The 115,343-nt window shown below is 27.9% G+C and carries 97 protein-coding genes, 1 tRNA gene, 2 rRNA genes and 1 riboswitch (2 of these 101 only partly in view); of the genes, 79 read left to right on the top strand and 21 right to left on the bottom strand.

Going from position 1 to position 115,343, the window contains the following annotated elements; all coding sequences use genetic code 11:
* From AC2A4K_RS00570 to AC2A4K_RS00610, 9 genes are all read left to right on the top strand, one after another.
* Positions 1-1,212 (top strand): 23S ribosomal RNA (locus AC2A4K_RS00570); it begins 1,692 nt to the left of the window's first position.
* Positions 1,213-1,266: 54 nt separating this feature from the next.
* Positions 1,267-1,384 (top strand): 5S ribosomal RNA (gene rrf, locus AC2A4K_RS00575).
* A gap of 9 nt (positions 1,385-1,393) precedes the next feature.
* A tRNA-Asn gene (locus AC2A4K_RS00580) sits at positions 1,394-1,468 on the top strand.
* A gap of 712 nt (positions 1,469-2,180) precedes the next feature.
* Positions 2,181-4,271, top strand: a complete 2,091-nt coding sequence (fusA, locus tag AC2A4K_RS00585; protein ID WP_322505132.1) for an elongation factor G — start codon at positions 2,181-2,183, stop codon at positions 4,269-4,271.
* A 441-nt stretch (positions 4,272-4,712) separates the two neighbouring features.
* Positions 4,713-4,949 (top strand): hypothetical protein, encoded by a 237-nt coding sequence (locus AC2A4K_RS00590; protein WP_322505133.1) that lies wholly within the window; start codon positions 4,713-4,715, stop codon positions 4,947-4,949.
* Positions 4,950-5,202: 253 nt separating this feature from the next.
* Positions 5,203-6,150, top strand: a complete 948-nt coding sequence (locus AC2A4K_RS00595; RefSeq protein WP_322505134.1) for an ROK family protein — start codon at positions 5,203-5,205, stop codon at positions 6,148-6,150.
* 626 nt (positions 6,151-6,776) lie between these two features.
* A complete protein-coding gene (locus tag AC2A4K_RS00600) occupies positions 6,777-7,322 on the top strand; it encodes an NADH peroxidase (RefSeq protein WP_322505135.1) in 546 nt (181 codons plus the stop codon).
* 365 nt (positions 7,323-7,687) lie between these two features.
* The gene (locus AC2A4K_RS00605; RefSeq protein WP_322505136.1) at positions 7,688-9,682 is read left to right on the top strand and encodes a sensor domain-containing protein; all 1,995 of its coding nucleotides are present in this window, start codon (positions 7,688-7,690) and stop codon (positions 9,680-9,682) included.
* A 28-nt stretch (positions 9,683-9,710) separates the two neighbouring features.
* Positions 9,711-10,334, top strand: coding sequence for a histidine phosphatase family protein (locus AC2A4K_RS00610; protein WP_322505137.1), 624 nt, complete (start codon positions 9,711-9,713; stop codon positions 10,332-10,334).
* 384 nt (positions 10,335-10,718) lie between these two features.
* On the opposite strand, the gene AC2A4K_RS00615 is transcribed toward AC2A4K_RS00610, so the two are convergent.
* Positions 10,719-11,489: a DeoR/GlpR family DNA-binding transcription regulator gene (locus tag AC2A4K_RS00615; RefSeq protein WP_322505138.1), complete on the bottom strand. Its 771-nt coding sequence runs from the start codon at positions 11,487-11,489 to the stop codon at positions 10,719-10,721.
* 475 nt (positions 11,490-11,964) lie between these two features.
* Here AC2A4K_RS00615 and AC2A4K_RS00620 point away from each other — a divergent pair, with 475 nt between their 5' ends.
* The 13 genes from AC2A4K_RS00620 (at position 11,965) to AC2A4K_RS00680 (ending at position 27,603) form a co-directional block, all read left to right on the top strand.
* Positions 11,965-13,119: an iron-containing alcohol dehydrogenase gene (locus tag AC2A4K_RS00620; protein WP_322505139.1), complete on the top strand. Its 1,155-nt coding sequence runs from the start codon at positions 11,965-11,967 to the stop codon at positions 13,117-13,119.
* Between the two features lie 6 nt (positions 13,120-13,125).
* A complete protein-coding gene (locus tag AC2A4K_RS00625) occupies positions 13,126-13,971 on the top strand; it encodes a class II fructose-bisphosphate aldolase (protein ID WP_322505140.1) in 846 nt (281 codons plus the stop codon).
* A 13-nt stretch (positions 13,972-13,984) separates the two neighbouring features.
* Complete coding sequence (gene iolC / locus AC2A4K_RS00630) at positions 13,985-15,001, top strand: 5-dehydro-2-deoxygluconokinase (RefSeq protein ID WP_322505141.1); 1,017 nt, start codon at positions 13,985-13,987, stop codon at positions 14,999-15,001.
* Between the two features lie 13 nt (positions 15,002-15,014).
* Positions 15,015-15,782 carry a 5-deoxy-glucuronate isomerase gene (locus AC2A4K_RS00635; RefSeq protein ID WP_322505142.1) on the top strand — a complete coding sequence of 256 codons (768 nt, stop codon included), beginning with the start codon at positions 15,015-15,017 and terminating at the stop codon, positions 15,780-15,782.
* A 16-nt stretch (positions 15,783-15,798) separates the two neighbouring features.
* Positions 15,799-17,718 carry a 3D-(3,5/4)-trihydroxycyclohexane-1,2-dione acylhydrolase (decyclizing) gene (gene iolD, locus AC2A4K_RS00640; protein WP_322505143.1) on the top strand — a complete coding sequence of 640 codons (1,920 nt, stop codon included), beginning with the start codon at positions 15,799-15,801 and terminating at the stop codon, positions 17,716-17,718.
* 75 nt (positions 17,719-17,793) lie between these two features.
* Positions 17,794-18,795 carry an inositol 2-dehydrogenase gene (iolG, locus tag AC2A4K_RS00645; protein WP_322505144.1) on the top strand — a complete coding sequence of 334 codons (1,002 nt, stop codon included), beginning with the start codon at positions 17,794-17,796 and terminating at the stop codon, positions 18,793-18,795.
* Positions 18,796-18,908: 113 nt separating this feature from the next.
* Positions 18,909-19,802 carry a myo-inosose-2 dehydratase gene (gene iolE, locus AC2A4K_RS00650; RefSeq protein WP_322505145.1) on the top strand — a complete coding sequence of 298 codons (894 nt, stop codon included), beginning with the start codon at positions 18,909-18,911 and terminating at the stop codon, positions 19,800-19,802.
* A gap of 83 nt (positions 19,803-19,885) precedes the next feature.
* On the top strand, positions 19,886-21,478 hold the full coding sequence (locus AC2A4K_RS00655) for a solute:sodium symporter family transporter (RefSeq protein ID WP_322505146.1): 1,593 nt from the start codon (positions 19,886-19,888) through the stop codon (positions 21,476-21,478).
* 63 nt (positions 21,479-21,541) lie between these two features.
* Complete coding sequence (locus AC2A4K_RS00660; RefSeq protein ID WP_322505147.1) at positions 21,542-22,591, top strand: Gfo/Idh/MocA family protein; 1,050 nt, start codon at positions 21,542-21,544, stop codon at positions 22,589-22,591.
* A 284-nt stretch (positions 22,592-22,875) separates the two neighbouring features.
* Positions 22,876-23,640, top strand: coding sequence for a formate/nitrite transporter family protein (locus tag AC2A4K_RS00665; protein WP_322505148.1), 765 nt, complete (start codon positions 22,876-22,878; stop codon positions 23,638-23,640).
* Between the two features lie 226 nt (positions 23,641-23,866).
* Positions 23,867-24,643, top strand: coding sequence for an enoyl-CoA hydratase-related protein (locus AC2A4K_RS00670; protein ID WP_322505149.1), 777 nt, complete (start codon positions 23,867-23,869; stop codon positions 24,641-24,643).
* Positions 24,644-24,745: 102 nt separating this feature from the next.
* Positions 24,746-26,296 (top strand): acyl CoA:acetate/3-ketoacid CoA transferase, encoded by a 1,551-nt coding sequence (locus AC2A4K_RS00675; protein WP_322505150.1) that lies wholly within the window; start codon positions 24,746-24,748, stop codon positions 26,294-26,296.
* A gap of 170 nt (positions 26,297-26,466) precedes the next feature.
* A complete protein-coding gene (locus AC2A4K_RS00680) occupies positions 26,467-27,603 on the top strand; it encodes an acyl-CoA dehydrogenase family protein (protein ID WP_322505151.1) in 1,137 nt (378 codons plus the stop codon).
* A 311-nt stretch (positions 27,604-27,914) separates the two neighbouring features.
* On the opposite strand, the gene AC2A4K_RS00685 is transcribed toward AC2A4K_RS00680, so the two are convergent.
* Both AC2A4K_RS00685 and AC2A4K_RS00690 read right to left on the bottom strand, forming a co-directional pair.
* Complete coding sequence (locus AC2A4K_RS00685) at positions 27,915-29,522, bottom strand: DUF4097 family beta strand repeat-containing protein (RefSeq protein ID WP_322505152.1); 1,608 nt, start codon at positions 29,520-29,522, stop codon at positions 27,915-27,917.
* Positions 29,515-29,838: a PadR family transcriptional regulator gene (locus AC2A4K_RS00690; protein ID WP_322505153.1), complete on the bottom strand. Its 324-nt coding sequence runs from the start codon at positions 29,836-29,838 to the stop codon at positions 29,515-29,517. Before AC2A4K_RS00690 ends, AC2A4K_RS00685 begins: the two co-directional genes overlap by 8 nt.
* Positions 29,839-30,099: 261 nt before the next feature.
* Between AC2A4K_RS00690 and AC2A4K_RS00695 the strand changes: the two genes are divergently transcribed.
* Positions 30,100-30,756 (top strand): toxin regulator, encoded by a 657-nt coding sequence (locus AC2A4K_RS00695; protein ID WP_322505154.1) that lies wholly within the window; start codon positions 30,100-30,102, stop codon positions 30,754-30,756.
* A gap of 82 nt (positions 30,757-30,838) precedes the next feature.
* Here the strand turns inward: AC2A4K_RS00695 and AC2A4K_RS00700 are convergent, their stop codons facing one another.
* Positions 30,839-31,189 carry a DsrE family protein gene (locus AC2A4K_RS00700; protein WP_322505155.1) on the bottom strand — a complete coding sequence of 117 codons (351 nt, stop codon included), beginning with the start codon at positions 31,187-31,189 and terminating at the stop codon, positions 30,839-30,841.
* Positions 31,190-31,777: 588 nt separating this feature from the next.
* Between AC2A4K_RS00700 and AC2A4K_RS00705 the strand changes: the two genes are divergently transcribed.
* The 5 genes from AC2A4K_RS00705 to AC2A4K_RS00725 all read left to right on the top strand — a co-directional run bounded on the left by AC2A4K_RS00705 (position 31,778) and on the right by AC2A4K_RS00725 (position 39,335).
* The gene (locus tag AC2A4K_RS00705; protein WP_322505156.1) at positions 31,778-32,908 is read left to right on the top strand and encodes a glycerol dehydrogenase; all 1,131 of its coding nucleotides are present in this window, start codon (positions 31,778-31,780) and stop codon (positions 32,906-32,908) included.
* Between the two features lie 25 nt (positions 32,909-32,933).
* Entirely contained in the window at positions 32,934-34,682 is a 1,749-nt protein-coding gene (dhaK, locus tag AC2A4K_RS00710) for a dihydroxyacetone kinase subunit DhaK (RefSeq protein WP_322505157.1), read from the top strand.
* A 338-nt stretch (positions 34,683-35,020) separates the two neighbouring features.
* Positions 35,021-36,454 (top strand): MFS transporter, encoded by a 1,434-nt coding sequence (locus AC2A4K_RS00715; protein WP_322505158.1) that lies wholly within the window; start codon positions 35,021-35,023, stop codon positions 36,452-36,454.
* A 693-nt stretch (positions 36,455-37,147) separates the two neighbouring features.
* Positions 37,148-38,773 (top strand): glutamate/gamma-aminobutyrate family transporter YjeM, encoded by a 1,626-nt coding sequence (gene yjeM, locus AC2A4K_RS00720; protein WP_322505159.1) that lies wholly within the window; start codon positions 37,148-37,150, stop codon positions 38,771-38,773.
* A gap of 289 nt (positions 38,774-39,062) precedes the next feature.
* The gene (locus tag AC2A4K_RS00725) at positions 39,063-39,335 is read left to right on the top strand and encodes a hypothetical protein (protein WP_322505160.1); all 273 of its coding nucleotides are present in this window, start codon (positions 39,063-39,065) and stop codon (positions 39,333-39,335) included.
* 188 nt (positions 39,336-39,523) lie between these two features.
* Here AC2A4K_RS00725 and AC2A4K_RS00730 read toward each other — a convergent pair whose 3' ends face one another.
* A complete protein-coding gene (locus AC2A4K_RS00730) occupies positions 39,524-40,135 on the bottom strand; it encodes a DedA family protein (protein WP_322505161.1) in 612 nt (203 codons plus the stop codon).
* A 476-nt stretch (positions 40,136-40,611) separates the two neighbouring features.
* Positions 40,612-41,565, bottom strand: a complete 954-nt coding sequence (locus AC2A4K_RS00735) for an L-lactate dehydrogenase (protein WP_322505162.1) — start codon at positions 41,563-41,565, stop codon at positions 40,612-40,614.
* A gap of 661 nt (positions 41,566-42,226) precedes the next feature.
* Here AC2A4K_RS00735 and AC2A4K_RS00740 point away from each other — a divergent pair.
* The 5 genes from AC2A4K_RS00740 to AC2A4K_RS00760 all read left to right on the top strand — a co-directional run bounded on the left by AC2A4K_RS00740 (position 42,227) and on the right by AC2A4K_RS00760 (position 47,037).
* A complete protein-coding gene (locus AC2A4K_RS00740) occupies positions 42,227-43,393 on the top strand; it encodes a hypothetical protein (RefSeq protein WP_322505163.1) in 1,167 nt (388 codons plus the stop codon).
* 153 nt (positions 43,394-43,546) lie between these two features.
* Positions 43,547-43,960 carry a hypothetical protein gene (locus AC2A4K_RS00745; RefSeq protein WP_322505164.1) on the top strand — a complete coding sequence of 138 codons (414 nt, stop codon included), beginning with the start codon at positions 43,547-43,549 and terminating at the stop codon, positions 43,958-43,960.
* 208 nt (positions 43,961-44,168) lie between these two features.
* Complete coding sequence (locus tag AC2A4K_RS00750; RefSeq protein WP_322505165.1) at positions 44,169-44,909, top strand: DUF975 family protein; 741 nt, start codon at positions 44,169-44,171, stop codon at positions 44,907-44,909.
* A gap of 198 nt (positions 44,910-45,107) precedes the next feature.
* On the top strand, positions 45,108-45,899 hold the full coding sequence (locus tag AC2A4K_RS00755; RefSeq protein ID WP_322505166.1) for a DUF975 family protein: 792 nt from the start codon (positions 45,108-45,110) through the stop codon (positions 45,897-45,899).
* 181 nt (positions 45,900-46,080) lie between these two features.
* Positions 46,081-47,037 carry a DUF975 family protein gene (locus tag AC2A4K_RS00760; RefSeq protein ID WP_322505167.1) on the top strand — a complete coding sequence of 319 codons (957 nt, stop codon included), beginning with the start codon at positions 46,081-46,083 and terminating at the stop codon, positions 47,035-47,037.
* A 148-nt stretch (positions 47,038-47,185) separates the two neighbouring features.
* Here AC2A4K_RS00760 and AC2A4K_RS00765 read toward each other — a convergent pair whose 3' ends face one another.
* From AC2A4K_RS00765 to AC2A4K_RS00775, 3 genes are all read right to left on the bottom strand, one after another.
* Entirely contained in the window at positions 47,186-48,508 is a 1,323-nt protein-coding gene (locus tag AC2A4K_RS00765) for a GTP-binding protein (RefSeq protein WP_322505168.1), read from the bottom strand.
* Between the two features lie 871 nt (positions 48,509-49,379).
* Positions 49,380-49,667: a hypothetical protein gene (locus AC2A4K_RS00770; protein WP_322505169.1), complete on the bottom strand. Its 288-nt coding sequence runs from the start codon at positions 49,665-49,667 to the stop codon at positions 49,380-49,382.
* A 209-nt stretch (positions 49,668-49,876) separates the two neighbouring features.
* Positions 49,877-50,809: an AEC family transporter gene (locus tag AC2A4K_RS00775; protein WP_322505170.1), complete on the bottom strand. Its 933-nt coding sequence runs from the start codon at positions 50,807-50,809 to the stop codon at positions 49,877-49,879.
* Between the two features lie 245 nt (positions 50,810-51,054).
* Between AC2A4K_RS00775 and AC2A4K_RS00780 the strand changes: the two genes are divergently transcribed.
* On the top strand, positions 51,055-51,249 hold the full coding sequence (locus AC2A4K_RS00780) for a hypothetical protein (RefSeq protein WP_322505171.1): 195 nt from the start codon (positions 51,055-51,057) through the stop codon (positions 51,247-51,249).
* 285 nt (positions 51,250-51,534) lie between these two features.
* Here AC2A4K_RS00780 and hydG read toward each other — a convergent pair whose 3' ends face one another.
* Together hydG and AC2A4K_RS00790 are read right to left on the bottom strand one after the other, a co-directional pair.
* On the bottom strand, positions 51,535-52,956 hold the full coding sequence (hydG, locus tag AC2A4K_RS00785) for a [FeFe] hydrogenase H-cluster radical SAM maturase HydG (RefSeq protein ID WP_322505172.1): 1,422 nt from the start codon (positions 52,954-52,956) through the stop codon (positions 51,535-51,537).
* Between the two features lie 105 nt (positions 52,957-53,061).
* Positions 53,062-53,313, bottom strand: coding sequence for a TM1266 family iron-only hydrogenase system putative regulator (locus AC2A4K_RS00790; RefSeq protein ID WP_322505173.1), 252 nt, complete (start codon positions 53,311-53,313; stop codon positions 53,062-53,064).
* Between the two features lie 377 nt (positions 53,314-53,690).
* Here AC2A4K_RS00790 and AC2A4K_RS00795 point away from each other — a divergent pair, with 377 nt between their 5' ends.
* The 18 genes from AC2A4K_RS00795 to AC2A4K_RS00880 all read left to right on the top strand — a co-directional run bounded on the left by AC2A4K_RS00795 (position 53,691) and on the right by AC2A4K_RS00880 (position 72,902).
* Positions 53,691-55,217 (top strand): DUF1002 domain-containing protein, encoded by a 1,527-nt coding sequence (locus tag AC2A4K_RS00795; protein ID WP_322505174.1) that lies wholly within the window; start codon positions 53,691-53,693, stop codon positions 55,215-55,217.
* 191 nt (positions 55,218-55,408) lie between these two features.
* On the top strand, positions 55,409-55,642 hold the full coding sequence (locus AC2A4K_RS00800) for a DUF1659 domain-containing protein (protein ID WP_322505175.1): 234 nt from the start codon (positions 55,409-55,411) through the stop codon (positions 55,640-55,642).
* A 310-nt stretch (positions 55,643-55,952) separates the two neighbouring features.
* Positions 55,953-56,177 carry a DUF2922 domain-containing protein gene (locus AC2A4K_RS00805; RefSeq protein ID WP_322505176.1) on the top strand — a complete coding sequence of 75 codons (225 nt, stop codon included), beginning with the start codon at positions 55,953-55,955 and terminating at the stop codon, positions 56,175-56,177.
* A 221-nt stretch (positions 56,178-56,398) separates the two neighbouring features.
* Positions 56,399-57,079, top strand: coding sequence for a response regulator transcription factor (locus AC2A4K_RS00810; protein ID WP_322505177.1), 681 nt, complete (start codon positions 56,399-56,401; stop codon positions 57,077-57,079).
* Positions 57,076-58,089: a sensor histidine kinase gene (locus AC2A4K_RS00815; RefSeq protein ID WP_322505178.1), complete on the top strand. Its 1,014-nt coding sequence runs from the start codon at positions 57,076-57,078 to the stop codon at positions 58,087-58,089. Before AC2A4K_RS00810 ends, AC2A4K_RS00815 begins: the two co-directional genes overlap by 4 nt.
* 176 nt (positions 58,090-58,265) lie before the next feature.
* Positions 58,266-59,036 (top strand): ABC transporter ATP-binding protein, encoded by a 771-nt coding sequence (locus AC2A4K_RS00820; protein WP_322505179.1) that lies wholly within the window; start codon positions 58,266-58,268, stop codon positions 59,034-59,036.
* Positions 59,026-61,005 (top strand): ABC transporter permease, encoded by a 1,980-nt coding sequence (locus AC2A4K_RS00825; protein ID WP_322505180.1) that lies wholly within the window; start codon positions 59,026-59,028, stop codon positions 61,003-61,005. Before AC2A4K_RS00820 ends, AC2A4K_RS00825 begins: the two co-directional genes overlap by 11 nt.
* Positions 61,006-61,727: 722 nt before the next feature.
* A complete protein-coding gene (locus tag AC2A4K_RS00830; RefSeq protein WP_322505181.1) occupies positions 61,728-62,285 on the top strand; it encodes a sigma-70 family RNA polymerase sigma factor in 558 nt (185 codons plus the stop codon).
* Positions 62,286-62,548: 263 nt separating this feature from the next.
* Complete coding sequence (locus AC2A4K_RS00835; protein ID WP_322505182.1) at positions 62,549-62,746, top strand: BhlA/UviB family holin-like peptide; 198 nt, start codon at positions 62,549-62,551, stop codon at positions 62,744-62,746.
* A gap of 259 nt (positions 62,747-63,005) precedes the next feature.
* Complete coding sequence (locus AC2A4K_RS00840) at positions 63,006-63,212, top strand: helix-turn-helix domain-containing protein (protein ID WP_322505183.1); 207 nt, start codon at positions 63,006-63,008, stop codon at positions 63,210-63,212.
* A complete protein-coding gene (locus AC2A4K_RS00845; RefSeq protein WP_322505184.1) occupies positions 63,209-63,562 on the top strand; it encodes a sigma-70 family RNA polymerase sigma factor in 354 nt (117 codons plus the stop codon). Before AC2A4K_RS00840 ends, AC2A4K_RS00845 begins: the two co-directional genes overlap by 4 nt.
* 429 nt (positions 63,563-63,991) lie before the next feature.
* The gene (locus AC2A4K_RS00850) at positions 63,992-66,685 is read left to right on the top strand and encodes an SH3 domain-containing protein (RefSeq protein ID WP_322505185.1); all 2,694 of its coding nucleotides are present in this window, start codon (positions 63,992-63,994) and stop codon (positions 66,683-66,685) included.
* Positions 66,666-67,058 carry a hypothetical protein gene (locus AC2A4K_RS00855; RefSeq protein ID WP_322505186.1) on the top strand — a complete coding sequence of 131 codons (393 nt, stop codon included), beginning with the start codon at positions 66,666-66,668 and terminating at the stop codon, positions 67,056-67,058. The genes AC2A4K_RS00850 and AC2A4K_RS00855 overlap by 20 nt, the downstream gene beginning before the upstream one ends.
* A gap of 10 nt (positions 67,059-67,068) precedes the next feature.
* Positions 67,069-67,617: an RNA 2'-phosphotransferase gene (locus AC2A4K_RS00860; protein WP_322505187.1), complete on the top strand. Its 549-nt coding sequence runs from the start codon at positions 67,069-67,071 to the stop codon at positions 67,615-67,617.
* Between the two features lie 1,594 nt (positions 67,618-69,211).
* Positions 69,212-69,598: a hypothetical protein gene (locus tag AC2A4K_RS00865; RefSeq protein WP_322505188.1), complete on the top strand. Its 387-nt coding sequence runs from the start codon at positions 69,212-69,214 to the stop codon at positions 69,596-69,598.
* Positions 69,599-70,281: 683 nt separating this feature from the next.
* A complete protein-coding gene (locus AC2A4K_RS00870) occupies positions 70,282-70,809 on the top strand; it encodes a YcxB family protein (RefSeq protein WP_322505189.1) in 528 nt (175 codons plus the stop codon).
* A 79-nt stretch (positions 70,810-70,888) separates the two neighbouring features.
* Entirely contained in the window at positions 70,889-71,314 is a 426-nt protein-coding gene (locus AC2A4K_RS00875) for a MarR family winged helix-turn-helix transcriptional regulator (RefSeq protein ID WP_322505190.1), read from the top strand.
* 232 nt (positions 71,315-71,546) lie between these two features.
* Entirely contained in the window at positions 71,547-72,902 is a 1,356-nt protein-coding gene (locus tag AC2A4K_RS00880; RefSeq protein ID WP_322505191.1) for an MATE family efflux transporter, read from the top strand.
* Positions 72,903-73,070: 168 nt separating this feature from the next.
* Here the strand turns inward: AC2A4K_RS00880 and AC2A4K_RS00885 are convergent, their stop codons facing one another.
* From AC2A4K_RS00885 to AC2A4K_RS00905, 5 genes are all read right to left on the bottom strand, one after another.
* Positions 73,071-73,871, bottom strand: a complete 801-nt coding sequence (locus AC2A4K_RS00885) for an LssY C-terminal domain-containing protein (RefSeq protein ID WP_322505192.1) — start codon at positions 73,869-73,871, stop codon at positions 73,071-73,073.
* A 132-nt stretch (positions 73,872-74,003) separates the two neighbouring features.
* Positions 74,004-74,840, bottom strand: coding sequence for a CPBP family intramembrane glutamic endopeptidase (locus AC2A4K_RS00890; protein ID WP_322505193.1), 837 nt, complete (start codon positions 74,838-74,840; stop codon positions 74,004-74,006).
* Positions 74,841-74,973: 133 nt separating this feature from the next.
* Positions 74,974-75,801, bottom strand: coding sequence for a CPBP family intramembrane glutamic endopeptidase (locus AC2A4K_RS00895; protein WP_322505194.1), 828 nt, complete (start codon positions 75,799-75,801; stop codon positions 74,974-74,976).
* Positions 75,802-76,495: 694 nt separating this feature from the next.
* Positions 76,496-77,923: an MDR family MFS transporter gene (locus AC2A4K_RS00900; protein ID WP_322505195.1), complete on the bottom strand. Its 1,428-nt coding sequence runs from the start codon at positions 77,921-77,923 to the stop codon at positions 76,496-76,498.
* A gap of 93 nt (positions 77,924-78,016) precedes the next feature.
* Positions 78,017-78,595 carry a TetR/AcrR family transcriptional regulator gene (locus tag AC2A4K_RS00905; protein WP_322505196.1) on the bottom strand — a complete coding sequence of 193 codons (579 nt, stop codon included), beginning with the start codon at positions 78,593-78,595 and terminating at the stop codon, positions 78,017-78,019.
* Between the two features lie 390 nt (positions 78,596-78,985).
* On the opposite strand from AC2A4K_RS00905, the gene AC2A4K_RS00910 reads away from it, so the two are divergent.
* The 3 genes from AC2A4K_RS00910 to AC2A4K_RS00920 all read left to right on the top strand — a co-directional run bounded on the left by AC2A4K_RS00910 (position 78,986) and on the right by AC2A4K_RS00920 (position 81,802).
* Complete coding sequence (locus AC2A4K_RS00910; RefSeq protein ID WP_322505197.1) at positions 78,986-80,002, top strand: TDT family transporter; 1,017 nt, start codon at positions 78,986-78,988, stop codon at positions 80,000-80,002.
* Between the two features lie 507 nt (positions 80,003-80,509).
* On the top strand, positions 80,510-81,529 hold the full coding sequence (locus AC2A4K_RS00915; protein ID WP_322505198.1) for a YeiH family protein: 1,020 nt from the start codon (positions 80,510-80,512) through the stop codon (positions 81,527-81,529).
* A 117-nt stretch (positions 81,530-81,646) separates the two neighbouring features.
* Positions 81,647-81,802: a hypothetical protein gene (locus AC2A4K_RS00920; RefSeq protein ID WP_322505199.1), complete on the top strand. Its 156-nt coding sequence runs from the start codon at positions 81,647-81,649 to the stop codon at positions 81,800-81,802.
* Between the two features lie 35 nt (positions 81,803-81,837).
* Here AC2A4K_RS00920 and AC2A4K_RS00925 read toward each other — a convergent pair whose 3' ends face one another.
* The 3 genes from AC2A4K_RS00925 to AC2A4K_RS00935 form a co-directional block, all read right to left on the bottom strand.
* A complete protein-coding gene (locus AC2A4K_RS00925) occupies positions 81,838-82,668 on the bottom strand; it encodes an SdrD B-like domain-containing protein (protein WP_322505200.1) in 831 nt (276 codons plus the stop codon).
* Between the two features lie 101 nt (positions 82,669-82,769).
* Positions 82,770-83,843: a hypothetical protein gene (locus AC2A4K_RS00930; protein ID WP_322505201.1), complete on the bottom strand. Its 1,074-nt coding sequence runs from the start codon at positions 83,841-83,843 to the stop codon at positions 82,770-82,772.
* A 283-nt stretch (positions 83,844-84,126) separates the two neighbouring features.
* Positions 84,127-85,020 carry a DMT family transporter gene (locus tag AC2A4K_RS00935; protein ID WP_322505202.1) on the bottom strand — a complete coding sequence of 298 codons (894 nt, stop codon included), beginning with the start codon at positions 85,018-85,020 and terminating at the stop codon, positions 84,127-84,129.
* Between the two features lie 584 nt (positions 85,021-85,604).
* On the opposite strand from AC2A4K_RS00935, the gene AC2A4K_RS00940 reads away from it, so the two are divergent.
* Both AC2A4K_RS00940 and AC2A4K_RS00945 read left to right on the top strand, forming a co-directional pair.
* The gene (locus AC2A4K_RS00940) at positions 85,605-86,843 is read left to right on the top strand and encodes a competence/damage-inducible protein A (RefSeq protein ID WP_322505203.1); all 1,239 of its coding nucleotides are present in this window, start codon (positions 85,605-85,607) and stop codon (positions 86,841-86,843) included.
* A gap of 768 nt (positions 86,844-87,611) precedes the next feature.
* Positions 87,612-88,535 (top strand): CPBP family intramembrane glutamic endopeptidase, encoded by a 924-nt coding sequence (locus tag AC2A4K_RS00945; protein WP_322505204.1) that lies wholly within the window; start codon positions 87,612-87,614, stop codon positions 88,533-88,535.
* A 127-nt stretch (positions 88,536-88,662) separates the two neighbouring features.
* Here the strand turns inward: AC2A4K_RS00945 and AC2A4K_RS00950 are convergent, their stop codons facing one another.
* Positions 88,663-88,932, bottom strand: a complete 270-nt coding sequence (locus AC2A4K_RS00950) for a HesB/IscA family protein (RefSeq protein WP_488458835.1) — start codon at positions 88,930-88,932, stop codon at positions 88,663-88,665.
* Positions 88,933-89,315: 383 nt separating this feature from the next.
* Here AC2A4K_RS00950 and rbr point away from each other — a divergent pair, with 383 nt between their 5' ends.
* A complete protein-coding gene (rbr, locus tag AC2A4K_RS00955; protein ID WP_322505205.1) occupies positions 89,316-89,903 on the top strand; it encodes a rubrerythrin in 588 nt (195 codons plus the stop codon).
* A 395-nt stretch (positions 89,904-90,298) separates the two neighbouring features.
* On the opposite strand, the gene AC2A4K_RS00960 is transcribed toward rbr, so the two are convergent.
* Entirely contained in the window at positions 90,299-90,844 is a 546-nt protein-coding gene (locus tag AC2A4K_RS00960; RefSeq protein ID WP_322505206.1) for a 2'-5' RNA ligase family protein, read from the bottom strand.
* A gap of 533 nt (positions 90,845-91,377) precedes the next feature.
* Here AC2A4K_RS00960 and AC2A4K_RS00965 point away from each other — a divergent pair.
* From AC2A4K_RS00965 to AC2A4K_RS01065, 21 genes are all read left to right on the top strand, one after another.
* Entirely contained in the window at positions 91,378-91,503 is a 126-nt protein-coding gene (locus AC2A4K_RS00965) for a hypothetical protein (protein ID WP_322505207.1), read from the top strand.
* A 234-nt stretch (positions 91,504-91,737) separates the two neighbouring features.
* Positions 91,738-93,294: an ABC-F family ATP-binding cassette domain-containing protein gene (locus tag AC2A4K_RS00970; RefSeq protein ID WP_322505208.1), complete on the top strand. Its 1,557-nt coding sequence runs from the start codon at positions 91,738-91,740 to the stop codon at positions 93,292-93,294.
* A 388-nt stretch (positions 93,295-93,682) separates the two neighbouring features.
* The gene (locus AC2A4K_RS00975) at positions 93,683-94,363 is read left to right on the top strand and encodes a response regulator transcription factor (protein ID WP_322505209.1); all 681 of its coding nucleotides are present in this window, start codon (positions 93,683-93,685) and stop codon (positions 94,361-94,363) included.
* A gap of 3 nt (positions 94,364-94,366) precedes the next feature.
* Positions 94,367-95,284: a sensor histidine kinase gene (locus AC2A4K_RS00980; protein ID WP_322505210.1), complete on the top strand. Its 918-nt coding sequence runs from the start codon at positions 94,367-94,369 to the stop codon at positions 95,282-95,284.
* Positions 95,285-95,364: 80 nt separating this feature from the next.
* The gene (locus AC2A4K_RS00985; RefSeq protein ID WP_322505211.1) at positions 95,365-96,294 is read left to right on the top strand and encodes an ABC transporter ATP-binding protein; all 930 of its coding nucleotides are present in this window, start codon (positions 95,365-95,367) and stop codon (positions 96,292-96,294) included.
* Positions 96,278-96,982, top strand: a complete 705-nt coding sequence (locus AC2A4K_RS00990; protein ID WP_322505212.1) for an ABC transporter permease — start codon at positions 96,278-96,280, stop codon at positions 96,980-96,982. The genes AC2A4K_RS00985 and AC2A4K_RS00990 overlap by 17 nt, the downstream gene beginning before the upstream one ends.
* A 429-nt stretch (positions 96,983-97,411) precedes the next feature.
* On the top strand, positions 97,412-98,779 hold the full coding sequence (papB, locus tag AC2A4K_RS00995) for a PapB family radical SAM/SPASM ranthipeptide maturase (protein WP_322505213.1): 1,368 nt from the start codon (positions 97,412-97,414) through the stop codon (positions 98,777-98,779).
* Between the two features lie 208 nt (positions 98,780-98,987).
* Positions 98,988-99,683 carry an ABC transporter permease gene (locus AC2A4K_RS01000; protein ID WP_322505214.1) on the top strand — a complete coding sequence of 232 codons (696 nt, stop codon included), beginning with the start codon at positions 98,988-98,990 and terminating at the stop codon, positions 99,681-99,683.
* 44 nt (positions 99,684-99,727) lie between these two features.
* Positions 99,728-100,417, top strand: coding sequence for an ABC transporter permease (locus tag AC2A4K_RS01005; protein ID WP_322505215.1), 690 nt, complete (start codon positions 99,728-99,730; stop codon positions 100,415-100,417).
* A 285-nt stretch (positions 100,418-100,702) separates the two neighbouring features.
* Positions 100,703-100,786, top strand: a riboswitch (cyclic di-GMP riboswitch).
* Positions 100,787-100,848: 62 nt separating this feature from the next.
* A complete protein-coding gene (locus tag AC2A4K_RS01010) occupies positions 100,849-103,017 on the top strand; it encodes a SpaA isopeptide-forming pilin-related protein (protein WP_322505216.1) in 2,169 nt (722 codons plus the stop codon).
* 3 nt (positions 103,018-103,020) lie between these two features.
* The gene (locus AC2A4K_RS01015) at positions 103,021-104,595 is read left to right on the top strand and encodes a SpaH/EbpB family LPXTG-anchored major pilin (RefSeq protein ID WP_322505217.1); all 1,575 of its coding nucleotides are present in this window, start codon (positions 103,021-103,023) and stop codon (positions 104,593-104,595) included.
* Between the two features lie 221 nt (positions 104,596-104,816).
* Positions 104,817-105,635, top strand: a complete 819-nt coding sequence (locus AC2A4K_RS01020; protein WP_322505218.1) for a class C sortase — start codon at positions 104,817-104,819, stop codon at positions 105,633-105,635.
* A gap of 84 nt (positions 105,636-105,719) precedes the next feature.
* Entirely contained in the window at positions 105,720-106,271 is a 552-nt protein-coding gene (locus tag AC2A4K_RS01025) for an RNA 2'-phosphotransferase (protein ID WP_322505219.1), read from the top strand.
* A 236-nt stretch (positions 106,272-106,507) separates the two neighbouring features.
* Positions 106,508-107,185: a TVP38/TMEM64 family protein gene (locus AC2A4K_RS01030; protein ID WP_322505220.1), complete on the top strand. Its 678-nt coding sequence runs from the start codon at positions 106,508-106,510 to the stop codon at positions 107,183-107,185.
* Positions 107,186-107,449: 264 nt separating this feature from the next.
* Positions 107,450-108,361: a DUF2935 domain-containing protein gene (locus AC2A4K_RS01035; protein ID WP_322505221.1), complete on the top strand. Its 912-nt coding sequence runs from the start codon at positions 107,450-107,452 to the stop codon at positions 108,359-108,361.
* A gap of 408 nt (positions 108,362-108,769) precedes the next feature.
* Positions 108,770-109,741 carry an HD domain-containing protein gene (locus tag AC2A4K_RS01040; protein WP_322505222.1) on the top strand — a complete coding sequence of 324 codons (972 nt, stop codon included), beginning with the start codon at positions 108,770-108,772 and terminating at the stop codon, positions 109,739-109,741.
* A 226-nt stretch (positions 109,742-109,967) separates the two neighbouring features.
* On the top strand, positions 109,968-110,825 hold the full coding sequence (locus AC2A4K_RS01045; protein ID WP_322505223.1) for a hypothetical protein: 858 nt from the start codon (positions 109,968-109,970) through the stop codon (positions 110,823-110,825).
* Between the two features lie 24 nt (positions 110,826-110,849).
* A complete protein-coding gene (locus AC2A4K_RS01050) occupies positions 110,850-111,011 on the top strand; it encodes a hypothetical protein (protein ID WP_322505224.1) in 162 nt (53 codons plus the stop codon).
* A gap of 439 nt (positions 111,012-111,450) precedes the next feature.
* The gene (locus AC2A4K_RS01055) at positions 111,451-112,482 is read left to right on the top strand and encodes a PTS sugar transporter subunit IIC (RefSeq protein WP_322505225.1); all 1,032 of its coding nucleotides are present in this window, start codon (positions 111,451-111,453) and stop codon (positions 112,480-112,482) included.
* Positions 112,483-113,096: 614 nt separating this feature from the next.
* On the top strand, positions 113,097-114,602 hold the full coding sequence (locus tag AC2A4K_RS01060) for a thiol-activated cytolysin family protein (protein WP_322505226.1): 1,506 nt from the start codon (positions 113,097-113,099) through the stop codon (positions 114,600-114,602).
* A 447-nt stretch (positions 114,603-115,049) separates the two neighbouring features.
* On the top strand, positions 115,050-115,343 hold the 5' portion of the coding sequence (locus AC2A4K_RS01065) for a YbhB/YbcL family Raf kinase inhibitor-like protein (RefSeq protein ID WP_322505227.1). Its footprint extends 207 nt past the window's final position; 294 of the gene's 501 nt are visible here — the first part of the coding sequence; it begins with the start codon at positions 115,050-115,052; its stop codon lies off the right edge, out of view.

Consider the following 115,343-nt stretch of genomic DNA (forward strand, 5'->3'; position numbering starts at 1 on the left):
AGTTAAGGAACTCGGCAAATTGACCCCGTAAGTTCGCGAGAAGGGGTGCCTACGAGAGTAGGCCGCAGAGAATAGGCCCAAGCAACTGTTTAGCAAAAACACAGGTCTCTGCTAAAGCGTAAGCTGATGTATAGGGGCTGACGCCTGCCCGGTGCTGGAAGGTTAAGGGGAACACTTAGCGCAAGCGAAGGTGTGAACTTAAGCCCCAGTAAACGGCGGCCGTAACTATAACGGTCCTAAGGTAGCGAAATTCCTTGTCAGGTAAGTTCTGACCCGCACGAATGGCGTAATGACTTGGGCACTGTCTCAACTGTAAATCCGGCGAAGTTGTAGTGCGAGTGAAGATGCTCGCTACCCGCGATTGGACGGAAAGACCCCGTAGAGCTTTACTGTAGCTTAGCATTGAGTTTTGGTATTGTCTGTACAGGATAGGTGGGAGACTAGGAAACCAGGGCGTCAGCCTTGGTGGAGTCATCCTTGGGATACCACCCTGACAGTACTGAAATTCTAACTGGCGGCCATGAATCTGGTCACAGGACATTGTTAGGTGGGCAGTTTGACTGGGGCGGTCGCCTCCTAAAAAGTAACGGAGGCGCCCAAAGGTTCCCTCAGAACGGTCGGAAATCGTTCGTAGAGTGCAAAGGCAGAAGGGAGCCTGACTGCGACACCCACAAGTGGAGCAGGGACGAAAGTCGGGCTTAGTGATCCGGTGGTACCTCGTGGGAGGGCCATCGCTCAACGGATAAAAGCTACCTCGGGGATAACAGGCTGATCTCCCCCAAGAGTCCACATCGACGGGGAGGTTTGGCACCTCGATGTCGGCTCGTCGCATCCTGGGGCTGAAGTAGGTCCCAAGGGTTGGGCTGTTCGCCCATTAAAGCGGCACGCGAGCTGGGTTCAGAACGTCGTGAGACAGTTCGGTCCCTATCCGTCGCGGGCGTAGGAAATTTGAGAGGAGCTGTCCTTAGTACGAGAGGACCGGGATGGACTGACCTCTGGTGTACCAGTTGTTCTGCCAAGAGCACAGCTGGGTAGCTAAGTCGGGAATGGATAAACGCTGAAAGCATCTAAGCGTGAAGCCAACCTCAAGATGAGATTTCCCATAGCGTAAGCTAGTAAGATCCCTTGAAGAACACAAGGTTGATAGGTCGGGGGTGTAAGCATGGTAACATGTTCAGCTGACCGATACTAATAGATCGAGGGCTTGACCAAATATAGTAAATTAAATATGTGCAATTTTGAAAGAACAAAAATCTTTCTAAAACATCTGGTGATGATGTTCTTTAGGGTAACACCCGTTCCCATTCCGAACACGACGGTTAAGCCTTTAGAAGCCGATGGTACTGCACGGGAGACTGTGTGGGAGAGTAGGTGGTCGCCAGGTCCAAAATGTTCCTCGGTAGCTCAATGGTGGAGCACTCGGCTGTTAACCGATAGGTTGGAGGTTCGAGTCCTCTCCGAGGAGCCATTTTTTTTGTCTAAAAAGAGTTATTAAAGAAGATAGCATTGTCTTTTTTAATAACTCTTTTTATTGTTTTAAAAGGGATTTTTAAATTTTTGTTGAATTAAAAAAATATAAAATAAAATATTTCAATTTATTTTAGCTTAAATAAAATAAAAAATTTTTAACTTATATTTTTAAGCTAATTATTAATTTTAATCAGATAAAAATTATAAGAAGATAAGAATTATATTATATAAAAAGTATAGGTGAATTTAGAAAAGTTAAAATGCTTAATCTTATTATACAAAAGTACTAAATAATAAATATAATAATTTTTAGTTCAGCAGAATATATTTAGTTATATAAGCTGCTTATTCAAATTTAAATTGTTATAAAAATAAATTTTTAGACTAGATTTAAAGACACTGGTAGAAAGCAAATGAGTATAAAGTGATTTTAAATTTATCTTAAATATAGAGCTATAGGAATAAAGCCTCAAATAGGTTCTATTGTTTTTGATAACTTGACTGGGGTTAAATAGAATCAAGAAGTCTATTTAATATAAGGTCTTATTTATTTAAGTTAATGCATAAGGGAATTTAATATAAATTAAGTTATTAAATATGAATTTAATGCATACTTTAAACAGATTACTAATACTAATTTTTTCTAGAAAGGTGGTGGGTGCTACTTATATATTGTTATGTAAACAATATCAATGGTGTAGCAGAGTTTTATGAAAGAGTATAAGATTGAGAATTTAAGAAATGTAGGGATTATAGGACATAGTGATTCAGGTAAAACTGCATTAACAGAAGCATTACTTTACTATACAAAAACTACTGATAGATTAGGAACTTGTGAAGATTGCAATACAGTAAGTGATTATGATCAAGAAGAAAAGAAAAGAAAAATATCATTATCATTATCTGTTGTTCCTTTTGAGTGGAATGGAATTAAGATTAACTTATTAGATACTCCAGGTTATTTTGATTTTGTTGGAGAGCAAATAGAGGGAATTAAGGCTGCTGATTCAGCTATTATAACTGTTTGTGGAGTTACTGGAGTACAGGTTGGAACAGAAAAAGCATGGGAATGTTGTAAAAAAGAAAATTTACCAAGAGCATTTTTTATAAATAAATTAGATAGAGAAAATTCAAATTTTGATAAAACTTTAGAAAACATAAGAAATACATTTGGAAGTGGAGCAATACCTACTCATTATCCAATAGGAACAGAGAAGAATTTTAAAGGTATTGTTAACCTAATAACTGAAGAAGCTTTTCAATATGAAGCTAATACAGGAACAATAAATAAAATAGAAATTCCAGAAAGTATTAAAGATAAAGTTGAAGAATATAGAACTTATTTAATAGAAGCTGTAGCAGAGACTGATGAGGAATTACTTGATAAATATTTATCTGATGGAGAACTTACAGTTGATGAAATATATAAAGGTTTCTCTATTGGTTTTGAAAGTGGAGATATAGCACCAGTTATGTGTGGAAGTTCAGCATCAATTGTTGGTATGCAAAGTCTTTTATCTTCAATTAAAGAATATTTTCCATCACCAAATAAAAGTAAGGCTAAAATTGCTACAGATAGTAATGATGAGGAAATAGCTATTAAGGCAAGTAATGAAATGCCATTCTCTGCATTTGTGTTTAAAACAATCGCAGATCCATTTGTAGGTAAACTCTCTATGTTTAAGGTTCAAACAGGTGAGCTTACTAATGATAAAATTATTATAAATTCTAAAAATGATAAATCAGAAAAAATTGGTGCTTTATGCTTCTTAAGAGGTAAAAACCAAATGCAAACAAAGAAAATTAGCGCAGGAGATATAGGGGCTGTTACAAAGCTTCAATATACTGTTACAGGGGATACCCTTTGTGAAAGTAATTTTAAGGTTTCATATGAAAGATTTGACTTTCCAGAGCCGGTTATGACTATGGCAGTATTGCCAAAGAGTAAAGGTGATGAGGAAAAAATATCTCAAGGTCTTGCTAAGCTTTTAGATGAAGATCCAACATTTAAGATTTCTAGAGACAAAGAAAATGCAGAGACTTTAGTATCTGGTATTGGTGAAACTCATATTGAGGTTTTAGCGAGCAAATTAAAGAGTAAATTTGGTATTGATGTAATACTTCAAGAACCTAAAATTCCTTATAGAGAAACTATTAAGGGCAATTCTGATGTACAAGGAAAGCACAAAAAGCAATCTGGTGGTCATGGACAATATGGTGATGTAAAGATCAAATTTGAGCCAAGAAGAGATGGAGAAAGTGATTTAGAGTTTGTAGATAAGGTTGTTGGTGGAGTTGTACCTAGAAACTATATACCAGCAGTTGAAAAAGGATTAAGAGATTGTTTAAAGAAAGGTGTTTTAGCAGGATACCCTGTGATTGGAATTAAGGCTACTTTATATGATGGTTCATATCATCCTGTAGATTCCTCAGAAATGGCATTTAAGGTCGCTGCATCTTTAGCATATAAGAAAGGTATAGAGGGTGCAAAACCTGTAATATTAGAGCCTATTATGAGAGCAGAAATAGTTATTCCTGATGAATATATGGGAGATATAATTGGTGATATAAATAAAAAGAGAGGTAGAGTAATTGGAATGGAACCAGATGGAAAGAATCAAAGGGTTATAGCTGAGATTCCTTTATCAGAGATGTTTAAATATGCTACTGATTTACGTTCAATGACTCAAGCTAGAGGAAGTTTTAGTATGACTTTTGAAAAATATGAAGAGGTTCCAAGTAATGAAACAGAGAAAATAATAGAAGTTGCTAGAAAGATTAAAGAAGCTAAGGAAGCTTAAATAATAAAAATATAGAAATTTTTAAAAGTATCATCTTAAATTTTAAAAAGATGGTACTTTTTATGTATACTAGGAAAATAATGTGGTTAAATTAATAATGTTCAAGGTATTATTTTAGAAATTTTGGATAAAGTTCAAAAATTAAAGAAAATAGTATTTATAAAAAAGAAGGAATAAAACTTTAGATAGTGGAATATAAATCTTTTAGAAATATTTTATTTATGGCCATAATTAAAAAAATTAAAAATTATTATTTAGTAATATGAATTTACTTTAACTTAAATTATTTATTTCTAAAAATTACCTTAATTTAAAGCAAATTAATTTAAATTATTAAAAACAATTATAAAATTTTTAGATTTTTAATAGAAATAAAAGGATTTTTATATTTACATATCTAATTATATATTTAGAGATAATATCTTAAATGAGGTGCAATTCATGTGTAATTATAGAATGGATATAAAGGGTAAAATAGGTTTAAGTGATTACAGTAATATCTTTGATTATATAAACATTGTTGGTGTATGTGATAGATTTATGATTTATATGGAATCATTAGATGATGATAATATAGGTATTATTTGTTCTATGCTTGAAGATAACAATTTTAACATAAAAAACCAAGGGTATGATAATCAAGGAATTTACTATATAAATGCTAAAAAAATAGGCTAAAATGACTAACTTTTAATAGTATTTTTTATATAAATAATTGTAAAAGTATATAATTTAAAAAGGGTATAACTTTAACTGTGTAAAGGTACGTACATTTGTGTTATAATGTACTTTGTGTTAAATAATTAATTATTAATAAGCTATAATTTAAGTTGTCATATAATAATTTAACAAAGTGAATTCTAAAGGGCAACTTGTAAGAAGCACTTATAGTTGAATTAATCCATAAGAAACATGGGGGAGGATTTTTTAAATGAAGAATTACGTTGTTGGAATAGATCTAGGAGGAACAAAAATAAGCTGTGCTCTTGCTGATCTAGAAGGAAATGTTATAGCTCAACATACAACTCCAACTAATGCTCATGAAGGAGAGCAAGCAGTTTTAGATAGAATAATAGGTTGTGTTGAAACTGTAATATGTGAAGGAAAGGTAACTATTGATGAAGTAGAAGCTATAGGGATTGGATCACCAGGACCACTAGATGCTAGAACTGGTATAATAATAACAACTCCAAACTTACCTTTCAAGAACTTCAACTTAGTTGCACCATTAAAAGCTAAGTTTAACATACCTGTTTACTTAGATAACGATGCTAACGTAGCTGCTATTGGTGAATTTATGTTAGGTGCTGGTAAAGGTACTGAAAACATGATTTATATCACTGTAAGTACTGGTGTAGGTGGAGGAGCAATCCTTAACGGTAAAATATACAGAGGAAGTACTTCAAATGCTTTAGAAATTGGCCATGCAACTGTTGCACCAGGAACAGTAAGATGTAACTGTGGTAACATGGGATGTTTAGAGGCTGTATCATCAGGAACAGCTATTGGTAAAAGAGGAAGAGAAGCTGTTGCTACAAACGTAGAAACAAGCTTAAAAGACTATGACAACGTAACTTCATATGAAGTATTCGTTGAAGCTGCTAAAGGCGATAAAGTTGCAAAGTCAATCATAGATGAAGCTTTAAATTATTTAGGAATTGGTGTTGCAAATGCAATAGCAACTTTCGACCCAGATATGGTTGTTATAGGTGGAGGAGTTTCAAAAGCTGGAGAGATAGTTTTTGAAATAGTTCAAGAAGTTGTTAATGAAAGATGCTTTAAATCTATGTCTGAACATTGTAAAATAGTTCCTGCTGGTTTAGGAACTGATGCAGGTGTCGTTGGAGCAGTAGCATTAGCATTATTAGAGTGTAAATAATATTTTTATATAATAAGTTAGAAGCTTTTTAAGCTTCTAACTTTATTTTTTTATGAAAGATTATACTAGACAAATATAGGTTTAAGATAGTAAAATATTATAAATTTATGAACTAGAAAGAATTAAAGGGATAAAGACTAGAAAAAAAGATAATTTTGTGATAAAACTATATTAAAAATGGGAAAATTTAGTTTGAATGTTAGGTCATAACCACATATTGTGATTACTTATAAGAAGGTTCTATATAATTAAAATTATATAGAACCTTTTTTATTTTAAAAATAAAATGTAGTGACAATATATGTATAAAACAATATAATAAAAATTATAATATAATTTTAAGTTATGATAAATATAATATCTCTAATAAGAGTATATAATTGATGTGATTAAGTAAGAATATTTTATGTATTAAACTTTAGAAATTTAAGTCTTAAAAGTTTCTTTAAAAATTTTTTTTAAAAACTGAAAATAACTATTGCTAAATAATAATTATTATTATATAATAATGTCATAGGGTTGATGAAGAAAAAACATCAACAAGAAATGACTTAATAATAAAGACTTTTAAATTATGATTATAAATTGAAATTAAATAAATGTTTGTTTGTAGGAGGACTAATATTATGAAAAAATTTGTTTGTACAGTATGTGGATATGTTTATGAAGGAGAAAAAGCACCAGAAAAATGCCCAGTATGTGGAGTTGGAGCTGACAAGTTCATAGAGCAAGGAGAAGATTTAGCATTCGCTGACGAGCACAGAATCGGAGTTGCTAAAGGTGTAGATGAAAGAATAATCGAAGGATTACAAGCTAACTTCATGGGAGAATGTACAGAAGTAGGAATGTACCTAGCAATGTCAAGACAAGCTGATAGAGAAGGATTCCCAGAAGTTGCAGAAGCTTATAAGAGAATAGCTTTCGAAGAAGCAGAGCACGCTGCTAAATTCGCGGAAATGTTAGGAGAAGTTGTAGAAGCTGATACAAAAGCTAACTTACAAGCAAGAGTAAATGCAGAGCACGGAGCTTGCCAAGGTAAAAAAGACTTAGCTACTTTAGCTAAACAATTAAACTTAGATGCAATCCACGACACAGTTCACGAAATGTGTAAAGATGAAGCTAGACATGGAAAAGCTTTCGCTGGATTATTAAACAGATATTTCCAAAAATAATATATAAAAATTACACGCTTTATAAATTAAAGGATTTAATTACTTCCTTATTTAAAAGAGATACCTTTTTAGGTATCTCTTTTCTTATATAAATTATTATTTACTTTAGATATAGGGTTATTTTTAAGTATTTACACAGATTAAATTTGAAATTCTTAATATTCTACTTCAAAATAATCATTAAGTTAATATAACAATATAAATAAAAAAATTTATATGTGAATACTCTTAAGCAAAAAAAAGGTATATAATTTATTTCGTAAGAAAAAAATGGGAGGAAATACTATTTTATACTTTAGCATTTAATAATAGTAATTTAAAACTAATCAGACAATGCTTTAATAGTTTAATGGTAGATAGAAAAGATGAGCAATTTATATAAATTGAAGATAAAAGCGTATTTAGATGATAATATATATAATGAATTATTAGATTTAGTAGATAAAGTTAACTATAAACATTTGCAAATAGAAAGAGTAAAAGAATTAGTAGATTTAGATTTTGATGTACTTATATTGCAATGTAATGATTATGATATACTAAAAAATCTAAGAAAAAAAGATAAAATTTTTCTTATTACTACTTTGAATAAGAGTGTTATTGAAGAGTTGGGAATAGAATATTATGCTTTTGAGTATAGTGATAGCTTTAGTCGAGATTTATTAATTATTGATTTTATTGAATATAAGGCAAAAGAAAAAGTATTGAAATATGTATATAAGAAGGATATAGATTTTAATTCAATAATGAATGAATTCCCATTTCAATTTTTTTTAAAGGATTTAGATGGAACTGTTTTAAAATCAAATAATAAGGCTCTTAATGACGAACATATAGAATTTAAGATTATTATGAATGTTGATAATAATGATTTGCTTAATGAAAAAGAGTTAAAGAGAGTTACAGAGGAAGATAAATTAGTTATACAGAGAAGGACAATATTAACATTTAATAATGTATACTATTATAATGGGCAAAGATATATTTTTGAAGTATATAAAATTCCTTTAAAAAATAAAAATGGGATAGTTGAATTATTATTATGTATATATATGAATATAACTGAAAAGATAAAAAAATTAGAAGAAATAAAAAGGCTAACAGAAATAGATCCTTTAACTAAATTAAAAAATAGAAGATTCTTAACAAGTTATTTAAATCAATTAAGAGAGGATGGAATAGAGGAAATTGGAATTTTCTTAATGGATATAGATAATTTTAAATTAATAAATGATAGTGTTGGGCATACTCGCGGAAATCAATTGCTCATTGAATTCTCAAATAATTTAAAAAAATGTTTTAAAAATCAATTCATAGCAAGGATAGCTGGAGATGAATTTATAATTGTTTTTAATGATTTAATTGATAAGGAAAAATTAGCAGAAAAAATAGATGATTTTAAGATAGAACTTAAGAAATATGAGCGTGATTCAGAAGAAATAATATCAGTTAGTACTGGAATATTAATTGATAATCTTCAAGAAAATAGTTTGGACATGTTATTAAAAAAAGTAGATTTAACCTTGGTAGAAGCTAAACGTAAAAACAGAAGTTCATATATTTTTTATTCAGAAGAATTAAACAAAAAGTTTAATCTTATATTAAATGTTAAAAGAGATATATTAAAGGCAATAGAAGAAAAAGAAATAGTCCTTTTTTATCAACCACAGTATACTATAGATAAGAAATTAACTGGATTTGAAGCTCTAACTAGATGGAATACACCTAAATATGATAAAATTCCAACTGATAAGATAATAGAAATTATAGAACATAGTGAATATTTAAATAAATTCAATAATTATATAATGAAAGAAGCCTTTTTATTTGCAAAAAAGATAAATAGAAATAGAAAGAATAAATTAGTTGTATCTATAAATATATCTGCACTTCAAATCATAGAGAATGATTTTATAGATGATTTAGAAAGATTATTAGAGGAAACTAAAGTTTGTAATAAATATATATGTATAGAAATAACGGAAACTGCATTTTTCAAAAATACTAAACAGAATTTAGAAAAAATAAATTATATAAACAATGTATTAGGAATAGCGATAAATCTAGATGATTTTGGTACTGGATTTTCATCATTATCTTATTTAATACATATGCCTATAAATGCTATTAAAATAGATAAAGCCTTTATAACAGATATACATAAAAATAATAAGAAGCAAGTTGTTGTAAAGATAATAAAAGATATAGGAACTAAATTAGGTATGCAAACTATGGCGGAGGGCGTTGAGTGTAAAGAGGAATTAGATATACTTAAAGATATACAAATTGATAAAATACAGGGATATTATTTTTCAAAGCCTTTAAGTGAAGAGGAAACACTAAAGCTTATAGATAGATAAATAGATGGAAGGGAGCATAATTTGTAGTATGAAGATATATTTTACTAGACATGGAGAGACTTTATGGAATCTTGAACATAGATTTCAAGGATGGAAAGATTCTGAACTTACAGAAGCAGGAGTTAAGAGGGCAGAGTTATTAGGAAAAAGATTAGAGGATGTTAAAATAGATAAGATATTTACAAGTCCTATAAAAAGAGCTAAGAGAACAGCTCACTTAATAAAAGGAAATAAGGATATTGAAGTTGAAGAGGTTGAAGGATTAAAAGAAATTAGCTTTGGTAAGTGGGAAGGAATGACTACTGAAGAAATAAAAAGCTATGAGGAATATGTTAAAGAATTAGACAACCTATTTAATAAACCTTTCTCTTATAAGAGTTTCGAAGGAGAAAATATAAAGGAATTTACAGAAAGATTGTTTAAAACTGTAGATGATATAATTAAAAGTAATGAGGATAAGGATATCTTAATAGTAACTCATGGAATGTGTGTTAGATACTTAATAGGATATTTTAAAAATGAATTTGAAGAAAGTAAGATAGTAGATTATCCTATATTTCACCAAGTTAGTTATAATGAGGTTAACTGGAATGGAGAAAAATTTGATGTAGTTACTTTGAACAATATTGACCATTATGAATATGATAAGTAATATAGAAGTTTTTAAATTTTTAAATAGCAAATTATTTAATGAATAAAAATTTAGAAACTACACAATTTAATAATAGATTTGTGCTACAAATCTTAAGTCTAAAATTTAGCGATTTACAAAAATCTATCTTCTTCGATAATGGGGAGAAGGTAATAAATTTTAGAAATAAGATTTTTAAATATTGAGGTGCTTTAATTAGCACCTCCTAAATCTAAAAGTTAGTATTAAATGAAAAATAGTAGATTTTATTATCTAATATTAATCGATTAAACTTAGTAGACTATAGCTAAATAGTAGCAAAAAAGTTATGGAAAATTATACTTTTAGATAATCTATAAGCACATAAAAAAAATAGGGGTACATTATTGTACCTCTATTTTTCTTTTAATAAATTAATTTTTCGCAGATTTTTAGGTTTACATTATTATCATTAAAATATTTCACATAGGTATCATTAGGTTCTGAATCAGTTATTATGCAATCTAAATCATTAATCTCACAGAATGTCATTAAAGAAACGTGATCAAATTTTGATTGATCTGCTAGAAGAAAACATTCAGCACTTCTAGCTATAGCAATTTTCTTTATTTTAAATTCTTCTTTTGTAGAATTTGTAACTCCTCTTTTTAAAGAGATACCGGTACAAGCCATAAAGCACTTATTTATATTATAAGTTTTTAATATATCTGTGCTATGTAGGCCTGTAAATGATTGAGTTTTTCTATTAAGGATACCTGATAAACAAATTATGTTTAAGTTATTATAATGCACAGCTTTACATATAGCAGTAACGTTATTTGTGAAAATTGTTATATCTTTTTTATCTTTCAAGAAGTCAATTATATTAACTGTAGTTGTACCAGAATCTAAGAAGATACTATCTCCATCTTCAATAAATTCAGCAGCCGCTTTACCTATAGCTAACTTTGCATTACTATTTTTAATATTTCTTTCTTCAAAAGATACTAATTCTTGGTTTTCATTAACAGTTACTCCACCATAGACTTTTTTTATGGTTCCTTTTTCAACTAGAACACTTAAGTCCCTTCTTATAGTATTTTTTGATACATCGAATACTTCACATAGTTTGTCAAGCGATACGGTTTTGTGGTTAATAATGTAATTCTCTACTAGATCTATTCTTTTTGAACGCATATCTTTCCTTGTTGCTCGCAATCTACTATCAACAATATAAATATAGATAATTAATTGTTATGTTTGTAACCTTTTATAATATAGAGAGTTTATACTAAAGGTATCACTTTAATTTTATGATTAACCAATAAAAACCCCAAGAAAGTAATCTATATAAACTAAATTTAACTCAAAATATTATGTGTATAATCTGGATTTAATACAGCAAGTTATTGTCATGAGACCTACTACAACAAGTGTTCATCTCCTTTCATAGGCTTTTTGTTTTTATTATAAACGAATTTTAAAATAAAAGGAAGGGTATTTTCGAAAATAAATGAGTAACTTTTGGTTATATTTTTTATAAAAATTGATTATATTTATGGTAAAGTTGTGAAAAGGTTATTGACATGTAGTGGTTAAGTTGATATTATTGAGACATAAGGAAAACAAATAGTAAACATAAAGAAAACGTTAACTCATGAGAGGTGATTATATGGCAAACCAATTTATTATGCCAAAGCGTATTCTATCAGGTGAGGATGCTTTAAAAGAAAGTAAATCTTACTTAAAGAGTTTTGGTAAAAGGGTATTAATTGTTACTGATAAAGTAATGACTGATCTAGGTAATGTAAAGGTTTTAACCGATATCCTAGATAGTGAGAATATTGAGCATGTTTTGTATAATGAAATAAACAGCGAACCGACAGATGTTATGATAGAAAAAGGGGTAAAGCTTTATAAGGAAAATAATTGTGATTTCCTAATTGGGTTAGGTGGAGGAAGTCCAATAGATTCTACTAAGGCTATAGGTGCTATGATAACTAATGAAGGAAACATAGCAGATTACATGGGTAGAGAGATAGAAAAAGAACTTCCACCATTTGCAGTAATACCAACTACAGCTGGTACTGGTTCAGAGGCAACACAGTTTACAATAATAACTGATACAAAAAATGATGTTAAGATGCTTTTAAAAGGTGCTAACTTATTACCAACATTGGCTATAGTAGATCCTAGATTTACAATGACAGCACCAGCTAAAATAACAGCGGCTACAGGATTAGATGCCTTAACACATGCAATAGAAGCTTATACTTCTAGAAAAGCTCAACCACTTTCAGATGGTTTTGCAGTTTCAGCGGTTAAAAGAATATTTAAATATTTGCCTATAGCTTTTGATACTCCGAAAGATTTAAGAGCAAGAGAAGAAATGTCAATAGCAGCTTTAGAAGCTGGTATAGCATTCAATAACTCTTCAGTTACAATAGTTCATGGAATGAGTAGACCAATAGGTGCTTTATTTCATGTACCACATGGATTATCAAATGCAATGCTTTTAGAAGCTTGTTTCACATATGTAGTTGATGGAGCTTATGATAAATTCGCTCAGTTAGCTAGAGAAATAAATGTGGCAACTGATAATACTAGTGATGAAGAAGCTTCAAGATTATTTATAGAAGAAATAGTTAAATTAATGGTTAAATTAGAAATACCAACTTTAGAAGAGTTTGGAGTAGATAAAACTAAGTTCTTTGATAATATAGAAAAAATGGCGGCTGATGCTATGGAAAGTGGAAGCCCAAGCAATACTCGTAAGATTATTGAAATTGAAGATGTAATAAAAATCTACAATAATCTTTGGAGGTAATAAAAAATGGCATTAGTAAAAATGACTGAGCTTTTAAAGGCAGCAAAAGAAAAGAACTATGCAGTTGGAAGCTTCAGTATATCAAATATGGAAATGGTTATGGGTGCTTTAAAGGCAGCTGAAGAAATGCATTCCCCGATGATTCTTCAGATTGCAGAGGTTAGATTAACTAACTCCCCGTTAGAATTAATCGGACCTTTAATGGTAAGTGCTGCAAAGAATGCTAAGGTTCCTGTGGCGGTTCATTTCGATCATGGCTTAACCTTAGAAAATATAGAAAAGGCTTTAGAGATTGGATTTACATCAGTGATGATAGATGGGTCTCATTTAAGCTTTGATGAAAACGTTAAAATAACTAAGAGGGTAAAAGAATTAGCTGATAAATATAGTGCTGCTGTAGAGGCTGAAATTGGACAAGTTGGCGGAAGTGAGGATGGAAGTGAAAATATAGAGATGAAAGTAACCAACTTAAAAGACGCTAAGAGATTTGTTCAAGAAACTAGGGTTGATGCTTTAGCAGTAGCAATAGGAAATGCTCATGGAGTGTATAAAGGTACTCCAAAACTTAGATTTGATGTATTAGAAGAATTGAGAGAAAACATAGAAACACCACTAGTTCTACATGGTGGATCAGGAATAACACCAGAGGGCTTTAAAGAGTGTAAAAATAAAGGTATAAGAAAAATAAACATTGCGACTGCAACCTTCAATTCTGTTGAAGAGGCTGTAAGGGGATTATATGCAGATAATGAGAAGAAAGATTACTTCACACTTCAAGCTACAGAGGTTCAGGGAGCTTATGAGAATGTAAAGAAGCATATGGATATTTTTGAGAGTGTAAATAAGGCTTAGGAGATGGGTTAGTATGAGATATATAGAATTTGATGAGAATAGAAAGTTTGATATTGTTCCAATAGGAAGGGTAGCAATAGATTTCAATCCTACAGATATTCATAAACCATTATCAGAAAGTAGGAATTTTAATAAATACCTAGGTGGTTCCCCTGCAAATATAGCAGTTGGACTTGCTAGGTTAGGAAAAAAAGTTGGGTTTATAGGAAAAGTTTCAGATGATAGATTTGGAGAGTTCGTAGTAAATTACTTCAAAAAGGAAGGAATAGATGTATCTGAAATAAGTAAAGCAAAAAATGGTGAATCTTTAGGATTAACATTTACAGAAATATTAAGTCCTACAGAAAGTAGTATCTTAATGTATAGAAATGGCATAGCTGATTTACAGTTAGATGTAGATGAGATAGACGAGGACTATATAAAGAATACAAAGGCAATAGTTATTTCAGGAACAGCCTTAGCAATGAGTCCTTCAAGAGAAGCTTCATTAAAGGCATTAAGACTTGCTAAAAAGAATGGAACAGTGGTTATATTCGATGTAGATTATAGAGAATATAACTGGAAAAATAAAGATGAGATTGCAATTTATTATTCAATAGTAGGAAAAGAAAGTGATATCATAATGGGATCAAGAGAAGAGTTTGATCTAATGGAAGGTTTAATAACTAAAGATAGCACTGATGAAGAGACAGCAAAAAGATGGTTAAACTATGGTAATAAAATTGTAGTAATTAAACATGGTAAAGAAGGCTCTACAGCTTATACTGGAGACGGAAAATCATATAAAATAAAACCTTTCCCAGTAAAACTTTTAAAATCCTTTGGTGGTGGAGATGCTTACGCATCAGCATTCATATATGGAGTACTAGAAGGATGGGATATGATGGATGCCCTAGAGTTTGGAAGTGCATCAGCAGCAATGTTAGTTGCAAGTCATAGTTGCTCAGAGGACATGCCAACAGTAGAAGCTATTAAAGAGTTCATAAAGAAAGAAAAAGAAGAGTATGGAGAAATGGTAGCTAGATGCTAGGGAGGTCATAACTATGGTAGAAAATATAGGTTTTTCAGAAGATGGGAAAAAGATTGTAACAGAAATTGATGGTAAACATAGCGATATGCTAATGGATATAGAAGTTATAAAAATTAAAAAAGGTGATGAAATAACAATTTTAGAGCCTAAAAAAGAGGTTGCAGTACTTCTTATGGAAGGTAAAATAAAATACCTTTGGGAAAACAAAGAGGTTGAAGCTAGTAGAAAGAATGTGTTTGAAGAAGAAGGTTTTTGCCTACATGTTTGCAAAAATGTAGAGGTTAAGATTGAAGCTTTAGAAGATACTGAAATATTAATTCAAAAAACTGAGAATGATAAAGAGTTCTTAGCTAAACTTTATAGACCAGAAGATGTAATAATTCAAGAATCATCTTTAGATAGATGGGATGGAACAGCAGCTCGTAAGATTAAAACATTCTTTGATTATAGTAATGCGCCATATTCTAATATGGTTAACGGAGAAATAGTTTCTTACCCAGGAAGATGGTCAAGCTATATTCCACATGAACATCCACAACCAGAGGTTTATTATTATAAATTTGATAAGCCACAAGGCTTTGGAGCTTGCTTTATAGGTGATGAGGCTTATAAAGTTAAAGATGGTGGATATGCGATTATAGAAGGTGGATATACACATCCACAAGCTACTGCACCAGGTTATAGAATGTATTATTGTTGGATGATAAGACATTTAGATGGAAACCCTTGGACAGATAGAATTGATGATCCAGCTCATATTTGGTTATTAGATGAAAAATAGGAAGGATGAGAAGTTTATGAGAATGACTACAGGCCAAGCGCTAGTAAAATTTTTAGATAATCAATACGTTTCCTTTGATGGCAAAGAAGAAAAATTTGTTGATGGTATATTCACTATATTTGGACATGGTATTGTAGTTGGTTTGGGAGAAGCTTTGTATGAAGAACCAGGTAATCTAAGAGTTTATCATGGAAGAAATGAGCAAGGTATGGCTCATGTTGCAACAGCTTTCGCAAAACAAAACAATCGTAGAAAAATAATAGCTTGTTCAAGTTCGGTAGGGCCAGGAGCTGCCAATATGGTTACAGCGGCTGCAACGGCTACAGTTAATAATATTCCATTATTATTATTGCCTGGGGATTCCTTTGCTACAAGACAACCAGATCCTGTACTTCAACAGGTAGAACAATCCTATAACTTAGGAATAACAACAAATGATGCCTTTAAACCAGTATGTAAATATTGGGATAGAATAAATAGACCAGAACAACTTATGTCAGCAATGATAAATGCTATGAGAGTATTAACTGATTCAGCAGAAACAGGGGCTGTTTGCATAGCATTACCACAGGATGTTCAAGGAGAGGCTTATGACTTCCCAGAATATTTCTTTAAAAAGAGAGTTCATAGAATAACAAGACCTTTAGCTGTACAAGAAGAATTTGAAGAGGCATTAGATGTAATAATGACTAAAAAGAAACCTATAATAATCTGTGGTGGTGGAGTTAGATACTCAGAAGCTGGTGAAGCCTTAGCTGATTTCGCAGAAGAATTTAATATTCCAATATGTGAAACACAAGCTGGAAAGAGTGCTATAAAATCAAGTCATCCATTAAATTTAGGTGGTATAGGGGTTACTGGTAACCTTGCTGCAAATATGATTGCTAAAGATGCTGATTTAGTAATTGGTGTTGGAACAAGATTCTCAGACTTCACGACTTCATCAAAATCATTGTTTAAAAATCCAAATGTTGATTTTGTAACAATAAACGTATCAAAATTCCATGGTGGAAAAATGGATGCTCACAAAATAATAGGTGATGCAAAAGTTTGTATAGAAGAGTTACAAGCTATGTTAGAAGCTAATAACTATGAATCATCATATGAAGATGAGATAGTAGAGGCTAAAAAAGCTTGGAAAAAAGAAATGAAGAGATTAACAGGCATTAAATATGATGAAAATTTTGAAGCTTTAATAAAACCTAAGAGAAAAGGTTGCATAGAAGAGTTTAGCGTATTAACAGGTGGCTTAATAACTCAAACAGCTGCTTTAGGGGTTATTAGAGAAACAATAGATGATGATGCCATAGTAGTTGGAGCTGCTGGAAGTTTACCAGGGGATCTTCAAAGAATGTGGGAAACAGATGCTAGGGATTCATATCACATGGAATATGGATATTCATGTATGGGATATGAAATAGCAGCTACATTAGGAGTTAAGTTAGCTGAACCAGAGAGAGAAGTTTACTCAATGGTTGGTGATGGAAGCTACTTAATGCTTCATTCAGAGATAGCAACAGCTATGCAAGAGCATAAAAAGATAAATATACTTTTATTTGATAACTGTGGATTTGGATGTATAAACAACTTACAGATGTCAAATGGTATAGGAAGCCTTGCAACAGAGTTTAGATATAGAGATGAAGAGGGCAAATTAGAAGGTGGATTAATTCCAATAGATTTTGCTAAATCTGCAAGTGGGTATGGTTTGAAAACATATACAGTTAAGACCTTATCAGAATTAAAAGAGGCATTAGAAGATTCTAAAAAGCAAAAAGTATCAACTTTAATAGATATAAAAGTATTACCAAAAACTATGACAGATGGTTATGATGCATGGTGGCATGTTGGAATAGCTGGAGAGTCAGAGATTGAGGATGTAAATAAAGCATTTGAGAACAAAGAGAAAAATTTAAAGAACGCAAGAAGATATTAAAATATTTAAAGCTATTTGACTTTAAAGTATTTTAAAAATAAATCTAAGTTTTAAATAATAGGGAGGAATTTGGTCATGATTAATATTGGTGTTATTGGAGCAGGAAGAATAGGTAGAATCCATGCTCAATCTATTCAAGAAAAGGTAAAGGGAGCTCAAGTTAAAACTATAGCAGACGTATTTGAAGAGTCAGCTAAAAAAGCTGCTGAGGAGTTTAAAATTCCAAATTATACAGGAGATTATATGGAAATTTTAAATGATCCAGAAATTGATGCAGTAATAATATGTTCATCAACAGATACTCACTCAAAAATATCAATTGAAGCTGCTGAAAGAGGTAAACACATATTCTGTGAAAAACCAATAGATTACGATGTTGCTAAAATTGAAGCAACTTTAGAAGCTGTTAAAAAAGCCGGAGTAAAATATCAAGTTGGTTTCAACAGAAGATTCGACCATAACTTTGCTAAACTAAAAGATCTTATAGAAGAAGGTAAAATAGGAAATCCACATATAATAAAAATTACTTCAAGAGATCCACAAGCTCCACCAATAGAATACGTGAAAGTTTCAGGTGGTATGTTCTTAGATATGACAATTCATGATTTTGACATGGCTGCATTCTTAAGTGGAAGCAGAATTTCAGAAGTATATGTACAAGGTGCATGTATGGTAAATCCTGAAATTGGAGAAGTTGGAGATGTTGATACAGCAATCATATCTTTAAAATTTGAAAATGGATGCATAGGGGTAATAGATAACAGTAGAGAAGCTGCTTATGGATATGACCAACGTGTTGAAGTATTTGGTGGAAAAGGATATGTAATGGCTGACAATGATTCTGATACAACTGTTACAATAGCTTCAGTAGATGGTATTGTTGGAGAAAAACCAAAATATTTCTTCTTAGAAAGATATATGGACGCTTATGTAAACGAGATGCAACAATTTATAAACTGCTTAGAAAACAATACAGAAGTTCCAGTTGGAGCTAATGAAGGTTTATATTCAGTTTTAGTTGGACTAGCTGCTACTAAATCATTAAAAGAAGGTAAGCCAGTTAAAATAGAATATTAAAATGATAAATTAGAACGGTATAAAAATTTAAAAGGTATAAATGAGGTTTGGTCAGAAAAGCTAAATGGGAGTTAGCTTTTCTGACAAATAAAAAGGTAATGGGGGAAGAGAGAATGTTTAATTCAAATGTAAAATTAGGAATAGCACCAATAGCATGGACAAATGATGACATGCCAGACTTAGGAAAAGAAAATACTTTTGAACAATGTGTAAGTGAGATGGCTTTAGCAGGATTTAAAGGATCAGAAGTTGGAAACAAATATCCAAGAGATGTAGAAGTTCTTAAAAAAGCTTTAGAGTTAAGAGATATGGAAATAGCAAGTGCTTGGTTTAGTTCATTCTTAACAACTAAACCATATGAAGAAACTGAAAAAGCATTTATAGAACATAGAGATTTCCTTAATGCTATGGGAGCAAAGGTAATCGTAGTTTCAGAACAAGGACATAGTATCCAAGGACAAATGGAAACACCAATATTCGATGGAAAGTATGTTTTCAATGAAGAAGAATGGAAAAAGCTAGCTGAAGGTTTAAATAAATTAGGAGAGTTAGCAAAGGAAAAAGGTATGAAAGTTGTTTACCATCATCATATGGGTACTGGGGTACAAACAACTGAAGAAATAGATAAATTAATGGATTTAACAGACGAAAATTTAGTGTACTTACTATTTGATTCAGGTCACTTAGTTTACTCAGGTGAAGATGCTTTAGAAGTATTAAAGAAATATGTAAATAGAATAAAACATGTTCACTTAAAAGATATAAGAAAAGATGTAGTTGAAGAAGTTAAGAAAGATAAATTAAGTTTCTTACAAGGAGTAAGAAAAGGAGCGTTCACAGTTCCTGGAGACGGATGTATAGACTTTGAACCAATATTCAAAGTACTTGACGATAATAACTATGAAGGATATTTATTAGTTGAAGCTGAACAAGATCCAGCAATAGCAAACCCATTAGAATATGCAATAAAAGCTAGAGAATATATAAAAGAAAAAACTAATCTTTAATAACTAAATTGGTTAATAATGAATTTTAGGTAACAGCATTAAAAATGCTGTTACCACCACTAAGTAGGGTAGGGGGAAATTTTATGTTCATATTTTTGAGTTTTGCAGTTTTTTTAGTAGGTGTATTCGCTATTGCATGGTATAAAGCTAAAGGAACAGATAACACTGAAACAGCAACAGGATACTTCTTAGCAGGTAGAGGATTAAGTGGTCCTGTAATCGCTGCAACAATGATACTTACAAACCTTTCAACGGAACAGATCATAGGCCTTAACGGTCAAAGTTATGCCACTAATATGGGACCAATGGCATGGGAAGTAACCTCATGTATATCCCTTATAACATTAGCACTTATATTCTTACCAAGATATCTAAAAGGTGGAATAACAACAATCCCAGATTATTTAGAAGAAAGATTCGATAGTACAACAAAGAGAATAGTTTCAATTTTATTCTTAGTTAGTTATGTTATAACTTACATACCTACAGTTTTATACTCTGGTGGTTTAGTTTTAAATCAGATTTTTGGTATATCAGAAATGTTTGGAATAACTACATTCCAAGCAGTTGCATTAACTGGATTCTTACTAGGGGTAGTAGGTGCTATCTACACAGTACTTGGAGGTATGAAATTATCAGCATTCTCTGATACTATAAACGGACTTGGATTATTAATTGGAGGTCTTTTAGTACCTATATTAGGTCTATTATTACTTGGAAATGGAGATTTTATTGGAGGATTTGAAATAATCCTTGGAAACCCAGAAAAGCTTAACGCTATTAACCCAGCAAATGCACAAGCACCATTAATTCCATGGCCAGTATTATTTACAGGATTATTATTTAATAACTTATTCTATTGGTGTACAAACCAGTCAATAGTACAAAAAGCATTAGGAGCTAGTAGCTTAAAAGAAGCTCAAAAAGGAGCTATACTTGCAGGCTTGATCAAGGTTTTAACTCCAGCAATACTTGTATTCCCAGGAATTATAGCATTCGCAAAATATGGAAATGGATTACCAAATGCAGATATGGCTTACCCAACATTATTACTTGATGTACTACCAAAACCTTTATTAGGAATATTTGCAGCAGTATTATTTGGAGCCGCTATGAGTTCATTAAATGGTGCTATGAACAGTTCATCAACACTATTTACATTAGATTTATACAAGCCTATGATAAATCCAGAGGCTTCAGAAAAGCATCTTGTAAGAGTAGGACAAAAATTTGTTATAGTAGTATCAATTGTATCAGTTGTTGTTGCTCCATTCATTTTATATGCTCCATCAGGATTATATAACTTCTTACAAGAATGTAATGGATACTTTAACGTACCAATATTAGCCTGTGTAATAGTTGGATTCTTTACAAAGAGAGTTCCAAGTTTAGCTGCTAAAGTAGTATTCATAGTTCACATTATTTTGTATACGTTATCAAAATTCTTCTTATCAGATGTACATTTCTTATACGTATTAGGTGTATTACTACCAGTAGCTATAGTTGTAATGTTAATTATAGGTAAGATTAAACCAAGAGAAACAGATTTTGTTCAAGCTGACCATGCATTAATAGATATGACTCCTTGGAAATATGCAAAATCAGCATCAATAGCTGTAGTTCTTATTATGATAGTAGTTTATTTAACTTTCTCACCTTTAGGAATAGCAGTGTAAATTATAAGAGTTTATGAGTATATAACTTAATGTATCAAGATAAATTTTTGGGAGGAATTAATCATGAAAAAAGTAAACTTTGGTATTGTAGGCTTAGGAAGATTAGGAAGAGCTCATGCTGAAAATTTAGCATTTAAAATTCCAAATGCAAATCTTTTAGCTGTTTGTTCAATAGATCAATCTCAAGTTGATGAGGTTCAAAAAGCATGGAACATTCCATATGGATATACTGATTTCGATGAAATGTTAACTAACAAAGAGTTAGATGCAATATTTATAGCATCACCATCAGGGTATCATTGTGAACAAATCAAGAAAGCTTTAGATGCTGGATTCCATGTGTTTAGTGAAAAACCACTTGGATTATATTTAGAAGATGCAGTAGAAGCTATGAAAGCTGTAAATTCTCATCCAGAAAAAATATTCATGCTTGGATTTATGAGAAGATATGATAAATCATATGCTTATGCTAAACAAAAAATTGAAGAAGGTGCTATAGGTAAACCAGTATTAGTTAGATGTTATGGATTAGATCCAGCTAAAGCTTTACCAAGCTTCTTAAAATTTGCTAAAGATAGCTACAGTGGTGGATTATTCTTAGATATGGCAATTCATGATATAGATTTAGCTAGATGGTATTTAGAGTCAGAAGCAGATGAATTATGGGCTATAGGTGGAGCTTATGGACATAAAGAGTTTGATGAGATAAATGATGCTGAAACTGGAGCAGCTATGGTTAAATTCAAAAATGGAACAATGGCATTACTTGTTGCTGGAAGAAACTGTGCTCATGGTTATCATATAGAAACTGAGATCATAGGAACTGAAGGTACATTAAGAATTGGAACAACTCCAGATAAGAACATAGTTACAGTATTTGATGATAGAGGAATTAATAAAGAATGTGCTGGTGGATTCTTAGAGAGATTTGAAGATGCATACTTAGCAGAAGTTAAAGAGTTTGTTGACTGTGTATTAGAAAATAGAAAGCCAGATGTAACTGTTGAAGATGGTGTATTATCTACTATCGTTGGATACGCTTGTAAAGAATCTTTCGAAACTGGAGAATTAGTTAAAGTTAATTACGAAGGTTACGATGAGTTAGTAAAATAGCCGCCTAATACTCAATTAAATATCTTTATATTGGGAAAGCTATGGAAAAGATTGGATTTTGATAAGTTTTTCAATAAATTTTTGGGCTTCGCCCAATATAAGATTATTTAATTAAAAGAGTAGTTTTATATAAATTAAAAATCTAATAACTTTAAAATTAAAAGATGGTTATTTATCATTGAGGAAGTTAAGTTTTACTTAGCACTTTAGTGATTTAAATTAATAAATTAAAAATATAAAATCAGCCAAATAAAAACATAATATATATAAATAAAGGAGAATGAATGCAAAAGAAAGACATAAAATTGATTTCAGACATGGCAGTTAATAAGTTTGAATTTGCAGATAGAGCTCCTATAAAGTATTTTTTCAGAGCAGTAGTTGCTGGGTTTTTCCTAGTAGTGGCTATAATTCTTTCATATACCACTGGAGCGGTATTAAATAATTCCTATCCAGAAATAGCTAGAATAATGGTGGCTGCTACATTCTCTTTAGCATTAGGGCTTATTGCCTTCATTGGAGGAGAACTTTTCACAGGAAACAACTTAGTAATGGCAATGGGAATATACAACAAAGATTGTACTTTAACCATGGCTTTAAAAGTATGGTTCATGAGTTATTTAGGTAATTTTATAGGATCTATATTATTAGCGTTTTTATTTGTGAAAAGTGGAGCATCCATTGATTTAATCAGTGATTATGCCAAAAGTATAGTTGATATAAAACTTACTTTGCCGGCTATAGAGCTCTTTCTAAGAGGTATGCTTTGTAACTTCATGGTTTGTATAGCATTCCTAAGCACAATAAAAATGAAATCTGAAACAGGAAAATTAATAATTATGTTCTGGTGTATATTTGCATTTGTTATCGCTGGTTTTGAACACAGTATTGCTAATATGGGAATATTCTCAATAACTTATTTTTCTTCTGGAAGTTTAGGTTTACCACTTATTTTTCGTAATCTATTTTGGGTTACTTTAGGAAATATGGTTGGGGGAGGAGTTCTGTTAGCATTACCACTTAAATTTATGAGCATGGACATGGAATAACTTTTTATGAATTAACTAACTTCCTTATCTGTTAATTATAAATTTTATTTAGCACCTAAAAACAATGATTTTTAAAAATTACCACCTTTTAAAATTATTGATTTTGATAAATTTTACTACACTAAAAAATAAATATCTCAAATTTTATTAATATATAAAAACTAAAGAATTTATAGTAACAGGCAAATTTTAAAATTATTTAAAGGTTGAAAGGGAGTAGAGTATTATGGAAAATATTATTTTTAATGAAGCAAATGGGATTGCAGAGGTTATTATAAACAGACCTAAAGCATTAAATGCCTTAAACAATCAAACTATAACTGAACTTGGTGACGTTATAAACGAAATCTCAAAAAGAAAAGATATTAAAACTGTAATTATAACAGGATCAGGAGAAAAGGCTTTTGTAGCAGGAGCAGACATTGTTGAGATGAAAGATTTAAATTCAATGGAGGCAAGAGATTTCTCAAGACTTGCTCAAAAGGTATTTTCAGACATAGAAAATATGCCACAAATTGTTATAGCTGCTGTTAATGGATACGCATTAGGCGGTGGATGTGAACTTTCAATGGCTTGTGATATAAGATTAGCTTCTAAAAAAGCTAAATTTGGACAACCAGAAGTTAACTTGGGAATTCTTCCAGGGTTTGCAGGAACTCAAAGACTTCCAAGATTAGTTGGAAAGGGAGTAGCTAAAGAACTTATATTCTCAACAGATATGATTGATGCTGAAGAAGCACATAGAATAGGACTTGCTAATAAGGTTTATGAGCAAGAAGAGTTAATGGATAAAGCAAGAGAGTTAGCTAATAAGATAATGAGCAAGAGCCCAGTAGGAGTAAGATTAGCTAAGGCTGCAATAAACAACGGATTAAACATGGATACTGAATCAGCATATAACTATGAAGCAGATTTATTTGCTTTATGTTTCTCAACAGAAGATCAATTAGAAGGAATGAATGCCTTTGTTGGAAAGAGAAAAGCTGATTTCCAGGATAAATAAAACTACTTTGAATATATAAAATCTAAATAAGTTTATAAAAAATAAAACAGCAATTAAGTTTATGTAACTTATATTAATCTACCCATGAAAGGATTGTTATGTATGGTAAGGGTTAGTTTTTTGAAACCATGTGAGGTCGCGGAATTTGTTAAAGATGGAGATACTATAGTAACAGAAGGATTTGTTGCTAGCTGTTGTCCAGAGTCTTTGACTAAGGCTTTAGAAAAGCGTTTTTTGGAAACTGGTCATCCAAAGAATTTAACTTTAATGTATTCTGCAGCTCAAGGAAATAGAGATGGAAGTGGTGCTGACCACTTTGCTCATGAAGGAATGACAAAGAGAGTAATAGCAGGTCATTGGAATATGGCTCCGAAGCTAGGAAAGATGGCTGTTGAAAATAAAATAGAGGCATATAACTTGCCTCAAGGAACTTTAGCTCAGTTATTTAGAGATATAGCTGGTAAGAGAGTTGGAACTATAACTCATGTAGGGTTAAATACATTTGTTGATCCAAGAATTAGTGGAGGAAAGTTAAATGACGTCACTAAAGAGGATATAGTTAAACTTATTGAAATAGAAGGAGAAGAAAAGCTTCTTTATAAATCTTTTCCAATAGATATTTGCTTTTTAAGAGGCTCTTCAGCTGATGAGTGTGGAAATATAACTTTAGATAGAGAAGTTGCCACACTAGACGTTACTTCAATTGCGCAAGCTTGTAAGAATAACGGCGGAAAAGTTTTTGTACAGGTTGAGAGAGTGGTAGCAAGTGGATGTTTAGACCCTAGACTTGTTAAAATTCCGGGAATATATGTTGATGGAATAGTTCTAGCAGAACCCTGTGATCATGAACAATGTTTAGGAATGAAATTTAATCCGGCATATACAGGAGAAGTAAGAGTTCCATTAAGTAGCATAGAAAAGGCACCTTTAAATGCAAGGAAGGTAATTGCAAGAAGAGGCGCTATGGAACTAAAAAAAGATACTATAGTTAACTTAGGAATTGGTATACCAGAGGTTATATCATTAGTTGCTAATGAAGAAGGTATTGGAGATTATATGACACTTACAGTTGAATCTGGCCCTGTTGGAGGAGTACCTCAAGGGGGAGCAGCCTTTGGTGCCTGTATAAATCCAGATGCTATTTTAGATCAACCTTATCAATTTGATTTCTATGATGGTGGTGGAGTTGATATAGCATTCTTAGGATTAGCTCAGGCTGATAAAAATGGAAATATAAATGTAAGTAAATTTGGACCTCGTATAGCAGGCTGTGGTGGATTTATAAACATAACTCAAAATGCTAAAAAGGTTATTTTCTGTGGTACTTTCACGGCTTCAGGATTAAAGGTAGAGATAGGAGATGGCAAACTTCATATAGTTCAAGAAGGAAAGTGTAGTAAGTTTCTTGAAGATGTTGAGCAAATTACTTTTAGTGGAGAATATGCCAACAAAACTAATCAGACAGTTATGTATATAACTGAAAGAGCTGTATTTGAATTAAGAGATGATGGATTACACTTAACAGAGATTGCTCCAGGAGTTGATCTTGAAAATGATATTTTAGCTTATATGGACTTTGTTCCTAAGATAGACGAGCCTCTTAAGTTAATGGATGAAAGAATATTCCACGATAAACTTATGGGAATTAAATAAGGATAAGTTGGTATAAGTAGTATTAGGTAATCTTTGAAATTGAAAAATATATTAAAAGATAATACTTAGTCACATTTATAGTGGCAAAGAATAATTTTAACTTAATATTAGATGTTTAAATAGCTTTTTAGCTTTAGATATAATTACAGAATTTTGGGAGGAATTAAGGTATGGATTTCAGTTTAACACAGAAACAATTAGACGTTCAAAGAATGGTAAGAGAATTTGCTGAAAGAGAACTAAAACCATTTGCTATTGAAAATGATGAAAATAGTACATTTCCAATGGAAGCTTATAAAAAGTTAGGTGAATTAGGAGTTATAGGTCTTCCATATTCAACTGAATATGGCGGAACTGGGGGAGACTATCTTTCATATGTTATAGCTGTTGAAGAGATTTCAAAGGTTGATGCATCTATGGGGATAGCAGTCTCAGTAACCACTTCATTATGTGCAGGAGGAATTAGTAACGCTTCAGAGGAGCTTAAGAAAAAGTATTTACCTGACATACTTTCAGGTAAAAAACTTGGATCATTTGGATTAACAGAGCCAAATGCTGGTTCAGATGCTAGTGGAGTTATAACTGTAGCTGAGAAAAAAGGCGATAATTATATATTAAATGGAGCTAAATGCTTCATAACAAATGCACCTTTAGCAGGAACATTCATAGTTTTTGCATTAACAGATAGAACAAAAGGACCTAAAGGATTATCTGCATTTATCGTTGAAAAAGATTTTCCAGGAGTATCAATAGGAAAAATAGAAGATAAATGTGGTATTAGATCAGCACAAGTTTCAGAAGTTTTATTTAATGACTGTGTTGTGCCAGCTAGCAATTTAGTTGGTAAGGAAGGTGATGGCTTCAAGATAGCTATGAAAACTCTAGATGGAGGAAGAATCGGGGTTGCAGCCCAAGGTTTAGGAATAGCAGAAGGAGCTTTCGAAATTGCTAAGGAATACATGAAGGAAAGAAAACAATTTGGTAAGCCTTTATTTAAACAACAATATTTAGCATTTAAAATGGCTGAATTAGCTGTTGAAATTGAACAAGCTAAATATATGTTATATAAGGCAGCTATGGACAAGCAAGAAGGAAAACCTTATTCATTGTCAGCTGCAAAGGCTAAATTAGTTTGTACAGATGCAGCAATGCATGTTACTACTGAAGCTATTCAAATGCTTGGTGGTAATGGATACATGAGAGAGTACCAATTAGAAAGAATGATGAGAGATGCTAAAATAACTCAAATTTATGAAGGTACAAATGAAATTCAAAAATTAATAATAAGTGGAAGTTTATTTAGATAATAAAATAGACTATACACTATCTGCAGTTTGAAGTTAATTGAAAATTAAACACACACAACATATTAACTAAAAGTCAAAATTAAAAATGAATGCTTAGCTCTTATAATGAGAGTTAACCAAGTGATAAAAATGTATTAATACTTTAGGAGTTAATAAACTCCAATTAACCCTTAAACAATTTTATTTAAATCCAAAATGGACAACCATTGAGTTTGTAAGCTCAAATAAAAACAACAACTAATAACTAACAACAAAAATAAACAACAACTAATTAATAAAGCACCCCGCTTTACCCACGGGGTGCTTTTAATTTAGAAATTATCTAATTTAATATCTCCACTTGCTGTTGTAATATTTAATTTATTATCTCCAGAATTAAATGTTGCTTTTAAAAGTTTATCACCTTTTTCTATATTTGATGTATTTACACCATCAGCAACTTCTATAGAGCCAGATGTTGTTTTCCCTTCTAAAGCTAGATTGTTTGAAACTTCAACTCCTAGTTCTACATCTCCAGAAACAGAGTTTATTGTTGAAGCACCTTTAACCTCGGCTAAGTTTATATCTATAGATCCAGAAGTTGAATCTACAGTTAGCGTTCCTACATAGGAGCTAGCCTTAATATCTCCAGAAACTGTTTTTAGTGAAGAGGTATTTGTATTTAGTTTATTAAATTCTATATCACCAGAAGTTGTGTTAGCTGTTACTGTTGGAGCTGATACAGAGTTGAATTCTATATCACCGCTTACAGTTTCCATTCTAAGAGAGTTAAGTTCTAAAACTCTTTCAGATTTAATGTCTCCAGATACATTTGTTATTGATATATCGCCTTTATAACTTTCTGGAATATAAATATTTAATGTTAAATCTCTTGAAAATATATTATGAGGAGAGTTTTGAGTTTCTATAATTAAATTATCATTATTTTCTGTTACACTAAGTTTTAGTGTGTTGTTATCATTAGAGTTGTATTTTCCTTTAAGCTCGGTTTTTAACTCATCAGTATCAGACTTAAGTATATTAACATCTGCAATACTTGATTTTATAGTAATTTTGTTTACAGACTCTATGCTACGAGATTCACTATCATTTATAGTATGACTAGTACCAAATAAATCAAAATTAAATTGACCATAATCAAATTCACCTAAGTAATTAGAAATCTGAGGAGCTAAATCTTTTCCTATAGAAAGTCCTGATGAAATAGTTTGAAATAATCCCACTGAAAATGTTGCTATGAATATCACTAGAGAAACTATCATACCAACAACAGCCTTCTTATTCCAGAAGGGCTTCTTATCTTTTAATTTAGGCTCTGTTAAATACTCAATAGCTTTCTTTATTAAAACTATACATGCTTTAATTCCATAATATCCCAGTGTAGTCATAAGAATTCCTAGGAATATTAAAGAGATTAATATCCAAATAACTCCAAAGAATAGAGATGTAAGTCCGCCTGTACTTGTAGCAGCTAAAGCTATACATGATATCATGCCGATTAAACAACTAAATATAAGACTTATTCCACCTATAAATATGCCGATAATTGATCCTGCGATTCCTAAAATTATAGGAGATAAAATAATAGCTAATACAATGAATAAAACTATTTTCATAAGTTTATCTGTTTTATTTGAACTTTCAGATATACTTTTACTGAATGCTCTAGTTTTTTCTTTTGCTTTTTCTTTATAATATCTTGCTGTTTCTTCAATTGTTGGATTACCCTTAGCCTTTTTATATTGCTCAGCTATATCTTTGGGATCTCCAAGATCTTCAGCTATTTCTTCTTCAGTTTTACCTGAGGATAATCCAATAGAGAAGTGCTCTTCATAATCATATAAAATATCATCAATCTCTTCTTGGGAAAAACCTCTTAAATTTCTTCTTAATTCATTAAGATATTCTTGTTTAGTCATTCTCATCACCCTCCTCTAATAAATAATTTATACCATCTAATAGATCAAACCATTCACGTTTTAAAAGTTCTTTACGCTGAAGTCCTAAGTCTGTGATTTTATAATACTTTCTTGGGGGACCTTCCTGAGATTCTCTTAAGTAGGTTGTAAAAAAACCTTCTTTGCTAAGTTTTCTTAGGATAGGGTATATTGTTCCATCTGAAATATATATTCTCTCTGAGATTTTACTTATAAGTTCATATCCATAGTAGTCTTTTTTTGAGAGTAGAGAGAGAACACAAAGTTCTAAAACCCCTTTTTTAAATTGAGAATTCATCTATTCACCTGCTTTCTCATTTATATAAATCTTCTTAAAACCCTTGCAATATGCGGAGTTTCAATTGTATTATTAACAATAATTTGTAAATCTTGACTATAATATATCATACACTACTATATATTACAAGGTACTGAATATAAAAATATACTATAGTATATTAAATTACTATAAAGTAAATTATTAACTTATTATGAATTGTATGCTATAATATTCCAGTAAAAAAATAATAATGTTAAATTAAATTTAAGGAGTAGGATTATGAATAAACAAAAATTGACGGAATTTTTTAAATCAAAAAAAGGACTTTGTATAGTAGTAGCTATTGTTTGTTTAATTTTAGGGGGAAGCATAGAAAAATCAAATACTGATAAAAGAATTAAAGATATAGAGAATAAATATAATTCTCAAATAGATTTATTAAATAAAAAGAATGAAGAATTAAATAGTAAACTTGATGAAGCTAAACCATGGTTTGAAATGAGTGATGCTCAAAAGAAAGCTAAAGAAGAAGAATTGAAAAAGCAAAAAGAGGCAGAAGAGAAAGCGGCAGCTGAAAAGGCGGCAGCTGAGAAAAAGGCTAAAGAGGAAGAAGAAAAAAAGGGATATGATACAGGCGTAACTTATGAAAATTTAGCTAGAACTCCAGATGATTATTTAGGGAAAAAAGTAAAATTTAGTGGAAAAGTTGTACAAGTAATGGAAGATGATGATGAAACTCAAATAAGGTTAGCTGTTAATGATAATTATGATAATATTTTATATTTAGGAGTACCTAAGACTTTAACTGGTAATAATAGAATTTTAGAGAATGATGAAATTACTATAATGGGAAAATCTGCAGGGTTATTAACATATAAATCTACTATGGGAGGAAATATAACTATTCCATCTGTTTTAGTAGATAAATTTGAATAATATTTAATAAAAAAAACTCTATGTCGGTAGAACATAGAGTTTTTATTAAATAATTTTAAAGGGTAGTGGGTTATGTTAAATTTTATGGTTTGATGTATAAATATCCTTCTGATTGCTTTTCAGCAAGCTCAATAATTCCAGTGGGAACTACTTTGCAGAAAGAAAACAATTCATTTTTAGCTATGTTAAATTTTTTTAATGAGTTATTGCACACTGCAAAAACAACACCTTGTTCAGCAGGTTCAATAATTTTGTCTATTAAATTAGTATTTCTAGCTATTACTTCTTTTAACTGAAAAACAGCCATAGAATTTGCTAATACTTCTAATTCATATGTTCTATTAGTTTCTTTAGCATTGTTTAATACATTCTTTAGATTCTCTAAAACAATAGGCCATTTACCAGGTTCATCAATATGAAATATAATTTTCATCTTAACCACTTCCAAACCTTATATTGATTTTTAAAGACATATAAATATATTTATACAGCATTATATAGTAAAGTTGCTGATGTTATTTCTTTGTTCTATAACCACTTACAGAAGTGTACTACTTCTTAGTAAATAGATTATTTTGTCTAAATTTACTAAGCGAATTTTTAACAATACTCTGAACAAAATTTCTAACATCAACAACCTTGTCCTTAATATAAACCTTTAAAAATGAATAAGCAAATTACATAAAAATAAGATTTATAAAATAAATAGTTTATTTTGACAATGTTTAGATTTATTACGATTTTATCCTGATATTTTTCAAAAATAGTAATTCAAAACTTTAATATGTATATTTTTTTAATACATATTTTAAAGGAGAATAACTTAAATAATAAAAATAATTGGACTTTTTGAATACGTTTGCTTTAAATGTGTCAAAAGTCCTATTTTTTATGAAAAAGATGTATGAAAAGGTTGAAATAGTCCAATATTATATCAATAAACTTCAATGTAATAGTTTGCAGTGAGGTTTATAATAACATCATAACATTTGGTAAACGATTTTATTGAGGAGATGATTTTATGAGAAAGGCATTTATATGTCCAACAAAATATGTTCAAGGAGAAAATGAGTTACTTAATTTAGGTTACTTTGTAGAGACTTACGGAAAGTCAGCACTTTTAATAGCTCATCCGGAGGATATAAAGAGAATTAAAGACAAATTAGATGCAACAGCAAAGAAATTCAATATTGAATTTATAGAAGGCGGATTTAAAGGTGAATGTTCACGTCAAGAAGTTAAAAGACTTCAAGAACTTGCAAAAGAAAAGAAATGTGATTGCACAGTAGGTCTTGGTGGAGGAAAAGCTTTAGATACAGCTAAGTGTGTAGCTGAAGGTGAAAAGCTTATAGTAGTGCCAACAATAGCGGCTACAGATGCTCCAACTAGCCACTCAGCAGTTTTATACACAGAAGATGGATCATTTGATGATTATGCGTACTTCAAAGCAAGCCCAAGCGTTGTTTTAGTAGATACAGAGGTAATAGCAAAAGCACCTACACGTTTCTTAGTAGCAGGTATGGGAGATGCCTTATCAACTTACTTTGAAGCAAGAGCAACATCAAGTTCATTTACTAAAGTCAATGCGGGATTACCATGTGGGGTAAGAGAAGAAAAGTGTAGACCAGCAATCGGAACAAATGCTTCATTAGCACTCGCTAAGCTTTGCTATGAAACATTATTAGAAGATGGAAAGAAAGCTAAAGATGCTTGTGAATGTAACTGTGTTACTAAATCTTTAGAAAATATAGTAGAAACAAACATATTATTATCAGGATTAGGATTTGAGAGTGGTGGATTAGCTGCAGCTCATGCAATACATGATGGTTTAACAATATTAGAAGGAACACATGGATACTTCCATGGAGAAAAGGTTGCTTTTGGAACAATAGCTCAATTAGTTCTTGAGAATGCACCAAAAGAGGAGTTATATGAAGTATTAGATTTCTGTTTAGAAATAGGTCTTCCTGTATGTCTTGAAGATATAGGAGTAACAGAGGTTTCAGATGAAGAGTTATTTGAGGTTGCTGAAAAGGCTTGTATACCAGAAGAATCAATATACTCAATGCCATTTGGAATAGAAATTTCAGAAGTAGTTTCAGCAATTAAATTAGCAGATAAGATAGGTAGAGAGTACAAAAATAGAAAGTAATTTTAATAGCAAGGGAGAGTTTAACATGAAGAAAATAATGAATTCAGCAGAAACACTAGTAAGAGAAATGTGTAACGGAATGGTTATGGCACACCCAGAGTTAGAATTTTTAAATAAATATAAGGTTGTTAAAAAGAAAAACATTAATGAAGATAAAGTAACACTTATAAGTGGTGGGGGAAGCGGTCATGAGCCAGCACATGCAGGGTTTATAGGAAAAGGTATGTTAGATGTAGCAGTATGTGGAGATGTATTTGCTTCACCTTCACAAATACAAGTTTACCAAGCTATAAAAGCATCTAAGAGTAATAAAGGTACACTTCTTATAATCAAGAATTATAGTGGGGATATGATGAACTTCAAGAATGCAGCTCACCTTGCTACAGAAGATGGAATAAAAGTTGATTATATAAAGGTTGATGATGATATAGCTGTTGAAGATAGTCTTTATACTGTAGGACGTAGAGGGGTTGCAGGTACTGTTTTAGTACATAAAATAGCAGGTGCTGCTTCTGAGAGAGGAAACAGTTTAGAAGAAGTTAAAAGAATAGCTGAGAAAGCTGCTAGTAGTGTTAAAAGTATAGGATTTGCATTCACATCTTGTACTGTTCCAGCTAAGGGAACTCCAACATTTGAATTAGGTGAAGATGAAATGGAATATGGAGTTGGAATACATGGAGAACCTGGAATTCGTAGAGAAAAAATAGCTACAGCAGATGAATTAGCTGAAAGAATGGTTAATCAACTTATAAATGAATTAGACTATAAGGATGAAGAGGTAGTTGTTCTTATAAATGGATTTGGAGCTACACCACTTCAAGAGTTATATTTATTAAATAACTCAGTATTTAGAGAATTACATAAAAGAGAAATTAAAGTATGTAAAAACTTCGTTGGTAACTACATGACAAGTATAGATATGGCTGGAGCTTCAGTATCAATAATGAAACTTGACGATGAATTAAAAGAATTGATGAAAGATCAGTGTGATACTCCAGCATTTAAAGTTTCTAATCATATGGATGTAAAAGAATATGAAGAAGTAGTAATAGAAGAAAAAGAGGTTCCAGTATCATATAAAGTTGAAACTTGTGAATCATTTAATGAAATAAAAGGTGAAAAAATATCACTTAATAATATGATTTACATATTAGATAAAATGAGTGAAGTAATAATTGATAATGAAGTTCCATTCTGTGAATTAGATTCTCATGCAGGAGATGGAGATTTTGGAATGAGTGTTGCTAAAGGATTTAGAATGCTTAAAAAAGAGTGGAAAGATATATTAAATATAGAAAACTTAAATATATCTGAGTTCTTAAATGCTTGTTCATTAGTTATAATGGAACACTGTGGTGGAGCATCAGGTCCAATATGGGGATCAGCTTTCAGAGCAGCAAGCAAAAGTGTTATAAATAAAAATGAGTTAACAGTAGAAGATTTTGCTGAAATGATGCAAGCCGCTGTATTAGGAATTCAAAAGACTGGAGAGCGTTCATTTGGAAGAGGCGCTGTAGTGGGAGACAAAACATTAATAGATGCTTTAGTCCCTTGTGCAGATTCATGGACAAATAATGCAAAAGAAGGATTAAAATTCAAGGAAGCATTTAAAAATGGTGCAGAGGCAGCAGTTTTAGGAGCTAAGAAAACAGAAGAAATAGTAGCTCGTATGGGAAGAGCTGGTACAGTAGGTGAAAGAAGTATTGGTTATCCAGATGCAGGTGCGTATGGACTAGGTGTAATATTCACTGAAATATCAAATGATATAAAATAGTTTAATAAAATAAAAATTTTAATAGATAGTTCAAATAGTTTTATAGATTAAGGGAATGTATTAAAGAACAGTAATGCTTGTCATAATAAGCATCTCACACCTGTTCTTAATACATTCTTTTTTGTATTGTAAATTATTCTAAAGAAATGAATTTAACGATTATTTATTAAAACATCGAGTTTTTATGGAAATAAGTATAATCATTAGATTTTATTAAAGAATTAATGGCTAAAATAGTATCAATAAAAATCAAAATTTTCATAGATAAATTGATTTGTTAACAAAAAGTTAACAAAGGTGTATAATGTAGATAAAATTTACGAGAGGAGAACTTTGATATGGAAGATATAGAAAATAATAAGAGAGTTATATCTGGAGATAATCAGAACAAATGGGCCATATTGATATGTGTAGTTATAATGACTTTTATGGCCTGTATAGATGGTAGTATAGTAAATGTTGCTTTACCTAAAATATCATCTGATTTAAATAAACCAATTTTAGATACACAATGGATTGTAACCAGTTATCTCATGGTAATATCGTCTTTAGTGTTACTATGTGGAAGATTAGGTGATATTAAAGGAAAATGTAATGTCTTTAAAGTTGGAGTATTAATTTTTACTATTGGTTCATTTTTTAGTGGACTATCAAAAACATTACCTTTATTAGTCTTATCTAGAACTATTCAAGGGGTTGGAGGCGCTTGTGCCATGGCAACTGGAATGGGCATAATAACGGCTATTTTTGATAAAAAACAGAGAGGAAAGGCTATGGGGATATCAGCTAGTGCTGTAGCTTTAGGAGTAATGGTTGGACCAGCACTTGGTGGTATTTTAGTTTCTATTAGGTGGGATCTTATATTTTGGATTAATGTGCCTATTGGAATACTTGCTTTCTTACTTTCAATAAGATATTTACCTAAGATGAGAACAAACTCAAAGGAAAAGATAGATATTAGAGGAACAATAGTATTTGCAATATCTATAGTATCTAGTACTTTATCAATAACTAAAGGTGAAGTCTTAGGGTATACAGATAAATATGTAATACTTGGATTTATAATAGCAATAGTATCTTTTATAGTATTCATATATTTACAGAAGACATTAGAGTCTCCTGTTTTAGATTTAAAACTATTTAAAAATAAATTATTTTCATTAAGTATAGTTTGTTCAGCACTTTCATTTTTAGCTATAAGTTGTATGAATATAGTAATTCCATTATATTTAGAACAAGCCTTACAAATGAGTTCTTTACAGGCAGGCTTATTCTTAATAATTTACCCATTATGTTTATCAATAGTAGCACCACTTAGCGGTTCCCTTTCTGATAAATTCAATGGAAGATTAATTTCATTAATTGGTATAACTTTATTAACAGTAGGACTTTTCTTTATGGCAAGAATTAATATAGAAAGTTCTCTAGTTTATCTTGGGATATGTTGTGTTATCATGGGGATTGGTAATGGAATGTTTAAATCAGCTAATAACGCTCTTGTAATGGAAAAAGTTGAAAAAGATAGACTTGGAATTGCAGGAAGTGTAAACTCTCTAGTTACAAATTTAGCAATGTCCTATGGGTTTACTTTTGCAACAACTATATTATATGGAAGAATGAGTTACAAACTTGGATATAGGGTTTCAAATTATGTACCAGGGCATGAATCTGCATTCTTATATGGATTAGATTGTGCATTTTTCTCAGCTACAATAATTTGTTTCCTTGCAACTATAGTAGCTTTCATTAGATATAAAAATAAAAAAATTTAATAGAAATTACAGTTTCTTAGCTAAAGTATAGACTGATTAAAGATAAAAATACTTGTCATCAGTCTATACTTTAGCTATTTTTTTTAGTTTTTTCATTTAAAAATCTTTCTTTAAGCAAATCTTATCTAAAATTAAAAGTTTTGTAGAAAACAATATATTTATTTAGAAGTGAAATTAAATAATATTTATAAATTATCATAGTTAAAAATTTTAATAGAGAGTAAAGAGAAGAAAAGAGGATATTTCATAAAATACATATTTATGAATAAATATTAAAGTGAGTTTTAAAATAAAAAAGAAAATTTTAGTTTTGTTAAAATACAATTGATAATTAAATTTCTTGAATAAAAGAGTGTTTTCTGTACAAGGACTTTAACATCAAGTGTATTTTATACAGAGACATATGTACATAAAAAATGATTTAACATGAAAAAACCTTTGACATTTACTAAAAATTAGCATAAAATACAAAGAAATAATGAATTAAGTGTTAATAAGTGGTTAATTTAATTAAAAAATACAATTTTGAATTGAGTAATATATTTTATAAATTAATTCAAGAAAAAAATAATAATATTATTAATTATCTTTAGAGATAATTAGATATATATGAAATGACAAATGAATAAATATTCAAAATTGATGTAAAAACATATAAAATATTTAAAATTATAAATTGGGGAGGAAAACTATATGAAAGAAAGCAGTCAAATACATGATGAAGATTTAGTAGAAGTTGAAGAACTTATTGACGGTGAAGAAGCAAGAAATGGTAAGAACTATAAAATAGGTTTTTGGTCATTTGTAGCTATGATCTTCATGACTGTTTATGGATTAGCAAATGGGCAACAAATATATTATCAAATGGGGTATGCATCCATAACATATGTAATAATCGGGGTTATTTTATTCTTTGTTCCATATACTTTTATAGTATCAGAAATGAGTTCAGCGTTTAGTGAGGAAAAAGGTGGAATATTTTCTTGGATGAGAAAATCTGTAGGTACAAAGTTTAGTACTGTTGGAGCGTTTATATGGTACATATCAGCCATAATATGGTGGTTTAGTATAAGTTCAATATCAATTACTTTTTCTAATATGATTTATGGGAGAGACCTTTCACAAAGTTGGCATCTCTTTGGTTTAAGCAATACAGCTACAACAACTTTAATAGGGATTGCATGGTTCTTGTTAATAGTATTCTTTTGTCGTAAAGGTGTTAAATCAGTAACAATGTTAGCCAATATTTCAATGCTTATAACAATAATAATGCATGTTTTAATACTTGGGGGTGGCCTTTTAGTATTTTTCTTATCTGGATTTAAATTTCAACAACCATTAAACTTTACAGGGGTTCAATCATTTTTCATGGGACCTAATGAAGCCTATAATAATCCCTTAGCAGCAGTTGGATTTTTAGTGTTTGCTATATTTATATTAGGTGGAATGGAAAGTAGTGGAGGACTTGTAGATAAGGTTAAGAATCCTAAAAAGAATGTTCCAAGAGCTATGATTTTATCAGGAATTATAATAGCTGTTTTATATATAGTCATAGTTGTTATATGTGGTATGTCTGTTAGTTGGTCAGACGCCTTTAATAAACCAGGAGTTAACTTATATAACTATGGAATATATTTAGTACAAGCTCAATTTTATAACTTAGGACAATACTTAGGATTATCCCAAAGTGCTTCAATAGCCTTAGGAGAATGGGTAAATAGACTTACAACTTGGATTGGATTTATAGCGAAGCTTAATCTACCATTAATACTTTATTCTCCAATCAAGCAAATGTTTGAAGGAATGCCAGAGGGGATGTTACCTAAGTTTATAACTAAGAAAAATAAACATGGATTTACAGGAAATGCTTTAATGATACAAGCAAGTATAATAATTATTGTAATGTTAGCTATAGGATTTGGCGGAGATACAGCAAATACAATATATAATAACTTAACATTTATGGTTACTATAGCAACATCAATACCATGGGCATTTATAGTTTATGCGTACATAAGATTTAAACTAAATGATAATATCAAAAAAGAATATGAATTTTTTAATAAAAAATGTGGAGTTATTTTTGCATCAATAACTTTAATAACAATAATATTTGCTACAGTATTTTCAATAATTGAACCTTTTTTACAAGGAGATATACAAAAAGGAATATGGATAGTAGCGGGTCCAATTGCATTTGGATTAATAGGATATATATTAGCTGCTGTTTATGAAAGAAGATTAAAATCAGGAAAAATCAGAGATAAAAAAGAACAAGAAATTGAAGAAGTTGAAGCAGAAATTGCATTAACAAAATAAGATAAATATTTAGTAGCGGGGAGATTTTATCCCTGCTATTTTATTTAATATATTTAGTTAAATATAGAATATATTATAAGAATTAATATTTAGATATTGATTCTTTTATTTTGTTTAATTTTATAGTGGAAAATAGTGATAATTTTTAAGGAATATACCTTTGAATTGATAAAATAATAATTATTATAGAGAAGTATTTATTTATAAATAAGAGGGTGATATAATTAGTTTGTAAATAAAATTAACAAAATGTTCATTAATTATGTTCATTTTTAAGGAGGTTTTTAAAATGACTAGAAAAGTAGAAGAATTAAAAAATGAAGTTATGGCTGATATAGAAGGATCTTGTGTAGAAGATATAAAAGCTGATATGATTAATAAAATGGAAGAAGATATAAAAGTTCTTGACGAAAATAGTCCAGCTTACAAAGAAGATGAAAAAGAGGCTGGTAAATTAGGAAGAGCTATAAATAAAGAATTAGATAGAGAAATAAAAGAAGAAGCTGAAAATGCTAAAGAATTTGCTAAAGAATTAAAAGCTGATATAGAATCAAGAGAATAATAATATTTTATTATATAATTAAATAAAAAAATTTTCACATTACTTTTGATGTAAAAAGACTGTATGCAATGAAATAATTCCCGTATGTGCATATAGTCTTTTTATTTTACTTTTTAGAGACTTTCTATAAATAAAAATAACTTTAAATAGGATTCATAATTATAATTCCTATTTAAAGTTATTTTCACCTATACCTTATTTTTCCTTTTTGATTTTATGTACTTAAATATAAAGTAGAAAATAATAAGTAATATTAATGCTCCACCTAGTACCCATGAATATTTTTTTACTACAGAATCTATTACAGTATAATTTTGGGTGTATATTGTACCTAATTTAATTAATGTAAAATCCCAGAGAATCATACCTAGTGCTGAAAAAAATAAAAATCTATGAAGTTTCATTCCTATTATTCCAGATACAATAGAGATAACGGCTCTGGCCATCGGGATTACTCTAGATAGAAACACTCCAATATATCTATATTTGAAAAGTAGTTTTTGTGACTTTTCTACAGATTTATTTAGTTTAGGGTGTTTTGCTCTTAAGTCATCTATAAAATTTTTAATTAAATATTTTCCAAGTAAAAACATTATTAATGAACCAACAGAACCACCTAAAACAGCTACCAGTGTTAAAAAGTAAATATTTTGGTTATTACTTTTTGCTACAGCTCCAACAAAAGGGAGGACAACTTCGCTTGGAATGGGCATTGATAAATATTCAAGCAAGCTAGTGAAAAATATACTGATTGCTCCATATTTAAGTATAAACATTTTTATTAAAGCTATGTAATTCATAACAAGAACTCCAATCAATAAAATGATACTTATTTTATATTAAATTTTTTTTAAACAAATTTATCTAGGAGCTTAGTATTTCTAAAATTCTAATTTTTTAATTTAGAATCTTAGAATTAGTAGCTATTAGATAAATATAATTATTTAAATTATACCAATAAATGATAGTACTATAAAAGAAGAGTATGACATAGAGAATATTAAAAATATAAGGAACAAGTTAGACTTTTAAAAGATTTTAAAGAAAAAGGACACCATACAAGAATAATCTTAGGCAAAATCTTGTATGGTGTCTTTAAATGTAAAAGGATCATGTAATTAAGGAATATAGTTTGTGTTAGCTTTTGATGCTAATTAATATTCAAACAATAGTTTGAATATTAATTAGTTTCAAGTTTGGCAGTTTTTACAAAATAAAGTTAATATTTTTTATTCAGATGTGGATTAAAGTTTATAACCACATCTGAATTTAATTACTAATCTAATTCAGAATTAGTAATATGACCTTTTAAAATGTTAGCTGATTTAACTAAGTCTTCTTTTTCTTGAGATGATAGGGGAACATCTAGAATCTTTCTAGCTCCACTTCTATCAACTATAGTAGGCATTGCTAAATAAACATTATCAATTCCGTATTGTCCTTCAAATAGAGAAGAAATAGTTAAGATTGAGTTTTCATCACGAAGAATTGCTTCAACTATTCTAGTAACGGCAAGAGCTACAGCATAGTTTGTATATCCTTTGCTATTTATTATTTCGTAAGCGGCATTTTTAACTTTTTCAGGAAGTTGTTTTTTGAATGAGCCATCACATTTAGAGCAAACAGTTTTGCAATATTCATCAACATTTGCTCCGGCTATGTTAGTTAAGCTCCAAGCTGTTATTTCTGAATCACCATGTTCTCCGATTATATATGTGTGAACATTTCTAGCGTCTATATCAAAATGTTCTGAAAGCATATATTTTAATCTTGAAGTATCTAGAACAGTTCCTGATCCAATAACACGTTCTTTAGGGAATCCAGAAAGTTTATAAGTGATGTAAGTTAAAATATCAACTGGATTTGATACTACTAAAAGTATTGAATTTGGACTGTATTTAACAACCTCAGGAACAATGCTTTTGAATATTTTTAAGTTTTTATTTATAATATCTAATCTTGTTTCACCAGGTTTTGGACCAACTCCAGCAGTGATTATAACTACATCAGAATCTTTTGTATCGGCATAATCACCAGATCGTATATCAACAGATTTAACAAATGCTGCGCCTTGTGCTAAATCCATAGCTTCAGCATGTGCCTTATCTTTATTTATATCAACTATTACTATTTCAGATGCTAATCCATCTTGCATTAATGCAAAAGCTGTTGTTGAGCCAACAAATCCTGCACCTATTATTGAGATTTTATTAGTTTTTTCTTTTATCATATATATCATCTCCTAATTTAATTCCTAGTTAATTACTCTGAATTATAAATTTATTATATAACAAATAATAATTGTTATCAAGTAGTTTTTAATATTATTCTAATTTAACCATATAGAACCATATAAAAAGAAAATAATAGCCAATATAATTATTTAAAGAAAGTTTATAAAAATATTTTCTCAAATTAGAAGGATATTTATACTTGCGAGAGAAATATATCTTATGAGTAAAAAGATTTAACACATTTAATAAGCAATAATTTAGTGGGCTATTCAGGATAAATTATAAATCTTTTAATACTCAAATATATGTTTTATTAAAACTATTAATGGGAGTAGAGAGTTGATTTGGAGTCTCCAATGGGGGAGTGAGTACTTTAAGTTAATTCTTAAAAGTTTAAGTTAAGGTTATATAAAATTTAGTTTATGCTTTTAAAATATAATTGCCAAAAATTTATATAAAAAATGATAGTTATAAATTTTAGATATTATATTTCAAAAATCATGGATAGAATTTATATAGCCTTAATTTTTTTTTCTGCTTTAAGAAAGATTTAAGATAAAATATATATAATCATAAAGTGATATTTTGGGAAAAATAGTATATAATTAAAATTATATGAATATGTCTATTTATTACAATTTTAAGGGGTGAGCATCTTTGGAAAAGTTAGATAAAAAGAGTGTTAAAAAAGATGCTGAAAAAAAGTACGAATTTAAATTTTATAGATACTTGGGTTTGGTTTTACTTGTTCTTTTTTCTTGCATATTTACTGTAAGTAATTTAATAAATTCAGGGGAAACGAGAAAAGTAATTGTAGAAATAGTTAGAAATGATTATAGTGAATTTTTTCAGTATGAAATAAAGAATAATGATAAAAGTCTCGGAGATATATATGATGACTATTCAAATAAGCATAATATCTCAGTAGATAAGTTAATGGCAATAAACATAATCTATTTTGGACAAGATGAAAATAGATATTTAGAACCATATATAAGACCATACATAGATAAACACAATCTATCTAAAGCAGATAGAAAAGATTTATATGAGCAGGTCAAGAGAGAAATAAAAATTATTGAAAATAAATATACCTTTAAATTAATAGTTAAGAGATTTTCTCCATATGTACTTGCAATTATTTTTTTAACAATAATAATGGCAAGCTCATCATTCATTAGAAAAAGGAATAGGTTTGAGAAGAATGTAATTAATATTCTAGTTCTCTTAATAGGAACATACATATGTTATTTGTCGATTATAAGTGTAAAACATGAAATATTGATAAATATAGCTATTGTAGGGATTTTATTAGAATTTATTATAGAGAATAAATCTAATTTATTAAAGTATGTTGGAGGGACTGTAATAATATGTATCGTCGCTGCAAGTATTTTTGTTAAGTTCGATAATAAGGATATGGATTTAGATAAATATAATAGTGATAATTTGGTTTTAGTAAATAACTTACAGGAAAATAGTAATATTGAAGATGAACAAGCTATTCAAGAAATTGGTGAAAATTTATTTTCTGAGATGAAGAAAGAAAATATGATAGAGGTTAATGAGCCAGAGAATGAAGTTAATAAGTTAATAGAAGAAAAGAAAAAACTTATTTTTAATGATAAGACAACTAATAAACCTGTATTTTATGTGTATTTATATAATCAAATACCTATATATAGGATTGTATCTGTTGAAGGTGCAAGTTCTATAAAGGTATATGAAGGAGTTTTAAATCCCTACATGAGAAGTAATTTAATGAAACTTGAAAGAGGAAAAAATGTAGAAAAAAGAAGGTATAAAAGGAATAAAAAATATTAATACCTTAGATAAAGCTTTAAATTTTATGTAAATTAACATTAAAAAAATCATAATGATATATTCAGTAGAATATAAGTATACTAAGGACAGAATTATAGATATTCAGTTCTTAGTATATTTTTATGTAGAATATTAATTTATGGGGTGATTTAAGTGGAGCAAAAAAAAGAACAATTAAATGAAAATGTTTTCAAGAATAATCTAACTAAGGAACAGTGGGTTGATATATTAAAAAATGGAGATTTAATTGGGCTAAGAGATATGAAGATACTACTTAATTTATATGGTAATAACGGACAACCCCTTAAGACTGCTTTAATAGGAGAGCATTTAGAATTTAGTGATATTGGAACTAGAATTCAAAAAATGGGCAAGAGAATAGAGTCTGAAGTAGGAATAAAATTAGAAGAAAAAGAAATAGGAAGCTGGAGACACAAATTTAGACATTGGCTTATTATGTTTAATGGATCAAAGAAATATGATGAAAAAGAGAATAAATATTACTTTATATGGACATTAAAAAAAGAGCTTAAAGAGGCTATAGATTTTCTACTGTGTAAAGAATAGTATATTTTAAGGGGCTATATCAAAATTAACTAAGTTTTGATATAGCCCCAATTTATTAATATAGCTTTGTTTTAGGTGAATATTGATTTTTAGCTAGTTCTTCAGACCTAGCTTGAACTTTTTTTATTTAGTAGAAATTGAAGTGTTTGACAGTAAAAGCTTCAACAGGTTACTATCTTATTAGCAGAAGAAGGGAGTGGAAGGAATAATGACAAGAAAGGAAATAAAAAGCATTGCCAAGTCAAAGCTAAAAGGTAGATGGTTTAATATAGTTCTATTAACCCTAATAATAGCTTTAATAGAATTGGGTGCTAATGAAATTATAGGAAGAGCTGATGGAATAGTATCAACTGTTCTAAGTCTAGTAAATAACTTTTTATTAATGCCAGCTATAACTGCAGCAGGGATTATATACACTATTAAGTTTGTTAAAAGTGATGAAGTTATACCTTTAGGTGAGGCAATACCAACAGCTAATACTTGGGGAAGATTTATAATGGCTATGTTAGTTACAATGATATTTAGCATACCAATATGGATATTTGTATTTATAGCAAACATAATTTTAGTTTTGTCGATAACATCTTTACATAATGCTATGCTTATGGGACAGTCAGCAATAAATCCTGTAATAGCACTTTGGGGAATTATTTTAGTAATGATAATATTTGTAGCATTATTAGCTATTATATTAGGAATTCTTTTATTCCCATTACCATACCTAATGGCTGAAGAGGATTGCGGAATATGGGAAGCTGTTAAAAAAAGTTTCAGTATAATGAATGGGCATAGATGGAAACTATTTGTTATGGGACTTAGCTTTTTAGGATGGATAGTATTATCATTATTAACTCTTGGAATAGGTTTATTATGGTTATTACCATATATACAAGTTACTCTAAGAATTTACTATCTTTCAATTACAGGTAGAGAAAATGAAATAAATTAATAGAAAAAAGGTTGTATCGTATGATATGGCCTTTTTTTATTAAAAAGTTTAGGTATTAATAGATAAATATTGAAAATAGTTAATAACACACTACATTTGGTGGAATAAGAGAAGTTTTAAGTACAAAATAAAGTTTACAAAATTGACATAAAATTAATAAAGTGTTAACATTTAGATAGATAGAAAGAGGTGAGTATCATGATGACAAGAAGAGAAATGAAAAGTTTAGCTAAGGATAAGTTAAAAGGAAGATGGACGAATTTTGTATTACTTACTCTTATAATAATTGCTATAGAACTAATAGTTACACTTTTAATTAATAGGATAGATTCACTAGGAATGTTTTTTGTATTAGATATATGTAATTATTTATTATTAGCACCAGCTTTAAGTGCAGCAGGAATAGTTTATGTTATTAAATTTGTTCATAGTGATGAAAAATTATCAATGAAAGAAGCAGTACCAACAAAGAAAGTTTGGATTAATTTTATTAAGATCATTTTAGCGTCTACTTTATTTATACTACCAGCTATGTTGATTGTATTTGTCTCACAAATAATATCAATACTAACAGCAACAGTATCACAAGTAATAGCATATTCTCCATCAATGTTTATTGACAGTGATACAATAACTACATTTACTGGAATTATTGTAGTAGCTATCATTATATCATTAATCTACTGTATAATAATATCACTTTTCTTATTCCCACTTTCATACATAATGACAGAAGAACAAGAGTTAGGAGTTTGGGAAGGTGTAGGTAAATCTTTTAAAATTATGAAAGGTCATAAATGGGAGCTTTTTGTTTTAGAATTAAGCTTCATTGGATGGGGAATACTTTCAATATTAACTTTAGGAATCGGATTTTTATGGTTAATACCATATATTCAAACAACAATGAGAATATACTATCTTTCAATTTCTGATAGAGAGTTAGGAAAAACTGTTAAATTCGAACTTGAGGAAGATTTTGAAGTCAAATAATTAAGTAGCTGATTTTACTTCAAAATTTTCTTTCAATTTAAATATCAAAACCAGCTTTAATTAGTATTAAGGCTGGTTTTTTTATGATTTATACAATAAAAAGAACTATTTTAGTGGATAATATTGACATTGTATTATGCGGGTGTTAACATTTTATTAAAAATAAAAGGGGTGAAATAAGATGACAAGAAAAGAAGTAAAAGATTTAGCTGAAAGTAAGTTGAAAGGAAGATGGAAAAATTTTGTTTTACTTATGCTTATAGTTTCTATAGTAGAAATAGTTGTTACAACTATATTGTTTAATATGAATGAAGGAGTACTACATTCAATATTAAACTTATGTGACAGTATTTTATTAACACCTTTTCTAGGAGCTGTATTAATAGTATATGTAGTTAAATTAGTTAATAGCGATGAAATATTACCTTTAAAGGAAGCAATTCCATCACGTAGAATTTGGATAAACTTTATTAAAAAATTATTTGTTTTAATATTATTTACTCTTCCAGCGATAATATTAAGTGGTATTATGATAGCTGTAGCATTTATGAATGTTTATACAAATTTTTATGGTTCATTACTTTCAAATTATATGAATTATACTGCAAACTATATGGATTATACTGTAGTAATACAGCGTTTCTTAGGAATTTTAATTATAACATTAATTTTGGCAACTATTTATAATGTAGTTATTAGTTTATTACTTTTCCCAGTTAAATATATCATAGTTGATAAACCTGAAGTTGGAATATGGGAAGCGGTTGGAAAAGGATTTAAGATAATGAAAGGCCATAAATGGCAACTTTTTATATTACAATTAAGCTTAATTGGTTGGGGAATACTTGCCATATTACCTATAATAATAGGAAGTGTATTAATTGCTTTAATGGGTTGGAATATGCTTTTAATAGCTCCTTTTGGAATAGGATTATTATGGTTCTATTGTTATGCTAATACAGTATATAGAGTTTATTATCTTTCAATATTAGATAATAAAGTAGTTATAGAAGAAAAATTAGATCAAGAGAAAGAATCAGACTTAGAAAAAGAAGCAAATTCAGAAGAAAATTTAAATCTAAAAAAAGATCAACCTAACATATCTGTAGAGGTTGAGGACGATGATTTTGAAATCTAATATTTAATTTAAATGCCTAAGAAATACATTTAATAAACATATAAAAGCGTATTATTAAATGAAATCTTAGGCATTTTTATTTTAAGTGAAAGTCCAAATTTAAATTTGGTATCTTGAACTTATGCAATAGAACATAGCGAGATTAATATTATTTAAGAGGTTCCATAACCCTATCTAATATATTATTAATTTCAGCTATTGATGTACCAAAGTTCGTTATAGGAACGAAGGCATCATCACATATTCCGATTCTATTCATTATTTCAGCCTTGTTAAACATACAGCCACCACAATGAACTACAAGAGCATATTCACTGAGATTCTTAGGAAAATCCTTACCAGAGCAATTATCTACAATTATGCCAGGACAAATTTCTTCTAACCAAGTAGGTAATTTTTCTCTTGCTATATCACCTTTTAGTTGGTGATGAGTACATGCTTCGGATATTAAAACTTTATCTCCTGCTTTAAGATTTTTTATGGCCTTAGCACCTGCATAGAATTTGTCTAAATCTCCTTTGTATCTAGCCATAAGTATTGAAAATGAAGTAAGGGGAACATCCCTATCTAATTTAGCATTAACTTGCTTAAATACTTGAGAGTCTGTTATTACTAAATCAGGCTTACCATTAAATATTTTAAGTCCATCCTCTAATTTATCTAATGTAACCATAGTAGGTATTCCACCGTGATCTAATATATCTCTTAAGACTTGAACCTGTGGAAGTATAAGTCTTCCTTTAGGAGCTTGAATATCTTGTGGAGCAACTAAAAGAACATTATCACCAGGTTTTATTTTATCTCCTATTATTGCACTTTCGGTAATTGAAGCAGGAGATACTTTTACAAGTTCCTTCTTTAATTCTGCTATATTAAGATTTTCTTTAGCACTTATTGCAACATAAGGAATAGCTAATAGTTCACCAATAGCTTTTAATGTAGAGTTTAGTTGGTTATCACCAAAATAGTCCTTATTAGAATTAGATGTTTCATCTATATTTTTTAAGTCAATCTTAGATTCAATAAGATTGTTAGGAACTAAATCACATTTATTGATAACTAGGATAGCTGGTTTATTAGCTTTTTTTAATTTCTCTAGCCATAAGATTTCCTTAGAAAGCATGTCCTTGAATGAAGTATTTGATTTTATGGCATCTAATATTTCGCATAGTGAAAGTGTTATAAGGGCAACATCTGTTTTCCCTACAACTTCCTCAGTTCTTTCAACCCTAAGTTTACCTATTTCCCCTTCATCATCAAATCCTGCCGTATCAACAAAAACAACAGGGCCTAAAGGTAAAAGTTCCATTGCTTTATAAACTGGGTCAGTTGTTGTCCCTCTAACATCAGAAACTAGGGATATATTTTGTCCTGTTAAAGCATTTATTATACTAGATTTTCCAGAGTTTGTTTTACCAAAAAGAGAAATATGTATTCTACTTCCTCTAGGAGTTTCATTAAAATTACTCATAAATTTTTCTACTATTGCAAGAAATGAATAGTAGAATTTCACCTCCTTATATTAAATCTTTAGTGAAAATATTTTCAATTGTGAATAAATCTGTGGATAACTTTTTTAATGAATTTTCATGTCAAAATTAAAGTCAAATCATGCAAATAAGCAACGAAAAAAGTAAAAAAATTACAACTACAAATGGCTATACCAAGCCGTTTATAAGAGTTTTCACCTTTTCAAAAAATTTACTTTTCCTTTATAAATTTTCATTGGAAAATTATAAAAATACATACCTATTTACATAGAAGATTTCTAGTTATCCACATTAGCCTGTGGATAACTCGGTAGTTATTCACAACATATAGTTGTGGTATATTTGTATACACACTAAATATTGAAATATCCTAAATTTGTAATCTAAATATATTATGTATTCATATATAAACAATACCTTTTAGCAAGTGTTATAAAACTTTTATATATACACTATAGGATAATATTTCCTATATAGAGTTAGATTGTCTATTTGAATGAAATTAAATGTGATTCTAAAATATTAAGGATTTCCCCCTATTTCATAATAAATATAAATAAACTCTAACTATAATTTTACTCAAACTTATTATGAAAGCTGTGATTATGTTAGCTTTATAATCAAAAACTAGTAGAATATAAAGCCAATTAATAATTATTATTATACAAGTTATAGAGTCTTATTAGAAGTAATTTTAAAATATAAGGGATTTTATTAATAAGTTTTTAGAAAGTTAATTTGTATTTTAAAGACTTTTTTAGGATGATAGAGTAGTAAAATAAAAGAGAGATGATAAAAGTTAGTTATAACAACTATCTTTATCGTCTCTCTTTATTAATGTTTGTCTACAAATTAACATTGTGGAATTAAAACTACTTCATTACATTCTTCGAAGTTTACGGTGCTTTCATCTACATCTTTTAAAGTTAATAAAAAATCATTAGCATTTATATTTAATAAAGGATAATCCCCTATATTATTTTTTGTATCTTTACACCTATATCCTTCATTTTGAAGGCGCGTTATAACTGCATCTTTTAAAGCTTCCATTGAAGAAAAACCATTTTCTAAAGTAAGAACTATTTTGTATAAAGCACAGCAACAAGCTTTTCTTTCTGTTGAATTTTGATTTACTGCCATAAAAAAAACCTCCCTCATAATAAATAAAACTCTCAAATTATTCCTAATATTTACATAATGTTCAACTATATTTTACAACCTTTACATTGAATAGTCAAATTTTTAACAATCTATGGCGCACTTTAAGATGATAATAATAACTAAAATTATGTGAATAATTAAAGAAATTAAGAGATATTTGAAGAAATTATTATTTTTACTTAAAGTTCCTATATTAATAATATGAATATAATAAAGGTTAATATGCATAACATTGTAGATAATATAACAGTATTATTTATAAGCTCCTCATACTCAGGACAATGTTTTCCAGCGAATATTGGCAGTGAAAATGGTAATGGGAGTATTAAAAAAGTAAAGTATGCATAATTAAATAAAGTATCACTAATTATGAGCTTGTCTATTATTAGGAATTTGATTAAATATCCAATAACAAGAATTATAGCCATTCTAGTTATTACAAATTTAATGCTTTGTTTAGTATATTCCTTATTAACCTTTAATGTGAATCCAATAATAAGTAATATTAATGGAGTACCTAAATTTGCAATATATTGAATTGTGGTATAAACACCTGACAATAGAGCATTTGTTTTAAATAAATCTTTAAATCCTAAAAGATTGAAAAGTATTCCTATAAACATACCTACTAAAAGTGGAGATTTAAATAATTCCTTTAATAAATGAATGGAAAATTTCTTTTCATTAAATCTAAGCTCTAGAGCATTATAATAAACAAGCCAGCAAAAAAGCTCATTACCAGCTCCAAGTATAGAAATTTTTCCAAGGTTTTCTGTGCCAAAAACTGTTCCGAAAAGTGGAACACCTAATAATCCAAAACAAAAGGCTGAAGAAATAAATGGATCCATTGGATGGTATAAAGGCTTGATTTTATTTATTAATGAACCTATTAAGAAAAATATGCAGAGCATGATAAAGGATATAAAGATAACAGATAAATATCCTTTTTCAAAGTCCATATTAAGAAATGTTGAAAATAAGATTGCAGGTAAAGATATATCTAGGACAAGTTTCTTTATACCCGTCATAGTTTCTTCTTTTAATAATCCTTTGATTCTTATAATGTAGCCCAATAAAATAAGTAATATTATCGGAACTACATTAGACATAACTCCTGTCATTTCAAAAAAGTCTCCTCTCAAATAAAAAATAAATTTAATTTTTACCATAGTTATTTTAATAGTATCATAGCTTGGCAAATAGATGGGGGAGAGAAAAAGCAAATTTGCTTATATTAATTAAGAAATTTATGATTGTTGGTAATGTTTAATTAAATATAGTTAAGTTATAAAGAATAGTTTAGAGATTTTAATTATTTAAATGGAATCTCATAAGTGGTAAAATTTATGAAAGGGGTGAAGTGTTTATGAGGGAGAAAGAGTTTTTATTAATACCGAGAATTATTTCTATTATATATATGGTTATAGTTATGATTATGTCTTACTTAGATTTTATAAATAATGAGATGACATGGATTTTACTTATACCAGCATTAATATTTTCTATATACGTATGTAATAGAGTAAGAGGAATTGAAAAAGTTAAAAGAGATGTGCTATAAGGAAAATAATAAAAAGGACTTGTACCAAAACTAATAAAGCATTTTAAAGTTTTATTAGTAAACTTGGTGCAAGTCCTTATATTTTAAATAAGTGTTTAGTATTTAAAAGTTAGTTTTATCATTTTCCTTCATAAAATACCTGATTGTGGAGTAGGTATTTTTGTAAAACTTAAAATGATATTGCATGAATAATTAATTTATTTCTCATAGATTTTGGTTTTAAATTAAGTAAAAATAGCTTTATAACTATTTTAATCTTAAATTACTTAATAAGCAATTTTTATATTAGAATCTTAAATCTCTAGTTCCTTTGCTTATTTTTTCGATTTTTTCAGCAACAGATTTTCTAAATCCTTCATTTTCGATTTCATCTAAAGATTTTTTAATTAAAGCGTCACCGATTTCTCTTGTTCTATCTGTACCATAGTCATCTACGAATTCTTTTAATGTAATTAAAGCGTTAGCTTCACATACTTTGTAAAGTTCTCCACTTTTAACTATTTCCATGAATCTTTCGCCAGTTCTACCTTCTCTGTAGCAAGCTGTACAGTAACTTGGAATATATCCAGCTTCCATAAGGCTTTCTATCATTTCAACTGGTGATCTGTGATCTCCAACTTCGAATTGAGGTTTTTCTTCTGGATCATGATAAGTTTCTGAATAGCCACCAACACCAGTACATGAACCGGTACTTACTTGAGATACACCAAGAGCTATTATTTCATCTCTTAATGTAGGTTCTTCTCTTGTTGAAAGAATAAGACCAGCATATGGTACAGCTAATCTTAAGATAGCAACAATTTTCTTGAAGTCTTCATCACCAACTAAGTGAGGATAGTTTTCTAAGCTAACATTTTCAGCAGGTCTTAATCTTGGAACTGATAATGTATGAGGACCAACCCCTGTAGTTGCTTCTAAATCCATTGCATGCATAAGCATTGCTAGAGTTTCATATTTGTAATCATAAAGACCATATAAAACACCCATACCAATATCATCTATACCAGCTTCTCTAGCTCTATGCATAGCTGTTGTATGATAGTTATAGTTATGTTTTGGACCACTTACATGTAATCTTTCATAAGTTGGTTTGTGATAAGTTTCTTGGAATAAAATATATGTTCCAATATCAGCATCTTTAAGTCTCTTATAGTCTTCAACTGTTGTTGCAGCTATGTTTACGTTGATTCTTCTTATAGCTCCATTATCAAATTTAATTGAGTATATTGTTTTTATACAATCTAAAACATAGTCAAGAGGAGCATTAATAGGGTCTTCACCAGCTTCAAATGCTATTCTCTTATGACCTAAGCTTTCAAGAACTTTAACCTCCTCAATAAGTTGTTCCTTATTAAGTTTCTTTCTCTTAAGCTCATCATTACAATGCTTATATCCACAGTATTGACAGTTATTTACACAGTAGTTACTTACATATAAAGGTGCAAATACAACAAGTCTTTTACCATATAATTTTTCTTTAACCTCTCTAGCAGCTTTGAACATTTCTTCAATAAGCTCTTTATCTTCAAGGTTAAGAAGAACAGAAGTTTCTTCAGGTGTTAAACCTTCAGCACTTTTACTTCTTTCGATGATTTCTCTAACTAACTCCTTATCAGAAGCAAGTTCTTTTCCTTTTGCTATAAGACTATTAATTTCATCATCTTTAATAAAATCTAAAGCATTGTACTTTTCGTTATCTTTTAGCATAACAAATCTCCTTTAAAATTACTTTTAGAGTTTGCCAAAAAATAATATAAATAACTAAAATATACTCATGGGAATTCAGTGATTAAGATGCTTATAGCACTATGGCTAGAAGCTATTTTTAGATATGGCAGCCTTAACAGAAACACCTCTAAGTTTTCCGATTTTTCCTGTTATAGCTGAGATTTCATCAGTGGTTCCATCAACAACAATGGAGATAACTCTAACGTTTTTCTCTTTGTATGGTAGACCCATTCTGCCGACAATTATTCTGTCGTATTCGCTTAAAATAGAATTTACTTCTTTTATATCATCAAGGCTTTCAATAACAATGCCAACAACGGCAATTCTAGTACTCATATTGTCATCAAACCTTTCTAAAGTTCATAGTTTTTCTTACCTTTTTGTTCAGAGAATTCCTTACAATTAGGACTAAAGTATATTTATATTATTTTTGACTTAGCTTCTCGGTTGAAAGAATTTACCTTTTTAATAACATCTCGCAACAAAGAAGACTTATTATAATTATACTACAAAATTTTTAAAAATATAGCTTAATTTTCTATGGTGAAAAAATAGATAAATTTATATTGAATTAAAACAATTTGTAAACATTGATGATTTTATTTTGGTATAATTTAGATTAAAGCTTTAGATTTATTAGCTTTTTAGGAAAAAGGGAAGTTTTACTTTAATGAGTTATTAGAAAAAGTAACTTTTAGAAAGGGAGACGAAAAATGAAGAGAAATAAATTGATAACTACAATAATACTAGCAGGAGCAATAAGTATTAGTTCATTTACAACGGTTTTTGCTAGTACAAATGAGGTTGTAACTTTGGGAGCTAACCTAAATTCGAGCCAAAAACAAGAAATGTTTAATGAATTTGGAGTTAAGCCTAGTGATGTTAAGGTTATAACCATGAATGTTAAAGAAATAAGAGAGCAGCTTGGATTACCTCCAATATCAGGAGATGTTAAAGGAAATGCATATTCAAGTGCTTTTGTTAAGATAGAACAACCTGGATATGGAATAAAGGTTAAAACAAATAATTTAACAGCTGTCACACCTACTATGTTAAGTAATGCACTACTAACATCAGGAGTTACTGATGCAGATGTTATTGCTACATCTCCATTCCCTGTAACTGGAACATCAGCTTTAGCAGGTGTTTTACAAGCCTTTGAAAAGGCTACAGGAAAGAATATACCTGTTGAAAATAAAGAGGTGGCTAGACAGGAATTAAGTATAACAAATAACTTAGCTAATGCTAAAAATAGTGATGGGCAAGATATTGGACAAAATGGAGCTAGTGCCATTGTAAACCAAGCTAAAGAAGAGGTTATAAAGGATAAGCCTAAAAATGATAAAGAGGTTGGAGAAATAGTAAATAACGTTACAAATAACTATAATATTCAGTTAACTCCAGAACAGGAGCAAGAATTAGTTGGACTTATGGCTAATATAAACTCTTTAGGATTAGATTATTCTAGCCTAAAAGGAGAACTAGATAATATGTCTAATAATATACAAGAAGTTTTAAAGCAAAATGGACAAGAACTAAAAGAAAGTGGAACTTTAGATAGAATATTAAATAAAATTTTAGATACTTGTACTGATATAAAAAATTGGTTTGTATCATATTTTGGAAGTGGTGAAGTCACTATAAATGGAGTTACATATGACAAAAATGGTAACATGGTAAATAAGGAGCAAATAGACAATGAAGGAACTTCAATAGATGAACAAGCTCCAAATAATACTGATGGAACTCCAAATAATGCTAATGGAAAATCACAATCAAGTGATTCTAATGAGCAATCAAATGTTCAATCTAATAATAAAGAGCAAAGTGATAGCAACAATAGTGGAGAGCAAAATAAGAATAATAGTACTCAAAATAATAGTACTCAAAGTAATGGAGGAGCTCAAAATAACAGCTCTAAAAATAGTGAAAGTTCATCAGAAAATAGTCCAAACAAAAATAATAGTGGAAGCAATAATAATTCAACAGATAAGAGTAAGGAGACCATAACACTTCAAGATGGTACTGTAGTTCCTAGATATAATTCAAAGGGTGAGGAATATAATCCTGTTACTGGTGGATACGGACATATAAAAGAGACTGAAGATGCTGGAAAAGATTCAGATCAAAATAATGGTTATATAATAGTTGATGGTAAAAAGGTACCATTACACAATGCACAGGGACAAGAATATAATCCTGAAACAGGTGGATATGGAGATTCTAATCCTGAAAATTAAGTTTTAGATTATAATATTTAAATAATTAGGGATATTAATATTAAGCAAATAACTTTACCCTAGAATATATAAATTAATTGCAATAGAAACATAGATAATAAAAAAATATGTTTTTATTGCAGTTTTTTTTATAATTTTACAACTGAAAGAAGAAGTAAATCATATTTATATAGTGAAAGGAGTTGATAGATATGGCAAAGGCAATCTTAACAAAGAAAAGCTTAGTATTAAAGTATCAAAAGGGGGTAGATAATAATGGAGACCCTAAGTTCTCAACACAAAAGTTTTCTAAAATAAGAGTTGATGCAGAGGATTCAAAACTTTATGAGGTGGGAGAAGCATTAACAGCACTTTTAGCATCTGATGTTAATTTTGTATTAAAAGAGGATGACTTTAAGTTTGAGGAAGCAGCACCAGAAATCTAATAAATTTAGAGAGGTGATTAGCCGACTTAGTAGCATTTAAAAATCTAAAAAGTCTTTTAAATTCTACATTAATAACAATCAAAAGAATAGAAAAGGGAATTACTACTTTAAGAAAATTACTAGAGATTATAAGTAAATACTTAAGATAAAGAGCTATAATTTTAGCTTATTAATGAAGATCGAAAGATTAATAAGTACTTAGGATAAAGGGGTAGAAACACAAAAGACTTAACCTAATAAATTAAATGTTAATGACTTCATAACTCTTAGAGAGAACCTAACTATCAATATAAATAAGGGGGAAGATAAAATGGAGAGAGAATTATATCTTGCTATGTCTTTTAAAAATGCAGAGGGGAAAACAACAACAATAACACTTAAGCATATAAGAGAGGATGTAACTGAAGAAGAAGTTCAAAACGCTATGGAAAAAATACTAACATCAAATATATTTCTTTCAACTGGTGGAGATTTGGTTTCAAAGGTGAGAGGACAAATAGTTGAAAAGACAACTGAGATCTTTGAAATGGCTTAATATGTAAAATTTTGAGGTATAAGAATTTAATTCTTATACCTTTTATATTAGTTAAAAATAGTTTAATAGTACATAGTAATAATTTAAATAGTTATTTGGAGTTAAATGCAAAACCATATATATTATTCTTAATAATATTATATATGGTATAATTATACAAAAGGATTTATTGCCGTACAATTTGGTGTACGGCTTTAGTTTTATAAGGAGAGTAGTATTTTATGAATAGTAAAAAAGTTTTTATTATAGAGGATGAGGAAAAGATAAGAGAAGAGCTTACTAAATTTTTAGAGAAGTATGGCTATATTGTAAGGTCATCAAATGATTTTGAAAATATAGTTGATATATCTTTAGAATATGAACCTAGCATAATTTTGTTAGATATAAATCTTCCTTATTATGATGGTTATTATATTTGCAGAGAGATAAGAAAGAGAAGTGAAGTTCCTATTATAGTTGTTACTAGTAGGCAGGGTGAGATGGATGAGCTTATGAGTATGAACTTAGGAGCAGACGATTTTGTTACTAAACCATATAACACTCAAATACTTTTAGCGAGAATGGCATCAATTTTAAAAAGAACTTATTCTGATTCAGAAGGTGAAGGAGAATGTTTTGAGCATAGAGGTTTAAAGTATAACATGTCCACAAGTGAGGTTTCATTTAATAGAGAAGTAATGGAATTAACTAAGAATGAAAGTAAAATACTATATGTATTGATTAAAAATAAAGGGAAAATAGTGTCTAGGGATGAGATTATTAAAGCTTTATGGCAAACAAATGAGTTTATAGATGACAATACCTTAACTGTTAATGTAAATAGACTTAGAAGAAAAATTGAAGGAATTGGAGCGGAAGGATATTTACAAACTAAGAGGGGGCAGGGGTATATATTAGCATGAGTTTAAGTGATTTTATTAAAGAAAGAATTATTTTTATTATAATAAATTTATTAATATTACTTTTTACAGCTGTCTTATTATATTTCTTACATGTTGGAGGATTTGCTATTATTTTTATTGTTATTATAAATGTATTAGGTATTCTTTCATTCCACATATATGATTACTTAAGAAAAAAACAATATTATGATGAGATAAAAGAAAATATGGAATCTTTAGATAAAAAATATTTGATATCAGAAGTTATTGAGGAAGAAAATTTTACTGAGAGTAAATTAATATATGATGTAATAAATAAAAGTAATAAGGCTATGAATGATGAAATAGGAAACTTTAAGAGAAATTTAAATGAATATAAAGAGTATATAGAACTGTGGGTTCACGAAATAAAGACTCCTATAGCAACCTGTAGATTATTAATAGAAAATAATGAATCACCTTTAACTAAAAGTATAGGAGAAGAGGTCGGTAAGCTTGATAATTACATTGATCAAGCTCTTTTCTATACTAGAAGTAACACTCTTGAGAAGGATTATATTATAAAGGAAATGAACCTAAGAGAGAGTATAAACAAGGCACTAAACAATAATGCAGATATATTAATAAAAAAGAGAGTTAAAATTAATATTGGAGATGTAGATAAAACTGTTTATTCAGATAGTAAGTGGGTTCAATTTATTTTAGGACAACTAATTTCAAACTCTATTAAATATATGAATAAAGAAGAAAAAGAACTTAAAATATATTGCGGGGAAAGCAGTAAATATATAGTTTTAAATATTGAGGATAATGGTGTTGGAATAAGTGAGAAAGATGTACCAAGGGTCTTTGATAAAGGCTTTACTGGAGAGAATGGACGTAAATTTGGAAAGTCTACTGGCATAGGGTTATATCTTTGTAAAAAACTTTGTAAAAAGCTTGGTTTAGATATTTCCTTAACTTCTGAAGAAGGAAAATACACTAAGGTTTCAATTGTTTTTCCAATAAACAGAATGATGATTTTTGAGTAGGTTGCATTGACCTACTTTTTCTTTTAAGTTAGAAATTACTTAAAAACTATAATGTGACAGTTTTGTTCGTTTGGTGTTATATACTTCTATGGATTGAAATTTTAATATAACTTAGAATTAAATTATAGAGATGAGATACCGCGGGTTAAATAGAAGTATATTAAAGGAGAAGGATTATGGGTAAAGATATTTTGAAAGTAAGTAATATAGAAAAATATTATGGTAAAAAGGGCAACGTTACAAAGGCTATTAATGATATTAGTTTTACTGTTTCAGATGGCGAATTTGTTGGAATAATGGGAGCTTCAGGAAGTGGTAAGACAACACTTTTAAACTGTATATCAACTATAGATAAGGTAACTAGTGGGCATATATATTTAGAAGGGGAAGATGTTACAACTTTTAATTCTAAAAAGTTAGCTAAGTTTAGAAGAGAGAAAATAGGGTTTATATTTCAAGATTTTAACCTTTTAGATACTTTAACAGCTTATGAAAATATAGCTTTGGCTCTTACAATTCAAAGAGTTAATAACAAGGAAATAGATAGAAGGGTAAGAGAAGTGGCAGAAGCTTTAAATATTAGTAATGAACTTAATAAATATCCTTATGAAATGTCAGGTGGACAAAAGCAAAGGGTAGCATCGGCAAGAGCAATAGTTACTAATCCATCTTTAGTATTAGCTGATGAACCAACAGGAGCACTTGATTCAAAGGCAGCAACTATGCTTCTTGAAAGCTTAGAAAATTTAAATAAGAAATTAAATGCCACAATTATGATGGTAACTCATGATGCGTTTACAGCAAGCTATGCAAACAGGATTTTATTTATTAAAGACGGTAAGATATTTAATGAACTTATAAAAGGAACTGATTCAAGGAAAGAGTTTTTTAATAGAATAATTGAGGTCATAACTCTTCTTGGAGGTGACAGCAATAATGTACTTTAAATTAGCCTTTAAGAATATAAAAAAGAGTTATAAGAATTATGTAATATACTTTTTAACTTTGATATTTGGAGTTTGTATATTCTACACTTTTAACTCAATAGAATCACAAAGTATTATGATGGATCTTAATGAACAAAAGAAAGTAGCTTTTGATATGGCAGAAACTTTCATGGGATATTTCTCAGTTTTCATAGCCTTTGTTTTAGGATTTCTAATAATTTATGCAAATAACTATTTAATAAAGAGAAGAAAAAAAGAGTTTGGTGTTTATATGACTCTTGGAATGGAGAATGGAACATTATCAAGAATGATATTCCTAGAGACTTTACTTATAGGGGCTATATCATTAGGTATAGGATTAATCTTAGGAATAATGCTATCTCAAGCACTTTCAGTATTAACAGCTTATATGTTCCAAGTTGACCTTACTAAGTTTCAATTTGTATTCTCTCCAAGTGGATTTAAGAAAACAGTATTATGTTTTTCAGTAATATATCTTGTTGTGTTAATTTTTAATTTTATAAGTATTAGAAAGATTAAATTAATAGATTTATTAACAGCTTCAAGAAGAAATGAAAAGCCTACTATTAAAAACTTATGGGTATCAGTAATACTATTTTTAATTAGTGTAGGAATGTTAGGAATAGCTTATTATAAGGTTATAAATGATGGTATTGCTGTTGCTAGTTTTAATGTTCTTGGGTTACCAATAGTATTTGGTTGTGTTGGGACATTTCTATTCTTTTATTCGTTAACAGGATTCTTTTTAAAGGTGATTCAAGGAAATAAAAAATTCTATTTAAGAGATTTAAATATGTTTGTTATGAAACAAATAAGTAGTAAAATAAACACAGCATTTGTATCATTATCATTTATATGTTTAATGTTATTCTTAGCTATTTGTACATTCTCAGGTGGCTTAGGAATAAATAAAGCTTTAAATGCTGATTTAAAGGATTTAACTAAGTTTGATGTTAGCTGTTGGAGCAATAGTGGTGAAAATATAGAAAATTTATTAAAAGAAAAAAATATTGATATATCTTCTGTGGCAAAAGAGGATTCAAATATAATTATGTATGATAGTGGCGTTAAATATAGTAATTTCTTATCAGAAGAAGGAATGTATGCTATGAGAAATTATTTTCCAATAGCGCATGATGATAATATAATGGTTATTGGAGAAAAGGGATATAATAATACATTAAAAATGCTTGGAAAAGAACCTGTTAATTTAAAAGAAAATCAATATTTAGCAGTTGGGAATATATTAGATATGCAAAAATGGGTTAACAATAGTTTAGAAGTAGGAAAGAAAATAAATATTTCAGGAAAAATTTTAGAACCAGCAAATAAAAAGTATGAAGATGTAACTTTATATAATTATACTATGAAGGCTGATATTTTACTTTTTGTTGTTAATGATTCTTTACTTGATGGATTAAAACCTATATATAGTAGATTTAATATTATGTTAAATAATAACTCTACTACAAAGACAGAGTTAGAAAGTATAAGAGATGAGTTAGTAGATAATGAAGTATATTCAATAACAAATGAAGAAATATATAGTAATGCGGCTGGTCTAGGGGCTACAGCAGCTTACTTAGGAATATACCTAGGTTTAATCTTTATAATAACATCAGCAGTTGTACTTGCTATTCAACAACTTACAGAGTCTACAGATAATATAGAGAGATATAAATTATTGAAAGAAATAGGTGTGGATCAAAAGATGATAAATAAGTCTGTATTCACTCAAGTAGGAATATATTTTATGCTTCCATTATCTTTAGCTATAGTACATGCAATAGTTGGACTAAAAGTTTCATCTCATATTGTAGAGATGTTTGGAAGTGCTAGTATAATGCCAAATATAATTATGACAGCAATAGTTCTTGTTATAATTTATGGAGGCTATTTCTTAGCAACATATTTAGGAGCTAAGAAAAACATAAATGAAAGAGCGTAGAATAAATTATTGAATATAGAGCGATTTTAATAGACTGTATCAAAACTTTATTATTTAAAGTTTTGATACAGTTTTTTTTGTTAAGGGCTCTATTTAAAATTAGTGTTGGTATTTAGAGAGAACTTTAAGTCAATATTAAATCAATATGAGCCTAAACAGAGGCTTATAAATAAACTTTTTTATTTAGGTTTACAGAATGAATAAAGTAATCTTTTTATATTACATAATAGCATTTTTATTTAGTTATGATTTAAGAGGTTCGTAAAAAACTGACTTAAGGTGAACATTTATCTAAAATAAAGGACAAACTTTGTATGTTTCAATTATTTTGATTTTCTGATTAAACTGTAAGACCATTTTCATGGCTAGTTGAAAATTAATACTTATTTGGAATGAGCTTAAAATTTATGTTAATAAATGTTTTTCTTGACATTTCCATGGAAAAGTTTTAACATTTAATACGAACACATGTTCGCATAGAATTAGAACAAAGTGCAAATAACAATAATTTTCTTAATCAAATGCAAACTCTACCATGTTAAAAATACTATTAATTTTAATAAATGGCGTTGTTTTAAACTAGTGTTGATTTTTAGATAGAACTGTAAGTTAGATTTGAAGAACCAGCTAAAAATCAACACTCACCTAAAACATAGCCTAATAAATAATCAGATATAATTTTATTTTGCTTTTATAAGCAATGTAGTTAGGGGAGAGTTTGTATGAGTGAATTATATGAAAATATTGTATTGTGCCAAAAAGGTGATAAAAATGCTATGGAATATATCATAAATAAATTTGAAGGATTAATAAATTCTTCTAAAATGTCTTTTGACCAAAATAGATTTTTCAATAATTATGATATTGAAGATAATAAACAAGATTTAGTAATGAACCTTTTAAATATAGTTAAAAGAATACCAATTGAAAATCCTGGTTTTAGGAATGAAGGGTGTTTAGTTAACTATATTTATAAATCAATTAAAAACAGTAGAAGGTATATGTATGCCAATAAAAACATACAGAAAGATTTTATTATGAATAAGTATTTATCTAGCATGGTAGAGTTTGGAGATGAATATTATACGCCAGATATAGAATCAGAAATTTTTATAAGAGATTTATTAGAGGTTCTTACAGAAAAAGAAAAACTTATAATAGAATATGAATTTTTAGAAGGAAAAAGTGAGAGAGAAATAAGTGAAATGCTTAGAATATCTAGACAATCTGTAAACAAAACTAAGAACAGAGCTTTAAAGAAACTTAAAGAAGTTCTTTAGTTATGTTAATTTGAAAATCTATTTTTATTGTTACATAGAAGTGAGCTTGAATTTGTTTAGGTTATAAATTTGAGCATGCTCATTTTTTAGATAAAAATATGTTTTAAATTCGTAATAACTTTAAATATTTTAAAGAAGATTAAATTCTGAGTAAAATTAGGATTATTTTAAAACATAGCTTTAGATAAATAGGAAGTAAACTAAAGAATTAGTATGCACATAAAGAGGGCCTAATTTAAAAATAGATTGGAGGATTAATTTATATGGAGAATGAGGTATTTAAATTAATAGTTACTCAAGGTGGATTTGCTGTATTATTTTCTTATTTGTTATTTTATGTTTTAAAAGAAAATAGTAAAAGAGAAGGTAATTATCAAAGTATAATACAAGAACTTACGGAGCTGTTACCAACCATAAAAAAAGATGTAGAAGATATTAAAAATAAATTAAATGATAAGTAATGAAAAAAGTTTTTTAATTGAAGAAGCATATAATAGTTAGTTTTAAGCCGTGCACCTATATTTAATAGGAGTACGGTTTTTTTATTCTGAGATATTTAATACGTATATACATAAAAGTAAGGATCTAAAGTGAACTTAGTTACAAAAAGTATACAAATGGATTTAATGTAAATAAATATAATATTTTATACATAATTGGTTTACAATTTTTCTTTTAACTTGTTTTTACTTAGTAAAAGAAATTAAAAGGAGATTTTTTATGAGTGAATTATACGAAAATATTATATTATGTCAGAATGGAGATAAAACTGCAATGGAGTATATAGTCAATAAATTTAGAAGATTGATAAACTCTAATAAGGTATCTTTTGATAGGAGTAAATTTTATAACAAGCATGATATAGAAGATAATGAACATGATTTAATAATTACTCTTTTAAAAGTAGTAAAAAAATTCCTATTATGAATGATGGTTTTGAGAATGATGGAAGTATAGTTAAATATATAAATAAAGCTATAGTACATAGAAAAAAAGACATGTCTATAAATAAAAGAAGAAAATTAGATGATTTAATATGTACATATGAATTTGATTTAAATGAATTTAAGGATGATTCTAATATTTTATTGGTAGATTCCAATATTTTAATAAATGATTTGTTAAAAACTCTTACTGAAAAAGAAAAGAAAGTAATACAATATAAGTTTATTAAAGGAAGAAGTGATGTAGAAATAGGAGAAATGTTAGATATATCTAGACAAGCTGTGAATAAGACTAAAAATAGAGCTTTAAAAAAGCTTAAAGATGTTATTTAGTTTTATTATACAAAAAATTAAAATTAAACTTAATTGATTGAAAGTAGGTTATAAGTAGATTTAGAAATAAATTATAAAAAGTCGATATGAAAATATCGGCTTTTTTTATTTTTTAGGGTTACATTTTTAAATAAAATTACTTCTTTATTTATGAAAGCTAATTTTAGAAGCTAATTTGAAGGAGGTGAAATACTAAATGGATTTAATACTGAGAATGTTATTTTGAAGTTTAAATCACAAGTTAGCAAAAAAAATTATTTTGTAGGGTTACAAAATAAAAGAAAATTACTTTTTATATTATGTAAGACAAATTCAAGCTTGATTTTTGTAAAAACAATAAACAAAAGATAAAAAATTATAAGAACAAAAGATAAAAGATAAAAGATAAAAGATAAAAAGCAAAAGAATAAATGAAAAGAGGGGCTTAAAATGGCAAATAATATAATTCCAAATGTTGGTTCAGGAGATTTAGTAGGAAGTACCCCTACATTTCCAACAAATGCAGTAGTAAGAGGAGATTTCTTATATTTAAGAGATGTTAATGGAAATCAAATTCCAGGTAGAACAGTAAGTGATGGAGATGAGATTACTGTTTTATTTATAAGTAATGAAAAAAATATAGTGTTAGTTCAATATCCAACAGGTTCAGGATATAGACAAGGATATGTAACTAATGCAACAAGCATAATAAAATACAAAGATGATTATTCATGGGTAAATGGTTCAACACCTGAGCCAGTATATGACTTTGATAAAACAACTCAAATAGGAACATTAGATCCAAGAGAAAGAGCAGTAGTTCTTTATAAAGTAGGTGGTATGACATATGTTGCTTACGATACAGGAAAAGGTAAACTTACAAAGTCAGGATTAGTTCATTATGAAGGTTCAGGAAGTTCTACTGGAGGTGGCAGCTTTAATGGAGTAGCACCAGGAGAAGTTGTACCAGGTGGATTCACATATGATAACAATGCAGAAGTAGTTGGAGATGAGCTATATCTTAGAGATGCAAATGGTAACTTAATACCAGGTAGAAGTGTAAGTGTAGGAGATAAGATAACAGTTTTAGATGTAGGATATACTAAACAATTAGCATTAGTACAATATCCAGCTGGAAATGTAGTAAGACAAGGTTATGTAACAAATGCAACTAACTTAATAAGATACTTTAATCAATATTCATGGCACAATGGAAGTACACCAGAAGAAGTATTAGATGAAAATGGTGGACACTTAGGATCATTAAATCCATATGAAGCAGCAACACCATTATATGAGAAAAATGGAATGAAACATGTTGTATATGATACAGATAAAGGACCTAACACAAAATCAGGGTATGTAAAGTATGAAGGATCAGCAGCTACTAGAGTAGACATACCTTATCCTAGCATAACAAATGCACAAAAAATAGTATATGGAACAAGTGGTAGAGGTAGAGAGTTGGCAGCTTATAAGGTTGGTAATGGCTCAAATTCATTAGTATTTGTATGTGCAATACATGGATGGGAAGATAATTGGCCAGCAGATGGTATTGAATTAACTAGAATAGGTAATGGGCTTATAGAGCATTTCCAAAATGCATCAACAAATAACTGGTCACTATATATAATTCCAGTAGCAAATCCAGATGGATTATCAGAAGGTTTTACTAATAATGGACCAGGAAGATGTACTATAGTAGGCGCAGTAGATTGTAATAGAGATTTCCCATTAGGATTTTCAAAAGGTGGAGTACCAAGATACCATTCAGGAAATGAACCATTAAGTGTACCAGAGTCAAGAGGGTTACGTAACTTTATTCAAGGTATTAAAAATAGAACATCAGGAGAAATGTGTGTAATAGACTTACACGGATGGGAAGGCGCAGCAATAGGAAATCCAGAGATAGGTCAGTATTTTAGAAATCAATTTGGATTTGAACAAAGATATGGATATGGTGATGATAGAGGATTCATGATAGGATGGGCAAAATCCATAGGAGCAAAAGCAGCCTTAATAGAATTACCAGGATCAACTAAGAGTCATAGTGATGTAGTTAATGGAAGATATCTACAAAAAATAACAAATGCAGTAACAAACCTAATCGGTGGTTCTGGTGGTAGTTCATCAGGTGGAAGCGATATAGATGATTTAGCACCTAATAAAACAGAAGTGTATGCTAAAGGTATGGTAACTGGTATTGAAACATCACTTAATGTAAGAAAGGGACCAGGAACAAATTATGAAGTAATTGGAAGTTTAAAAGATGGAGATGTAGTACAATTAGTCAATAATGGAGTTGTTTGGTTTAAAATAAAATATGGTTCTGGATATGGTTATGTACATTCAGATTATATAATAAAATTAAACTCTGGAAATGAAGATGCTAGATTTAATGTGGAACCAAATGAATTATTTGGAATAATTACATCTAATATAAACGGATATGATATACGTTTTAGATGGCAGTATATATCAGGTAAATATATGTTAATGCCTATTTATGAGGATTTAGAAAAATATCATCATGCATATGCAGTAAATCCTATAATAAATAAAATTTTATCATTTGGAATAGGTTTTGTTCCAGGAGTTGGGCTTGCAAAAGAGGTAGTTGATTTTATAGTTGGAAAAGATATAATAACAGGTGAAGAAATTAGTAGGGGAACATCATTAATACTTAATTTAAGTTCAGTAATTTTTCATAATTCATTTAGAGATACTGATGGAATAATATCAACATTAAAACAAGCTTCTAGAAAAACAATAAAATTAGATCCAGAAAGAATTAGGTTTAGTCAATCATCTGTAAATGGAGCTGGAGAAATAATTGAAAGTATGAAGAAAAATGGATGGAAAGGTGATCCTATTGATGTTATAAAAATGGAAGATGGAAAATTAACTACGATAGATAATACTAGAGTTGTTGCAGCTAGAAAAACTAAAACTAATGTTTTAGCTAATATACATGAAGAAACTGAAGAATTAGTAGATAAAGAGATGATTGAAAGATTTACTGTTAAAGATAAAGTGCCAAAAACTTGGGGAGATGCAATAAGATTTAGAATTGGTAAGCAAAATAAAAAATTTAGAGAGAATAACCCATTAGGAAATTATGAAATTGAAAGGATTGGTATGTAAAATGAACATAAAAGATTTAGAAAAAAATATAGATTATAAAGAGTTTAGCTATCCAAAGGAATTTATTAAAATTTTAGAACTTAATTTAATAGATTTTGATGTATGGTATATACTTAGTGGAGATGAATTCTTAAATAAGTTAAATGGATTAAAGAAAAGATATCCAAAAAGAAAATTAATACCATTTGCTAAAAGAGCTGATAATGATGATGTAGCATGTTTTGAAGTTGGTGATATTGAAGGACAAGTTCAATTAATACATGACTTCGCATCAGAAGGATTTGAGCAAGTATCAATATATAATAATTTTTGGTTATGGTTTAAAGATGCTATAGACGAATTAATAGAATTTAATAAGATTGAATTAGAATAAGATGATTTTTATGGATTATGAAAAAGTAAGTAAAATCATTTCATATATTTTAAGACATAAAGCTATTGAATATGATTTAATAGTTGATGAATTTGGGTGGGTAGAATTAAAGGAATTAATTTCTATTTTAAATTTAATTAATCCTGAAAAAATAACTGAGAATGAAATTAAACATATAATTAAAACTTCAGATAAAAAAAGGTTTGAAGTAGCCAATGATAAGATAAGAGCAGTATATGGACATTCGTTTATAAAAAAAATAAAGAAAGATAAAAGTAAACCACCTGAATATTTATTTCATGGAACAAGTAATAAGGCAATTAATAATATATTTAAATTTGGTTTAAAATCTATGCAGAGACAATATGTGCATTTAACAACTAATATTAATGAGGCATATGAAGTAGGATTAAGATATGATAAGAAACCAGTAATACTGAAGATAAATTCATTAGCTGCTTGGAATGATGGAATTGATTTTTATATAGGAAAAGATAATGTATGGTTATCTAATTATATAGATTCAAAATATATTGAAATACTAGATATAAATAAATAATTTTTAAAATAAAGAGTAGTTAAAAATTTTATTAAAATTTATAAACTACTCTTTATTTTATACCAGAAAAAAATTAATGGAACAAAAAAGAAGTTTAATAAAAAACAGCACTTAAATATCTTATCGGCTATTTCCTTTGATGGGTATTTAGTAAATTCTTTTAAAAAGTTATTATTCAAAAAATCAGTCCTTTTGACATTTTTATGATATATTTAATATATATAGATATAATTGTATTTTAAAGTAAGAAAGAATTTTAATAAAATTAAATATAGAAATATATTAAATATGTTATTTATATATGTAGAATTATTTTCCGGAAGAGCTAAATAGTATTTTGTAATTAAATAATTAGGATAATATTTAGTATATTCAACATTTACCTTAAAATTATTATAATCAGCTTCGCATGGGATATTAACTGTTTCAATATTTTAAGTTGAACAAGAAATAAATAAAAAACTAGATATAGAAATAATAAATATAGTTTTTTAAAATTTAAATTATTTTTTAGGTTGTAATAGTTAAGAGTTAGATAGATAAGTCATTTAATACAGTATGTTAGTAGAGTAATGTAAAATTGAGCTTCTAGAGTTACATGGTATTTTTTTGATAAAACTAAGACTAATACACATAGTGGTAAAAGCTATTGGATTAAATTATAAAAATGTTAATAACATACTGCAAATCTACAACTAAGTAATAACATGCCTAAAGTAATAATCAAATCTTGGTTCAAATTTAGTTTAGATAAAAGCAGGCCTAATACACTACCAATAACTATTAAATCATATTTAGGGGAATGTCTTAAAATTTTACTTTGATAACTTTTATAAGTATAAAACTTTTTCATATGATTTATTGATAGAATAATTATTAAAATATATATTATTGTGAATAAAATAGATAAATTAATAAAATTAGCTGTAGAAAGCATTTCATTTAATTTACATAAACCAGCTAAAAATAAAAATAGTGAAAAAGATGACATTGAGATAGCAGTGTACAAATCTATGAAACTATATAGTTTTTTCATAAATAATATTAAATTTATCAAAAAAAAATATTAAATATGGCTATATAAAAATATTAAAGTTATGTATAAATAAAATAAATATAAAAAAAGTCTACAAAAAAAATTACTGCTAATATAAGTGGACGATTAGACTCTAAATCTTTTTCTTTAACCATAAAATCATTAACTCATTTCATATAAAGTTATAAAATATTTTAACATATATGTATAAAAATATAAATTATTTATAAATAAAATTTAGAAAATCCAATGTATATATTAATTTACTTATTATAATAAATAGAATTTATATTATGATATTCATTCAAAATCTCTAATATAATTAGTATAATTACTTTATAATAGTTATTTTAAGTAATAAAGTGGGATAAATTTGTGATATTAATAGAGGGGTTATGTGTAGTATTAAATTTAATAAGTCTAATATTATGTATAAAATTAAAATGATTAGTTGAAAAAGGAGAATATATTGGGGGAAATTATGAAGTTAGGACAATAATAATAGGTCCAGTAGGAACATTAATTCTTTTAATTATCTGTATTTTAGCTAATCAAACAATGCTTATATTATTTTTCGTGTTATTTGAAGTTATACAAGTAATTGCATTAAGTCGAAAAGTTTTTGAAGTTGAGTTTTTAGCAAAAGATAGAAGAAAGTACATAGATATAAATAAGTTGATTTTTAAGGATATAAATAACAATCAAAGTTCTTATGTTAATATGTCAAAGGAATTTATCAATGCAGTAAATTCTAATGATATTAGTGAAAGTTTAGATGAATACAAATATAAGTATAAGCTAAAAGATATTCAAATGAATTATTTATTAGAATCCGTAGTCTGTGAATCTAATAGTATATATACTAAGTATAATTCTTATAGTTATATTGATGATGAACTAAATTTACTAGAAATAAATAGTAGTATTACAAAAAAATCAATATAAGGGGATTTAAATTTAGAAATATAGCAATATTAAATGAATATTAGATTATTGAAAAAGTTAGAAATATAAATGAAATTTCTGAAGATAGTAAATTAGAAAGTAGTGCTTATTTTTTATTAATAAATTATTTTAAATTAAAAGAATATACTACAAAGTTAGATGAAAATAACTATATTGAATATAGTAAGGATAATTCAGAATTATTTAATACATATTTTAATGTGTTGGATAGGTATATCAATAGTTTAGAGAGTCAAGATATAAAAATTTCTTTAAAAGCTATTGAGTAGGGAATCTCTATAGATACTATTAGCAATATAACTGGAGTATCATTATTAAAATTAAAGAAATTTAAGGATGATGAACTAGATAATAAATAAAAATATATTGCTTAAATTAATAATAATGATTTACTTTTTTATGACATAAGTAATTAGAGTTTTTGTATTAATATATTAAAGGAATTTATTAATACAATAAATTTTAATAGAATACACATTATTAACGTTGGGATTATTGTAGCTAGAGAATTAGTAAATGAAGTAAAGAAGATAAAAGAATATAAATTAACTAATTTATATAGTAATAGTAAATAATTTATAGCTAAAAATGTTATAGATAAAATTAAAATAATTTAACTTATATACTGGGTTATTTATTACTACAATAGGAGTTGTATTAACATGAGAATAAAATATAAAAATAGTATAGATGATTTTATAAAATGGGGTATGTATTTATTCAAAAAAGATTTATCTATCCAGAAAAGAATAAATTTACTGCGTATAATAATTCCTATTATTATTGTTTTTACATTTACTTTGGTTGTTTTAATTGATAAAAGTCATAAAATAGATAGTACATCTTTGATAGTTTGCATAACAATAATTTTATTATGGGTTGTTTTTTACCCAAAAATTATAGAATTTAGATATAATACTCAACTAAAAAGAACCTTTAGTAAATCAAAACGTATTTGTTCTGAAAAAATTTTAATAATAGATCAATATGGAATTAGAAATGAAAGTAAAGATGGATTTGCGAAATTTTCATGGAATGAAATAGAGAAAGTAGAGGATGTAGATACTCATATATATGTATATGTTGATGATTTAAGCGCAATAATTATTCCTAGTGGTGCATTTGAAAATGAAGAAGAAAGAAAAGAATTATTAAAACTTATAAACGAAAAGATAAAAAATTTAAAGTAAACAACTTATTAGGAAGTTATGAAATCAAACAAATTGACAATTAGAATTCAAATTGTTAGTATGAAATGAGGTGGTTAAAGTGAATGAAGATACAATTTACACAAATCTTATTGCCATGATATCAAGAAATTTAATGTTTAAAGCAGATAAAAAAATAAAAAAATTAGGATTAAACTCTCAACAAGGTAGAGTAATACAATATATTTATGAACATCAAGATGATGGATTGATTCAGAAAGATTTAGCTGATGTATTTGGAAGAACAACAGCAAGTATAACTAGTATGCTTAAAGGATTAGAGAAAAATGGTTATATAAGAAGAGAGATACCTTCAAACAATGAAAGACAGAAAAATATTTATGTAGAACCTAAAGGAATAGAATTAATAGAGACGTTCAAGAAAATTTTTATGGAAATAGAAGAAGAGATTACTTCTTCACTAACTTATGATGAAAAAAATATGTTTTTAGATATGCTTATTAAAATTGATAATAATACAAGATAAGAATGGTGATATACGTTGAAATCACCATTCTTATTTTATTTATATAATTTAATTAAGTTTAATAAAATAATTGAACTGATGATTGACAGGTAATTATATGGAGAATATAATAAAACATAGAATTCTAATTATTAGAGTTCCAATAATTAGAATGATCAAGATTATTTATTTAAAAATTTTTAAGTAAATAGTTAGAATTCTAATTATTAGAATATTTATTAAGGAGGTTAAGATGGAAAATAATGAATCAAATATTAAATATTTAAGGGATGAGCCTATAAAAAAGGCTATAGCTCATCTATCTATACCTATGATGATAGGTATGTCTGTAGGGACTATTTACAATATAATAAATGCTTATTTTATAGGTTTAGTTCATGATACTGCAATGCTTAGTGCAATTACATTAGGTTTACCTATATTTACAGTTTTAATGGCATTTGGGAATATGTTTGGTGTAGGGGGAGGAAGTTTTACAACAAGATTGATTGCTAAAAATGAAGGAGATAAGGCTAAAAAAGTAGTTGGATATATTTTTTATGGAAGTATTATTGCAGGTTTATTATTAGGATTTATTGCTTATTTATTTATGGAGCCAATAGTTAATTTATTAGGTACAGATTCAATTACACTAGACTATACAAGACAATATGCAACTACATTGTTTGCAGGTGGATTTGCAATTATATTAAACTTTGGACTAGAGCAAGTTGTAAGAGCAGAAGGTGCATCAAAGGAATCAATGTACGGTATGTTTGTTAGTGTTGCAGTTAGTATTTTATTAGATGTGTTATTTATATTAATTCTTGATATGCATGTTTATGGAGCCGCCTTATCAATGGTAATTGCTAATATTGCATCAAGTGCGTATTACGTATGGTATTTAGATAAAAGAAGTGAAAATCTAAGAGGATTTTTACATCATTTTAAAATTAATATAAGTGATCAGATTGAAATATATAAAATTGGTGTATCTGAGTTAATTCAATGTGCATTCTTAATTGTAACTACTTTATTATTGAATAATTATTCTATGCAATATGGAGATAGTGTAGTTGCGGGGGTCGGTATAGCACTTAGAATAGTTCAGTTACCTGAGTTTTTTACTATGGGGATAGTTTTAGGCGTAATGCCACTTATAGCTTACAATTTTTCTAATAAAAACTTACATAGATTAAAAGATGGAATAAAATACTCTGCTTTATTTATAATTTCAATTTCGGTAGTATTTGTTGGAGTTGTATTTATATTTAGAAATCAAGTTGTTCAAGCATTTTCAAGTGATCCTGCAGTTTTATCTATAGGTGCATATGTATTAATGGCAATGCTTATATCAGCTTTGTTTAATGGATTAACAACTCTATTTATGACAATATATCAAGCTTCTGGGGAAGGAATATCAACAGGTATTATGGCTATAAGCCAAGGGTGTTTATATATACCTGTGGTAATAGTACTTCATAAGTTTTATGGTTTACATGGATTAGTTTGGTCTATGACAATAGCAGAATTTATAACATTTTTAATAGGCTTAATTTTATATATACCTTATAGTATTAAGTTAAAAAAATTAGTTGAAAATAATTAAGAAAAACTGTTAAGTGAAACTTTTATTTAGTTTCTATTTTGTGATTATAAAAGTTGTAAAGTATAGAGTAACTAAATAACATAAAGTATAACTGTATAATAGATTAATAAGTTTGATATAATTTATATAACAAAATAAGATTAAGATATTTATCTTAATCTTATTTTGTTAAGCATTCTTTTTTACTGTTACAAATGGAAGAGAACCATCTGTAAAGATTTTATCTCCTCCACCATTACGTCCGTTATAACTGTTAGTAAAATGCTCAATAACATTAACATTTTCAATAGTTTTTTTAGTATTTAATGAGTCTATAACAAAATCTCTTTCCTTATCTATATTAGCATCTATTTTATGTGTTATTTGCCAAGTGAAAAGAGATAAACCAACATTTCTATCATAAGTTGCTGCGGCTAGCCAATCTGCTTTAAACCCACCAGGCAAGTACCAGTCTTCAGGAGTTTTCCAAAGTCTAATATGATGTCTTTTTCTAGGATTTCCATGAATCTCTCTTTCAAAGGCTAAATCCTGTTTATTTGAAAATAAAAATAATGAGCTAACAGGAGCTGTAGGATAAGATTTTGCAAGAACACTTGCTAAGGCAATTTTAAAGGAAGATTTAATATTAAGGTCATCAGCTACATGCCATCCACTAGCTTCAAAGGCCTTAATAATATTTTCTCTTGTACCATAAAAAGCTAGGTTAATAGGGTCACCTAATAATCCATCACTTGTTTTTGTTCTACCAATATAATAATTAGGTAGATAAAGTTTGGTAATTAATCTAGTTAAAATAGGCAAAACAAAATAAGATATAACTAACCAAAAAAACAAATAAAACATTATACTAAGTTTTTTTGTTAGTATAGGTGTAAGGAGTGCTTTGTATATTATAACGGCTAAAAATAAAGTTATAAAAAACTTAAATATTCTTAAAGATAAGTTTACCTTATTTACTTGAGACTCCATTTTTTATTCTCCTTTTCTTAAGTTAAAATTTAATAGATAAGCCATTTCTTTAACTATAGCACTTTAATTCAAGTAGGGTTAATTGGTTATATTGAGAAATTCATAAATATTAATATAAATTTTAATAATAATCTAAATTCTGCTTGTATCAATTTGCTTTTCAGGTATTAATTGACCACTATTTCTAAACAATTTAATTCCAGTAAATATAGCTAAAGGAATTGAAATTACAATAATTATATTAGATAAGATTGAGTAATCACTTAAATAAGATAGTACTCCAGAACCTAATGTATTAAATATTATATGACCAATCATAGATGAATAAATTGAATTTGTATAATAAACTAATAATCCGAGTAATATACCAAGAAGAAAGGTATAAAAACCTTGAAATAAATTTCCGTGCATAAAGGCAAAAACAAAAGCCTGAAGAATTAAAGCAGTAATTAACTTACAGTCTCTTCTTAGATATCCAAAAACCAGACCTCTACAAAATATTTCTTCAAAAATAGGAGCTATAACAACAGTTGTAAAAATTCCAAAAAATGTACTGGATGAGTATACTAATGTTCTAGAAATATGTTCATAGCTTTTAAATAGGTTAGGAAAAAGGGGATATACTATACAACTTATTAAATTTACTAAGATTGATGAGCTTAAAGAAAATAAGATTATATAGGTAATTTTATTAGATGAAATCTTATTAAATTTACACATTTTCATAATCTGAGAATTACTTGGTTCACAAATAATCTTATACATTACAAGAGTTAGGATGGCCCCTAATATATATGATAAGTTAGATACAAGTCCTATATAATGTGGTGATGAGTGTAATTGATCAGATGTATATCCTGAAGTTAGGGATAATATAGTAAGTACTATAAAATAAGAAATACCACAGTTAATAAAATAAAAGAATGGAAGTCCTAAAGCTGCCTTTAGGATTAATTTTAATTTAGACATCAAACCATCTCCTTGAGTTTAAAATTCAAATATATTAAAAAAACAAAAGTTCCTAAACTTCATAAGGAACTTTTGTTTTGGTATATTTTATAATTTATGAAGTATTAGTTTATCTAGAATTTTAATTTTAGTTTTAAAACATAGTCTGTTTTTTTAATGTATTAATAAGTTTTATACTTCCGAAGATTAATAAGATTAATGCAATTGCTACAAAAATTATATTAACTAATATTGGTGAGAATCCTTGTAATGAAGACACTATTAATGGAAGTATTAAAATACCAAATAAATTATAAGTTATATGAGATAGTATTGATGCATATAAGGAGTTTGTGTAGTAAAAAATTGCACCTAAGAATAATCCTAATATAAATGCATAAACACTTTGAACTAAGTTACCATGAAGTATACCAAAGACTAAAGCTTGTACTATTAAAGCTATTGGAAACTTATAATTATCTCTTAAAAAACCAAAAATTACTCCCCTAAAAAATATCTCTTCAAAGATTGGTATTAAAACTATAACTATTATAAGTGATAATACTGAATTGTGAGTAGCAAGCATTGCGTTACCAACAATTGAATAACTTTCAAATATACTAGGTAACAAGCTACTAAAAACACCCATTAAGAATAATATAAGCATTGTTAAACCAATAGAAAAAATAATAATATACGGTATAGTATTACCTTGAATTCTATTAAATCTACAACTTTTAAATAGTTTTTCTTTTGCTCCTAAATATATTAAAAATAGTACAAGAAGCATTATTAAATCAGAAACCAAAGATAGGTGATACATAACAGGCGTTAAAACTTCTAGTACATTGAAGGAATCTGATCCTACCTGATTAACGACAAAATAAAATCCAATAAAAAATCCTGAAACTAAACTGGATATAAAGTAATAAAGTAGAGGTAATCCTATTACGAATCCTAATGTTTTAAAGGCTTTTTTCATATATTTTGACCTCCTTTTTTTCAAAATATTTTGCTTTTAAGATATGTTTAAATTAGTGTTGATTTTTAGATGTAACTATAAGAATAACTTCATGGTTAATACTTTGATAAATTAAATAAATATTAAAGTCTGGCTAAAATCTAAAACTTACTTAAAACATACCTATTTTATATAAAACTAAAATATTTATAAATAGTAAATATTATGTAATTATTGTTAATATTGTATCAAAATTCTTAAAAAATGTAAACTTTGAAAATTTATTTCAGAGAGTTTTAAGACTTTGCACCTTTATTGACATTCTTTTCTGAAATTTTAATCATAAAACTAAATGCAATATACATAGGAATTCCCCATAAAGTTGCACTAAAAATAACTCGCTTAAATATAAAATCAAAACTTAATATAGAAATAGTAAGTTTTTTTCTTGAGTATTTTATAAAAATATTTACGAAAACAAGGGAGGTGATATTTAGAAGTCTTTGAAATAGGCTGACGGAGCGATTTAAGCGTCTTAAGACGCAATGCAGAATTGTGTTGGGTCTACAACCTAAAAGGGGAGCCATCATACTGAGTAAGCTCCCTCATATAGGTTTTAAGAATTTTTGAGTGGATTTTTATATTTTTCTATATAATTTATTATACTATTTTCAGTAACGGGGGCGGAAATGTTGGTGCTACCACTAATATAAATTTATTCGCTTAAGTATTCTAAGTTTTGCTTTTCTCTTATATCTTTCTTATTTATAAATAAACTTAATGAACCAATTAATCCTATTAAAAGGATAATAGATCCAACTAAGAATGTGAAATTAAAACCTTTTGTAAATGCTAAAGCTGATTGTTCTTTACTTATAGCTCCAGAAATAGATTCTAAATAAGAATTTTTATGAGTAGTCATTAAACTAACAAATAAAGATGATCCCATTGCAGCTGAAATTTGTTGTACTGTATTAATTATTGCTGTTCCGTGTGGATATTCCTTTGGTTTCAATTGGTTTAAACTATTTGTTTGTGATGAAGTCATAACAAGTGGCATTCCTACATTTAATATACAAAGTAATATTATTATTGTGCTATAACTTGTACTAACTTCAACTCTTGATAATAAATAAAAACATACAACTAATATAACAAATCCAAAAGGAACTACTTTTTTAGCCCCTAATCTATCATATATATTACCTGTTATGATTGAAGTTACCGCATTTATTAATCCGGCTGGAAGTATTGCAAATCCAACTTGAAGTGGTGTTAAATGATATGCTCCCTCTAAATACATTGGCATAACAACTAAAGTTTCAAATAAAGTCATCATAGATATCATTACAAATATTACACCTAAAGTATATATTGGAGATTTAAAAACTTTTAAATCTAGCATTGGTTCTTCTAATTTTAATTGTCTAATTGAGAAAAGAATAAGTGATATTATTCCTACTATAAATGCGATAATTGCTTTGCTATTTCCAAGTAAACTAAAGCCCATTATAATTCCGCCAAAACCTAATGTTGATAAAATTATTGATAGTATATCAATTTGGGGATTGGTTACTTCAGTAACTTTTTCTAAGTATTTGTATCCAACTAATATTGCAATAATTATTAAAGGTATTTCTATTATAAATAAATAACGCCATGATAACATTTCAAGTATAAATCCTGATATACTTGGTGCTATTGATGGTGCAAATAATATAACAAAAAGTCCAAGACCTACTGCTGCTCCTCTTTTTTCTGGAGGACTTATTACAACTATTGTATTCATCATTATTGGTACTAACATTCCTGTACCTGAAGCTTGTATTAATCTACCACATAGTAAAAAAGAAAAGCTTGGTGCACTTGCTGCTATGATAGTTCCAAGTAAACATAAACTCATTGCAACTATGTAAAGTTGTTTAAGAGTAAATTTTTGTATCAAAAATGCAGTTACAGGGACTAATATTCCTATAACTAAAAGATATCCAGTACTTAGCCATTGTATTGTTTGAGCCGTTACATTAAGTTCTTCCATAAGTTTTGGAAGCGCAACGTTTACTATTGTTTCATTGAAAAGAGCCATAAATCCACCAAATAGTAATACTCCCATAATCTTAAATATTTTTTCTTTCGTGTTCATCTTTTTAACCTCTTTCTATAATTAGACCAGTCTATATAATTATCTTAAAAATAATAAAGGGTATTATATAAAATATCCTTTATTAAAACAAATCTATTTTATATACTTATTTATAATACTAGTTATATTATCTTTAACTAGTATAAGTGAACTAGTGTCCTTTTTTGTTAAAGACATTACAATAGCTCCTTCAATCATTATTTGAATCATCCTACTAATTTCTATGGCATCTTCTTTTTCTATATTTAGTTCTAATAATCTATCCTCATATAAGTTTTCCCAAGTTCCAAATGTTTCTGCACATGCTTTTCTTAAATTTTCATTAGTTTGAGATGCCTCTAATGCTAAAAGGCTAACCGTTGTCCCCTTTTCTATTTCATTTCGCCCTATTATATCAGCAATATTTAAAATTACTTTTTGTATTCCTTCTATTGGATTATTACATGAATATAATTTTTCTTTTATATCTTTTTTAATAGATTCTCTTACTACTTTTATAGCTTCTAATGCTAATTCTTCTTTTCCATTTGGAAAGTAATAATAAAGTGACCCTTTTGGAGACTCACTTTTTTTTAAAATTGCATTTAGGCCTGTTGCATGATATCCATTTGAAAAAAACATTTGTGATGATGTCATTAGTATTTTTTCTCTAGTATCTATTTTATTTCCCATATTATTTCTCCTAATAATTATAACGATTGGTCTATATATACAATACTTTTTAAATATTTGAGTGTCAATAGATTAAACTATTTACTATTCTACAAGTTATCATAATGACTTCTTTAAAGAACTTTTTATGTTAAAAATAATTGGAAATTTTAGTTGTGAATCATAGTAAGCTTTTTTCTTGAGTATTTTATAAAAATATTTACAAAAATAAGGGATAGATATTTAGAAGCCTTTGAAATAAAGGAATAAGAGGTTTTGGCATTGTGGAGATATACTAAAATCATATATAAGTAAATACTTATTGTATATATGCAAAATAAGTATTTTTACTTATAAGTAAATGGAAGTATAATAAAGACATAAAGTGAGTAGGAAGTGGTGATTAGATAGATGGGAAAATATTTAGATAAACTTAAAAATATGCCAATAGGAATTAGCGGAACTTGTTTAGCTTTTATAACATTAAGCAATTCTTGGCAATTAAAAGGAATAAATTATTTTAAACCAATAGCGATATTTTTAGCTGTTTGCATGTTATTCTTAATGTTTTTAAGATTTGTAAAATTTCCAAAGCTTATGTATGAAGAACTTAAGAACCCAGTAACAGGAACTTTCTATCCTACAATGGGAATGGTACTTTGGCTAGTATCTGGATTCTTCTATCCTTACTTCCCAGTAGTATGTAGTTGGCTTTGGATAGCAGCAGTAATATATCATTATGGAATAGTGATTTTTTATACAGTAATTAGATTTAAAGAAAGAAAATTTGAAAACATAATGCCAACTTGTTTCATAGTTTATACAGGTATGATAACAGGTAGTGTAGCAAGTAAAGGTATGGATGGAGTAATTTCTCAAATCCCACAAATAGCACATTTTATGCTTATGTTCGGATTTATATTCTATACAATTCTTCTACCAGTGGTTTTATATATAGTATTTAAAAGCGAGATATTAGATGATCATAAATTACCAACAGTAGGTATAATTTGTTCACCAGCTCCACTTGGAGTAGTTGGTATATTAACAATAGAACCAAACCCTAACCCATATATGTTAGCTTGGTTAATAGTAACAGGTTTAATATTACTTGTAGTTGTTTATGGATATATTTTAAAACTATTTAAAGAAGGTTTTAAACCATCATATGCAGCATTTACATTCCCATTAGCAATAGCTACTTTATCAGCATTTAAGTTAACAACTTATTTTACTGGTTTAGGCTATACAGGAATGGCAACCTTATTTAAATTCTTAGGTGATGTTGAAATATTTATAGCAACATATGTAATATTCTTTATGTTATTAAACTTCTTAAATATGTTCTTCAAAGCTATAAATCCAAAGCTTGGAGAATATGTAGAAGAGGAAGAAGAATTAATTGGTGGAGCTCTTTATTCAAAATAATTGAATGGAGTTAACATAAATTTAGACTTGATTCACAATTGAATTTTAGTCGAATATTTCTAGAATGGGGTCAAACTTCTAGGGATAAAAATTCTTTTGGCTCTTAAGGGCTATAAGAAAAACTTTTAATCAAACAACATAATAAAATATCAATCATTTCACAGTGTTTTATAACAAAGATTATGGGTAATTACATTTATAGTAAGTTAAACTCCCACCGACTTTATCAACTAATAAATTTATAAACTAGTCTCTACTCATAATCTTTTTATAAAATACTTCCAAAATAATATGTCATGCTGTAATTTCTTATTTGTAGAAATTGAAAAGATAAAGGAAATGAATCTAAAATTCATTTCCTTTATTTTATATAACTAAAAACTTATCTTATATATAAATTTTTAGTATTTTTAATTATATATATACATATGTATAATAATTTCGTAAAGCCAACATAAAATAATCTTTTATGGCATTTACTTAATATGAAAATAAGAAAGGTAACATATGACAAAGAAATTAGGAATAAAAATTAAATCAATAATACCAGGTCTTATTATATGTTTAATAATTGGCATTATTGCTGAAGTTTTAGGAAATAAATTTCCTACTATAGGGGCAGCTACCTTTGCAATATTTATGGGGATTTTTGCTGGAAATACATTTCTAAAAAGTGATAAATATGATGAAGGAACTAAATTTTCAGAGAAAGATCTTTTAAACTATTCAATTGTTTTAATGGGAGCTTCTTTGAATATGACAGACATAATAGCTCTAGGATTTAATGGAGTAATATATATAGCTATTTTAATGACATTAACAATAGCCATAACTTATTTTATAGGAAGAAAACTAGGCTTTGGAGAAAAGTATTCACTTTTAATGTCAGCAGGAAATGCTGTATGTGGATCATCGGCTATAGGATCAGTATCTCCAGTAATAAAAGCTAAGGATTCAGATAAAGTAATTGCCATAACAATAGTTAACGTTACTGGAACTATATTAATGATTCTTTTACCAGTACTTACAGCTATACTTTATAACAATGATGTTTTACAGACCTCTGCACTAATGGGAGGAATACTTCAGTCTGTAGGACAAGTTATTGGTTCCGCTAAATTTATTGGTGATCCAGTTGTAGAACTTGCTACTGTATTTAAGATAATAAGAATAATATTCTTAGTTTTAGTAGTTTTAGTTTTTGCCAAAATAGAAGTTAATGAAGAAAATAAAGAAGAAATAGCCCATCACCATAAACCAACACATAAGGTACATATACCATGGTTTATAATAGGTTTTTTTATAGTATGTATTCTAAATACTCTTGGAATGGTTCCAGGTATTGTTGGAAGTACATTTAAGTGGATAAGCTCTAATTTTGAAATCATAGCCTTAGCAGGCATAGGTATGAGAGTAAAAATTGGGGACTTAGTAAAAGAAGGTCCAAAATCAATGCTTTATGGAGGCCTTGTAGGAGTTTGCCAAATCATATTCGCTATATCATTGATTAGCATATTTATAAAATAAAAATCATCATTAAAGAGGTTGTACAAAATAATTGTTTTTAAGTTTTGTATAACCTCTTCTATTTATATGGTTTTTATTCATATATGTTTAATGAAAGACTTTATTAGGAGGATTAAGATGTTAGAAAACTTCTTAAGTTTTGGTTATAATCAATGCGTTAAACTTGGCTATACAATTGGCTTTGGTGCATTAGAAGGATTAGTTATTTACCTTGGAATACTAGGATTTATTATAGTACGAGTTAAAAATGATTTAGAATGTAAAGAAGAGTAAAATAAAAAAACCTACCTTTTAAATTAGGTAGGTTTTTATTTAATTATTCCAATAAAAATATTCTGTATGTCTCCATCAATAACCTTAAAGTTCATAGTAGCTGTAGATGAATTAATTTTAGAGCCATAATACTCATTAATTTTAGAGTTTGAAAGTTTTATGGAGTCTGAAATAAGTATTTTTAAATTATAAAAACCAGGAGTAATATTTATGAACTCATAATAACCTTTAAATTTCATAAAATCAGAGGTTTGGATTGAAGCCATAAGAATATTATCGCTATTATACAACTGTAGAGTTAAATCATTTATTCCTAATTTAGATTCGTTATATATACCATTTTTATCACTATCAGAAAAAACAATACCGCTTACTTTAAACTGTTTTGTTAGACCAATAGGTATATGAATTCCACTTTTATCGTTATATATCTTATCTGATAATAATGTTCTATCATTTATAAGTGAATCGGTACATTTTTTTATAACAGTATAATTATTAGGCAGTCTAGCTCGTACAAAGTAATAACCAAGAGGAATATTTTTAAATTCATAATTACCATTAACATCTGTGAAGGTTGTCAATATTGGAGAATTAAAATTATCTAAATTATATAACTCAATTCTAACATCACTTAAAAGGGTATCTGTAGAGTCTTTAATGCCATTACCATCTAAGTCACACCAAACATTCCCGCATATAGGATAAGAGTTCTTAATAGAATGTTTTTTGTTTTTTTTAGAGTTAGAAGAGCCAATATCATTTTCTACAAAATCAGTTGGCTTATGAAGATTAGCATTTTTAGGAATTGGTTCAATTATATTTGATGGAGATCCTACATTGCTATTGAATGTAAATAGTGCCATATATAAATCCTCCTAAAAATTTAATTATTAATATATAATAAATTTTTAAATAGTATTTCTAGTAGCTAATGAAGATCATTAACTACTAGAAATGAAAAGAATTATTCAGTGATAATATTAACTGCATCTACACCTAAATAAGAAGAGTATTCATTTTCACCATTATCAACTTCACATCTTATAGTATAGGATCCGCCTTCTTCAAATGTATAAGACCAATCTTCCCAATAAGTTGAACCGTATCCTGGATCACTATTGTTAGATTCTCCTGTAAAAAGATTATAAGCAATGTTAGATTCATTATCCAATATATTGATTTCAGCACTAGAGCCATTATCAGAGGAACCTTCATTAAAGAAGAATGCATGTCCTTCTATTTTATCACCAGCACAAACTTCAAAGCTTTGAGATATATAATCATAATTTTTTGAACTATCTGCACTTAAAAGTGCAAAATAATTATTTAGAGGAGCAGTATATTCGTGTTGGAATTCCTTACTAATATTTTTTAATTTAGCTTTTTTCACGGTTTTAGTTTTACCATCATCTGAAGATACTTCCCAGTCTGGTATCTTATCTACTCCATGAGGTGATTCTTCAAAATCCCCATTTGATATAGGACTAGTTGAACAGTCTCCTGAATCTGAGTCTGGAGAACAAGGAGGGAATTCTACTTGGAATAGCATTGATATACAGCATATAAAGTGGCAAGGAACATCAAAGTAAGGTGTGCATTCTTCCTCACTAAGGTCTTCTTCACTCATTTCACATTTTCTTAATTGAAGTGTATAAGTTCCAGGGATTAGTGGCATTCCTGTTTGTAATTCAGTAGCAGCATCCATATCATCACTATACATATATAGTTTAAAACCACAAGGAAGGCATAAATGCATTAATTTTAAGTTTACAGGCTTTTCTATTACTAAAGTATCTTCTAGAGTTGGGGTTCTGTTATCAGTTTCCCAGCTTAGCTCACCATAGTTACCAAATACTAGAGAGAAGCCAATGTCATCACCATTGCCTGCTGGATTAGGGTCATTTTCTTGATATGAATATTTATATCTAAAAAGTCTTAGTTCAGGCATAACATTTACTTCAGCATTATTAGATCCAACTATTGGATAAGTTGTTTGTTGTTTTATCTTTACTTTATTATTAAAGTCAAGTTTAGACATATTATTATCCTCCTATGTCTACGATTATATTCTATATAAATATAGTATTTTTATAATTGCAGAATGTTACAATATATTACATTTTATATATTAATTGTAAGGGGGCTAATATGTAATATCATAAATACAAAAAAATAATTAGATATATATTCTGTATCATAGTATCTGGTAATATCTTATATTGATTTTTACTTAATAACAATTTATAATTAATTGATTTCATTATAAGATAATAATTTTACATTTCGACAAAAAAGGAAGCTGTGAGATTCTCACAGCTTTTTTAATTAGTAGAAATAGCAGAGTCTTCATCTGTTATTTCATCCTGAGAAGGTTTTTTACCACCTAAAATATTAAAAATTGAAGCTCCAATTATTATTACATATCCTAGGAATGATAAGAAGTCTGGAATTTCTTTAAAAAACATAAATCCATACATAGCAGCTATTATAAGACCTATGTAATCGTACATTGAAATTTCAGATGCAGGAGCATTTTTATAAGCCACAGTCAAAGCAACTTGTCCTAATGTGAATGCCACACCAGCACTTACAAGTAGAACCACATTCATCATTGTTAAATTCTCTGTATTCATAAACATTGAAGGTAGCATAACAATTGTAGCAATACCTGTAAATGATAATATGATTGTCCAGAAATCTTCTTTGTTTCCTAATACCCTTATCATTGTATATGCGAAACCAGCAAAACCAGCAGAAGCAACACCTATAAGAGCAGGAATAACAGCAGTGCTAAATTGAGGTTTTATAACAAATAAACTTCCTCCAAAGGCTACAAATAAAAGAGTAGCTTGTTTTTTAGTAATTTTTTCGCTAATTAATAAGTAAGAAAAAATTATTGTGAAAAATGGAGCTAATTTAGAAAGTATTGTTGCATCAGATAAAAACATTTTATCTAGAGCATAATAATTTGTTAGTATTGCTAAAGTTCCAGCAACACCTCTAGCAAATAGATATTTTCTACTTCCTTTTTTACCAAAGAAAGAACCTTTTTTATATCCTATGATGAAGCAAACTATTATGGTTGCTACAACATTTGTTAGAAAGGTTTTTTGGTAAGGGTTAACACCTTCAGCAAGCTTACTAAGCAAGTTCATAGTAGCAAAGGCTGCTGAAGAAAGTATCATAAAAATAATTCCTTTAGTTTTTGAGTTCATTTTCTTCTCCTTAATATATTTTTATCCATAATGCGTTGAATTTAAGTGAAAGTCCAAATTTTCAATTTGGTATCTTGAACTTATACCATGGAACATAGTGAGGTTGTATTCCTTAAATAAATACTATTTTAAAACATATTCTACTATAAAAAATTTAGATGTTTATTGTATTTATATAAACAAAGACTATTATAGGTGTAAGAAAAAGAGAGGTCAAATCAAAAAATAGGTAAAAAAGATGAATTAAACTTTAAAATTTTATCAAGCTTTAAACATAGCAAAGTTATTAATTTGGTACAAAAAAATGTATTGAAGTTTGAAATAAAAGAATATGTTTATAAAAAGATAATTAAGTAAATTATTTTTATGAGTTGGGATAATTATTTATAATTTAGGATATTATATAAAATTAGTCGAGAAAAGTTTTGAATATACAAATAAATTATGAATAATGAAAAGAATATAAATAAAAACTAGGACATATAGAGAAAAGTGGAGTAAAATTATTTATTAGAGAATAATAACTTTTATAAGAATTTATATAGAAAAGATATTTTACATATTAAATTTAAGAAGGTGATTTTTTGAAAGCTGAAATAATGGCAATAGGAACAGAAATACTTTTAGGTGATATAGTAAACACAAATGCACAATTTTTAGCTAGAGAGCTAGCCAATTTAGGTGTAGGTGTGTATCACCAATCAGTAGTTGGGGATAACTCAGACAGGATTTTAGAAGCTTTTGATAATGCTTTTAAGAATTGTGACACTATAATCACAACTGGTGGTTTAGGACCTACTAAGGATGATTTAAGTAAGGAACTTGCAGCAAAATATTTCAATGTGGAAATGTGTTTAAGAGAAGATCTGCTTTGTGATTTGGAGGATTATTTTAAGAAAAATAACCTTGAAATGACAGAGAATAATAAAAAGCAATGTTATTTTCCAAAGGAGGCAATAATACTTCCAAATCCTAATGGAACTGCTCCAGGAGCTATTTTAGAGGGAGAAAATAATAAAAGAATAATACTTCTTCCAGGACCACCAAGAGAAATGGAACCAATGTTTACAAATCACGTGGTACCATATTTAAGTAAATTTACTGACAGAGTATTAGTTTCTAAAATTTTAAGAGTTTTTGGTATTGGAGAAAGCAAGATGGAGGACTTAGTTTCTGATCTTTTAGACAGTGAGAATCCTACAGTAGCTCCTTATGCAAAGAATATTGATGTTATCTTAAGAGTAACTGCCAATGGTAAGAGCAAAGAAGAGGCTGAGAAACTTATTGCTCCAATGGAAAAAGAAATTAGAAAGAGACTTGGAGATAATATTTACGGAGAAGGTGAAGTAACCTTAGAAGAGGTTGTTGGAAAGTTACTAGTAGATAAGAAGATGACAATTTCAACAGCTGAATCTTGTACTGGCGGAATGATTGCAAGTACCTTAATAAACTACCCAGGAATATCCGAGGTATTTATGGAAGGTGCTGTTACTTATTCTAATGAAGCAAAAATGAAAAGACTTGGTGTTAAAAAAGAAACATTAGATAAGTTTGGTGCAGTTAGTGAAGAGTGTGCTAGGGAAATGGCAGAAGGAATAGCCAAGAATGCTAGCACAAGAATTGGAGTTTCTGTAACAGGAATAGCAGGTCCTGGTGGTGGAACTGAGGAGAAGCCTGTAGGACTTGTTTATGTTGGTTTATGTATAGATGGTGTTACAAAGGTTAAGAAATTTAACTTTAAAGCAGAAAGACAAAGAGTTAGAACTAGAACCATGATGAATGCATTAGATTGGATAAGAAGAGAGCTCGAAAAGAGAAACTAAAGATAAAAATGGAAATACCCATTAAGTTTACTTAATGGGTATTCATATGTGCTTAGACTAGCTAATAATTTATTTTAAAAGCTTTGTTTTAGTTAATATTGATTTTTAGCTAGACTTTCAGACCTAGCTTAATTTCGCAAAGAGTGTCTATTATCTATTCCAGAATAATAGCTAAGGCTTCTAAACTAGCTTCGCGTCGAACAGAAGAAGCCTCTTAACGCTATTATTCTTTCATATATAATGAAACTCTAATTGCTCATTAAGATGGTCTTACAGTTCTATCTAAAAATCAAAAATAACCTAAAATAAAACTTATAAATATATGTCTTAATTAAATTTTTAAAAAGTAAGAGAGTATTTAAATACTCTCTACTAGAAAAACATGAAGAAAATTTATTACATTATAAGGGTTTTAAGGGGGAGACAGTTTCGTTATTCCGTACATTAACGAAACTGTCAGTATAAATAAAATGGGGGAGAGGCTATTATAAGATTGAAGCTTATTGCCTCAGTAAATAGTATTAACAGTATTAATTTTTTTATACAGTTATAAACAAAATATTTTAATATTTTATAGAATTTTTTTAGTGAATTTATACCTTGCAAAATTACTACACTAAGATAGTAATTAAACAAAAAAGTAATTAATTAGTAATATTAGCTAATTAATAAATATGTTATATTTTAAGTTGAGTAAATATGCTTTAATGTATTAAACTTAGGTTTATGCGATATTTTAAATTTTATGTTTTAGAAGGGAGAAATAAGATGAAGCCTATATTTAAAGTAAGTTTATATTTTCTTATAGTATTAGTTTTATCAATAATAGGGCCATATTTTTTATCACCAGCTCTATATAGCATAGGATTAACGCCACCATTAGTTTTAATGGCAACGCACATAGTATTTTTTATAATACCAGCAATAATATATATTATAGTAACTAAAAGTAATTACAAGAAAGTTTTTAGCTTTAAGAAGCCAAAGGGAAAAGATGTGTTTTTTGCTATATTAATAGCAGCTTTAGCAAATCCAGTTATGATGTTTTTTTCATATTTATCAAGCTTCTTTTATACAAATGATGTAGCATTACTTTTAGGTCAAATGAATTCATTCCCATTATGGTTAATGGTTTTAGTTATAGGGGTTACACCAGCCATAACAGAAGAGATAACTATGAGAGGGATTGTTCTATCAGGATTTGAATTTAAAAGTAAGCATGTAGCAGCAATAATGACAGGTATAATGTTTGGTATCCTTCATTTAAATGCTCAGCAATTTTTATATGCTGCAGTTATGGGAATAATCTTAGCTTATGTAGTAAGAGCAACTGGAAGCATATTCTTATCAATGTTAATTCACTTTTTAATTAACTCATGGAATTTAATTATGCAGAGAATAACTAGCCAAGGAATAACAACAGAGGATCTAGTACATCAAATGGATGCGGTACAAAATGTACCTATTGAGGTTAAAATACAATTATTATTCTATTATTTAGTATTAGCAATAATTTGTGGATTTTTAATTAGTTATTTAATAAGAAAAATGGAAAAGAGAAATCTAAATATTACTTTAGATGAACTAGATGTTGCAACAAGAGTTTCTTACAAAGAAGAGAAAGTAATAAATGTACCATTTGTATTAAGTGTAATAATATTTATAATTTACACCTTCTTTATAGCCATTTAGTAATTTTAGAATACAAAAAAGGAACTGTTTTGGGATAACAGTTCCTTTTTCTATTAAATTGTGTGGTTAACTTAAGAGTGTATTAAGTTACTAATATTATTAACTAATAAATTAAAATTTATACATCTTAATAAACTTTAAATTTTTTACCAAGAATAGTCTTTTTATATTCTAAGGTTGCGTCAGTAAAAAAGTGAGATATTTTTTTATCTGCAACTATTTTAATACCATTATCTATAACCACATCGTCATTTTCATGTTGTTCATCCAGAACAACCTTGATATTTAAGCCTGCTCAGCCAGAGGAACAAGCTTCTATTCTAATAGCATCTTTATCACTGTTGGCAAGCATATCTTTAACTTTGTCAATTGAGTTTGGATGTATCTTAATCTTCATAATAAAACTCCTTCCATAAAATTAATGTTAAAGATTTTATATAATTAATTTAACTTTATGACTTAGATTATATACTCAGATTAAAAAAGAATCTATTATATTGTTTGTTTAAAACATAGCCTTTTATAAAAATAATAGTCAACTTTATTCTATATTGAATATAATAAAAAATATGCATAAAAGAATAGTATGCATAAAATTATGAACAAAAATAAAATTTATTCATAAAATGTTTAAAAAGCACTTGAATTTTCATAGGAAAGTGTTATTATAAATATGTAAGAAATAATTATTATTAATTAATACAATTTAGAAATTATTTATTTGGAAAAATAGACAATGTAATGTTTCTTCAAATAAGTGATTTGTAGGAGGTTTTTATAATGAAAAGTTTAAAAGGAACTAAAACTGCTGAAAATCTAATGAAATCATTCGCTGGTGAATGCCAAGCAAGAACTAGATATACTTATTTTTCAAGTACAGCTAGAAAAGAAGGATATATTCAAATATCAAATATCTTCTTAGAAACTGCAGAAAATGAAAAAGAACATGCTAAAGTATTTTTTAAGCATTTACAAAATGATTTACAAGGAGAAATGGTAGAAATTGATGCTGCTTATCCAGTAGAATTACCTACAAATACATTAACTAATTTAAAATTTGCTGCTGCAGGAGAATATGATGAATTAAGTAATCTTTATCCATCATTTGCAGAGGTTGCGGATAAGGAAGGATTCCCAGAAGTAGCTGCTTCTTTTAGAATGATAGCTAAAGCTGAAACAGCTCATTTTAATAGATATACTAAATTAGCTAAAAACATTGAAGAAGGACAAGTGTTCAAAAAAGATGAAGTTGTTCTTTGGAAATGTGATAACTGTGGATTCATTTGGGAAGGTAAAGAAGCTCCATTAAAATGTCCTTCATGTCATCATCCACAAGGTTACTTTGAAGTTTTTAAAGAAACTTATTAAAATATAAATTTTATTTACGCTTAACTCGTACCATTTTATTATGGATTGAATGTGAATTTGATAAAACTAAACTTATTTCAGAGGGAGCCTAAACTCTCTCTGAATTTTTTTTACGATTACCATAATATTATTTAGCACACTTTAAGAGGACTGCATCAAAAATAGCTTAAAATACTTATAAATTAATTGGTACATTACCCTTGCGCCAATTAAAAGTTCTTTATTTTAAGCTTAGAGATAGTCCTTTTTATTATATTAAATTAGTATGTTTATGGACAAAATAAAAATTGTTGTATTAAAATTACTTTCTAAAAAAACTTACATAAATACTATTTTGTTTAGTATCTGTGTAAGTTTTTATTAATATCTATATAATCTTTAATATAAACTTTTTATTAGGATAATGAGTATTTAAACACCACCATTTTACTTTCATCATTAATTGGTCTCCAAAATTGAATTTCATCAATTAGAAGTTCTCTATTAAAATTATAGTCTTGAAGTTTAGTATAAGCTGATTCAAACTCGTCCTTTCCCCATACCCTTTGAGCAAAATATGGATTAGCTAAGGATACATGAAGTTTCCATGTATTTGGATTAGATGTTAGCTTAAATCCTGCTTTTAATAGGTTTTCATAAAGCTCTATAGAAAGTTTTTTAATTACGCCACTTTTCTCATCTACTTTTAAATTTACAGACCTATATGGTTCTCCAAACTTAATAAGCCCGTTTATGTGCACTTCAAATTTTTTATATGATTTTAAAGTGTTTTTTACTACCTCATTTAATTTATCCATATCAGGATCTTCAATTACATCTAGAGTAATATGAAGCATTGGGAGATTCTCATAAAGCTTATATTCATTTGAAATTGATTCTTGCAGTGGCTTTATTATTGCATAGGAAGCCTTGTCAAATAATGCAACTAAATAATATAGCATAATAAACCCCTTTCTTACTAAATGTACAAATTTATACCAAGTATTTAGTTTATTATAGCATATTGAAACCTATTAATACTATAATAGAACATCTTGATTATATTATATACAGAGTTAGAGTAAGAGTTTCTTTTTTTGATTTAAGTAAAGGTTAATTTAAAATATAGTTTTTTATTTAATTAGTATTGATAAAAAGAATTTTTTATTTTAAAGTAAAATTTTTAGAACAATTTTCTTTAAAATGTATATATTAGTTTATTGAGGGAATTTATCATGGAAGTAAAAATTTTTTTCAGTAAATTAAGAGTAAATAAGGTTTGAATTTTATGGGGAGGAAATAAAAATATATTTGAAAAATCAAACTTAGATAATATACTATATATGATGTGTATTAAAGAATTTTAAAGTTAATATTTATTTTTAGATAGACTTTCAGATTTAGCTAAAAATAAATAATAGTTTAAAACATAGTATGAAAAACAGTAATATAGATTTTTATATAAAAATTTTAGTTTGAAAGGTGGAATAGGGAAATGGTAGAGAGCAGAGTAAGTAGATTAAATAAGAAAAAAGCATCTAAGGGATCAGTTCTATATAATATAATTGGAGTTTGTTTCTTAGCTCTAATTTTGTTTATTGGTAGCCAAATGTTTCTTTAAGAATTGATTACTTAGTTGGAGTTTATTTGCACGAATAACTATTCGGTAAATATAAATTCCAGCTTAAAATATTTTATATGTTACATAATATATAAGTTTTGATATGAAAATTTCACTTAGTATTGAAGTGCAGGTTTAATTTACTAAGATATACTATTTTGAGTTTATAATATAAGATTAATGATTTTTATAGAAATTTTTTTAGATTTGTAGATAAGGAGAGATATAAGTTAAATGAGTATTTTAATAGTTAAGAATATGAATCATGGCTTTGGAGATAGAGCCATATTTGAAGATGTGTCCTTTAGACTTTTAAAGGGGGAGCACGTAGGTCTTATAGGAGCTAATGGAGAAGGTAAATCAACTTTCATGAACATAATCACAGGTAAACTTATGCCAGATGAGGGAGATGTTCAATGGAGTAACAAGGTTAGAGTTGGTTACATGGATCAGCATGCTCAACTTGAAAAAGGTAAGAGTATAAGAGAAGTTTTAAGAGAAGCATTCCAATATCTTTTTGATATGGAAATTGAAATGAATGGTCTTTATGAGAGAATGGGTGAAATGTCAGAGGATGAAATGACTAAAGCCTTAGAAAGAACAGCTACAATTCAAGATATGCTAGATCATAACGGATTTTATATGATAGATGCAAAGGTTGAAGAAGTTGCAGCTGGTTTAGGTCTTAGAGATGTAGGATTAGACAAAGACGTTACTGATTTAAGTGGAGGACAAAGAACTAAGGTTTTATTAGCTAAACTTTTATTAGAAACACCGGATATATTACTTCTAGACGAGCCTACAAACTATCTTGATGAGGAACATATAGCTTGGCTTAAGAACTACTTAATAGGATATGAAAATGCATTTATATTAATATCACATGATATTCCATTCTTAAATAGCGTAGTAAATGTAATCTACCATGTTGAAAATAGAGCATTAACTAGATACACAGGAGATTACGACAACTTCATGAGAGTATATGAAGCTAATAAGAAGCAATTAGAGGCCGCTTACGAAAGACAACAGGCTGAGATTGCTAAGCTTGAGGATTTCGTTGCTAGAAATAAGGCGAGAGTTGCCACAACAGGTATGGCAAGAGCTAGACAAAAGAAATTAGATAAGATGGATAGAATAGAACTTGTAGGAGAAAAACCAAAACCAGAGTTCAACTTCAAGCAAGGAAGAACTTCAGGTAAATTAATATTTGAAGCAAGAGACTTAGTTATAGGATATGATGAGCCATTAAGTAAGCCACTTAACATAAGAATGGAAAGAGGCCAAAAAATAGCTTTAGTTGGAGCTAACGGTCTTGGAAAATCAACTCTTCTAAAAAGTTTAATGGGAATAATTAAACCTATAAGTGGAGAAGTTGAAACAGGAGATTACCAAAGCATAGGATACTTCGAGCAAGAAATAAAAGAAGCTAATTACAATTCATGTATAGAAGAAGTATGGCAAGAGTTCCCAGGATACACTCAATACGAGGTAAGAAGCGCCTTAGCTAAATGTGGACTAACAACAAAACACATAGAAAGCTCAGTAGCAGTATTAAGTGGGGGAGAACAAGCTAAGGTAAGACTTTGTAAACTAATAAACAATGAAACAAACATACTTATCCTAGACGAGCCTACAAACCACTTAGATGTTGAAGCTAAGGATGAATTAAAGAGAGCATTAAAAGAATATAAAGGAAGCATACTTTTAGTTTGCCATGAACCTGAATTCTATAGAGATGTAGTAACAGATGTATGGAATTGCGAAGAGTGGACGACTAAAATTGTGTAAATAAGTTAGAAAAGAGTTAGCTGATTTTTGCTAACTCTTTTTAGATATATTAAGTATATATTTTTTTATATTTACATCATTAAAAGTAAAAAATTAAAATATAGTATAGTGATTATTGATGAATGAATAAATAGAAATTAAAATAAGCTTAATTTATGAAGAATGAAAGTTTGTAATTGAGGATGAAAGATAATGATGCAAAAATAAGTGCTTAACATTTAAAATGTTAAGCACTTTTTCTTATGTTTTAAAATACTTTGACTTAAATATAGCTTTTTATTTTAATATGAATTCATTGAATAAATAGTTTATTTTAGAAATTTTTGATTTAAAAGGAATTTTAAACTAATATATATGTTAGATACATAAACTTAAGAGGAGCGATAAAATGTTTAAAATACTATTAGTGGAAGATGATAAGAACATAAGTGAGATGATTACAGATTATTTGACCAGTGAATCATATATTATTAACACATGCTTCAATGGAGAAGATGCTATTAATTATTTCAATACAGAAAAATATGATTTGATTTTATTGGATTTAATGATACCAAAAATAAATGGAATAGATGTTTTAAGAAAAATTAGAAAGACTAGTACAGTTCCTATAATCATTATTACTGCTAAAGATGATGATAATGATAAGGCCATAGGATTAGGGTTAGGAGCTGATGATTATATAACTAAACCATTTTCTTTAGTTGAGCTTTCTGCAAGAATTAAAGCAAATATAAGAAGGGTTACTCAATATATAGAAAAGAAAAATAATATAATTTTTGTGAAGGACTTAGAAATAGATTTAGATAGATATTCAGTAACTAAAAATGGAGAAAATTTAAATTTCACTCAGACAGAGTTTGGAATTTTAAAATTATTGGCTTCAAATAAAGGGAAAGTTTTTTCAAAGGAAATGATATATAACCATGTATGGAATGAACCATATTATGGTGAAGAAAACGTGATAAATTTACATATAAGAAGGATAAGAAAAAAGATAGAAGATAAAAAGGAAAATAGTTATATTAAAACTCTATGGGGCATTGGGTACTGTATAGAGGAGGAATAACTGATGAAAATACTAATGTTACTAGTAATAATTTTTTTAATATTAGGTTATTTATATGAATTTAAAAAATATAAAAAACAAACAAATGAAATAAATTATATAAGCGACAAACTTAATGATATTTTGGAAAATAGAACAAATGAAAAAATTTTATTATTTACTGATAGTAAAGAGTTAATAAGTTTAATTTCTGGTATAAACAGATTGTTGGATTATAGTACTAATAATAAAGTAGCATATGAGCATTCTAAATTATCAATGATGAGGATGATATCTAATATTTCACATGATTTGAAAACACCATTAACAACTTTAAAAGGGTACGTAGAAATGCTAAAAATGAAATTTAATGAGGACAAAATGATCATTAAAGTAGAATCTAGAATTGATGAAATTTTACAACTGATAAATAAATTTTTTGATTTAGCAAAACTTGAGTCAGGAGATAAAATTCTTAAGTTAAAGAAGATAAACTTATGTGAAGTATGTAGGAAAAATATGTTTGAGTTCTATAATGTTATTTCTAGAAAAAAACTTGAAGTAAAAATAAAAATACCAGAAGAACCTATTTTTATAAGTGGTGATGAAGAAGCGCTTGGAAGAATACTAAAAAATTTGATAGATAATGCTATTAAATATGGTAGTGATGGGCAATATTTAGGGATAAAGCTTTATAAAAATAAAGAATATACCTGTGTAGAGGTTGAGGATCATGGTAAGGGGATAATAGAAAAAGAAAAAGAACTAATTTTTGAAAGATTATATACATTAGAAGATTCAAGAAGTATGGAATATCAAGGAAGTGGGCTAGGTTTAACTATAACAAAAGAACTTGTTGAAAAGATGAATGGTAAAATTAGTTTGTTTAGTATACCTAATGAAAAAACGGTATTTAAAATACTATTTCCATTAGCTAATTAAAAGTTAATATAAAAGACAGTTTTAAGACAGAAAAAAGAATTTTTACTTTGCTATACTTTTCATTGAAAGGAGAGAACTTCATGGATGATATGTTAAAGATAAATAATTTAACTAAAATATATAACAATAATAAGGTTATTGATAATGTAAATATGAGGATAAAAAAAGGTGAAATATATGGTTTTCTAGGTCCGAATGGAGCAGGGAAAAGTACTATTATGAAAATAATTCTTAATCTAGTAAAGCCAACTGAAGGTGAAGTTTTAGTATTTGATAAAGATTCTAATAGAGATAATTTTGATATTTTAAAAAGAATTGGTTCTCTCATAGAAAGTCCATATTTTTACGATAAGTTAACGGCAAGAGAAAATTTAAATTTACATTGTGAGTATATGGGATATCACAATAAAGAAAGAATTAAAGAAGTTTTAGATTTTGTTGGTTTACATAATATCGAAAAAAAACGTGTTTGTGATTTTTCATTAGGAATGAAACAGAGACTAGCAATAGCTAGAGCTATAATTACACAACCTGAATTTCTTATATTAGATGAGCCTATTAATGGATTAGATCCAGAGGGAATAAAAGAAATGAGGTTGATAATAAGGGAGTTAAATGAGAAGTATGGAACAACAATACTTATTTCAAGTCATATTCTATCAGAAATTGAATTGATAGCAGATACTATTGGGGTTATAAAAAATGGTAGAATTTTAGAAGAAATTTCTATGAAAGATATGCAAAAATATAACTCAAATTACATAGAATTAGAAGTTAATAATCTAGAAAAGACTGGATACTTAATTGAAGAAGAATTTGGTATTAAAAATTATAAAATAATTTCTGAAAATAAAATTAGAATCTATGATTTAACAGTATCCAAAAATGAAATTTCAAAATTAATGATTAATAATAATATTGAATTAGAAAGTATAAGTAAAAAGGAAAGCACCTTAGAAGAATATTTTTTAAAGCTTATTCAGGAGGCAAACTATGTTTCATTTGATTAAGCTAGAAATAAAAAAATATAAATTATATAGATATGTTTTACCAGCTGTTATTTGTATTATTGGCGTTATAGCTTTTTTAACAATGTCTTTTATAACTACTTTAGTTGATTCAAGACAAGCTATGGATACATATGAAAACACTTTAAGAATGATACAAGTGATTATGACACAAATATTTATAATATTTTCAGCAGTATTAACGACAAAAATAATAATGGATGAGTATAAAAATAGAACTATTTTAAATATGTTTACTTATCCAATAAATAGAAAGAAGATTATTATAGCAAAACTATTAGTAATTATATTATTCACAATGATAGCTATATTAATTGGTGATTTAATATGTACAGCTTATGTAATGATTTTAGATTCATTTGTAAATGTAGTAAGTGGAAATTTTGATTTAAAATATTTTCTTATAGGAGTACTTCTTACAAGCGTAGCTATGGGAGGAATTTTATCATTAATTCCTTTTTCAATTGGTATTATATTAAAAAAATCGGGGGTGGCTACTTTAATTACTTCAGTAATAATAGCAGTAGTATTACAACCTATAATAATAGGCAACTCTAGTTTATTAAGTACACTTATTAAGTTAATAATAGTATTAATAATAGTTTGGGGTATAAGTTTCTATGTTTTAAAAAATCAAATAAATAAAATAGAAAATAATTATGTAGATTAAAAATAATAGTGATTTTATATAAAGATTTAATATATAACCATCAGATTATCTGATGGTTTTTTATATTTGTGAGAACAATAAAAATTTTTTGCAAGATAATAAAATTATATGTAAGTTGATGGCTGAATACAAAATATAAATTGAAAAATTAATAAAAAAGAAAGTTTTTAGACAGTTTTACAATATAAAAAAGAAATATTTAATTGATATACTAGTTATTGTTATATATACAAAAAATAAACAACAAGGGAGAGATATTAATGTTTAAACAAGTAAATCAAAATGCTAAAAAAGAGAATCGTTGGCCTTGTATGCTTTGTGATGAATGGTCATGGGATGTACTTAGCTAAAAAAATCTAACAAAAAATCACTTTTTATTTAATAAATAAAAAGTGATTTTTTATATGAGAAAATATAAGGAGTTTATACATGAATAACTTTGATAGAGTTTTAGAATTTTATCCATTTAAAATTTTTAAACAAAATAATAAAATTTATTTATATACTATTAATTCAAATGGATTATTTGAATTAGATTATAGAACTTTACTTTTAATAGAAAATGAGGGGAAAAGTATTAAGGAAGCTTATAATAATTTAAAACATTTATTTTCTAAAAATGAATTTATAGAAGTATTAATTCAAATGGAGCAGGTAGAATTCTTAAAGGGATTTGAAAAAATATATAATAATGATACTTATCTTTTAGATAAGAAATTATCTTCATTAACATTAATGGTTATTCAAGAATGTAACATGAGATGTAAATATTGTTATGGAGATGGTGGCGAATATAGTGACAAAGGTAAAATGAATAAGGAAGTTGCTTTAAAGGCAATTGATTTCTTAATAGATAATACAGATGAAAGAGAATTATTAATAGCTTTTTTAGGGGGAGAACCTTTATTAAATTTTAAGTTAATTAAAGAAGTCGTTAATTATTGTAAAATAAAAGAGAAAAAATACAATAAGAAATTTTCTTACACAATTACAACTAATGGAACAGTTATTAATGATGAAATAGAAGAATTCTTAGTAGAAAATAATATTTCTATTCAAATAAGTATTGACGGTGTAAAAGAAAAACATAATGAAAATAGATATTTTAGTAATAAAAGAGAATCATACGATGAAATAATAATCAAAACTAAAAATATAAGAAAATATGATAAAATTACTGCCAGAGCAACAGCTACAAAAAATAATTTGAATTTTATTGAAATATTTAACCACTTAAATTCATTAGGATTTAAATGTATTCCAATTGCTTTAGCACAAAATTTACTAGATGATAATGATTATAAAAAAGCGACTGAAGAATATGTAAAATTTATAAATTATTTTGAAAATTTAATAAAAGAAAAGAAATATTTTGAAATAAATAAATTTCCAATGTTAAAGTCAGCTTTAGAGAAAATAGAATTTTCTAATAAAAGATCTTTGGGATGTGGAGCGGGTAGAAATACATATGCTGTAGATATATATGGTAATTTATTTCCTTGTCATAGATTTGTAGCTAACAAAGAATATTGTGTTGGAAGCATATTTAAAAAATTTAATAACATAGATAAATTTATTAAAAAATTCAATGTTTATAGCCATAAACAATGCGAAAATTGTTGGGTGCAAAATTTATGTCTAGGTGGATGTCCAAATGAAAATCTAGTTAATACAGGTAATATTCAAACTTCGAGTTATCGTAATTGTAATTTTACTAAAATAATTTATGAGGAAATAATTAAGTTATATTTACGTTTAGATGACGAAGATAAAAAACATATTTTTGAAAATATTTAATTTGAAAGTTATAAGTTTTAAGAGAGTAATTATACTCTCTTTTTTAGTTTAAATTAATAAATAGATTAATAAGTTGCTAAGAATATAAAAAATGTTGAAATTAAAAATTAATATAAAAGATAGTTTTAAGACAGAAAAAAGAATTTTTCTATTGATAAACTAATTAATAGAGAGATTAGAAGTTTTTTACTTATCAAGGAGGAGAACTATGTTTCATTTGATTAAGTTAGAATTAAAAAAATATAAATTATATAAATACATATTTTTTGCTTTTATATGCATAATTGGTATCTTGACATATATAACAATAACTAATTTATTTACACAAAAAATTATAGAAAGAAATACTACATACGAAATGATTTTTTGGATGGTTGATGTAATTGTTATAGGAACATTTGTTATATTTTCAGCAGTATTAATGACAAAAATAATAATGGATGAATATAAGAATAGAACCATTCTAATTCTTTTTACTTATCCAATAAACAGAAAAAAGGTTATTTTGGCAAAATTAATAATAGTTATTATATTTACAATTATAGTTTTACTAATTGGTAATTTAGTATGTACAGGTTATATGATAATTTTAGAATCAGTTACACAAGGAATAAAGGGAAATTTTAATTTAAGACATTTTATTATAGTGGGCCCTATTATAAGTGTAATCATGGGAATAATTTTATCATTATTTCCTTTTGTAATTGGTATTTTGAAAAAGTCGGGTATAGTTACCATAGTTACAGCAGTAATAATAGCTGCGTTTATGCCTAAGATAATATCTAAAAACACAAATCTAATAATCAATGAAAAAGCTATATTTATTGAAATTGCTGTAATTTTAATGATTTTAGTTATATCAATGTTTTATGTTTTTAAAAAGGAGATAAATAATTATAGGTAAGAAATAATGTTTAGAGACTGATAAATTTTGAAAGGATAAAAAATATGTTTGATTTAATTAAGTTAGAATTTAAGAAATATAAATTACAAAGATATATATTAGCGGCTATTATATGTATAGTCGCAATAATGGCTAGTATGACAAGTGATTTTGTAAAAGATTCAAATAGAGCTATAGATACAGGAAATACAATGTTACGCAATTTAAGAATGAGTATTATGATTGTAACAATAACGTTTATAATATTTTCAGCAGTACTAACAGCAAAAATAATGATAAGTGAATATAAGAATAAAACTATTTTAGTTATGTTTACATATCCAATAAGTAGGAGAAAAATTATTATATCTAAAATGCTTATAGTTGTTGGATTTACTATGATATCTATATTAATTGGAGATTTAGTCTGTTCTTCTTATATGATAATTTTAAATTCTTTTACACATGTAATATATGGAGAATTCGTCTTTGAAAATTTCATGATAGTAGTACTTTTTATAAGTATAATTATTGGAGGTATATTATCATTACTTCCATTTGTTATTGGAAGTATAAAAAAATCATCAGTAGCAACTTTGGTCACCTCAATAATAATTTCAATATTAATACCAATAATAATAGGAATAAGTTCTAATATAAGAAATTTAGTTGTTGTGTCAGTTTTAATAGGGTTAGTAATTGTGGGAATAACTTTTTGTTATATTCTTATAAAAAGTGATATAGTAAATAATTAAATAAAGATTTATGAAAAACAACTCAATTAGTAATAGATTAAAAATTCATTTTTAAAAATAACTTTAATAAATTAAATAAAATGAATTTGTTAAGAAATTTGTTGTTTATTTAGAAATATGGTAACTAAATATAGGAATAAATTATTAATATTAATTATTTGTGATTAATATTAATAATATGTATTCGGAAATTTTACATATATTTTGACAGTTTTCCCAAAATGATGTAGTATACAAGACGAATTCAATTGACCTAAAAACAATTAAAAAGTAAATAAAATGAATACAAATTATAGAAACGTTGAGATATATCCTGTATCTGGGCATCTGGGATATATTGAGTTATTGATGCAACCGGCTATATTTATAAAAATTTATAAATATTAGTCGGTTTTTTTATTTTTAATTTTATTAAAGAAAGGAGGAGTTCTGTGAAGCGAAAGAAAAAGTATTTTATTACGGCCTTAGCAACATTTATTTCTATGCTATTAAGTATAATCTCACCTGGAGTTCTTGTATTTGGTGAAAATTCAAAATTACTTCAAGGTGATGGTGGTGTTGAAATTACAAGTGCTACTTTCCAAAGTAATACTGTCTCAAAAGATATAATCAATACTTTACAAATTGACTATAAGATTTTAGATAAAAGCAAACTAAAACCTGGCGATAAAATTGTTATTGAATTTCCAGATATTTTTAAGGATATAACACCTGTATATTCCGATGCACATTTTACCAGTTGTACTAATAAAAATGGAGTAGTTACTCTAATATTTAATGAAAATGTAGAAAAAGCTGTAACAGGATATCTATCTATACGTGTCACTGGAAATAGCAATATTAGACAAGGTGTAAAATATCCAGTTAACATTGATTTAAATGGACAAACTAAAACAATAGATGTAACAGGTAACGAGTCTCAAGGTGGGGGTTCTGGTAAGTATCCACTTATGTACAAAACAGCTAATTTACCAAACGCTGCTATAGATAAGGATGGGGTAAAGCAATATTATGGAGAAATAACTGATAGAAACAAGCCTATAACATATTATATAGAAATAAATTTAGGTGATGGTATAAATCCACATACTAGACAATATTTAAATAATGCTAAATTTGTTGATAATATTCCAAAAGGAATGGCTTTAGATACAGCAAGTATACATATAAGGAGAGATAGTTTTTCTGGGAAAAGCACAGATGCCACACAAGAGTTTTGGGACAATAATAAACTTAAAGCTGATACTAAATCTTTGGAAGTAGATTTTGGAGATATACCATATGACCATTACTTTATTAGTTATAATACACTTGTTACATCTACTGAAGATGGATATTTAAATAATGCAAATTTATATTATGACAGTGAATCAAAAGATGTACCTTCTAGTCATTATTCAAGATTATCCAAAGATGCAGGTGCTCTAAACGTTTACAAACATGTAGATAAAACAAATGTAACCAATGATCCTAATGATCAAAAAATTAAATATCAAATTAAATTTGATTCTTATGGACATTTTTTAAAAGATACTTTAAATATTGTTGATACATTAGATTCTAGATTAAGTGATATTAAAATAACATCTACTGATCAATTTACTACTAATTTTGATGAAACAACAAAAAAACTGACTATTAAAAATGATAAAGCGGCTATAGATCCTAATGATGATGCTTATATTACTATAGAAGCAAGTATGAAAAATGTTAAGCCAGGAGATGAGGTTAAAAATATTGCATATGTAAATGGCAATCCTACCAATGAAGTTTCTACTAAAAAAAATCCTTTAGTAGAAATAATCAAAATATCTAAAAATGATGCAGAAGCCACTTTACTTGATGGAGCTATTTTTAAACTAACAACTAAAGATGGCAACCCTGTTAAAGATGTCTATGGTAAAGAGATTACCAATATTATAAGTTCATCAGAATCACCAATAACACTAGAATTACCTTATGGTGATTATAAATTAGAAGAAACTAAAGCACCAGATGGATATAAACTTGGTCAGATACCTATTAAATTTAATGTGAATAATCAAAGTAAGGTAGTTAAAGTAGTTGCTAAAGATGATCCACTCCCAACTACTTGTAACTTAGTTATAAATAAAATAGATGAAAAAGATGATCCTATTTTAGGTGCTGAATTTGAATTAGCAAAACAAGACGATCCTGAAAATGCTTTAAAATTTAGCTCTGAACAAGACAATTATGAAATAAATGAAAATGGAACTATAAATTTAGTACCTTTAGGAAATGATGCATCTTTTAAAATTAATAACTTACCTTATGGTAATTACATATTAAAAGAAATAAAGTCTCCTAATGGTTATAAATTAAGTGAAGATATTTATATAACTTTAAACTCTGAAGAAAGCTTTTATAAAATAGGAGAACAAGGCGAAAAAATAATTTTAAATAAAAACTCGGAAATAGATGGATATAGTATTTCAGTAAAAAATATCCCAAGAATAATATTACCTGAAACAGGCGGAAGTGGAACTTTTAAATTTTATTTAATTGGAATTACATTATTAGCAGGGGTATTAATCTTGTTAGTTAGCACTAAATTTATTTTAAAAGAAAGGAAGAATTAATAAATGAAAAACAATATTTTAAAAAAACTTAGTATCTTTATGTCATTCATGTTTATTTTTATTGCAACATCAATCCCTGTATTTGCAGCAACACCATCAATTTCTAAGAATGCACCAACTACAGGTAGTATAACAATAGCAAAAAATGGGGCAACTTTTAATGCATATAAGTTATTAGATGCAACCCAGAGTGGAGATGCTTATGAATATTCACCAACTAGTGAGTTTAAAGGATTTTTTAATAATTCACAATATGGTTCTTATTCTGAAAATGATATACAAAATTTAGATGCAGAACAAACAAAACAATTTGCCGTTGATTTACATAAATATGTTACTGATAATGATGTATTAGGACAAAAACTTTTAGAGGGACAAGAAAATACTGTTAATTTAGGATATTATTTAGTAACAGAAACTTCAAGTGATTCAGAGGGGGCTGCTGTTGCTTCAGGACCTATATTAGTTTCAGTTCCAGAAGTTTCAGGAGATACATGGAATTATAATGTGACTATTAATCCAAAAGATAATACTCCTGCATTAGAAAAAAATATAATTGAAAATAATGAAAAAGTTAAAACTTCTTCTGATAATATTGGAGATGTTATAAAATATCAAGTAAATGCGACTATACCAACATATGAAGCAAATGCGAAAAATATAATGTATAAATTTACAGATACTATGAGCAAAGGGTTAACATACGATGAGGCTACTGGATTTAAAATAACTTCAGGAGATAAAGTTTTTAGTAGTCCAGAAGATTATACTTTAAGTTCACAAAAACAATCAGATGGTTCAACAGTGATTACAATTAATTTTGTATATGATAATATAAAAACTTATGTAGATACTGGTTTAACATTAAATTACCAAGCTACTTTAAATAATGAGGCAGTTGTTAGTACTGTAGGAAATCCTGGTAATCCCAATACTATAGAATTAGATTATACTAATAATCCAAATGTTGAAAATAGTTATAAAACTTTAACTGATAAAGTTACTTCTTATACTTGGGGATTTGGTATTAAAAAAGTTGATTCAAATGATAAGTCTAAAGTTTTAGCTGGTGCTGAATTCTCAATAAAAGATTCTAAAGGAAATGTATTAGCATCATATACATACAATAAAGATGGACAAGTAGTTCCTCTTACAGGAAATGCAGTAACTGACTCAAATGGTGTTACAACATTCACAGGATTAGAAGAAGGAACTTATATTATTACAGAAGAAAAAGCTCCAAATGGATATAGTCTATTAAAAGATCCGATAGACTTAAGAATTACAGCTAACAAAGATATTAGAGGTAATTATAATGGTGCTGCCACTATAAATATTTCTAACATCAATGAGGCTTCTAGCATAATAGATGATATTTCAGAAAAAGATGGAAATACTTTATTTAATGTTCAAATAGAAAACTATGAAGGATTCTCTCTTCCAAACACAGGTGGATTTGGAACAACAGGATTCATAAAAATAGCTATTATCTTATTAAGTGTGGTTTGCGTTCTAGCTATATTAGGGCTTGGATACATTAAATTAGAAAATAATAAAAAAACTAAAAATAAATATTAAATAAAAGGTTTGTTTTAAGCTAAGTCTGAAGAACTAGCTAAAACTTAACATTCACCTAAAACATAGCCTAAATAAAAAACTTCTTTTTATAATGTAAAGTTTATTCTATATAATCCTTTACTTAAAAAGAAGTTTTTTTATGAGATAATATTTATATTTGATGCATTATATTTAATTGAGGAGGTGAACTTCATAGTAATTTTATTACTATGAAAAATTATTTGAAAAAGCTAAGAAAACTATATTTTTTTATTTTAATTTTAATTACATTAATTGCCTTAGGATTCTTACTATATCCTAGCTTTTCTAATTACATAAACAATAAAATGGCAGTTTCCACAATTTCCGATTATACAAAAAAAATAAATAATGTTAATGATGAAGAACTTAGTGGTTTAATAAAAAAAATTAATAAATATAATCAAGATTTATTCAATGGAACTGCAGACAATAATCTACCTTCAGATTTAAATATTGAGCAGGGGAGCGTATTAGGATATATAGAAATTCCTAGTATAAATATTAATTTACCTATATATTTTGGAACTTCAGTAGATACATTAAAAAAGGGGGTTGGAGTGTTAGAAGGCACTTCTATTCCAATTGGTGGAGTAAATACTCATTCTGTATTGTCTGCTCATACTGGTCTGACAAATCAAAAATTATTTACAGATATAGATAAATTAAAAGAAGGAGACATATTCTATTTACATGTTTTCAAAAAAGATCTTGCTTATAAAGTAGATCAGATTAAAGTGGTAAATCCTAACCAAATTGATGATTTAAAAATAGTTAATGGTAAAGACTATGTTACTTTACTAACTTGTTATCCTTATGGTGTTAATACTGAACGTTTATTAGTAAGAGGAGAAAGAACTGAATTAAATTCAAATCACGCAGATGATATTCCAAAAGAAATAAGCACTTTTAATCATTCAAATCAAAATCTTATATTAATAGTAATAATATTACTTACAATAATATTATTTATTTTCTTAGTATTTTTAATCATGAAATTTAAATCTAAAAAGAAAGCTTAAATCAATATAAATATTTCTATGTAAGCGCGACTAGATTAAGTTATAATAAAGTCAATTTATATAGATGAAAGTTGGTAATTGAGGATGAAAAATAATGATACAAAAATAAGTAAATATATAAGTTTAATATTAAGACATAAACCAGAAGAAATAGGATTAGAATTAGATGAGCATGGATATTTAAATGTTTCAGACTTAATAAATGGATTAAATAAATCTTGGAAAGATTTTAATATGGATGACTTAGAAAGAATAGTTAGAGGAGATTCAAAACAAAGATATTCTTTTAATGAAGATAAAAGTAAGATAAGAGCCAATCAAGGTCACTCAATTCCTGTAAATTTAGAATTAAAGCCTATTAAACCTCCTAATAAACTATATCATGGTACTGGAAGAAAATATTTAGATTCTATTTTGAAAAATGGACTTATAAAAAAGGAAAGACAGTATGTTCATTTATCAAAGGATTTAGAAACAGCAAGTATTGTTGGCAAGAGACATGGAGATTTAGTTATTTTAGAAGTAAATGCAGAAGATATGTTTAATAAAGAAATTAAATTTTATTTATCTAATAACAATGTATGGCTTTGTGATTATGTACCTGTAGAATATATAAAAGAATTAAGAATAGATTAAATTATATGCCAGACTTTTAAAGTTAAAATGTAATTCAAATTTAATATTATTATAATCTCTAACATATAAAATTAAGTTATAATGTATGTAAAAAATTACAATAGATTTACATAAAAAGAGTTAATGTGGTTAAAGTTAGGTTATATATAAAGTATTATAGGGAACATTAACATAAACTAAAGCCATAAATTTAAAATAAACTAGTTAAGGAGGAAAATCAAAGATTTATTTAACTTATGAAAAAGAAGATTTTAATAATTTTAAGTATATTAGTTTTAATATTTACAGGAATAACTCTTTATTTAACTCGAGAGCAGATAATAGTTTTTTATAAATTGATTACTAATGGTGAGGTTATAAAGAGTTATATTGAAGGGTTTGGTGCTTGGGCAGCTTTAATATTTTTTATATTTCAGGTATTGCAAGTTGTTATATTTTTTATCCCTGGAGAAGTTATACAAGCGGCTGGGGGATATATATTTGGTACATTAGAAGGAACTTTGCTTTCATTCTTTGGAATTGCAGTTGGATCAGCGGCTTTATTTTATATATGCAAGAAGTTTGGAAAGAAGTTAGTACAAAAATTTGTACCTAAAGATATGTATGATGGCTTAGAAAAAGTATTGAATAGTCCTAAATTTAAACTGATTTTAGTAATATTATTCCTTGTACCAGGTGCACCTAAGGATTCACTTATTATGGTTTGTGCTCTGAGTAACATAACAATGAAAAATTTTATAATATTTTCTATGCTTGGAAGAATACCAGCCTTAGCTGTTTCATCTTTTATGGGAGCAAATTTAGCACAAGGTAAGATTGTTACTGTGATAGTTGTTGGTGTAATAGCACTAATAGCTTGTGTTTTAGGAGTTATATTTAGAAAAGATGTTTTTAAGTACATAGAAAAGCTTTAAAGTTATTTTATTTAAATTACCCCTTTCTGAAGAATAGGGGTAATTTTTTTAGGATATTAAAGGCTAATATTTATGAATTACGGAATAGCTATTGATAAACTAAAAGTCTTATAACTACTATGTTATAAAATATAAATCTATTTAGTATTCTTAAATCTTTCAATCCAATTTTATTAGAAATAATATAAAAATATAGGTTTTATAATTAAGAACATAATGGTTCTTATAAGAGTATAATATAGAAAACTTGTATTGGAGAGAGCTATGATAACTAGAGAGAAGTATGTTACATCATCACTAGAATTACATCTTTTTTTTGGGAGAATTATGAAGGAACACTCCCTATTTTTAGAGGCTGGATTTACACCTAAAAATTCAAAACTTGCTAAAGAGGCTGATAGGTATAAAGAGAGTTTTGAAAAGCTTCTACTAGAGGTGGTCAAATTAAGCCAAGGAAGGGTTAGACAATCAGTAATAAATTCTGGAGAAGTTTTTACTGAGTATACTTTAAGTGCAGAAAAGAAAACAGAATATTATACAGGAATAAACATTAATTCTAAGATAACATTAATGCAGGAAGATTTGGAATGCGCAACTATAAAGAATATTGATTCTAAGGTGATAAGCTGTGTAAAGAGTATTAATAATAGAGCCTTGAAATTATTGGATGGACTAATAGAATTTAAAATGAAAATTCTAGATGGTATGTTATGCTGTAAGCTGTTTACAGTAAATTATCCATTACTTATTGAACATATAATACGAGAAGCTAAATTATATCGTTCATATATAGAGGAGATTGAATGTAATAACGATATAGATAATGGTAATGTTAAAGAAACTGAACTATTTTGGAATCAAATTATGATGGAGCATTCTTTATTTATTAGAGGATTACTTGATCCAAGTGAAGCTAAATTAGTAAGTACTGCAAATGATTTTGCAAATGAGTTTAGCGAATTAATTGAAGAAGCAAGTCATGCTATGGAAATGACAATGCCTAGTGTTACAGATGATACATTAGCAGAAACAATTAAGTTAAGAGATTTTAAAAAGGCTGGTACAAAAGGAATACTTGATTGTGAGATAAGGTCTATAATAGTACCACTTCTTGCTGACCATGTACTAAGAGAAGCAAATCACTATGTAAGAATACTAGAAAGCTATGAAGACTAAATAATGAAATTTATCTTTAAGTAGAATATTATAAGAGTTAGTTTAAAAACTAGCTCTTTTTGTATTTGAAGTAAATTAAATATAATTATTCGCCAATTGTGAGTTTTAAATTAAATAATACTGATATAACAGTAGTTGCATCAGTAAATATGTATTATTTAAATTTTTAATGTCTCTAAAAAATAAAAAAGGATTAATAAGTTTGATAATAGAATTTTTAAATAAAGAAAAAGTAAGTATATTGTATGCTCGCTTTTTATTTTAATTTTAAATATATTTGAGAATAAAATAATAAAAGCTATGTTATTATTTTATTAATTAAAAACAATAATTGATTTAAATAAGCTACCTTTGAATGGTAAAATGTTATGATTTAAGTTTTTATATTAAGAGAAATAGGAGGGGAACATGAAGATAAAAGATGTAGTATATGGTGAGTTTGTTGTTGAGCCAGTATTAGAGGAACTAGTAAACACAAGGGAAGTTCAGAGATTAAAGAACATTCATCAAGGGGGAGCTAACTACCTTGTTAATCCAGGGTGGAATGTTACTAGATATGAGCATTCAGTTGGAGTAATGTTATTTGTACGCCTTATGGGAGGAAGTATAGCAGAGCAGGCAGCAGGATTATTACATGATATATCTCATACTGCATTTTCTCATGTTGTTGACTTAGTAGTAGGCAACAAAGAAGAAGATTATCATGAGAAAATATTCGAAAATGTAATTGAGAATTCTGATATTCCTAAGATATTAAATAAATATGGTTATGATCCAAAAGAAATACTTTATGATGAATCAAAATGGACTATCTTAGAAAGAAAAGCACCAAAATTATGTGCTGATAGAATTGATTATACATTAAGAGATATGTTTAGCTATGGTGTTATATCAAAGGAAGAAATTAAACCCTTTTTAGATAGTTTAAGAGTAGTTAATGGGGAAGTTGTTATTAGTTCTATTGAAAGTGCTGAATGGTTTGTTGATTTATACTATAAAGAGGTTATAGGCTTATTTATGAATCCTCTTAGTATATATTCTAATGATAGATTGTCTAAAGCAATAAAGGCTGCTTTAAAGGTAAATGAGATTACGTTAGATGATTTATTAGAAGATGATAATTACGTGTTTAATATACTTAAAAGTTCTAAAGATGAAGAGGTAATGGCTTTTGTTAATCAATTAAATTATGATGCTAAAGTAGTAGAAGATAGTGAAAATTATGATATATATCAAGTAAATAAGATAAGAACTATTAACCCAGGTTTAGTTATAGAAGATAAAGTTTATTTAGCATCAGAAAAGTCAGAAAAAGTTGAAACATTAAATGAAAATGCTCTAAAAACATGTAAAGCGGGAACTTACATTAGAATTTTATAATAAAAAATTATGCTATATCAAAGCCTGTGATAAAACTCATAATATATTTCAATTATGAGTTTTGTTAATTGATTTTGATATAGCTTTTTTATTAAGTAAAATTTGTAAATTTGAAATTATTATACATATAGTTGAAAAAATATATAATTCAAAACTAGATATGCGTAAATAAATAGTATATATGATATTATTTCTTCTATAATTTATTTTAAAGGGGAAAGAGGATATGAGAGCGATAGATAATTTTAGGAGTGAAATTATATCTTTAGAAAATGCAAAAAGGTTTTTGAATGAACAAGAATATGAGAATTTTATAAAATTTAACACTGAGGTTAGAGAAGAGTTATTAAGAAATTTATTAGAAAAACCAATAAATGAATTTACAGAAGTAAATGAACTTTATTTTAGGTGGAAATGGTCAGAACTATTTAATAAGCTATATGGAAAAAATGAGGTGTGTCTTTTAGAAGTAGCATCTGGAGATGCTGATATGATTCCTCAAAGTTTATCAGTTTCAAATCCAAATTCAAAATATATAACAGCAAACATGAATAAGGCTTTAAATGAGAGTCTTATTAGAAAAACAAAAGATTTAAATATAAGTTTAGAGCTCATCGATGATGATGCTGGGGTTATAAATGAATATATAAAAGAAAGAGAAGTTGATATAATAGCATTTCAGCATGGAGTAAATGATGTTCTTCAAGGAATCTTATGTGCTAAAAATGATGTTGATACAGTAAATTGTGATTGGATGGAATGTTTACCTAAAATGATTGAATTAGTTAAGAGGGAAGTGGCAAATAAGAGTTTTAATGAAAGTTTAAAAGAACCATTTTTAAATTTATTAAAAACTTTAGATTCCGTACTAAAACCACAAGGAATTATAGTCATAAGTCATTATATGTTTCAACTAGATTTAGATTTAGGATATCCTAGAGAAATATTTGAGGACTTAATACCTATAGTAAGAGCATGGTTACTAGATAATGATGAATTTGAAGAAGTTTTTTATGATGGATTTCATAATCAATGGTGGATTTTTCTAAAACAAAAAATGAATTCAGATTTTATTAGAAATTAAAGCTTTGTTTAAGGGGATACTTAGATGTGGTTATTTGAGAAATTGATGTTTTTATGGGATTTAGTTGATGGAATAAAAGATATTTATGAAACTTGGAAAGAAAAAGATGTAAAAATTTTATCTAAGATAATTTGCATGATAATTACTTTAATATTTATTTTTATAAGTATAAAAATATGGGTGTAATTTAAGTGCTAAAATAATTATTAATGTCACAAGATTATATGGATATATATTATTATAAAGATATAAATTTAATTGAGAAGTTTTATACTTTGTTAGTTGGAGTAAATAAAACAGCATATAAGTAAATATTTCAACCAAATAATAGGAGAAAATATGCAACAGGGAAAAGTTGTAATATTTTCTCCTTTATATTTAAAAATTTTCATTTTATTAAAAAAATGTTTAATTATTTTAAAAATTAGTATAAAATGATAAATAACCTTAAAAAAATATAAATATTAAGTTGGATTTAATATTTATAAAAGTAATATTAAAAAATAAATTATACAAGTCCATGGAAGATTAAAAAATTAATAGGTAATAATACAATTTATTATAAATATCAATCAATAAACATTTTTAAGAAAAGGTTTTTTAAAAACTAAGGAGGAAAAAATTTATGCAAGTTTTAATTGGGGCAGGACTTTTATTAATGGTTTTAGGATTGTTTACTTTATTTAGTTACAAAGCACCACATGGAATGAAGGCTATGGGAGCATTAGCAGGAGCTGCTTGTGCGAGCTTTCTAGTTGAGGCATTTCATTCATCATTCTTTGGAAATATTCTAAATATAGAGTTTTTGAAGAAGGTTGGAGATGCTAATGGAAGCCTAGGAGGAGTTGCAGCGGCAATTCTTGTACCACTAGCTTTAGGAGTTTCACCAGTTTATTCAGTTTTAATAGGACTATCTTGTTTAGGATTAGGAATATTACCAGGATTTATAGCAGGTTATTTAATGTCATTTGTAGTGAAATTCTTAGAAGAAAAATTACCAAGTGGTTTAGATTTAATTGTAATAATAGTTATAGCTACACCTCTTACAAGAATCATAGGTGATTTCACAACACCAATAGTTGATTCTACTTTATTAAAAATTGGACAAGTTTTAATAGCTTCAGCAGATTCTAATCCAATAATAATGGGAATAATCCTTGGTGGAATCATAACAGTAGTTGCTACAGCACCTTTAAGTTCAATGGCATTAACAGCCATGCTTGGACTAACGGGAGCACCAATGGCAATAGGAGCATTATCAGTATTCGGATCATCTTTTTTAAATTTTGTTTTATTCCAAAAGATGAAGTTTGGAAGCAAGAAGGATACAATATCAGTAGCTATAGAGCCTTTAACACAGGCTGATATAATCACAGCTAATCCTATTCCAATCTATGTGACTAATTTTATTGGTGGAGCTTTATGTGGTATAATAATAGTTTTAATGGGGCTTACTAACATGTCTCCAGGTACAGCTACCCCTATTGCAGGATTTGCTGTAATGTTTGCTTATAATCCAGCTTACAAAGTATTATTAACTGCTTTAGGATGTGTAGTTGTAAGTGCAGGTAGTGGATACATAGGATATTTATTATTTAAAAATTATAAAATACATACAGTTGATGAGATTCGTGGGAATGCTCTAGAGATAGAGTAATTAAAAGAGTTGCATCAAAACTTTTTCTAAAACACTTATAAATAGTATGAAGGGAATATCTCTCGGAATATATTTATAAGTGTTTTTTGAATTTATTTTTAAGTTTTTGTGGACTTATTTTAACACCTTGAAATTCTATTTGTGATTATAAATTATAATTTGAAGTCCAGTTATTCACGCTTAAGGGCCAGTTATGCACAGAGTATTGAAAGCAATTATTTAGTCTGTTATATTGAAGTTGCTTATTACAAATGAACAATTAGTAAATATTTTCTTAATTAAATTTTAATAAAAAGAGTTTTTTAGGAGTATTTAATGGGTTGTGAATTTATCTATTATGGTATGTGTATAAGCATATTAATAATAGATAAATCACCTAAATAAAATAGTAATTTTAGATGACTCCTTTTACACTCTAAGAATACGTTTACTTATTTGAGCGTAGGCAATAATTTGAGCATCTTATAGAAGTAAAGTTTGAAAATATTTTCTGAAAAAGCTAAAAATAATAAGCATTTTTTAATTGTTTAAACAATTGGAAAAATAAAATGAACTTGTTACGGTTTAATGGATAATTAACCATCAACTTATATTACAAGAGGGGGATTCACATTATGATAAAATTTAAGAGAACAAAACTTATGGCAAGTATTGCAATGGCTTTATGTCTGTTTACACAGCCAGTAGCTACTTTTGCAGCAACAAATACTACTAACAATCAAGAGGGGATTAACTCAGGAATAGCAAGCTTAAATTATAATAGAAACGAAGTATTAGCAAACAATGGAGATACAATTGAAAGCTTTGTTCCAAAAGAGGGTAAAAAGACAGGAGATAAATTTGTAGTAGTAGAGCGTCAGAAAAAATCACTTACTACATCACCAGTAGATATCTCAATAGTTGATTCTGTAAATGATCGTACATATCCAGGGGCGTTACAACTTGCAGATGATGCCTTTGTTGAAAATAGACCTACACTTTTAATGTGTAAAAGAAAACCTATGAATATCAGTATAGATTTACCAGGCTTAAAAAATGAAAATACTATAAAAGTGGACAATCCAACTTACGGAAAGGTATCAGGAGCAATTGACCAATTAGTATCCAATTGGAGTGATAAGTACTCATCAACACATACCTTACCTGCAAGAACTCAATATTCAGAATCTATGGTTTATAGTAAATCTCAAATAGCAAGTGCACTTAATGTTAATGCTAAGGTTCTTGAGAACTCACTTGGAATAGATTTTAATGCCGTAGCAAACAATGAAAAAAAAGTTATGGTTTTAGCATATAAACAAATATTTTATACAGTAAGTGCAGAGTTACCTAATAATCCATCTGAACTTTTTGATGATAGTGTTACATTTAATGAATTAACTCAAAAGGGAGTAAGCAACGAAGCACCACCACTTATGGTTTCAAACGTAGCTTATGGTAGAACTATTTATGTTAAATTAGAAACAACATCTAAGAGTAAAGATGTACAGGCTGCATTTAATGCCCTTATAAAAAATGTTGATGTAAAAAATAGTGAACAATATAAAGATATTTATGAAGACAGTTCATTTACAGCGGTTGTTTTAGGTGGAGATGCACAGGAACATAACAAAGTAGTAACTAAAGACTTTGATGAAATAAGAAATGTAATTAAAGATAATGCAACATTTAGTACAAAAAATCCTGCTTATCCAATTTCATATACTAGTGTTTTCTTAAAGGATAATTCAGTTGCCGCTGTACATAATAAAACAGATTATATAGAAACAACTTCTACAGAATATTCTAAAGGAAAGATTAATCTTGATCATAGTGGAGCTTATGTTGCTCAGTTTGATGTATCATGGGATGAGGTTTCATACGATAAAAATGGAAATGAAGTATTAACTCATAAAACTTGGGATGGAAACTACCAAGATAAAACAGCTCACTATTCTACAGTAATACCACTTGAAGCCAATACAAAGAATATAAATATTAAGGCAAGAGAGTGTACAGGACTTGCTTGGGAATGGTGGAGAAATGTTATTAATGAGAATAATGTACCATTAACAAATAATATAAATGTTTCAATATGGGGGACTACTTTATATCCGGCATCTAGTATCACTTATAATTAATTTAGTGGGAATATAACTAATTCTAAAGAGTAGAAAGATGAAAGTCTTTTAGAATTTGCTTTAATTTAAGTTAGAGATTTAATAAAATATGATATTAAATAATTAAAAAACAAAATTGAATATATAATGATATGTAAAGAAAAAAGTTTTACTTCTTAATGGAAGGAGAGCTTTTTTCTTTTGGAATTATATTAAAATCAACTTTAAATAGAGTCAAAGTAAAAGATTTTAATAAATAAGTTTTTTATATAGAATAAATATAAAATCAATAATTTTAAGTAGGATAAAAGGAAATACCTATTATATTTACTCGATTTATTTAATACAAACAAAAAAGTTATTAATTGTGTCTACTAAATATTAGATTTATCATAAACTCATAGTATAAATCAGAGATGCTTAGAAAAGAGGTAAGCATCAAAAATAAGATTTTTAGGAGATGATTTTGTGAGGGTAACTAGTACGGGAATAATTGATGGAGTTATTCAGGATGAATTTGGGAAAAGAGGACCTTTAGATGAGTATGGAATACCAATGTGCTCTCTTCCTTTAAAAATAAAAGATTCACCAAAGAAGACAAAATCATATGCTATTTTCCTTGAAGATAAGGATGCTATACCAGTAAGCGGAGGATTCTCATGGATTCATTGGGTTGCTGCTAATATCACAGAAAAAGAAATCCCTGAGAATGCAAGTAGAACTTTAAAGAATATTGTACAAGGCTTAAATAGCTGGATTAGT

It is taken from the genome of Clostridium sp. LIBA-8841, from assembly GCF_057782475.1.

Excerpts from the sequence above, each read along its gene's own strand:
- yjeM (WP_322505159.1), top strand. The coding sequence starts at position 37,148 with ATGAAAGAAAGCAGTCAAATACATGATGAAGATTTAGTAGAAGTTGAA.
- AC2A4K_RS00840 (WP_322505183.1), top strand. The coding sequence starts at position 63,006 with ATGAGTGAATTATACGAAAATATTATATTATGTCAGAATGGAGATAAA.
- AC2A4K_RS00625 (WP_322505140.1), top strand. The coding sequence starts at position 13,126 with ATGGCATTAGTAAAAATGACTGAGCTTTTAAAGGCAGCAAAAGAAAAG.
- AC2A4K_RS00620 (WP_322505139.1), top strand. The coding sequence starts at position 11,965 with ATGGCAAACCAATTTATTATGCCAAAGCGTATTCTATCAGGTGAGGAT.
- AC2A4K_RS00960 (WP_322505206.1), bottom strand. The coding sequence starts at position 90,844 with ATGCTATATTATTTAGTTGCATTATTTGACAAGGCTTCCTATGCAATA.
- AC2A4K_RS00905 (WP_322505196.1), bottom strand. The coding sequence starts at position 78,595 with ATGGGAAATAAAATAGATACTAGAGAAAAAATACTAATGACATCATCA.
- AC2A4K_RS00885 (WP_322505192.1), bottom strand. The coding sequence starts at position 73,871 with ATGGAGTCTCAAGTAAATAAGGTAAACTTATCTTTAAGAATATTTAAG.
- AC2A4K_RS01000 (WP_322505214.1), top strand. The coding sequence starts at position 98,988 with ATGTTTCATTTGATTAAGTTAGAATTAAAAAAATATAAATTATATAAA.
- AC2A4K_RS00655 (WP_322505146.1), top strand. The coding sequence starts at position 19,886 with ATGTTCATATTTTTGAGTTTTGCAGTTTTTTTAGTAGGTGTATTCGCT.
- AC2A4K_RS01060 (WP_322505226.1), top strand. The coding sequence starts at position 113,097 with ATGATAAAATTTAAGAGAACAAAACTTATGGCAAGTATTGCAATGGCT.
- AC2A4K_RS00610 (WP_322505137.1), top strand. The coding sequence starts at position 9,711 with ATGAAGATATATTTTACTAGACATGGAGAGACTTTATGGAATCTTGAA.
- AC2A4K_RS00760 (WP_322505167.1), top strand. The coding sequence starts at position 46,081 with ATGACAAGAAAAGAAGTAAAAGATTTAGCTGAAAGTAAGTTGAAAGGA.
- AC2A4K_RS00805 (WP_322505176.1), top strand. The coding sequence starts at position 55,953 with ATGGAGAGAGAATTATATCTTGCTATGTCTTTTAAAAATGCAGAGGGG.
- AC2A4K_RS00765 (WP_322505168.1), bottom strand. The coding sequence starts at position 48,508 with ATGAGTAATTTTAATGAAACTCCTAGAGGAAGTAGAATACATATTTCT.
- AC2A4K_RS00930 (WP_322505201.1), bottom strand. The coding sequence starts at position 83,843 with ATGTCTAAACTTGACTTTAATAATAAAGTAAAGATAAAACAACAAACA.
- AC2A4K_RS00605 (WP_322505136.1), top strand. The coding sequence starts at position 7,688 with ATGAGCAATTTATATAAATTGAAGATAAAAGCGTATTTAGATGATAAT.
- AC2A4K_RS00680 (WP_322505151.1), top strand. The coding sequence starts at position 26,467 with ATGGATTTCAGTTTAACACAGAAACAATTAGACGTTCAAAGAATGGTA.
- AC2A4K_RS00825 (WP_322505180.1), top strand. The coding sequence starts at position 59,026 with ATGTACTTTAAATTAGCCTTTAAGAATATAAAAAAGAGTTATAAGAAT.
- AC2A4K_RS00970 (WP_322505208.1), top strand. The coding sequence starts at position 91,738 with ATGAGTATTTTAATAGTTAAGAATATGAATCATGGCTTTGGAGATAGA.
- AC2A4K_RS00685 (WP_322505152.1), bottom strand. The coding sequence starts at position 29,522 with ATGACTAAACAAGAATATCTTAATGAATTAAGAAGAAATTTAAGAGGT.
- AC2A4K_RS00675 (WP_322505150.1), top strand. The coding sequence starts at position 24,746 with ATGGTAAGGGTTAGTTTTTTGAAACCATGTGAGGTCGCGGAATTTGTT.
- iolC (WP_322505141.1), top strand. The coding sequence starts at position 13,985 with ATGAGATATATAGAATTTGATGAGAATAGAAAGTTTGATATTGTTCCA.
- AC2A4K_RS00600 (WP_322505135.1), top strand. The coding sequence starts at position 6,777 with ATGAAAAAATTTGTTTGTACAGTATGTGGATATGTTTATGAAGGAGAA.
- AC2A4K_RS01030 (WP_322505220.1), top strand. The coding sequence starts at position 106,508 with ATGAAAAAGAAGATTTTAATAATTTTAAGTATATTAGTTTTAATATTT.
- AC2A4K_RS00835 (WP_322505182.1), top strand. The coding sequence starts at position 62,549 with ATGGAGAATGAGGTATTTAAATTAATAGTTACTCAAGGTGGATTTGCT.
- AC2A4K_RS00810 (WP_322505177.1), top strand. The coding sequence starts at position 56,399 with ATGAATAGTAAAAAAGTTTTTATTATAGAGGATGAGGAAAAGATAAGA.
- AC2A4K_RS00880 (WP_322505191.1), top strand. The coding sequence starts at position 71,547 with ATGGAAAATAATGAATCAAATATTAAATATTTAAGGGATGAGCCTATA.
- AC2A4K_RS00690 (WP_322505153.1), bottom strand. The coding sequence starts at position 29,838 with ATGAATTCTCAATTTAAAAAAGGGGTTTTAGAACTTTGTGTTCTCTCT.
- rbr (WP_322505205.1), top strand. The coding sequence starts at position 89,316 with ATGAAAAGTTTAAAAGGAACTAAAACTGCTGAAAATCTAATGAAATCA.
- AC2A4K_RS00910 (WP_322505197.1), top strand. The coding sequence starts at position 78,986 with ATGGGAAAATATTTAGATAAACTTAAAAATATGCCAATAGGAATTAGC.
- AC2A4K_RS00715 (WP_322505158.1), top strand. The coding sequence starts at position 35,021 with ATGGAAGATATAGAAAATAATAAGAGAGTTATATCTGGAGATAATCAG.
- AC2A4K_RS00860 (WP_322505187.1), top strand. The coding sequence starts at position 67,069 with ATGGATTATGAAAAAGTAAGTAAAATCATTTCATATATTTTAAGACAT.
- AC2A4K_RS00945 (WP_322505204.1), top strand. The coding sequence starts at position 87,612 with ATGAAGCCTATATTTAAAGTAAGTTTATATTTTCTTATAGTATTAGTT.
- AC2A4K_RS00895 (WP_322505194.1), bottom strand. The coding sequence starts at position 75,801 with ATGAAAAAAGCCTTTAAAACATTAGGATTCGTAATAGGATTACCTCTA.
- AC2A4K_RS00665 (WP_322505148.1), top strand. The coding sequence starts at position 22,876 with ATGCAAAAGAAAGACATAAAATTGATTTCAGACATGGCAGTTAATAAG.
- fusA (WP_322505132.1), top strand. The coding sequence starts at position 2,181 with ATGAAAGAGTATAAGATTGAGAATTTAAGAAATGTAGGGATTATAGGA.
- AC2A4K_RS00890 (WP_322505193.1), bottom strand. The coding sequence starts at position 74,840 with ATGTCTAAATTAAAATTAATCCTAAAGGCAGCTTTAGGACTTCCATTC.
- AC2A4K_RS00985 (WP_322505211.1), top strand. The coding sequence starts at position 95,365 with ATGGATGATATGTTAAAGATAAATAATTTAACTAAAATATATAACAAT.
- papB (WP_322505213.1), top strand. The coding sequence starts at position 97,412 with ATGAATAACTTTGATAGAGTTTTAGAATTTTATCCATTTAAAATTTTT.
- AC2A4K_RS00735 (WP_322505162.1), bottom strand. The coding sequence starts at position 41,565 with ATGATAAAAGAAAAAACTAATAAAATCTCAATAATAGGTGCAGGATTT.
- dhaK (WP_322505157.1), top strand. The coding sequence starts at position 32,934 with ATGAAGAAAATAATGAATTCAGCAGAAACACTAGTAAGAGAAATGTGT.
- AC2A4K_RS00670 (WP_322505149.1), top strand. The coding sequence starts at position 23,867 with ATGGAAAATATTATTTTTAATGAAGCAAATGGGATTGCAGAGGTTATT.
- AC2A4K_RS00975 (WP_322505209.1), top strand. The coding sequence starts at position 93,683 with ATGTTTAAAATACTATTAGTGGAAGATGATAAGAACATAAGTGAGATG.
- AC2A4K_RS01025 (WP_322505219.1), top strand. The coding sequence starts at position 105,720 with ATGAAAAATAATGATACAAAAATAAGTAAATATATAAGTTTAATATTA.
- AC2A4K_RS00770 (WP_322505169.1), bottom strand. The coding sequence starts at position 49,667 with ATGGCAGTAAATCAAAATTCAACAGAAAGAAAAGCTTGTTGCTGTGCT.
- AC2A4K_RS00920 (WP_322505199.1), top strand. The coding sequence starts at position 81,647 with ATGTTAGAAAACTTCTTAAGTTTTGGTTATAATCAATGCGTTAAACTT.
- AC2A4K_RS00800 (WP_322505175.1), top strand. The coding sequence starts at position 55,409 with ATGGCAAAGGCAATCTTAACAAAGAAAAGCTTAGTATTAAAGTATCAA.
- AC2A4K_RS00850 (WP_322505185.1), top strand. The coding sequence starts at position 63,992 with ATGGCAAATAATATAATTCCAAATGTTGGTTCAGGAGATTTAGTAGGA.
- AC2A4K_RS00695 (WP_322505154.1), top strand. The coding sequence starts at position 30,100 with ATGAATAAACAAAAATTGACGGAATTTTTTAAATCAAAAAAAGGACTT.
- AC2A4K_RS00980 (WP_322505210.1), top strand. The coding sequence starts at position 94,367 with ATGAAAATACTAATGTTACTAGTAATAATTTTTTTAATATTAGGTTAT.
- AC2A4K_RS00815 (WP_322505178.1), top strand. The coding sequence starts at position 57,076 with ATGAGTTTAAGTGATTTTATTAAAGAAAGAATTATTTTTATTATAATA.
- AC2A4K_RS00830 (WP_322505181.1), top strand. The coding sequence starts at position 61,728 with ATGAGTGAATTATATGAAAATATTGTATTGTGCCAAAAAGGTGATAAA.
- AC2A4K_RS00935 (WP_322505202.1), bottom strand. The coding sequence starts at position 85,020 with ATGAACTCAAAAACTAAAGGAATTATTTTTATGATACTTTCTTCAGCA.
- AC2A4K_RS00820 (WP_322505179.1), top strand. The coding sequence starts at position 58,266 with ATGGGTAAAGATATTTTGAAAGTAAGTAATATAGAAAAATATTATGGT.
- AC2A4K_RS00615 (WP_322505138.1), bottom strand. The coding sequence starts at position 11,489 with ATGCGTTCAAAAAGAATAGATCTAGTAGAGAATTACATTATTAACCAC.
- AC2A4K_RS00750 (WP_322505165.1), top strand. The coding sequence starts at position 44,169 with ATGACAAGAAAGGAAATAAAAAGCATTGCCAAGTCAAAGCTAAAAGGT.
- AC2A4K_RS00900 (WP_322505195.1), bottom strand. The coding sequence starts at position 77,923 with ATGAACACGAAAGAAAAAATATTTAAGATTATGGGAGTATTACTATTT.
- AC2A4K_RS00700 (WP_322505155.1), bottom strand. The coding sequence starts at position 31,189 with ATGAAAATTATATTTCATATTGATGAACCTGGTAAATGGCCTATTGTT.
- iolE (WP_322505145.1), top strand. The coding sequence starts at position 18,909 with ATGTTTAATTCAAATGTAAAATTAGGAATAGCACCAATAGCATGGACA.
- AC2A4K_RS01035 (WP_322505221.1), top strand. The coding sequence starts at position 107,450 with ATGATAACTAGAGAGAAGTATGTTACATCATCACTAGAATTACATCTT.
- AC2A4K_RS01015 (WP_322505217.1), top strand. The coding sequence starts at position 103,021 with ATGAAAAACAATATTTTAAAAAAACTTAGTATCTTTATGTCATTCATG.
- AC2A4K_RS00635 (WP_322505142.1), top strand. The coding sequence starts at position 15,015 with ATGGTAGAAAATATAGGTTTTTCAGAAGATGGGAAAAAGATTGTAACA.
- AC2A4K_RS00780 (WP_322505171.1), top strand. The coding sequence starts at position 51,055 with ATGAGGGAGAAAGAGTTTTTATTAATACCGAGAATTATTTCTATTATA.
- AC2A4K_RS01045 (WP_322505223.1), top strand. The coding sequence starts at position 109,968 with ATGAGAGCGATAGATAATTTTAGGAGTGAAATTATATCTTTAGAAAAT.
- AC2A4K_RS00990 (WP_322505212.1), top strand. The coding sequence starts at position 96,278 with ATGTTTCATTTGATTAAGCTAGAAATAAAAAAATATAAATTATATAGA.
- AC2A4K_RS00790 (WP_322505173.1), bottom strand. The coding sequence starts at position 53,313 with ATGAGTACTAGAATTGCCGTTGTTGGCATTGTTATTGAAAGCCTTGAT.
- AC2A4K_RS01050 (WP_322505224.1), top strand. The coding sequence starts at position 110,850 with ATGTGGTTATTTGAGAAATTGATGTTTTTATGGGATTTAGTTGATGGA.
- AC2A4K_RS00915 (WP_322505198.1), top strand. The coding sequence starts at position 80,510 with ATGACAAAGAAATTAGGAATAAAAATTAAATCAATAATACCAGGTCTT.
- AC2A4K_RS00590 (WP_322505133.1), top strand. The coding sequence starts at position 4,713 with ATGTGTAATTATAGAATGGATATAAAGGGTAAAATAGGTTTAAGTGAT.
- AC2A4K_RS00775 (WP_322505170.1), bottom strand. The coding sequence starts at position 50,809 with ATGACAGGAGTTATGTCTAATGTAGTTCCGATAATATTACTTATTTTA.
- AC2A4K_RS00755 (WP_322505166.1), top strand. The coding sequence starts at position 45,108 with ATGATGACAAGAAGAGAAATGAAAAGTTTAGCTAAGGATAAGTTAAAA.
- AC2A4K_RS00865 (WP_322505188.1), top strand. The coding sequence starts at position 69,212 with ATGCTTATATTATTTTTCGTGTTATTTGAAGTTATACAAGTAATTGCA.
- AC2A4K_RS00660 (WP_322505147.1), top strand. The coding sequence starts at position 21,542 with ATGAAAAAAGTAAACTTTGGTATTGTAGGCTTAGGAAGATTAGGAAGA.
- AC2A4K_RS00705 (WP_322505156.1), top strand. The coding sequence starts at position 31,778 with ATGAGAAAGGCATTTATATGTCCAACAAAATATGTTCAAGGAGAAAAT.
- AC2A4K_RS01040 (WP_322505222.1), top strand. The coding sequence starts at position 108,770 with ATGAAGATAAAAGATGTAGTATATGGTGAGTTTGTTGTTGAGCCAGTA.
- AC2A4K_RS01005 (WP_322505215.1), top strand. The coding sequence starts at position 99,728 with ATGTTTGATTTAATTAAGTTAGAATTTAAGAAATATAAATTACAAAGA.
- AC2A4K_RS00730 (WP_322505161.1), bottom strand. The coding sequence starts at position 40,135 with ATGAATTACATAGCTTTAATAAAAATGTTTATACTTAAATATGGAGCA.
- iolD (WP_322505143.1), top strand. The coding sequence starts at position 15,799 with ATGAGAATGACTACAGGCCAAGCGCTAGTAAAATTTTTAGATAATCAA.
- AC2A4K_RS00795 (WP_322505174.1), top strand. The coding sequence starts at position 53,691 with ATGAAGAGAAATAAATTGATAACTACAATAATACTAGCAGGAGCAATA.
- AC2A4K_RS00595 (WP_322505134.1), top strand. The coding sequence starts at position 5,203 with ATGAAGAATTACGTTGTTGGAATAGATCTAGGAGGAACAAAAATAAGC.
- AC2A4K_RS01055 (WP_322505225.1), top strand. The coding sequence starts at position 111,451 with ATGCAAGTTTTAATTGGGGCAGGACTTTTATTAATGGTTTTAGGATTG.
- AC2A4K_RS00965 (WP_322505207.1), top strand. The coding sequence starts at position 91,378 with ATGGTAGAGAGCAGAGTAAGTAGATTAAATAAGAAAAAAGCATCTAAG.
- iolG (WP_322505144.1), top strand. The coding sequence starts at position 17,794 with ATGATTAATATTGGTGTTATTGGAGCAGGAAGAATAGGTAGAATCCAT.
- AC2A4K_RS00925 (WP_322505200.1), bottom strand. The coding sequence starts at position 82,668 with ATGGCACTATTTACATTCAATAGCAATGTAGGATCTCCATCAAATATA.
- AC2A4K_RS00725 (WP_322505160.1), top strand. The coding sequence starts at position 39,063 with ATGACTAGAAAAGTAGAAGAATTAAAAAATGAAGTTATGGCTGATATA.
- AC2A4K_RS00870 (WP_322505189.1), top strand. The coding sequence starts at position 70,282 with ATGAGAATAAAATATAAAAATAGTATAGATGATTTTATAAAATGGGGT.
- hydG (WP_322505172.1), bottom strand. The coding sequence starts at position 52,956 with ATGCTAAAAGATAACGAAAAGTACAATGCTTTAGATTTTATTAAAGAT.
- AC2A4K_RS00845 (WP_322505184.1), top strand. The coding sequence starts at position 63,209 with ATGAATGATGGTTTTGAGAATGATGGAAGTATAGTTAAATATATAAAT.